The organism is Pseudomonas sp. Hp2, assembly GCF_006386585.1.
In the GTDB taxonomy this organism is placed as follows: Bacteria; Pseudomonadota; Gammaproteobacteria; order Xanthomonadales; family Xanthomonadaceae; genus Pseudomonas_S; species Pseudomonas_S boreopolis.
Map to the genome: position 1 here is coordinate 1 of NZ_VAHJ01000008.1, position 115,343 is coordinate 115,343.

Annotated in this window: 86 protein-coding genes, 3 pseudogenes, 1 CRISPR repeat array and 1 riboswitch (1 of these 91 running past the window's edge); of the genes and pseudogenes, 58 read left to right on the plus strand and 31 right to left on the minus strand. The window is 68.0% G+C overall.

What is annotated here, in order from left to right; translation table 11 throughout:
• Positions 1–402: FGGY family carbohydrate kinase (locus FD678_RS18365; RefSeq protein ID WP_256661978.1), on the minus strand; the 402-nt coding region annotated here is incomplete at its 3' end.
• Positions 403–646: 244 nt separating this feature from the next.
• Here FD678_RS18365 and ttcA point away from each other — a divergent pair.
• From ttcA to FD678_RS18400, 9 genes are all read left to right on the plus strand, one after another.
• Positions 647–1,558, plus strand: a complete 912-nt coding sequence (ttcA, locus tag FD678_RS18370; protein ID WP_140727410.1) for a tRNA 2-thiocytidine(32) synthetase TtcA — start codon at positions 647–649, stop codon at positions 1,556–1,558.
• Positions 1,559–1,714: 156 nt separating this feature from the next.
• The gene (locus FD678_RS18375; protein WP_140727412.1) at positions 1,715–2,623 is read left to right on the plus strand and encodes a recombination-associated protein RdgC; all 909 of its coding nucleotides are present in this window, start codon (positions 1,715–1,717) and stop codon (positions 2,621–2,623) included.
• A gap of 365 nt (positions 2,624–2,988) precedes the next feature.
• Positions 2,989–3,780 (plus strand): YgjP family zinc-dependent metalloprotease, encoded by a 792-nt coding sequence (locus FD678_RS18380; RefSeq protein WP_140727414.1) that lies wholly within the window; start codon positions 2,989–2,991, stop codon positions 3,778–3,780.
• Between the two features lie 440 nt (positions 3,781–4,220).
• Positions 4,221–6,953, plus strand: a complete 2,733-nt coding sequence (locus FD678_RS18385; protein ID WP_218569840.1) for an RHS repeat domain-containing protein — start codon at positions 4,221–4,223, stop codon at positions 6,951–6,953.
• A gap of 3 nt (positions 6,954–6,956) precedes the next feature.
• On the plus strand, positions 6,957–10,103 hold the full coding sequence (locus FD678_RS20305; RefSeq protein ID WP_177497893.1) for an RHS repeat domain-containing protein: 3,147 nt from the start codon (positions 6,957–6,959) through the stop codon (positions 10,101–10,103).
• Positions 10,103–10,447 (plus strand): DUF6984 family protein, encoded by a 345-nt coding sequence (locus FD678_RS20915; protein ID WP_372237539.1) that lies wholly within the window; start codon positions 10,103–10,105, stop codon positions 10,445–10,447. The genes FD678_RS20305 and FD678_RS20915 overlap by 1 nt, the downstream gene beginning before the upstream one ends.
• Before the next feature lie 21 nt (positions 10,448–10,468).
• The gene (locus FD678_RS20310) at positions 10,469–10,840 is read left to right on the plus strand and encodes a hypothetical protein (protein ID WP_177497895.1); all 372 of its coding nucleotides are present in this window, start codon (positions 10,469–10,471) and stop codon (positions 10,838–10,840) included.
• 21 nt (positions 10,841–10,861) lie between these two features.
• Positions 10,862–12,319, plus strand: coding sequence for an RHS repeat domain-containing protein (locus FD678_RS18395; RefSeq protein WP_218569841.1), 1,458 nt, complete (start codon positions 10,862–10,864; stop codon positions 12,317–12,319).
• A 36-nt stretch (positions 12,320–12,355) separates the two neighbouring features.
• Positions 12,356–12,727, plus strand: a complete 372-nt coding sequence (locus FD678_RS18400; RefSeq protein ID WP_140727416.1) for a hypothetical protein — start codon at positions 12,356–12,358, stop codon at positions 12,725–12,727.
• 88 nt (positions 12,728–12,815) lie between these two features.
• Here FD678_RS18400 and FD678_RS20480 read toward each other — a convergent pair.
• Positions 12,816–12,920, minus strand: a pseudogene (locus tag FD678_RS20480) (IS5/IS1182 family transposase); the annotation flags it as partial.
• Between the two features lie 75 nt (positions 12,921–12,995).
• Here FD678_RS20480 and FD678_RS20920 point away from each other — a divergent pair.
• Both FD678_RS20920 and FD678_RS18410 read left to right on the plus strand, forming a co-directional pair.
• Positions 12,996–13,298 (plus strand): Ig-like domain-containing protein, encoded by a 303-nt coding sequence (locus FD678_RS20920; protein ID WP_372237540.1) that lies wholly within the window; start codon positions 12,996–12,998, stop codon positions 13,296–13,298.
• Complete coding sequence (locus tag FD678_RS18410) at positions 13,283–13,561, plus strand: YgjP-like metallopeptidase domain-containing protein (protein ID WP_256661979.1); 279 nt, start codon at positions 13,283–13,285, stop codon at positions 13,559–13,561. Before FD678_RS20920 ends, FD678_RS18410 begins: the two co-directional genes overlap by 16 nt.
• Before the next feature lie 103 nt (positions 13,562–13,664).
• Here FD678_RS18410 and FD678_RS18415 read toward each other — a convergent pair whose 3' ends face one another.
• Complete coding sequence (locus FD678_RS18415; RefSeq protein ID WP_140727418.1) at positions 13,665–14,522, minus strand: alpha/beta fold hydrolase; 858 nt, start codon at positions 14,520–14,522, stop codon at positions 13,665–13,667.
• Positions 14,519–15,481: a ferrochelatase gene (gene hemH, locus FD678_RS18420; protein WP_140727420.1), complete on the minus strand. Its 963-nt coding sequence runs from the start codon at positions 15,479–15,481 to the stop codon at positions 14,519–14,521. Before hemH ends, FD678_RS18415 begins: the two co-directional genes overlap by 4 nt.
• Positions 15,482–15,632: 151 nt before the next feature.
• Between hemH and FD678_RS18425 the strand changes: the two genes are divergently transcribed.
• The 5 genes from FD678_RS18425 to FD678_RS18445 all read left to right on the plus strand — a co-directional run bounded on the left by FD678_RS18425 (position 15,633) and on the right by FD678_RS18445 (position 19,954).
• Positions 15,633–16,523 (plus strand): lipid-binding SYLF domain-containing protein, encoded by an 891-nt coding sequence (locus tag FD678_RS18425; protein WP_140727422.1) that lies wholly within the window; start codon positions 15,633–15,635, stop codon positions 16,521–16,523.
• A gap of 72 nt (positions 16,524–16,595) precedes the next feature.
• Entirely contained in the window at positions 16,596–16,823 is a 228-nt protein-coding gene (gene tatA / locus FD678_RS18430) for a Sec-independent protein translocase subunit TatA (RefSeq protein WP_140727424.1), read from the plus strand.
• A gap of 15 nt (positions 16,824–16,838) precedes the next feature.
• Entirely contained in the window at positions 16,839–17,264 is a 426-nt protein-coding gene (gene tatB, locus FD678_RS18435) for a Sec-independent protein translocase protein TatB (protein WP_140727426.1), read from the plus strand.
• Positions 17,261–17,995, plus strand: a complete 735-nt coding sequence (tatC, locus tag FD678_RS18440) for a twin-arginine translocase subunit TatC (protein ID WP_140727429.1) — start codon at positions 17,261–17,263, stop codon at positions 17,993–17,995. Before tatB ends, tatC begins: the two co-directional genes overlap by 4 nt.
• Positions 17,996–18,958: 963 nt before the next feature.
• Positions 18,959–19,954 carry a glycoside hydrolase family 53 protein gene (locus tag FD678_RS18445; protein WP_140727431.1) on the plus strand — a complete coding sequence of 332 codons (996 nt, stop codon included), beginning with the start codon at positions 18,959–18,961 and terminating at the stop codon, positions 19,952–19,954.
• A 225-nt stretch (positions 19,955–20,179) separates the two neighbouring features.
• Here the strand turns inward: FD678_RS18445 and galA are convergent, their stop codons facing one another.
• The 6 genes from galA to FD678_RS18475 form a co-directional block, all read right to left on the minus strand.
• The gene (gene galA, locus FD678_RS18450) at positions 20,180–22,672 is read right to left on the minus strand and encodes a beta-galactosidase GalA (protein ID WP_218569842.1); all 2,493 of its coding nucleotides are present in this window, start codon (positions 22,670–22,672) and stop codon (positions 20,180–20,182) included.
• Positions 22,673–22,863: 191 nt separating this feature from the next.
• Positions 22,864–24,006, minus strand: coding sequence for a glycoside hydrolase family 53 protein (locus FD678_RS18455; protein WP_218569843.1), 1,143 nt, complete (start codon positions 24,004–24,006; stop codon positions 22,864–22,866).
• Positions 24,007–24,032: 26 nt separating this feature from the next.
• Entirely contained in the window at positions 24,033–26,720 is a 2,688-nt protein-coding gene (locus FD678_RS18460; protein ID WP_140727436.1) for a TonB-dependent receptor, read from the minus strand.
• Between the two features lie 432 nt (positions 26,721–27,152).
• On the minus strand, positions 27,153–28,055 hold the full coding sequence (locus tag FD678_RS18465; RefSeq protein ID WP_218569844.1) for a BPSS1780 family membrane protein: 903 nt from the start codon (positions 28,053–28,055) through the stop codon (positions 27,153–27,155).
• A gap of 105 nt (positions 28,056–28,160) precedes the next feature.
• Positions 28,161–28,904 (minus strand): glutamine amidotransferase, encoded by a 744-nt coding sequence (locus FD678_RS18470; RefSeq protein ID WP_140727438.1) that lies wholly within the window; start codon positions 28,902–28,904, stop codon positions 28,161–28,163.
• A 156-nt stretch (positions 28,905–29,060) separates the two neighbouring features.
• The gene (locus FD678_RS18475; RefSeq protein ID WP_140727440.1) at positions 29,061–30,881 is read right to left on the minus strand and encodes a GspE/PulE family protein; all 1,821 of its coding nucleotides are present in this window, start codon (positions 30,879–30,881) and stop codon (positions 29,061–29,063) included.
• A gap of 79 nt (positions 30,882–30,960) precedes the next feature.
• On the opposite strand from FD678_RS18475, the gene glyQ reads away from it, so the two are divergent.
• The 11 genes from glyQ (at position 30,961) to FD678_RS18530 (ending at position 47,698) form a co-directional block, all read left to right on the plus strand.
• On the plus strand, positions 30,961–31,887 hold the full coding sequence (gene glyQ / locus FD678_RS18480; RefSeq protein WP_140727442.1) for a glycine--tRNA ligase subunit alpha: 927 nt from the start codon (positions 30,961–30,963) through the stop codon (positions 31,885–31,887).
• Entirely contained in the window at positions 31,884–32,549 is a 666-nt protein-coding gene (locus tag FD678_RS18485; RefSeq protein ID WP_140727444.1) for a glutathione S-transferase family protein, read from the plus strand. The genes glyQ and FD678_RS18485 overlap by 4 nt, the downstream gene beginning before the upstream one ends.
• Positions 32,546–34,621, plus strand: coding sequence for a glycine--tRNA ligase subunit beta (gene glyS, locus FD678_RS18490; protein ID WP_140727446.1), 2,076 nt, complete (start codon positions 32,546–32,548; stop codon positions 34,619–34,621). The genes FD678_RS18485 and glyS overlap by 4 nt, the downstream gene beginning before the upstream one ends.
• 427 nt (positions 34,622–35,048) lie before the next feature.
• Entirely contained in the window at positions 35,049–36,836 is a 1,788-nt protein-coding gene (locus FD678_RS18495; RefSeq protein ID WP_140727448.1) for an autotransporter assembly complex protein TamA, read from the plus strand.
• Positions 36,833–40,684 carry a translocation/assembly module TamB domain-containing protein gene (locus FD678_RS18500; protein WP_218569845.1) on the plus strand — a complete coding sequence of 1,284 codons (3,852 nt, stop codon included), beginning with the start codon at positions 36,833–36,835 and terminating at the stop codon, positions 40,682–40,684. The genes FD678_RS18495 and FD678_RS18500 overlap by 4 nt, the downstream gene beginning before the upstream one ends.
• 109 nt (positions 40,685–40,793) lie before the next feature.
• The gene (locus FD678_RS18505) at positions 40,794–42,644 is read left to right on the plus strand and encodes a sulfotransferase family protein (RefSeq protein WP_140727450.1); all 1,851 of its coding nucleotides are present in this window, start codon (positions 40,794–40,796) and stop codon (positions 42,642–42,644) included.
• A gap of 409 nt (positions 42,645–43,053) precedes the next feature.
• Positions 43,054–45,810 (plus strand): TonB-dependent receptor, encoded by a 2,757-nt coding sequence (locus FD678_RS18510; protein ID WP_140727452.1) that lies wholly within the window; start codon positions 43,054–43,056, stop codon positions 45,808–45,810.
• A 74-nt stretch (positions 45,811–45,884) separates the two neighbouring features.
• Positions 45,885–46,472, plus strand: a complete 588-nt coding sequence (locus FD678_RS18515; RefSeq protein WP_140727454.1) for a 2OG-Fe(II) oxygenase family protein — start codon at positions 45,885–45,887, stop codon at positions 46,470–46,472.
• A 148-nt stretch (positions 46,473–46,620) separates the two neighbouring features.
• A complete protein-coding gene (locus FD678_RS18520) occupies positions 46,621–47,064 on the plus strand; it encodes a hypothetical protein (RefSeq protein WP_218569846.1) in 444 nt (147 codons plus the stop codon).
• Complete coding sequence (locus FD678_RS18525) at positions 47,052–47,492, plus strand: 3-dehydroquinate dehydratase (RefSeq protein ID WP_140727456.1); 441 nt, start codon at positions 47,052–47,054, stop codon at positions 47,490–47,492. The genes FD678_RS18520 and FD678_RS18525 overlap by 13 nt, the downstream gene beginning before the upstream one ends.
• A 2-nt stretch (positions 47,493–47,494) precedes the next feature.
• Positions 47,495–47,698, plus strand: coding sequence for a hypothetical protein (locus FD678_RS18530; protein ID WP_140727458.1), 204 nt, complete (start codon positions 47,495–47,497; stop codon positions 47,696–47,698).
• 39 nt (positions 47,699–47,737) lie between these two features.
• On the opposite strand, the gene FD678_RS18535 is transcribed toward FD678_RS18530, so the two are convergent.
• Entirely contained in the window at positions 47,738–49,405 is a 1,668-nt protein-coding gene (locus tag FD678_RS18535; protein WP_140727460.1) for a glycoside hydrolase family 43 protein, read from the minus strand.
• 918 nt (positions 49,406–50,323) lie between these two features.
• On the opposite strand from FD678_RS18535, the gene FD678_RS18540 reads away from it, so the two are divergent.
• Complete coding sequence (locus FD678_RS18540; RefSeq protein ID WP_140727462.1) at positions 50,324–52,492, plus strand: S46 family peptidase; 2,169 nt, start codon at positions 50,324–50,326, stop codon at positions 52,490–52,492.
• 39 nt (positions 52,493–52,531) lie between these two features.
• Here FD678_RS18540 and FD678_RS18545 read toward each other — a convergent pair whose 3' ends face one another.
• Positions 52,532–53,026 carry a DUF2938 domain-containing protein gene (locus FD678_RS18545; protein ID WP_140727464.1) on the minus strand — a complete coding sequence of 165 codons (495 nt, stop codon included), beginning with the start codon at positions 53,024–53,026 and terminating at the stop codon, positions 52,532–52,534.
• Between the two features lie 84 nt (positions 53,027–53,110).
• Here FD678_RS18545 and FD678_RS18550 point away from each other — a divergent pair, with 84 nt between their 5' ends.
• Positions 53,111–53,533: a helix-turn-helix domain-containing protein gene (locus FD678_RS18550; RefSeq protein ID WP_140727721.1), complete on the plus strand. Its 423-nt coding sequence runs from the start codon at positions 53,111–53,113 to the stop codon at positions 53,531–53,533.
• A 19-nt stretch (positions 53,534–53,552) separates the two neighbouring features.
• On the opposite strand, the gene FD678_RS18555 is transcribed toward FD678_RS18550, so the two are convergent.
• A complete protein-coding gene (locus FD678_RS18555; protein WP_218569847.1) occupies positions 53,553–54,107 on the minus strand; it encodes a gluconokinase in 555 nt (184 codons plus the stop codon).
• Between the two features lie 113 nt (positions 54,108–54,220).
• On the opposite strand from FD678_RS18555, the gene FD678_RS18560 reads away from it, so the two are divergent.
• From FD678_RS18560 to FD678_RS18570, 3 genes are all read left to right on the plus strand, one after another.
• Positions 54,221–55,603, plus strand: a complete 1,383-nt coding sequence (locus FD678_RS18560) for an MFS transporter (protein ID WP_140727466.1) — start codon at positions 54,221–54,223, stop codon at positions 55,601–55,603.
• The gene (locus tag FD678_RS18565; RefSeq protein ID WP_140727468.1) at positions 55,600–57,990 is read left to right on the plus strand and encodes a GH36-type glycosyl hydrolase domain-containing protein; all 2,391 of its coding nucleotides are present in this window, start codon (positions 55,600–55,602) and stop codon (positions 57,988–57,990) included. The genes FD678_RS18560 and FD678_RS18565 overlap by 4 nt, the downstream gene beginning before the upstream one ends.
• Before the next feature lie 1,084 nt (positions 57,991–59,074).
• Entirely contained in the window at positions 59,075–62,524 is a 3,450-nt protein-coding gene (locus FD678_RS18570; protein WP_140727470.1) for a hybrid sensor histidine kinase/response regulator, read from the plus strand.
• A gap of 337 nt (positions 62,525–62,861) precedes the next feature.
• On the opposite strand, the gene FD678_RS18580 is transcribed toward FD678_RS18570, so the two are convergent.
• Together FD678_RS18580 and FD678_RS18585 are read right to left on the minus strand one after the other, a co-directional pair.
• The gene (locus FD678_RS18580) at positions 62,862–63,434 is read right to left on the minus strand and encodes a manganese efflux pump MntP (RefSeq protein ID WP_140727475.1); all 573 of its coding nucleotides are present in this window, start codon (positions 63,432–63,434) and stop codon (positions 62,862–62,864) included.
• Positions 63,435–63,481: 47 nt separating this feature from the next.
• A riboswitch (yybP-ykoY riboswitch) is annotated at positions 63,482–63,607 on the minus strand.
• Between the two features lie 350 nt (positions 63,608–63,957).
• The gene (locus FD678_RS18585; RefSeq protein ID WP_140727477.1) at positions 63,958–64,728 is read right to left on the minus strand and encodes an IclR family transcriptional regulator; all 771 of its coding nucleotides are present in this window, start codon (positions 64,726–64,728) and stop codon (positions 63,958–63,960) included.
• Positions 64,729–64,972: 244 nt separating this feature from the next.
• Here FD678_RS18585 and fucP point away from each other — a divergent pair, with 244 nt between their 5' ends.
• Together fucP and FD678_RS18595 are read left to right on the plus strand one after the other, a co-directional pair.
• Complete coding sequence (gene fucP / locus FD678_RS18590) at positions 64,973–66,271, plus strand: L-fucose:H+ symporter permease (protein ID WP_140727479.1); 1,299 nt, start codon at positions 64,973–64,975, stop codon at positions 66,269–66,271.
• A gap of 3 nt (positions 66,272–66,274) precedes the next feature.
• The gene (locus FD678_RS18595; RefSeq protein ID WP_140727481.1) at positions 66,275–66,649 is read left to right on the plus strand and encodes an L-rhamnose mutarotase; all 375 of its coding nucleotides are present in this window, start codon (positions 66,275–66,277) and stop codon (positions 66,647–66,649) included.
• 80 nt (positions 66,650–66,729) lie between these two features.
• Here the strand turns inward: FD678_RS18595 and FD678_RS18600 are convergent, their stop codons facing one another.
• The 5 genes from FD678_RS18600 to FD678_RS18620 all read right to left on the minus strand — a co-directional run bounded on the left by FD678_RS18600 (position 66,730) and on the right by FD678_RS18620 (position 71,862).
• Positions 66,730–68,043 carry an L-fuconate dehydratase gene (locus tag FD678_RS18600; RefSeq protein WP_140727483.1) on the minus strand — a complete coding sequence of 438 codons (1,314 nt, stop codon included), beginning with the start codon at positions 68,041–68,043 and terminating at the stop codon, positions 66,730–66,732.
• Positions 68,044–68,106: 63 nt separating this feature from the next.
• Positions 68,107–68,961 carry a fumarylacetoacetate hydrolase family protein gene (locus FD678_RS18605; RefSeq protein ID WP_140727485.1) on the minus strand — a complete coding sequence of 285 codons (855 nt, stop codon included), beginning with the start codon at positions 68,959–68,961 and terminating at the stop codon, positions 68,107–68,109.
• A gap of 24 nt (positions 68,962–68,985) precedes the next feature.
• On the minus strand, positions 68,986–69,768 hold the full coding sequence (locus tag FD678_RS18610; RefSeq protein ID WP_140727487.1) for an SDR family oxidoreductase: 783 nt from the start codon (positions 69,766–69,768) through the stop codon (positions 68,986–68,988).
• 193 nt (positions 69,769–69,961) lie between these two features.
• Positions 69,962–70,813 carry an amidohydrolase family protein gene (locus FD678_RS18615; RefSeq protein ID WP_140727489.1) on the minus strand — a complete coding sequence of 284 codons (852 nt, stop codon included), beginning with the start codon at positions 70,811–70,813 and terminating at the stop codon, positions 69,962–69,964.
• Positions 70,810–71,862 carry an aldo/keto reductase gene (locus FD678_RS18620; RefSeq protein WP_140727491.1) on the minus strand — a complete coding sequence of 351 codons (1,053 nt, stop codon included), beginning with the start codon at positions 71,860–71,862 and terminating at the stop codon, positions 70,810–70,812. Before FD678_RS18620 ends, FD678_RS18615 begins: the two co-directional genes overlap by 4 nt.
• 1,173 nt (positions 71,863–73,035) lie before the next feature.
• On the opposite strand from FD678_RS18620, the pseudogene FD678_RS20925 reads away from it, so the two are divergent.
• Positions 73,036–73,539 (plus strand): annotated as a pseudogene (locus FD678_RS20925) (HAMP domain-containing protein); the annotation flags it as partial.
• Positions 73,540–74,088: 549 nt separating this feature from the next.
• A pseudogene (locus tag FD678_RS20930) lies at positions 74,089–74,637 on the plus strand (methyl-accepting chemotaxis protein); the annotation flags it as partial.
• Positions 74,638–75,163: 526 nt separating this feature from the next.
• Positions 75,164–77,232: a CRISPR direct-repeat array (repeat unit 28 nt; unit sequence TTTCTGAGCTGCCTACTCGGCAGCAAAC).
• A gap of 130 nt (positions 77,233–77,362) precedes the next feature.
• Here FD678_RS20930 and cas6f read toward each other — a convergent pair.
• The 8 genes from cas6f to acs form a co-directional block, all read right to left on the minus strand.
• Complete coding sequence (cas6f, locus tag FD678_RS18630; RefSeq protein WP_140727495.1) at positions 77,363–77,929, minus strand: type I-F CRISPR-associated endoribonuclease Cas6/Csy4; 567 nt, start codon at positions 77,927–77,929, stop codon at positions 77,363–77,365.
• Between the two features lie 4 nt (positions 77,930–77,933).
• On the minus strand, positions 77,934–78,971 hold the full coding sequence (gene csy3, locus FD678_RS18635) for a type I-F CRISPR-associated protein Csy3 (protein WP_140727497.1): 1,038 nt from the start codon (positions 78,969–78,971) through the stop codon (positions 77,934–77,936).
• 27 nt (positions 78,972–78,998) lie between these two features.
• Positions 78,999–79,985 carry a type I-F CRISPR-associated protein Csy2 gene (csy2, locus tag FD678_RS18640; RefSeq protein WP_140727499.1) on the minus strand — a complete coding sequence of 329 codons (987 nt, stop codon included), beginning with the start codon at positions 79,983–79,985 and terminating at the stop codon, positions 78,999–79,001.
• Entirely contained in the window at positions 79,982–81,334 is a 1,353-nt protein-coding gene (gene csy1, locus FD678_RS18645) for a type I-F CRISPR-associated protein Csy1 (protein WP_140727501.1), read from the minus strand. The genes csy2 and csy1 overlap by 4 nt, the downstream gene beginning before the upstream one ends.
• Before the next feature lie 386 nt (positions 81,335–81,720).
• Positions 81,721–85,116 carry a type I-F CRISPR-associated helicase Cas3f gene (gene cas3f, locus FD678_RS18650; protein ID WP_140727504.1) on the minus strand — a complete coding sequence of 1,132 codons (3,396 nt, stop codon included), beginning with the start codon at positions 85,114–85,116 and terminating at the stop codon, positions 81,721–81,723.
• Complete coding sequence (cas1f, locus tag FD678_RS18655) at positions 85,113–86,087, minus strand: type I-F CRISPR-associated endonuclease Cas1f (RefSeq protein WP_140727506.1); 975 nt, start codon at positions 86,085–86,087, stop codon at positions 85,113–85,115. Before cas1f ends, cas3f begins: the two co-directional genes overlap by 4 nt.
• Before the next feature lie 192 nt (positions 86,088–86,279).
• Entirely contained in the window at positions 86,280–86,945 is a 666-nt protein-coding gene (locus tag FD678_RS18660; protein ID WP_140727508.1) for a response regulator transcription factor, read from the minus strand.
• A 116-nt stretch (positions 86,946–87,061) separates the two neighbouring features.
• The gene (acs, locus tag FD678_RS18665; RefSeq protein ID WP_140727510.1) at positions 87,062–89,005 is read right to left on the minus strand and encodes an acetate--CoA ligase; all 1,944 of its coding nucleotides are present in this window, start codon (positions 89,003–89,005) and stop codon (positions 87,062–87,064) included.
• A 236-nt stretch (positions 89,006–89,241) separates the two neighbouring features.
• Between acs and FD678_RS18670 the strand changes: the two genes are divergently transcribed.
• The 5 genes from FD678_RS18670 to FD678_RS18690 all read left to right on the plus strand — a co-directional run bounded on the left by FD678_RS18670 (position 89,242) and on the right by FD678_RS18690 (position 94,924).
• Positions 89,242–90,618: a DcaP family trimeric outer membrane transporter gene (locus FD678_RS18670; protein ID WP_140727512.1), complete on the plus strand. Its 1,377-nt coding sequence runs from the start codon at positions 89,242–89,244 to the stop codon at positions 90,616–90,618.
• A gap of 85 nt (positions 90,619–90,703) precedes the next feature.
• Entirely contained in the window at positions 90,704–92,365 is a 1,662-nt protein-coding gene (locus FD678_RS18675) for an MFS transporter (protein WP_140727515.1), read from the plus strand.
• Positions 92,366–92,490: 125 nt separating this feature from the next.
• A complete protein-coding gene (locus FD678_RS18680) occupies positions 92,491–93,627 on the plus strand; it encodes a DUF6306 domain-containing protein (protein WP_140727517.1) in 1,137 nt (378 codons plus the stop codon).
• Positions 93,628–93,733: 106 nt separating this feature from the next.
• The gene (gene xth / locus FD678_RS18685; protein WP_140727519.1) at positions 93,734–94,504 is read left to right on the plus strand and encodes an exodeoxyribonuclease III; all 771 of its coding nucleotides are present in this window, start codon (positions 93,734–93,736) and stop codon (positions 94,502–94,504) included.
• Positions 94,505–94,507: 3 nt separating this feature from the next.
• Positions 94,508–94,924 carry a GFA family protein gene (locus FD678_RS18690; RefSeq protein WP_140727522.1) on the plus strand — a complete coding sequence of 139 codons (417 nt, stop codon included), beginning with the start codon at positions 94,508–94,510 and terminating at the stop codon, positions 94,922–94,924.
• A gap of 61 nt (positions 94,925–94,985) precedes the next feature.
• On the opposite strand, the gene FD678_RS18695 is transcribed toward FD678_RS18690, so the two are convergent.
• Entirely contained in the window at positions 94,986–95,237 is a 252-nt protein-coding gene (locus tag FD678_RS18695; protein ID WP_140727524.1) for a GlsB/YeaQ/YmgE family stress response membrane protein, read from the minus strand.
• 138 nt (positions 95,238–95,375) lie between these two features.
• Here FD678_RS18695 and FD678_RS18700 point away from each other — a divergent pair, with 138 nt between their 5' ends.
• Positions 95,376–95,972 (plus strand): 4'-phosphopantetheinyl transferase family protein, encoded by a 597-nt coding sequence (locus FD678_RS18700; RefSeq protein WP_140727726.1) that lies wholly within the window; start codon positions 95,376–95,378, stop codon positions 95,970–95,972.
• A 615-nt stretch (positions 95,973–96,587) separates the two neighbouring features.
• Here the strand turns inward: FD678_RS18700 and FD678_RS18710 are convergent.
• Positions 96,588–98,144, minus strand: a complete 1,557-nt coding sequence (locus FD678_RS18710) for an alkaline phosphatase D family protein (protein WP_140727528.1) — start codon at positions 98,142–98,144, stop codon at positions 96,588–96,590.
• A 102-nt stretch (positions 98,145–98,246) separates the two neighbouring features.
• Between FD678_RS18710 and rsmG the strand changes: the two genes are divergently transcribed.
• From rsmG to FD678_RS18785, 15 genes are all read left to right on the plus strand, one after another.
• Positions 98,247–98,888 carry a 16S rRNA (guanine(527)-N(7))-methyltransferase RsmG gene (rsmG, locus tag FD678_RS18715; protein WP_140727530.1) on the plus strand — a complete coding sequence of 214 codons (642 nt, stop codon included), beginning with the start codon at positions 98,247–98,249 and terminating at the stop codon, positions 98,886–98,888.
• Positions 98,889–99,112: 224 nt separating this feature from the next.
• A complete protein-coding gene (locus FD678_RS18720) occupies positions 99,113–99,910 on the plus strand; it encodes a ParA family protein (protein ID WP_140727532.1) in 798 nt (265 codons plus the stop codon).
• Positions 99,910–100,830, plus strand: coding sequence for a ParB/RepB/Spo0J family partition protein (locus tag FD678_RS18725; protein WP_140727534.1), 921 nt, complete (start codon positions 99,910–99,912; stop codon positions 100,828–100,830). Before FD678_RS18720 ends, FD678_RS18725 begins: the two co-directional genes overlap by 1 nt.
• An 84-nt stretch (positions 100,831–100,914) precedes the next feature.
• The gene (locus FD678_RS18730; protein WP_140727536.1) at positions 100,915–101,880 is read left to right on the plus strand and encodes an NAD-dependent epimerase/dehydratase family protein; all 966 of its coding nucleotides are present in this window, start codon (positions 100,915–100,917) and stop codon (positions 101,878–101,880) included.
• A 76-nt stretch (positions 101,881–101,956) separates the two neighbouring features.
• Positions 101,957–102,679 carry a glycosyltransferase family 2 protein gene (locus FD678_RS18735; RefSeq protein ID WP_140727538.1) on the plus strand — a complete coding sequence of 241 codons (723 nt, stop codon included), beginning with the start codon at positions 101,957–101,959 and terminating at the stop codon, positions 102,677–102,679.
• A 1-nt stretch (position 102,680) separates the two neighbouring features.
• Positions 102,681–103,022, plus strand: coding sequence for a lipid-A-disaccharide synthase N-terminal domain-containing protein (locus FD678_RS18740; RefSeq protein ID WP_140727540.1), 342 nt, complete (start codon positions 102,681–102,683; stop codon positions 103,020–103,022).
• A gap of 231 nt (positions 103,023–103,253) precedes the next feature.
• Entirely contained in the window at positions 103,254–103,748 is a 495-nt protein-coding gene (locus tag FD678_RS18745) for an REP-associated tyrosine transposase (RefSeq protein ID WP_218569849.1), read from the plus strand.
• A gap of 277 nt (positions 103,749–104,025) precedes the next feature.
• Positions 104,026–105,756: a DUF885 domain-containing protein gene (locus FD678_RS18750; RefSeq protein ID WP_218569850.1), complete on the plus strand. Its 1,731-nt coding sequence runs from the start codon at positions 104,026–104,028 to the stop codon at positions 105,754–105,756.
• A 128-nt stretch (positions 105,757–105,884) separates the two neighbouring features.
• Positions 105,885–106,514, plus strand: a complete 630-nt coding sequence (locus FD678_RS18755; RefSeq protein WP_140727544.1) for a cation transporter — start codon at positions 105,885–105,887, stop codon at positions 106,512–106,514.
• 221 nt (positions 106,515–106,735) lie between these two features.
• Complete coding sequence (rpmB, locus tag FD678_RS18760; protein WP_140727547.1) at positions 106,736–106,972, plus strand: 50S ribosomal protein L28; 237 nt, start codon at positions 106,736–106,738, stop codon at positions 106,970–106,972.
• A gap of 13 nt (positions 106,973–106,985) precedes the next feature.
• A complete protein-coding gene (rpmG, locus tag FD678_RS18765; RefSeq protein WP_140727549.1) occupies positions 106,986–107,150 on the plus strand; it encodes a 50S ribosomal protein L33 in 165 nt (54 codons plus the stop codon).
• A gap of 232 nt (positions 107,151–107,382) precedes the next feature.
• Entirely contained in the window at positions 107,383–108,801 is a 1,419-nt protein-coding gene (gene cls, locus FD678_RS18770) for a cardiolipin synthase (protein WP_140727551.1), read from the plus strand.
• Between the two features lie 40 nt (positions 108,802–108,841).
• On the plus strand, positions 108,842–110,224 hold the full coding sequence (locus tag FD678_RS18775; protein WP_140727553.1) for an FAD/NAD(P)-binding protein: 1,383 nt from the start codon (positions 108,842–108,844) through the stop codon (positions 110,222–110,224).
• Between the two features lie 330 nt (positions 110,225–110,554).
• A complete protein-coding gene (gene uvrD / locus FD678_RS18780) occupies positions 110,555–112,726 on the plus strand; it encodes an ATP-dependent DNA helicase (protein WP_441346748.1) in 2,172 nt (723 codons plus the stop codon).
• 75 nt (positions 112,727–112,801) lie between these two features.
• On the plus strand, positions 112,802–113,248 hold the full coding sequence (locus FD678_RS18785) for a universal stress protein (RefSeq protein ID WP_140727557.1): 447 nt from the start codon (positions 112,802–112,804) through the stop codon (positions 113,246–113,248).
• A 220-nt stretch (positions 113,249–113,468) separates the two neighbouring features.
• On the opposite strand, the gene FD678_RS18790 is transcribed toward FD678_RS18785, so the two are convergent.
• Positions 113,469–113,756, minus strand: a complete 288-nt coding sequence (locus FD678_RS18790; protein WP_140727559.1) for a DUF2782 domain-containing protein — start codon at positions 113,754–113,756, stop codon at positions 113,469–113,471.
• An 82-nt stretch (positions 113,757–113,838) separates the two neighbouring features.
• Here FD678_RS18790 and polA point away from each other — a divergent pair, with 82 nt between their 5' ends.
• Positions 113,839–115,343, plus strand: partial view of a DNA polymerase I gene (polA, locus tag FD678_RS18795; RefSeq protein WP_140727562.1) — the 5' portion only. The gene runs 1,276 nt beyond the window's last position; only the first 1,505 of its 2,781 coding nucleotides appear in the window; the start codon lies at positions 113,839–113,841; its stop codon lies off the right edge, out of view.

Sequence of the window (115,343 nt, forward strand, 5' to 3'; positions counted from 1 at the left end):
GGTGTAGCCGGCCAGGATCGGGTTGCCGGCCGCGGCCACCGCTCCCGGCACCCCGCCCACCGCCCCCATCAGCGCCTCCACCTGCGCCTGCGTGCTGGTGTCGCACCACAGCTTCACCGGCGCGGTCACCGTCCCGTCCGCCGCCACCGGCACGAACCCGTGCTGCTGGCCCGACACCGCGATCCCGCGCACCCGCGCCCGCTGCTCGGCCGGCAACCCGGCAAAGCACGCCACGACCCCCTCGATCCACCACGCCGCTTCCTGCTCGCGCGTGCCGTCCTCCGCGCTCGTCAGCGCCAGCGCCGACGACTGCGTGGACACCACCTCCCCCGCCTCGGGATCGTAGGCCACCAGCTTCACGCTCTGCGTGCCCACGTCCAGGCCCACGTAGAGCGCGCTCATGCCGGGCCTCCGGCGCGGACCGCGATGTTAGCGCTACCAGGAATCGCAGCAAAAAAAACCGCAAGGGCGGGACGGGGGCTTTGCATCGGAGCGACGGCTCGTCGGGAGTCGGCCGAACTCTAGCAGCAGTTCGTGCAAAGGCCTTGCTGCGTTGCGCCATCGCGCCCGCCGGGGCCGGGCCGCTCCCGCCAGGAGCGGGCGCCGCCGGAAGGCCGTTGCCGCGACCGAGTAGAATGCGCGGGCCATGAATGCCGCCGTCATCCCGCTCCCCGATCCTTCCCCGACCCGCCGCGATCCCCGCGCGGTCGAGCGCGAACATGCCAAGCTCGCCAAGCGCCTGCGCCGCCAGGTCGGCCAGGCCATCGCCGACTTCGGCATGATCGAGGCCGGCGACAAGGTCATGGTCTGCCTGTCCGGCGGCAAGGACAGCTACACCATGCTGGACATCCTGCTGCAGCTGCAGAAGAAGGCGCCGGTGCCGTTCGAGCTGGTCGCAGTCAACCTGGACCAGAAGCAGCCGGGCTTCCCCGAGCACGTACTGCCCGACTACCTGGCCTCGATCGGCGTGCCGTACCACGTCATCGAGCAGGACACCTATTCGGTGGTCAGCCGGGTGATCCCGGAAGGCAAGACGATGTGCTCGCTGTGCTCGCGCCTGCGCCGCGGCTCGTTGTACGGCTACGCCGAGCAGAACGGCTTCACCAAGATCGCGCTGGGCCACCACCGCGACGACATGGTCGCCACGTTCTTCATGAACCTGTTCCACCACGCCAAGCTGTCGGGCATGCCGCCCAAGCTGCGCAGCGACGACGGCAAGCACGTGGTGATCCGCCCGCTGGCCTACGTGCGCGAGGCCGACATCGTCGAGTACGCGCAGGCCAAGGCGTTCCCGATCATCCCCTGCAACCTGTGCGGCAGCCAGGAGAACCTGCAGCGCAAGCAGGTCGGGGCGATGCTGAAGCAGTGGGAGAAGGACCATCCCGGCCGCGTCGAGCAGATCGCGCGCGCGCTCGGCGACATCCGGCCCTCGCAGCTGGCCGACCGCACCCTGTTCGACTTCCTCTCGCTCGGCCACCGCGAAGGCGCGGTGCGGGCCGACGCGCACGCCTGGCTCGCGGGCGAACCCACCGCGGCGGCCGAAGACGGCGTGGCCTGAGCGGGTGGCGATGTTCCCACCGTCGTTCCCGCCCCGGCGGGAACCCAGCGACTGTCGTCCGGACCGCGTCCCGCGCGGGCAGGACGCCCGATGCCCGCCCTGGCGGGAACGGCGGATCCCGACCAGTCCCGAATTCCCCTTCATCCCGGATCCCAGATGTTCTTCCGCAACCTGACCCTGTTCCGCTTTCCCACCTCGATCGACTTTTCCGAAATCGACAAGCTGCTGCCCGAGGCGCTGCTGCGCCCGGTCGGCCCGCTGGAGATGACCTCGCGCGGCTTCATCTCGCCGTTCGGGCGCGACGAACAGGAGGCGCTGAGCCATCGCATCGGCGATTTCCTGTGGCTGACCGTGGGCGGGGAGGACAAGATCCTGCCCGGCTCGGTGGTCAACGACCTGCTCGCGCGCAAGGTCGCCGAGATCGAGGAGAAGGAAGGGCGCCGCCCCGGCGGCCGCGCGCGCAAGCGCCTGAAGGACGACCTGATCCACGAGCTGCTGCCGCGCGCGTTCGTGAAGACCTCGCGCACCGATGCGATGCTCGACCTGCAGCACGGCTACGTCGCGGTGGATACCTCCAGCCGCAAGACCGGCGAGAACGTGATGAGCGAGATCCGCGGCCTGCTCGGCAGCTTCCCCGCGCTGCCGCTCAACGCGGAAGTGGCGCCGCGCTCGGTGCTGACCGGCTGGATCGCCGGCGAGCCGCTGCCGGAAGGCCTCAGCCTCGGCGAAGAATGCGAGATGAAGGACCCCATCGAGGGCGGCGCGGTGGTCAAGTGCCAGCATCAGGAACTGCGCTGTGAGGAGATCGACAAGCACCTGGAGGCCGGCAAGCAGGTGACCAAGCTGGCGCTGGTGCTGGACGACCACGTCTCCTTCGTGCTCGGCGACGACCTGGTGATCCGCAAGCTCAAGTTCCTCGACGGAGCGCTCGACCAGCTCGAGCACAGCGAGGAAGACGGCGCGCGCGCCGAGCTGGACGCCCGCTTCGCGCTGATGAGCGGCGAGGTGCGCCGGCTGTTCCTGCTGCTGGAACAGGCGTTGAAGCTGAGCAAGGCGGATACCTGAATCCGCGGACGAGAGGCACGGCTTGCGCGCCACGGGCGCGCGTGCCTTGGAGCACCCATGGCACGGCTTGGGCGCGCCATGGATCGGAGCCTCGAAGCCGCGCCGCAGCGCTCGATCGGTAGCGGCACGGACGAGCGCGTCGCCGCGCGCCCGACCGGCCGGCGATCCGGGCATCCGCTCGGCGATGGTCGGCCTTGGCCGGTGCGTGGCGGCGCGTTCTCCATCACGATGTCCACCGGCCCGGTACGCCGCGGCTTCGCCCGTGCCCACCCCGCCGGCGCACCATGCTCCGCGCCCGGGCCCGGAGGAAGAAGGGTATTCCTCGACACCCATCTGCAAACCTCCCGTCGTATGCTGTACCGGCCATGCCGAACGTCCTCCGCCGCCTGATCGCGCCCCCGCCGCAGGTGGTCGAACGCGACCACGTCCGCCTGCGACTGGAGGAACGCGAGATCGTCGTGCTGCGCGTGCGCGATCCGCGCGCGCGCCGCATCAAGCTGAGCGTCGACGAGCGCGGCGCGCGGCTGACGCTGCCGCCGCGCGCCAGCCTCGTCGCCGGCGAGCGCTTCCTGCACGAGCACCGCGACTGGCTGGCGCAGCAGCTCGCGCGCTACCGGCAGGCGCACGCGCTGGTGACGTTGCAGCGCGGCCAGCCCGGCACGCTGCCGCTGCGCGGCGAACTGCTGCCGCTGCACTGGCACGAGGCGCGCTACACCCGCATCGAGGCCGCCGACGGCGCGGTCCACCTGCACCTGCCGGCACGCGCGGGCGAGCCGGCGCTGCGGCGCGCACTGAAGGACTTCTACGAGGCGCAGGCCCGCGCCGACGTCGGCCGCTGGCTGCCGAAGTACCTGCCCACGCTGCCGCGCGCGCCGCGCACGGTGCGCTACAAGGTGATGTCCTCGCAATGGGGATCGCTCGCCCCCGACGGCAGCATGGCGCTGGACCTGGCGCTGGTGCTGGGCCGGCCGGCGGCATTCGAGTACGTGCTGGTGCACGAGCTGTGCCACCTGATCCAGGCCAACCATTCGCCGGCGTTCTGGCGCGAGGTGGGCAAGCGCTTCCCGGGCTGGCGCGACGAGCGCGATTACTTCCACCAGCACGGCCGCCAGCTCAAGGCGCAGCTGCGCCATCTCCTGCAACCCACCGAACCCTGAGGGCAGGGCGCCGGCCCGCGTCGCGGAGAGCCGTGGTGCGCGGCGCGCCGCCGCGAGATGACGCCACGTGCAGGGCCGTTCCGGGAGAGTCCCGGGCCCCTGGAGCCCCTCCCGCGGATCAGCCGGGCAACGCCTGCAGGAACTCGCGCACGATCGCGGCCACCGCGGCGGGCTCTTCCATGTGCAGGTGGTGGATGCCGGTCAACGCCGCGAACTGGCTGTCTAGCGGCATCTGAACGCGAAGGTTCCAGGCAGGAGCTCGCGTCTGCGTATGGTTTCCCAAATGTGTGAATTATCAAAAATACATATTTGAAATATGTTTGCTTCTGCATGCAACCAGTGCAAGTAAAGCAACCCGCACGCGACTCATTACCTAACCTGGTGCAGTCGACGTGATATGTTAACGGCAAGTCGAATCCGACATGGAAAGGGGGATAAGGATGAGAGCATCGGCGTGGGCCGTTACGGCCCTGATCTTCATGTCGTGCAATGCATGGGGACAGAAGTCAGATCGTTCCCCATGGGAGGAATACGATAAGTTAATCAAAAAGCAGGGAGATATATCCCTGTTGGGAACCTCGCTGTTCGGTGATCGGGTTTCGTTGCAAAGCGGAGAATTGAGCTTTGCGGTAACGGACGTGGATATTCCCGGGAACAGCGATCTGCCCGTAGCGATATCCCGCTCTTTCAGCGTAACCAACCGCTCGGGTTACCTGATTGTGGACAAGCCATTCGCCGACTGGGACTTGGAGGTCCCGAGAGTGGTGGGAGTATTTGCAAGGCAGTCGGGTTGGGGAAGCAAATGCTCGCTTAACTCGGGGAGCGGCCAACCTCCAGTGGTTCAAGCACAGGATGGAGGGTATTTCTATCCGACGGATTACTGGCATGGAAATTACGTGGTGATCCCGGGCCGCGGATCACAGGATATGCTGGTAGCCAATAATCAGAATTTTCCTCGCCCGGAATCCGGCGGGCCGTACTATTGGTTGACGCAGGACCTTACGTACTTCTCGTGCCTCCCAGCGTTGAAAAATGCGGCGGGGGAGGGATTCCTGGCCATAACTCCGGATGGAAAAAAGTACTGGTTCGACTGGCAGGCGCAGTATCTAGAACCGGTCTTGGCCAAGCCGAGGGGTAGTGGCAGCGCATCCAGGCTCGATAGGAGAAGGACGGTTCTGTATGCCACCCGGGTGGAGGACAGGTTCGGGAACTGGGTAACCTTGCAATACGCCAATGGGGCGACCGATCCGGCCAGGCTGGTCAGGATCGAAGCCAATGATGGGCGTGTGCTGAACTTGCAGTACAACGCAAGAGGGTATGTCTCCAGCATAAACGATGGTGTGCGTACCTGGATGTACGAATATGCCTATCCCTCTTCGCAACTGGCTACGCTGACCTCGGTGGCACTGCCGGATCAGAACCGCTGGAACATGGATTTTCGCAGCTTCCTGGATGCTGCGATCTGGTACGAAGAGTCCAACTATCCCGAGGACATCGTGCGGACGTGCGGCTATCCGGGCTTCGTGATGAGTCCACCGGAATATACCGGCACAGTGACACACCCTTCGGGAGCATCGGGCGAGTTCCGGGTCAAGGTGGTCAGGCTCGGCCGGTCCAATGTTCCCATGGTGTGCAACAATTATACGACGCCAAACAACAACCCGAACGACGACGTAGCGGTGTACACCCTTGCCTACGATGCCTTTGCGCTGTCGAGCAAACGTGTACGTGGTCCGGGTATCCCGGAGATGGTGTGGAACTACTCCTATGGCTCCGCTATCTCGTTCGCCCCGGGAACGGGGCCCGTCTGCACGTCCGGAGATTGCAGTGTGCCGCGATGTCAGTCGGACGATTGTGCCGGCACGACAGTGACACGGGTCGATAACCCTGGCGGAGACTGGGAGATATATACATTCGGAAACAGCTATCGCTATAACGAGGGCTTGCTGCTTCGAACCGAAAGGGGAGGGCCGGGTACGACGGCGAGCCTGAGGAAAGAGGACAGGAGCTATGTCCTCCCTGTAGCGGGCCAGCAATTCCAATCGGCGATCGGCAGTACCCAAATGCCACGAGGCGACGGCTTTACTTCCGAGTACTTGCGTCCGGAATCAAAAGTTGTAGTCACTCAGGATGGCACGACATTCAGTCGCACGACAGAAAGATTCGACAATATCGCGCGTCCATTGAGCATCACCCGATCCAGTTCGCTAGGCTATAGCAGGAATGAATCGCTGGTCTACTTCGACCAGAAGAACAAATGGGTACTCGGCCAGCTTCAATCACTGACGCATGCCGCAAGTGGAGGCGTTGAGGAAAGGACTGACTACAGCGCGGATCAGGCGCTGCCCGTGAAGAAGTACTCGTTTGGCGTATTGCAGCAGGAGTTGGGGTACAACCCGGACGGCACCTTGGCCTGGAGCAAGGATGGCGCAGGCAATGCTACCCGCCCGTCGGCATGGAAGCGCGCCATACCGCAGACTATCCAGTATGCGGATGGGAGTACCCGCTCTGCCCAGGTGAACGACCATGGATGGGTCGTATCGATTACCGACCCGAATGGATACAAGACGTCCTACGACTACGATGTGATGGGGCGACTGACCAGGATCGTGCCGCCTGCAGCGGCTGGAGAGAACATCAATGCCACTAGCCGCGTGTTCGAGCGCCTGGGCAACGCCGAGCACGGGATTGCAGCGGGGCATTGGCGATTGAGCGAGTCCACGGGCAACGCCCGCAGGCTGACCTATTACGATGCACTTTGGCGGCCCGTGCTGACGAGAGAGTACGACGCCGCCAACGAAGCGGAGACGCGGCGTTTTCAACGCTTCGCGTACGACAGGGCCGGCCGGCCGATGTTCACCTCGTATCCCGGGGATACGGATGTCCTGACGAGCGGAACATGGACGGAGTACGACGCCCTCGGCAGGGAGGTATCTGTGTCGCAGGACGGCGAACAGGGGCTACTGACGACGACGATCCAGTATCTGCCGGGGTTCCTTCGGCGTACCACCAATCCGCGCGGATACGCGACGACGGAGCGATTCCAGGCATTCGACGTACCAACCTATGAATTTCCCGTCCTGATGGAATCCCCGCAGGGCGCAGCGACGAAGGTGGTCAGGAATGTCCATGGGCAGCCGGTGGAAATACAGCGGACGGGGCCGGAGGGATAAGCCATGGACTGGATCGGAGTGGGGCTGAGGGGATGTCTGTTGCTGTGCTCGCTGTTGGGATCGCCGTTGGCTTGGGCGCAGGCCAACACCTACATCTACGTCGGCCTCGATGAGCCTGTCGGGGGAGACGTATACACGGCGCCGGCTACAGTGCGGGTCACGGCCACCGCGCTGACTATCGACGATGGCATCTACGTTTCCTCGGTTGCCGTATACAGCCTGAGCCACGGATTGCTCGCGGAGAACAAGTCCGGCGACAGCGTGTCCCATACGCTCACCGGCCTGGGTCCTGGCACCTATACCTTCTGGGCCACCGCCAGGAACAATGCTGGGAAGACCGCCAGCAGCGGCAACCGAAGCATCACCGTGGTGGCTCCCGGGGCCAAGCCGCCTACGGTATCGTTGCGTGCGCCGACTGGGCAGCCCTGGATCGCGCCGGCAACGATCGGATTGTCGGCCGACGCGGCAGACAGCGATGGTCACGTGACCAAGGTGGAGTTCTTCGCCAACGGCAACCTGGTGGCCACCGCCAACGCGGCTCCCTGGACCGGCAGCTGGTCCGGGGCCGGAGTGGGCAGCTACAGCATGACGGCGCGTGCGACGGATAACAGCGGCAACACCACGACATCGAACGCGGTCAGCGTGTCCGTGGCGCAATCGATGGTGAAGGGAAACATCGATGGGATTGGTCTGGACGCGGCGGGGATCTATCAGTTGCGTGGATGGGCCTGCTCCACGGGCCGCAACGCGCCCATCGACGTGCATCTCTATGCAGGCGGCGCGGCAGGCAGCGGCGGGGCATACGTCGGCAGCTATGCGGCCAACAGGGCCAGCGAGCCGGGTGTGGCCACCGCGTGCCAGGCGCAGGGCAGCACTTACCGTTTCCAGATTCCTTTGACGGCTGCATTGCGGCAGCAGTATGCCAACCAGCGGATCTACCTGCATGGGATATCCCCGGCGGGTGCGGAGAACCGGCTGCTGGACAATTCGGGCGTGCACGCGATCCCGGCGCCATTGGCCCTGTCACGTCGTTACGTGTATGACGCGAACCAGCGGCTATGCAAGACGATAGAGCCGGAGAGCGGTGCCACCGTGATCGATTACGATGCGGCCGGCAACGTGGCCTGGCAGGCCAGCGGCTTGGACTTGTCCGATCCGGCCAACTGCAATCGCACCGAAGCGCGCGCCTCGGGACGGGTGGTGAGCAGGGTCTACGATGAGAGGAACCGGCTCAAGTCGCTGACGTTTCCGGACGGCCGGGGCAACCAGTCCTGGCAGTACTGGGCCGACGGGCTGCCACGGACGGTGACGACCAGCAACGAGGGCATCGGGCTGGGGAGTGTGATCAACGACTATGCGTACAACCCGCGACGTCTGTTGATCCGCGAGAGCATGCAGTCGGACGGGCAGGTGACGGTCCTGGACCACCGCTACGACGGCAACGGGTACCTGACAGGGACGACCTATCCGAGCGGCCTGGCGGTGGACTATGGGCCGAACGGATTGGGCCAGCCGACGCGGGTGGGCCACTATGCAAGCGAAGTGCGCTACTACCCGAACGGAGCGCTGCGCCGGTTCCGGTACGGCAACGGCTTGGTGCACAGCATGACGCAGAACGCGCGGCAGCTGCCTGCGCGCAGTACCGATGGCACGGTGCTGGACCTGGGGTATGCGTACGACGGCAGCGGCAACGTGGCAGGCATCACGGACCATCTAGGGGGACGGCAGACGCGTTCGATGAGCTACGACGGGCTGGACCGGCTGTTGACGGCGCAATCGGCGATGTTCGGGGGCGACGGCGTGGCGCGCTACAGCTACGACGCGCTGGACAACCTGCGGACGGTGCAGATGGGGGGCAGCCAGCGCCGTTATCACTACGACGGCAGCAACCGTCTGACCAATGTGATCGATCAGGCGAGCCAGGCGACGGTGATCGGGCTGGGCTACGACGTCCAAGGAAACCTGAACCGGCGCAATGGGGCGAGCTACGAGTTCGACTATGGCAACCGGTTGCGGAAGGCGATGCCGGTGGCGGGAGCGGAAGAGAGCTATCGTTACGATGCGTACGGTCGGCGTGCGCAGGCGCGCGCGGGCAACGGGGTGATCCACTCGCATTACAGCCAAGGAGGGCAGCTGGCGTACCAGCAGGACGCGCGCCGGGGTATGCGGGTGGACTATCTGTACCTGGGCGGGAGTCTGCTGGCGCAGCGCGAGCGCCCGCTGGGAAGCGAGGCGGAGACGGTGCGTTACCATCACACCGATGCGCTGGGCAGTCCGGTGGTGGTAACGGATGCGAACCAGGCGGTGGTGGAGCGTAGCGAGTACGCGCCGTATGGTCAGCTGCTGAACCGGCCGATGGTGGACGGTCCGGGGTACACCGGTCACGTGATGGATACGATGACCGGGCTGGTGCAGATGCAGCAGCGCTATTACGATCCAACCATTGGAAGGATGTTGTCGGTCGATCCCGTGACGGCAAACAGTAGTACCGGCGACAACTTCAACCGGTATTGGTACGCCAGCAACAACCCGTATCGATTCTTTGACCCGGATGGTCGCGAAGACGAAGAGAAGCATGTAAGGCCGGATAGGAGGTCGCTGGACTCCTGTCTTAGCTGCAGAGGCGCTAATGGATCTTCGGTTTCTCTACATGGGGAAGGTGGAAAGAAGCGGAGTGATGCGCAAAGCTCCAACGCTGAGCGTGCGGGGCCTGGATCCGTATTCGCTAGTAGCGCTGCTGCAAGTGAGGCGGGTGATGACTTTGTAACCGAACTGAATGGAGGTCCGGTGTTGGATGCTCTGTTTGGTGACCCTTACCTTGTCAACGTGGTGCCAATCGGAGATGCATTCACCTACACACTGACCCCTATAAATGCCGGCATGCCGCCAGCTGTTGGCTTGAGAGGAGCGTCAATTGGCTCAACGGTGTTTAGAACGGCGCACTATGCCTCTCGTCTGGAAGCGGCAGGGTTGAACGTAGCTCGGACGCAAACGATCATCGCGCGTGAAGTAGCGCGCGTAAGACAAAATCTGGCGATTGGGGCGGACGTGGTTGGGAGGATGCGCGTGAATGGGGTTCTTATTGAGTACAGAATGCGGGCTCTGCCGAACGGCAACGTTAACGTTGGAACTATCTTTCCTGTGAAATGATGCGACCGCTAAACAACCATGAGAGAACTTTGATCTGGCGTGTTGCTAATCGGCTGCCAGAAGCTCAACGCGATCAACTGTGTGCAGACTTATCGAATGCCTCGGTAAGCTCCGAGTCGGAGGATAGGTCGCGGGTTTCGTTCGATATTGCCGGTTATTGCCGCCCCGCTTACTCAGGTCAGCATCCGTATCCGGTTGAGATAAGAGTGCTTGATGTGGATAACGTGGAGCTAACGTTACTGCTGCATGCGGATGAGCAAGATCGGCTCCTAGAACTGGAACTCATTCGCTGGGAAGATGGTGTCATTAAGGGGCCGAGATGGGACACATTGACATTGTTCTAGGCCCGTAGCCCGTAGGATGGGTTGAGCGAAGCGATACCCATCAATTCCGCTATAAAGCACAAGGCCCGCAGCGATGCGGGCCTTGTCGTTTTTGCTGTTGTGCCGTTGACGTTGTTACGACTGTCCCAGCATGGAATCAAGCACCTGCGCGATGGCGCGTTGCTTGGCCTTGGGCAAGCGGCTGACTTGTTCGAGCTGCTGTTGCAGCTTCGGCGCCGGCCCGCGCTTGCTCGCGCTGCGCTTGGCGGTTTGCCCGATCAGTTCCTCGATGCTGACGCCGAGCGTGGCAGAACGCGCGGCAGCTGCCTGCGCGCAGTACCGATGGCACGGTGCTGGACCTGGGGTATGCGTACGACGGCAGCGGCAACGTGGCAGGCATCACGGACCATCTAGGGGGGACGGCAGACGCGTTCGATGAGCTACGACGGGCTGGACCGGCTGTTGACGGCGCAATCGGCGATGTTCGGGGGCGACGGCGTGGCGCGCTACAGCTACGACGCGCTGGACAACCTGCGGACGGTGCAGATGGGGGGCAGCCAGCGCCGTTATCACTACGACGGCAGCAACCGTCTGACCAATGTGATCGATCAGGCGAGCCAGGCGACGGTGATCGGGCTGGGCTACGACGTCCAAGGAAACCTGAACCGGCGCAATGGGGCGAGCTACGAGTTCGACTATGGCAACCGGTTGCGGAAGGCGATGCCGGTGGCGGGAGCGGAAGAGAGCTATCGTTACGATGCGTACGGTCGGCGTGCGCAGGCGCGCGCGGGCAACGGGGTGATCCACTCGCATTACAGCCAAGGAGGGCAGCTGGCGTACCAGCAGGACGCGCGCCGGGGTATGCGGGTGGACTATCTGTACCTGGGCGGGAGTCTGCTGGCGCAGCGCGAGCGCCCGCTGGGAAGCGAGGCGGAGACGGTGCGTTACCATCACACCGATGCGCTGGGCAGCCCGGTGGTGGTAACGGATGCGAACCAGGCGGTGGTGGAGCGCAGCGAGTACGCGCCGTATGGTCAGCTGCTGAACCGGCCGATGGTGGACGGTCCGGGGTACGCTGGGCACGTGATGGATACGATGACCGGGCTGGTGCAGATGCAGCAGCGCTATTACGATCCAACCATTGGAAGGATGTTGTCGGTCGATCCAGTGAGTGCTGATCCGAACACCGGCGCGCTGTTTAACCGCTACATGTATGCCGCGAACAACCCATACCGCTTCTTCGATCCTGATGGACGCTGTACGGGCTCACGCATCGAGAACGATGACGGCACATGCAAAAGTACTGGTGGGTTTACCACGCAGTCGACTTCGGCAACGGCTGGGAGGTCGGGGAGTGGCCGGCCTACGCAGTGGATGCAATCAGGTGATTGGCAAAGGAATGTATCTGAGCCTCTCAGCAGAGAGTGGTCACCTTTCCGGGCCGCTTGGGATGCGTCTACAGAAGCTGGCGATGCCGCTGCACAGAGCTGGGCGGATGCTCATGTGAAAACAGGCAACTGGCTTTACGCCGTGCCAGGGGGCTTTGCCAGTTTGTGGACGCCAAAGACCGCGCCAGCTACATCAGTTGTGTTGTCTGCTGGGGCCTCACTTGGTGCTTGGTCCGCACGTCCATTCTGGCAGTACTACCCTGCCGGCAACACTGCATATAACAGCACTTGGATGACGCGAGGTTGGGGATGGCGGCCGCCATACGCTACTGGTGCGGAAGCGAGGAATGCTTTGGCCCTGCCGCCTTGGAACTCTGCTACTGGTGTTCGTCCAGTGTCGCCAACAGGTTTTGTATGGGGCCCTCGTTCTGTTGCTCCGCAGCCTCAATGGGGTCACGCAGCGCCGTGGGGAGTGGAGTATAGGACTGTGCCATTCGGGGACTGAGCCATGTTTCGTCGAATACTTAATGCGGCTACTCGTATGCTGGGCTGGAATGTTGTTGGCAAGAGAGTGTTTTTGATATCAGGTGAGGGGCCAAGTTCTGCCACGCTTACAGGGGTATCCGGACTAATTGAGGACGTTAGTACGGGTCAATTCGGTCAAGAAGTAATTCGAGTAGTTCTTGATCGAGCCATTTTGGTTAATGGCGCATCGCTGGCTGAGATTTTTCTTGTTCCGCGACATCGTGGTTATGGATCGGTCGCGCTGGCTACAACCTGCATTGCTGTCTACGTTATCGATAAACTCGGAACCGCAAGCGAGCCCATAATGGATGAGGGCAGCATTCTGGCTTTGATGGACGTGCGTGTTAGGGATGGTCTGAATAACACGCTCCGACGCTTCAGCTTCTGACCCCGGAGCAGAAATTGGTTCCTGATTCGGCATATTTTGCGCCGCCGATAGCGTATTTCGGCGGGTTTTCCCGCCTCACAGACGCAATGACCCTACCGCCGGCAACAATTAATTGCCGGCGCACCATCCACAGGTTCGACAGCGCGAACAGTGTCAGCACCTGCGCCGTGTTCTTCGCCAGCCCGCGGTAGCGGGCAAGTAAGGGGTCAGGTTCATTTTATCCGGGAGACCATGCAATGGGCGCCGACGACCAGCCTGACTGCGCCCACTGCCAACCAGGTCATCGCCACCCGGCAATACCACCCTAGCCGCCACCGCTTCCGACCAGGACGGTACGATCAGCAAGGTCGAGTACTACCAGGGCAGTACCAAGATCGACGAGGCGACGGCGTCGCCGTACACCGTCACCTGGAGCAATGTGCCCGGCCGGGCGAACGACTATGTGCTCACGGCCCGCGCCACCGACAACCGGGGCGTCACCACCGATTCGGGGAGTAACGAAGTCAGATTCACTTACTTGGCGGAGGGTATTGGTTTGCAGCCGATGAGGGGGGCATGCTTGCGAAGCTGATCCAAGTTCCTACGTTCGATGGCAGCATGGCGCTGGACCTGGCGCTGGTGCTGGGCCGGCCGGCGGCATTCGAGTACGTGCTGGTGCACGAGTTGTGCCACCTGATCCAGGCCAACCATTCGCCGGCGTTCTGGCGCGAGGTGGGCAAGCGCTTCCCGGGCTGGCGCGAAGAGCGCGATTACTTCCACCAGCACGGCCGCCAGCTCAAGGCGCAGCTGCGCCATCTCCTGCAACCCGCCTCCTCCGAAGCGGATTCGCCGTAGGAGCGACTTTTGTGGGAGCGGCTTCAGCCGCGATGGGCTCTATCGGTAAAGCCCTATCGCGGCTGAAGCCGCTCCTACAAAAACCGCTCCTGCGACCGGGAACTCAGCCCGGTAGCGTCTGCAGGAACTCGCGCACGATCGCGGCCACGGCGGCGGGCTCTTCCATGTGCAGGTGGTGGATGCCGGCCAACGTCGCCAGCCGGCCCCGCGGCAGCAGCGTCACGCGCCGGCTGCGCAGCGGCTCGGGGAAGTAGGGCTGCGCCGGCGTGGCGAAGATCACCTGGGTGGGGCATTCGATCGCGGCCACCAGGGCATCGATCTGGGCTTCGGTCATGCGTACCGCGGTGGGCAAGGTCAGGCGCTGGTCGGTGCGCCAGCTGTAGCCGCCGGGTACGGTCTGGACGCCGCGCTCGACCAGCAGCCGCGCGGCGGCCTCGCTCAGCTGGTTGGCCATCATGCGCGCGCGGACCGCCGTCTCCAGGGTCGGGAACACCCGCAGCGGCCGCTGCGGCAGCGAACGCGTGGCGGTCACGCTCTGGCGCAGGCGGTCCACGGTGTTCTCCACCGATTCGCCCAGCCCGCCCAGCGCCTCGATCGCGACCAGCGCCTCGACCCGCGCCGGCTCGGCGGCGGCGACGAAGCTGGCGATGCCGGCGCCCATCGAATGCCCGAGCAGGGTGAAGCGCTCCCAGCCGAGCGCGTCGGCGGCGTCGAGCACGCTGTGGATCGCGCCGATCATGGTGTACTCGCTGCCGGCGGGCAGCGAATCGCTGTGGCCGTGGCCGGGCAGGTCCAGCAGCACCAGGTCGAGATCGTCGAGGTAAGGCGCCATCGGCGCGAAGCTGTTGGCGTTGTCGAGCCAGCCGTGCAGCGCCAGCACCTTGCGGCCCCCGGGGCGTTCCGCGCGCAGGCCGCGCACCTGGCCGAGGCGGATGCCGCAGGCGAATTCCTGCAGGCTCATGGCGCGCGCACCGCCAGCTGGGCCAGCGCCTGTGCATGGATGGCGCGGTCGTTGAGGCAGGGGATGTAGCGCAGGCGCGCGCCGCGTTCGGCGAGCGTGCGCGAGAACCCCATCGCCACTTCCTCCAGCGTTTCCAGGCAGTCGGTGGCGAAGCCCGGGCAGACGATGTCGATCTCGCGGATGCCGCGCTCGGCCATCGCCCACAGCGCCGGCTCGGCATAGGGCTGCAGCCAGCGCTCGCGGCCGAAGCGCGACTGGTAGCCGATCTCCCAGGCCTCGTCTTCCAGCTCCAGCGCCGCGGCGATCGCGCGCACGCTGGCCTCGCAGCGTTGCGGATAGGGATCGCCGTTGTCGGCCACGCGCTGCGGCAGGCCGTGGAACGAGAACATCAGGCGCTGCCCGCGCCCGTTGCGCTGCCAGTGCTCGCGGATCGAGGCGGCCACCGCCGCGACCCAGGCCGGGTCGGTGGCGTAGTCGTTGATCAGGCCGACGCGGGTGTCCGGATGCGCCCGGCGCCAGCCGTCCACCACGTCCTCGACCGAGGCGGTGGTGGTGGTCGAGTACTGCGGATACAGCGGCAGCACGACGATGCGGCGGACGCCTTCGGCATGCAGGGCGTCCAGGGCCGGGCGCAGCGCGGGGTTGCCGTAGCGCATCGCCGCGCCCACGCGCCAGTTGCCCGGCAGCTCGCGCGCGATGCCTTCGGCCAGGCGCTGGGTATGCACCGCCAGCGGCGAGCCTTCCGGCAGCCAGACCTGCGCGTACTTCTCCGCCGAGCGCGGCCCCCGCAGCGGCAGGATCACCCCGTGCAGCAGCGGCTTCCACAGCAGCGGCGGGATCGAGACCACGCGCCGGTCGCCGAGGAATTCGGCGAGGTAGCGCCGCACCGCCGGCGCGGTGGGCGCATCGGGCGTGCCGAGGTTGACGATGAGCAGGGCGGTATCGGCGGTCGAGGTCATCCACCAATTGTGGCAGAGGCCCGCGCGCGGCTGCGGTACGCATCCGCGATCGGACCGATAGGCGGGCCGTCGCACTCACCGGTGATTCATTGCCGGGCGACTAATTTCGCCGCTTGGCTTATCTTCGGCAGATCGCCACCTGGAGCCCGTCATGCCACGCCTTCCGCGCCTCGCCCTGCTCTTGTCGCTCGCCTTCGCCGCCGGCCACGCCGCCGCCGGTCCGGAGGAGGACCAGCGCGCACGCAACGCGGTGCGGGTACTGACCGAGATCCAGGAGATCCCGGAGCAGGCGATCCCGGACAAGTTGCTCGACGAAGCGCGCGCGATCGTGGTGATTCCCGACACGCTCAAGGCCGGCCTGGTGATCGGCGGGCGCCGCGGGCACGGCCTGATGTCGGTCAAGAACCCCGACGGCAGCTGGTCGCAGCCGTCGTTCGTCAAGCTGACCGGCGGCAGCATCGGTTTCCAGGCCGGCGTGCAGTCGTCCGACGTGGTGCTGGTGTTCCGCAACGACCGCAGCCTCGACAACATCGTCAACGGCAAGTTCACCCTGGGCGCCGATGCGGGCGTGGCGGCCGGGCCGGTGGGCCGCAACGCCGCGGCCGCCACCGACGGCCAGCTCAAGGCCGAGATCTGGTCGTGGTCGCGCGCGCGCGGCCTGTTCGCCGGCGTGGCGCTGGATGGCGCGGTGCTGCAGATCGACAACGCCGCCAACCTCGACGTCTACGGCACCGGCAGCACGCCGCGGATGATCTTCGAGGGCCGCACACCGGAGCCGCCGTCGGCGGACGTGGTGGCGTTCCGCGACCGCCTGGAGGAAGCGACCTATGCGGCGCGCAGCAAGCGCGGCACCGACACCGCCGCCGCGCCGCGCCGTGCACCTGAACCGGCCCCGAGCGTGACCACCTCGGTGCCCACCGCGCCGCCCGCCGAGGCGACCACGGCGCCGATTCAGCCGGCGCCGGCGGCCCCGCAGCAGCAGGGCTTCCAGCCGGTGTCCGAGGGCGAGATCCGCACCGAGCCGCTCGACGGCCACAATTGAGCCGGCGCGCGCGCCCTGGAACGCAGGGTGCGCTATCCTGATCACCCTATTTCAAGCAATGGCGAGTGGATCATGGGCGGTTTCAGCATCTGGCACTGGCTGATCGTGCTGGTGATCGTGCTGCTGGTGTTCGGCACCAAGCGCCTGACCAGCGGCGCCAAGGACCTGGGCAACGCAGTCAAGGAATTCAAGAAGGGCATGCGCGACGAGGACAAGCCGGCCGGGCAGATCGGCGACGATTCGCGCAGCCACGAGCAGTCCCGCGAGTCGCAGGCCGAGCGCGATCGCGACGCGCGCTGATCCAGGCCGGGCGCCGTGTTCGACATCGGGTTTGGCGAGCTGCTGCTGATCGCGGTGGTGGCGTTGGTCGTGCTCGGCCCCGAGCGCTTGCCCAAGGCGGCGCGCTTCGCCGGGCTGTGGGTACGCCGCGCGCGCCAGCAATGGGAGTCGGTGAAGCAGGAGCTGGAGCGCGAACTGGAGGCCGAGGAACTCAAGCGCAACCTGCGCAACGTGCAGGATTCGCTGCGCGAGGCCGAGCAGCAGCTGCGCGAGGGCCAGCAGCACCTCCAGGAGCAGACCCGCGCCTTGCGGGAAGAGGTCGACCGCGACGTGGACATCCGCACCGCCGATGCGCGCAAGCCCGATGAGGCGGGCGCCGGGATGGCGGCGGAGCCGGACGCGGGCATCCCGGCCGGAGAGGCCGCGCCGCCACCGGCCGGCACGCAGGAGAAGCCGCATTGAGTTCGCACGACGAGGCGCAGGCCGAGAGCAGCCTGATCGAGCACCTGATCGAATTGCGCGCGCGCCTGGTGCGCGGCCTGGCCGGGCTGGCGGTGGTGCTGGTCGCGCTGTTGCCGTTCACCCAGAAGATCTACGGCTGGCTGGCGCACCCGCTGGTGTCGCAGCTGCCGGCCGGGCAGACGATGATCGCGATGAACCCGGCCGGCGCGTTCTTCGCGCCGCTCAAGCTCACCTTCTTCCTGGCGGTGTTCCTGGCGGTGCCGTGGTTGCTGTACCAGGCGTGGGCGTTCGTGGCGCCGGGCCTGTACCAGCGCGAGAAGCGGCTGGCGATGCCGTTGCTGTTCTCGGCGGTGCTGCTGTTCTACGTGGGCTGCGCGTTCGCGTACTTCCTGGTGCTGCCGGCGGTGTTCCATTTCCTGACCACGTTCAAGCCGGACGTCATCGCGATCACGCCGGACGCCGGTTCGTACCTGGACTTCGTGCTGGTGATCTTCTTTGCCTTCGGCAGCAGTTTCGAGTTGCCGGTGGCGCTGGTGATCCTGGTGCTGCTCGGCTGGGTGACGCCGGAGCAGCTGCGGCAGGGCCGCGGTTACGCGATCGTGGGCATCTTCGTGCTGGCGGCGATATTGACGCCGCCCGACGTGGTGTCGCAGTTGATGCTGGCGATCCCGATGTGCCTGCTCTACGAGTTGGGCATCGTGGCTTCGCGGTGGTTGGTGCGGCGGGAGTGACGGTGGGGTGGGTACGTCATCTCGCTACCGTCGTCCCCGCGCAGGCGGGGACCCCGTGTCTTTCGTTGCCTGTCAGCCCAAGCCATCTCTCTATCGTCATTCCCGCAGAAGCGAGAAGCGCTTTTCAGCCGCCGAACGGCTGATCATCCCGTGGTAATAAAGCCAAAAGCTTTCGCCCTTGGCGAGTGACTTTATCTTTGTTTGCACAAAGATAGACCCAAGGAAAGCACACTCCGCCTTCGTGCTTTCCATTGCATTGCGAAGGCCCGCCCCGCCGGGCGAAGGAGTTCTTCGCTTTTTCCCGGTGAGCCCTGTCGCAGCCGAAAACGGCGCTCTCGTCCGCTCTGGGGGCCAAGTAACAGCACGCATGGAGGGCTGTGGAAGCGGCGCGAGCCGCGATAGCGCCTAGCCAAAGCCTCATCGTGGCTCACGCTGCTCCTACGATGATCCCGATACTCGTAATTGCCTGGAGCAAGAACGCATTGGCGCTCTGTCTTCTCCCTTCCGGAGGAAGGTGCCCGCAGGGGCGGACGAGGGCACGAGCGAAGCCGGATGTCGCGGGATTCTTCGTATGGATTCTTCTGCGCCGCACCTCTATTCCCAGCCTGAGGACCTGCATATGGGCGGGTATTTCCGCACCGCATAGTTCTGACCCAACAATTCATTTGTACGGCATTGAGGGCATTCCTACTCTCGCCTCGTAGCGAGGGCGACATAACGGAGCATGCGCCCCATGTCCTGCCTGGCAGGATCCCTGGCCGGATGAGAAGTGCATTGGGAGGCGGCAGGTTCTCGTGCATGGAAGTACTGCGAGAGTGGAGGCTTTGCGCAGTCGCGATGGGATGCGTCAAACGAACGATCCGTGAAATCCAGGTGCAGGCCACCGGACTGCGCCGCGTAGCGGCGTAGCCAGACCGGCCCGATCGATGCTGTGTTCAAAATCAATCTCGGGAGGGATTTCTCATGTTTTTTTCGAAGATGGTAAAAGCCGCCTGGTTGTTGGCGTTGCCGCTCGCATTCCAGGCCAGCTCGGCGATGGCGCAGTTCGCCAAGGGCACGGACGTGAGCTGGATTAGCGAGGAAGAATCGAATGGCTACGTGTTCCGTAATGCGTCGGGCGTGCAGACGGATGCTTTCGTACTGTTGAAGAACACCGGCGTCAATGCGGTGCGTCTGCGCGTGTGGGTAAACCCGTCCGGCGGCTGGTGCGATGGCGCCGATACGCTCTACAAGGCCAAGCGCGCGGCTGCGCAAGGCATGCGCATCATGATCGACTTTCACTACAGCGACTCCTGGGCCGATCCGGGCCAGCAGACCAAGCCGGCGGCGTGGGCCAGTCATACGGGCTCGACGCTGGTCAACGACGTGTACGCGCACACCTACGGCATCCTGAACTACCTCAAGTCAAACGGCATCACCGTGAGCTGGGTGCAGGTGGGCAACGAGATCAACAGCGGTCTGCTGTGGCCGGATGGCAAGGTCAACAACTTCAGCACGATCGCCAATCTGATCAACAGTGGCTACAACGCGACCAAGGCGGTGTATCCGAACGCGCCGGTGATCGTGCATCTGGCCAATGGTTATGACAATGCGGTCTTCCGCTGGTTCTTCGACGCGTTCAAGGCCGCCGGCGGCAAGTGGGACGTGATCGGCATGTCGCACTATCCGGCCGCGAATTCCTGGCAGACGAGCAACAGTCAGATCAATACGAACATGCAGGACATGGTGTCTCGCTATGGCAAGCCGGTGATGGTGAGCGAAGTGGGCATGGACTGGCAGCAGGCCAGTACGTCCTACTCGATGCTGGTCGACCTGATCGCCAAGAACAAGGCGCTCGGCTCGAATGGCCTCGGCGTTTTCTACTGGGAGCCGCAGGCATATCCGGGGTGGCAGGGCTATACGATGGGCGCGGTCAATGCCAGCGGCCAGTTCACGCAGGCGATGAATGCTTTCAACTGACGTGCCTTCATGCACGGACGAAACAACGAGGTCCGCGATGGCGGGCCTCGTTGTTCTCGGCATTTACTTTGGAGTCGCTGAAAAATCACAACTGCCGCCTCGCGGGGACGGGACCCAGTGGCATTGCACGGTGAGCAACGAACTTCCTGGATCCCCGCCTTCGCGGGGATGGCGAATCTTGTGGGTGGCGCCGGGTGCCGAGAGCAGCTTGGGGTCGGTCAGTTCTCAAACCACAAAAGGCCGCGCCCGGGTGGCCTGTACCGGAATTCGCAGCGTCGCCGGCTTCAACCCTGGCGAGGTCGCCCGTAGCGTGATCGTGCCGGTGTCGCGGGTGGCCTGGACGATCGCCATGCACAGGCCGTTGAAGGCCTGGCGAATGTCAGCCTTGTCAGCTTCGTGACTGGTCGGATTGCCGTTGCCGACACCAAGCAGATGTCCCGGTCCCTGCATTGCGAAGCGCACGGCGTTGTCTGCAGTCGGCACGATATTGCCCTGTGCATCGACGATCTCCACCGCCACCACGCTCACATCCTCCGCATCGGCCGATAGCATGGGACGATCGGTACGCAGAAGAATGCCAGCGGCCGCGCCGGTGGTCCGGCGGATCTGCGTCTGTACGACACGACCATCACGATAGCCGCGCGCTTCGATCGCGCCGGGGGCGTAGCGCACGCGCCATTCGACGTGGCCGTGGCGCGGTACCTGCTGCATGCCCTGGCTGACGCCGTTGACGATCAGTTCCACTGCGTCGAGGTTGGTATGGCACCACACGTCGACCTGGCCGTTGGCGACCTCGGGCAGCAGGCCGTCCCAGTTCCAGTGCGGGAACAGGTGCAGCACCGGCTCGCGGGTCCATTGCGCGCGGTAGTACCAATAGTTGTCCTTGGGGAAACCGCAGCTGTCGAGCACGCCGAATTGCGAGGCGACGTTGGGCCAGCGGTTGTAGGGCGTGGGTTCGCCGCGGTAATCGAAGCCGGTCCAGATGAAGCCACCCGCCACCCAGGGCCGCTCGGCAACGAAGGCCCACCACGATTCGGACGAGGACGCCCACCACGGGTAGTTCACGTCGTAGGCGCTGGTGTAGCCGCACGCGTCGTCGTTGAGATATTCGCCGCGTACCGATACCGCGCTGGCGGTCTCGCTGCCGTACACCGGAATGCCGGGGAACTGCGCGTGGAACTCGTCCATCTGGTTGGTGCGGTAGTTGAAGCCGACCACGTCCACGACCTTGCCCACACCCTGGTCCCAGCCTTTGTCCATGGCGAAGGTGCTGGGCCGGGTCGGGTCGAGCCGGTGTGCCAGCCGCTTCATGCTGCCGACGATGCGCGCGCCGCGTTCGGTGACCATCTGCGGCTCTTCGTTGCCCAGCGACCATGCGATCACCGATGGATGATTGCGGCTGCGCCGGATCATCGATTCGAGTTCGTGCAGCGCTTCGCTGTCCGATGACATGCGCCGGGTTTCCTCGATCACCAACACGCCCAGCCGATCGCAGATTTCCAGCAGCTCCGGCGTGGCGGGGTTGTGCGCACTGCGATAGGCATTGCAGCCCATCGTCCTGAGTTGCTCGATGCGCCATTCCTGCAGGCGATCGGGGATCGCGGTGCCGACGCCGGCATGGTCCTGATGATTGCAGGTGCCTTGCAGCTTGACCGGCTCACCGTTGAGCAGAAAACCGCGCTGCGGGTCGAAGTTAATACTGCGAATGCCGAACAGGGTATCGACCGCATCGCAACAAATTTCGCCGGCATGCAGTTCGGTGATCAGCCGGTAGCGCTGCGGTGTCTGCAACGACCATAGCGCGGGTGCGCCGAGCACGAGCGCCTGCTCGACGTTGCGTGTCTCACCGGGGCGCACCGTGAGAGGTTGTGCGGCCTGAAGAATGATCTCGCGACCATCCGGGGCGATCGCGCGTGAGACGAGTGTGCATTCGATCGGCTCGATACCGTCGTTGCGGATCTCGCTGACAACCTGGGCGATGGCGCGACCATCGCGCACTTCGCTACGCACGAACACACCGTCGGTGGGCACGTGCAGCGGATCGGTCCGGCGCAACCAGACATGCCGGTAGATGCCGGCGCCTTCGTAGAACCAGCCTTCGCCGAGCGTGGCATCCACGCGTACGGCGATGACGTTGCGCGCACCGTAGTCGAGCACGTCGCTCAGGTCGACCTCGAAGCCGGTGTAGCCGCTGGCGTGGTGCGCGACGATGTGGCCGTTGCAGAACACGGTGCAGTCGCGGAACACGCCGTCGAATTCCAGGTGGATGCGCTTGCCCAGGTCGGATGCGGCGACCTCGAAGATGCGCCGGTACCAGCCGATGCTGGTCTCGGGAAAGGTGCGGCCCAGCGGTTTGTAGCCGTGCGCGGCGGCCGGGTCTTCGCCGTTGATGCCGGCCGAGGCCGGATCGGGCTGGAACGGCAGCTCCACTGCCCAGTCGTGCGGCAGGTCGAGCAGACGCCAGCTGCTGTCGTCGAACTCCAGCATCGCCGCGTCGGCGGTCTTCTCACCGGCCTTGGCGTAGGTGCGCTGGAACGTGCCGAAATTGAAGTCGCGTGCCGGGTCGTTTGCGTGTCCCAGATGGAAGCGCCAGCCGAAGTCGAACAGCAGGCGCTCGCGCGCGCTGGCGCTGGTGGCACCAAGGCGTGCGGGTGTGCGCGAAGGTGGCGCCGCACTGGCGGCCGATGCCGCGCCCAGTCCGATGCCCGCGATGGGCATGGATGCGCTTACGCCACTGGCAAGCATCGCCCGGAGAAGTTCACGTCGGCTGAGTTCAGTCATGGAGACTCCTTAATCTGTATCGCCTGCCCGAGCGGGAGTGGCTGCGGGATGGGCTGCAGCCCCGACGCTTTTCCGCAAAGGCCCATCGGGGCCGAAGCCCCTCCCACAGTGGCCAGGGGCAGCGCTGCTCAGCGCGGTTCGCGCCGGAGGTAGTCATGCTGGGCGAAGTCGATCCCGGGCAGCAGTTCGTTGCCATTGCGGAAGTCGAAGAAACTCGCGTTCTCCCACGACGAGCCTGTGCCCCAGCGGGTCTTGCAGCGGTTGCTGGTCCAGGCCGGTTCCCAATACACGACGCCGTTGCCACCGTTGTCCACGACCAGCTGAGTGAGATCGATCATGTAGCGGCGCTGGCCTTCCGGCGTGGCCGGATAACCGGCGATCAGCGAGTCCTCACCCAGCAGATTGTGCAACTCGTCGCCCGATTCCAGCGTCCATGGATACGCGGTCTCCACCACCATCACGTCGGCAGGGTAGCGCCCGCGCAGGCGCTTGATCGTTGCGCCCAGTTCCGGCATCGATTCGGTGGACCACTTGCGGTAATAACTGATGCCGATCACGTCGAAATCGGTCACGCCGGCCTTGGCGGCATCGGCGAACCACGGCTCGACATGTTCGGGCTGGGCGATGTGCAGCATCACCTTTGGCTGGATCTTCGCGCGCGCGCCGGCATCGCGCACCGCCTTGATGCCGGCGTTGAACAGCTTGGCGTTGCGGGTCCAGTCGATCGGGCTCTTCTTGTTCCACGGCACGCGCGACATCAGTTCCGGATTGGTTTCGTTGCCGACCTGCACCAGTTCCGGCATCAATCCTGATCGATCCAGCGCTGCCAGCGTGTCGTAGGTGAAGTTGTAGAGCGTGCGCGCCAGATCATCCACGTTGTCGATGTCGGCCCAGGCCTTGGGGATGAGCTGCTTGTCGCCGTCGGCCCAATCGTCGGAGTAGTGGAAATCCAGCAGCACCTGCATGCCCTGTTCGCGTGCGCGACGGATGGTTTTCTTGACGTCGGTCAGATCGCTGTAATTAGTCCAGCGCGCGTCGTTCCACAGGCGCACCCGTACCAGATTCGTGCCGTGCTCCTTGAAGACCACGAACGGGTCCTTCTCGACGCCGTTCTCGCGATAGCGCACGCCGCAGTCTTCCATCTCGTTGACGTAGGACAGGTCGGCGCCGAAATAGAGCGGCTTGGCGGGCTCGGCGGCCCAGGCCGGCAACGCGGCCAGCACTGCGGTCAGCAGGAAGGCGCGCCGCCATCCTGTCATCGGAGTTGCCATGGATATCGCTCCTCGCACGGCGACACTCAGAACTTGAACGTCGCTTCCAGCGCGAACCGCCGTCCGAACAGCTGGTAGCCGCCGTCGTCCATGTTCGCCAGCCGGTACGGTAGGTTGTCGGTGTAGGCACGCATGGACTCGTTGGTGAGATTGCTGACCTGCAGCTTCACGCCCCAGTGGTCGTTGATCTGCCAGCCCACGCTCGCGTCCCAGGTGCCCATGCTGTCCAGGCGGACCAGGCGCGCCGCGTTCCAGCCATACACGGTGGTGTAGGGGCTGTGGTAGCTGTAGCCCACGCGCGCCTCCACCTTGCCGTTGCTGTACCACAGGTCGGCGGTGCCGCTCTTGCGGGCCAGGCCGCTCAACGGCAGCGGGTTGTTGGCCGGCGCGAACTCCTTGAGGTCGGAATCGACATAGGAGAAGTTCGAATAGATGCCGAAGTTCTCCATGTGCGGGATGAACCAGAACGGCGTCTGGAAAGTCAGCTCCACGCCGTTGATGTGGCCGCCGCCGCCGTTGAACGGGCCGCTGATCAGGTAGTCGTGGCGGTTGATGGTTTCGTGCGCGGTCTTGTAGCCGATGCTCGAATCCACCCATTTGCGATACACGGCCAGTGCCGCCAGCGCCTCCTTGCGGAAGTACCACTCGTAGGACAGGTCGAGCTGCTTGGCGCGGAACGGATCCAGCTTCGGGTTGCCGCCGCTGCCGGTCAGCTGGCCGCTGACCGTGGCCGGATTGTCGAGCTGGCGCCCGGTGCGCAGCTCGTCCAGCGGCGGCCGGGCCACGACCTTGGCCGCCGACAGGCGCAGGATCTTGTCGTCGGCGATCAGAAAGTTCAGCGTGGCGCTCGGCAGCACGTCGGTATAGCGGTTGCTGGCGCGGCTGGGCGAATAGGTGCTGCCGTCCAGCGTGTCGTAGCCGGTGCTGGTGGTGCGGGTGTTGACCACGCGCACGCCAGCGTTGCCGGTGACGTCGATGCCGAACCAGGTGCTGCTGAAGCTGGCCTTGGCGAAGGCTTCCTGCACCTTTTCCTGCACCTTCCAGTGGTCGAGCATCTGCTCGTTCAGTGCCGACGGATCGTAACCGCCGAAGGCGAGATCGGCGACTGCGTTGAGGTTGCCCGAATAGACCGGCGGCACGTTCAGGCCGGGGATGCTGGATTCGCGGATCAGCCCGTCGTAGGCGGAGATCGGCTGGTCGAAGCCCGAGTAGTCGGCCAGATAATGGCGGTTCTGCTTGACCCGGTCCGAAGCACGCGCGCCGAACTGGATCTGGTTGACCGGGCCTTCCAGCTGGCGGGTAGCGTCGATGGCGAAGGCGCCGATGCGGTCGCGCAGCGATTGCGGCTCGTTGCTGCCGGACACGCCCCAGGTCGGCGCGGACGAGCTCGCCGAGATCCACGGTGCGTGGCCGGGGCCGAAGTCCCAGGAGATGCTGTCGGGATTCAGGCCGAACGAGACCGAACGCCAACTATTGTCGCGCTTGGCCTGCGAGGCCGACAGGTCGGCCTCGACCGTCCACACCTCGCCGGTCCATTTGCCGTTGAGGCCACCGGCCGTCAGCGTCTTGACCTCGTTGTACTTGGCGATCACCTGGTCCATTTCCAGCGGAGTACCCCACTGGGAATTGATCAGGGTGCCGCCGACCACGTTGTGGTCGATCATGCGCACGGACGAGCCGGGCTGGGCATACGGGTTCCACCACGACCAGATGCTGTAGTCCCAGTTGCGGAACCAGGTCTGCATCTGGTCCTCGTCGATGCGCACCCGTGAGTACAGTGCGTCGGCCTTGAGTTCGAAGTTGCCGCTGCGCCACTGCAGCGTGGCAGTAGCACCGGTGCGGGTCTGGTCGATCAGCTTGAGCTGGTCGGCTGCGCCCCAGGGTGTGTAGTCCTTGACGCCGTCGCCATCCACGTCCATCGCGCTGGTGTCGTCGGTGTAGCCCCAGCTACCGATCAACGCATTGGCGTTCTTCTGCTTCTGGTAGGTGGCGCCGATGGCGATGGCGAGGTTGTCGTTGAACTTGTGCACCCAACTGGCGCCGAAGCGGCTGCCCCACGGGCTGTAGCCGTCCACGTCCTTGCCCTGGTCGTAGAACACCGGCCCGGCGGTGCCCACGAACTGCGGGCCGGTGTAGTCCAGCGGTGCGATCGTGGAAATGTCCACGGTGGCGGCAATGCCGCCGGCGATCAGGTCGGCCGATGGCGTCTTGTAGACCTTGACGGTGGAGACGATCTCGGTCGGGAACACCTCCCAGCGCACTGCGCGGTCCGGCTCGGACGAGGCGATCTCGCGGCCATTGACCGTGCCCATCGTCATGCGCGGGCCGAGGCCGCGCACGGTCGCCAGACTGGCGTTGCCGCGATCGAGCGTGGCTGTCACGCCCGGCAGACGAGCCAGCGCTTCGGCCACGGTGACATTGGGCATCTGGCCCATGTTGTCGGCCGAGATCACCTCGACCACGTGGTCTTCCAGTTGCTTGACCGATACCGCCTTGTCCAGAGCGGCGCGCTGGCCGGTGACCACGACGCCGTCGAGCGTCACCGGCTGCTCGCCGGAAGCCGCCTGCGGGGTGGACGGGGGCGGCGCCTGCGCCTGCGCTCGGGCGCCGAAACAGGCAGTCAGGGCCAGGGCCAATACGGAGAGGCGCAGTTCGCGGGCAAAAGCGGGGCGTGCCCGCAGCTCGTGCGGACGGCGCTCGGGTTGCAACGGCATCGTTTGTTCCCTCCCAGGACAAAGTTACCGATGGATCGTTCAGCGGCCGCCCCTTGCCGACGCGGTATCGCCCGCAGGCATGGCTCCGCCGGGATGTCAGAGATGGTCCGGCGTGGTCGGCCGGTTGCTGCAAACGCCATGTCCCACGTGTCACGGCAGTCCCGCGGTGACATCCGGTGGGACCGCCGACATTGCGACCGCCGGCACAAAAACGAGGCTAGGCGACGAAGCTATGCAATACCAATGAAATATTCGCCGTTATGTATATGGTTTTCTAATGCAAAATCTGGCTGCGGGAGCCAAGGGCGCCAGCATGGCGAACTTGCATTTTTTTCCACCGGAACGCCCATGCGAATGCGCCCGCCGGAGGGCGGGCGCGGGCACATCGCCTGGGATCTGCGCGGGATGCGGCCCCGCGCGGCAGCGGACGGATCAGGCCGCGAAGACGTTGCCGGGCGGGGGCGTGCCCGTGCCTGCGGGGCCGCTGCCCGGGGGCGTGAACATCTGCTTCCAGGCCGCATAGACCGCGCCGGCGAACACCGGCATCAGCACGCCCATCAGCAGCAGCTGCGCGACCCACATCGCCGCGCCCTGGCCCGCGACCAGGCCGATCACCAGCGCCACGATCATCACCGCGAAGTAGATCGCGAACAGCGCGATGAAGGCGAGCACGAAGAACACCAGCATCGCCGGCAGGTTGTGGATGCTGGCGCGCAGGCTGTTGCGCAGCGCCTTCCAGCCGCCGCTCTGGTCGAACATCACCTGCGGCGGCATCACGAACAGCGCCAGCGTCAGCGCGGCGAAGGTCGCCAGCACCAGCAGCAGCCACAACAGGATGCGCCCGGCCGGCAGCGTGGCCGCCAGCGCCTCGATCTCGCCCGGGTCGGGCTGCGCGCCCGAGGCGCTGATCGCGTTGAGCTGGACCATCACGTCCGACAGCTGCTGCAGTCCCTTGGTGCCGATCAGCACCAGCAGCGCGATGCCGAGCAGCAGGCCGGCGATGATCTGCGGCAACAGCGCCACCAGCAGGTGCGGCGCACGCCCGTCCTGCAGTCCGTGCAGCAGGTGCGAGGGCTTGGCCGGGCGGCCCTGGTCGACCTCGCGGACCGCCCACAGCAGCCCGCCCATGAACAGCGGGCCGGCCAGCACCAGCAGGAACTGCACCGCGGTGCCCAGCGCCGGCACCAGCCCGGCCAGCAGCAAGGCCAGCGAGGCGATCAGGCCCCAGGTCACGCCCAGCGAGCCCAGCGCCAGCGGCGCGCGCCGCAGCAGCGAGAAGCCGGTCAACAACCATTCCGCGCCGGAGGACGCCGGCACCTTGTGGATCTCTCTCATGGATATTCCGGGTGGGGGATCGCGCCGGAGGCTCCGGCGCCTGCGGATTATCGCCGCTTTTCGTGCGTCCCTCGCAACGGCCCGCACATCCGCGGGCAGGTGCCCCTATCCGCCGGCGCCGGCGGCCGGGCGAAGGCCGCGCGCATGCTGCACGAAGCGCCGCAGCAGCTTGCGCGCCAGGGGCGCGGCGGTGACCTCGCGGGCGATGGTGCGGGCGCAGCGGCCGTGCCGGGCCAGGCAGTCGGCGCGGGCGTTGACGTAGCCGCGGATGTGATGGGTGGCGAATTCGGGGTGGAACTGCACGCCCCAGGTCCGTTCGCCCCAGCGGAAGGCATGGCACTGGTCCTGCGTCGAGCGCGCCAGCACCACGGCGCCGGCCGGCGCGCGCAGCACCGTCTGCAGGTGGGTCGCGTGCGCGGGGAAGCGCAGCGGCAGGCCGGCGAACAGCGGGTCCTCGGCCGCCGGCGGGTGCAGTTCCAGCTCGATCGTGCCCGATTCGCGCCCGGCCGGGTTGTAGTCGACCTGGCCGCCCAGGGCGTGCGCCAGCAGCTGGTGGCCATAGCAGATGCCGAACAGCGGCATGCCGGCGTGCGCGGCCTCGCGCAGCCAGTCGGCGGACCGCTCGCTCCAGTCGGCGCGGTCGGTGACGAAGGCGGCCGAGCCGCTGACGATGACCCCGGCGAAGCGACCGCGGTCCGGGAGCGCCGCGCCGGATTCGACGTCGACCACCACGGTGTCGCGTTCGGCCAGCCCCGCGGCGACGCGGATCCAGTGCGGGAAGCGTCCATAGCGCTTCAGCGACCGCACGGGCTGGCCGGTCTCGAGGATCAGGAAGGGGAGTTGGATCATCGACGCTGGGTGGGGGAACGGCTTGCTCCGGTCGATTAGAGCGTCCGCAGCGACCGGCTTCAACCGTTTCCGCTGGAATCGTTGTGCTCGCGGCTTCGTGGCGGCCTGCCGTCGGTCGGGGGATGGCGGGGCCCTCCAGGGCGAACGCCGCCGGGACTACTCCGTCGGCGGCAGCACCGACAGCACTTCCTCGATGGTGGTCAGGCCTTCGGCGACCTTCTCCAGGCCGGTGCGGCGCAGGGTGCGCAGGCCTTCGCCGCGGGCGGCGCGGCTGAAGCTGGCCAGGTCCATGTCGGCGCGGATCAGCGCGCGCAGGGCGGGCGTGACCGGCAGCAGCTCGTACAGGCCGACCCGGCCGAGGTAGCCGGTGCGCCGGCATTCCAGACAGCCGGCCGGCGCGTAGGTCGTCACCCGTGCCGGCAACGCCTCGCCCGGCTCGCGCAGCGCCGCCCAGTCGGCGTCGTCCAGTGCGTGCGGGCGCTTGCAGTGCGGGCACAGCGTGCGCACCAGGCGCTGCGCCAGCACGCCGTTGAGGGTGGAGGCGACTAGGTAGTGCGGCACGCCCAGGTCGAGCAGGCGGGTGATCGCCGAGGGGGCGTCGTTGGTATGCAGTGTCGAGAGCACCAGGTGCCCGGTCAGCGAGGCCTGCACCGCCATCTGCGCGGTCTCCAGGTCGCGGATCTCGCCGATCATGATGATGTCCGGGTCCTGCCGCAGCAGGGTGCGCACGCCGGCGGCGAAGTCCAGGTCGATGTTGTGCTGGACCTGCATCTGGTTGAACTCCGGCGAGATCATCTCGATCGGGTCCTCGACCGTGCACACGTTCACGTCCGGGGTGGCCAGCCGCTTGAGCGTGGAGTACAGCGTGGTGGTCTTGCCCGAGCCGGTCGGGCCGGTGACCAGCACGATGCCGTGCGGGCGGTTCACCAGCGCGTTCCAGCCGGCCGCCTCGTCGGGGCTGAAACCGAGCTGCTCGATGTCCTTGAACGCCGCATCCGGGTCGAAGATGCGCATCACGCACTTCTCGCCGAACGCGGTCGGCATCGTCGACAGGCGCATCTCGACCTCGCGCCCGCCGGGCGAGCGGGTCTTGATGCGGCCGTCCTGCGGGCGCCGGCGCTCGCCCAGGTCCATGCGCCCGAGCACCTTGATCCGGCTGACCACCGCGGTCATCACGTTCGGCGGCACCTCGAACACCTTGTGCAGCACGCCGTCGATGCGGAAGCGCATCCGCCCCATGTCGCGGCGCGGCTCCAGGTGGATGTCGCTGGCGCGCTGCTCGTAGGCGTACTGCAGCAGCCAGTCGACGATGTGCACCACGTGCTGGTCGTCGGCGGTGACGTCGCCGGCGCGGCCCAGCTCGACCAGCTGCTCGAAGCTGGGCAGGCCGCTGGAGGACTCGGAGCCGCGCACGTCGTTGCGCGCGCCGCGCACCGACTGGGTCACGCCGAAGAACTCCATCGTGTAGCGGTGCAGGTCGAGCGGATTGACCAGCACCAGGTCGATCCGGCGGCGGGTGAGGTGCTGCACGTCGGCGAGCCAGTCCAGCGCCAGCGGCTCGCTGGTGGCGACCAGCACGCGCTCGGGCTCGACCGCCAGCGGCAGGATGCGGTGGCGGCGCGCGTAGGCGTGCGAGACCACGCCGGCCACCGCATGCACGTCGACCCGGGTCGGGTCGATGCGCAGGTAGCGCATGCCGGTGCGGGTGGCGAGCCATTCGGTCAGCCGTTCCAGGCCCAGTTCGCCGGCCGGCGGCTGGCCGGCCCTGAGCTTGAGGTTGGCCAGCAGCACCAGCGGGTGCACCTCGCTGGCGTTGCGCGCGCCGGAGGCGGAGAACTGGATGCGCTCGCGGTCGGCCGGGTCGACCATGTCGTCGGCCAGCAGCGCGGCGACCACGCGCTCGAACGCCAGCCGGCCGCGCGGCAGGGTCGCGGCGGCGAGCACCGACCGGGCGGCGGCGGGCTGGCGCTGTTCCATCGACTGTATCCCCGGTGCGGAGAGGCCCGCAGGTCGGCCGCTATACTAGCGCACCCCTCAATCCGCCGGCCTCTGCAGCATGTCCGAAACCCGGTCCGTTCCGATCACCTTCCAGGGCCTGATCCAGACCCTCAACCAGTACTGGGCCGAACAGGGCTGCGTGCTGATCCAGCCGCTGGATCTGGAAGTGGGTGCCGGCACCTTCCATCCCGCCACCTTCCTGCGCGCGCTCGGTCCCGAGCCGTGGAACGCGGCCTACGTGCAGCCCTCGCGCCGTCCCACCGACGGCCGCTACGGCGAGAACCCCAACCGCCTGCAGCGCTACTACCAGTACCAGGTGGCGATGAAGCCCAACCCGGACGACATCCAGGAACTGTACCTGGGCTCGCTGAAGGCGCTGGGCATCGACCCGCTGGTGCACGACCTGCGCTTCGTCGAGGACAACTGGGAATCGCCGACGCTCGGCGCCTGGGGCCTGGGCTGGGAGGTCTGGCTCAACGGCATGGAGGTCACCCAGTTCACCTACTTCCAGCAGGCCGGCGGCCTGGAGTGCAAACCGGTGCTGGGCGAGATCACCTACGGCCTGGAGCGGCTCTGCATGTACCTGCAGAACTGCGACAACGTCTACGACCTGATCTGGACCTACGGCCCGGACGGCACGCCGGTGACCTACGGCGATGTCTACCACCAGAACGAGGTGGAGCAGAGCGCCTACAACTTCGAGCATGCCGACGTGGCCGAGCTGTTCCACCGCTTCGACGCCTGCGAGCGCGAGGCCGGCAAGCTGGTCGAGGCCAACCTGCCGCTGCCCGCGTACGAGCAGGTGATGAAGGCCAGCCACACCTTCAACCTGCTCGATGCGCGCCGCGCGATCTCCGTCACCGAGCGCCAGCGCTACATCCTGCGGGTGCGCGCGCTGGCGCAGGCGGTGGCGCAGGCCTATCACGCGCAGCGCGAGAAGCTGGGCTTTCCCGGGCTGAAGGCGCGCGCGCCGGAGACCGCATGATCCTGATCGGCATGTACGACTCCTCCTACGTGCGGAGGGTGGCCATCGCCATGGCGCTGTACGGGCTGCCGTTCGAGCATCGCGCCTGGTCGGTCGGCAAGGACTTCGACCGCATCCGCCAGTACAACCCGCTGGGCCGCGCGCCGACCCTGGTGCTGGACGACGGCGAGGTGCTGACCGAGTCCGCGGCGATGCTGGACTACCTCGACGACCGGGTCGGCCCGGAGCGCGCGCTGATGGCCGCGACCGGGATCGCCCGCCGCGACGCGCAGCGCCTGATCGCGCTGGGCATCGGCGCCATCGACAAGGCGGTGCTGATCGTGCTCGAGCGCGTCTTCCGCCCGGCCGAAACGCACAGCGAACTGTGGCTGTCGCGCTGCCGCACCCAGGTCGAGGGCGCCTTGCGCGAACTCGACAAGGCCTGCGCCGCGCGCGCCGGCCACGCCTGGCTGGTCGGCGACGCGATGGGCCACGCCGACATCGCCGTGGCCTGCTTCACCACCCACCTGCGCGAAGCGCTGCCGCTGGACCTCGCGCCCTGGCCGGCGCTGCGCGCGCACGTCGACCGCTGCGAGGCGCTGCCGGTGTTCCGCCAGCACTACATTCCGTTCGACGCCCCCACTCCCACTTCCGGTTCCGCAACACAGGTCACGTCCCCATGATGCAGTCCCTCCTCATCGAACTCGGCACCGAGGAACTGCCGGTCAAGGCGCTGCCTGGTCTGGCGCAGGCGTTCTTCGATGGCGTGATCGCCGGGCTGGACAAGCGCGGCATCGCCTACGAGCGCGGCGACGCCAAGCCGCTGTCCACGCCGCGCCGGCTGGCGGTGCTGCTGCCGGGCGTGGCCACCGAGCAGCCCGAGCAGCGCTCGGAAGTGCTCGGCCCGTACCTCAACATCGCGCTCGGCGCCGACGGCGCGCCGACCAAGGCGCTGGAAGGCTTCGCCGCCAAGGCCGGCGTCGCCTGGGACCAGCTCGAACGCACCCGCGACGCCAAGGGCGAGCGCTTTGTGCACCGTTCGGTGAAGCCGGGCGCGCGCACCGCCGAGCTGCTGCCGGAGATCCTGCGCGAGGCGATCGCGGCGATGCCGATCCCCAAGCCGATGCGCTGGGGCGGCCACGACTACGCGTTCGCGCGCCCGGTGCACTGGCTGGTGCTGCTGCTCGGCCAGGACGTGGTGCCCGCCGACGTGCTGGGCGTGAGCGCCGGCCGTGCCAGCCGGGGCCACCGCTTCATGCACGACGCGGCGGTGCCGCTGGCCGCGCCGCAGGACTACGTCGCCGCGCTGGAAGCCGCGCGCGTGCTGGTCGACCCGGACGCGCGCCGCGCGCGCATCGTCGCCGAGGTGCAGGCCGCGGCCAGGCAGGCCGGCGGCAACGCGCGCATCACCGACGACAACCTGGAGCAGGTGGTGAACCTGGTCGAATGGCCGTCGGCGGTGCTGTGCAGCTTCGAGCGCGAGTTCCTGGCGGTGCCGCAGGAAGCGCTGATCGAGACGATGGAGATCAACCAGAAGTTCTTCCCCGTGCTGGACGAGGGCGGCAAGCTGACCGAGAAGTTCATCGGCATCGCCAACATCGAGTCCAAGGACGTGGCCGAGGTCGCCAAGGGCTACGAGCGCGTGATCCGCCCGCGCTTCTCCGACGCCAAGTTCTTCTTCGACGAGGACCTCAAGCAGGGCCTGGCGGCGATGGGCGAGGGCCTGGGAAGCGTGACCTACCAGGCCAAGCTCGGCAGCGTGGCCGACAAGGTCGCGCGCGTGGCCGCGCTGGCCGAGGCGATCGCGGCGCAGGTCGGGGTCGATCCGCAGCTGGCGCGCCGTGCCGCGGAACTGGCCAAGAACGACCTGCAGTCGCGCATGGTCGGCGAGTTCCCGGAACTGCAGGGCATCGCCGGGCGCCATTACGCGCTGGCGGCGGGCGAGCCGCCCGAGGTCGCGCTGGCGATCGACGAGGCCTACCAGCCGCGCTTCGCCGGCGACGACATCGCGCTCTCGCCGGTGGGCAAGGTGCTGGCGATCGCCGAGCGCCTGGACACCCTGGCCGGCGGTTTCGCCGCAGGCCTGAAGCCGACCGGCAACAAGGACCCGTTCGCGCTGCGGCGCAATGCATTGGGCCTGGCGCGGACGATCATCGAGAGCGGGTTCGACCTGGACCTGAAGGCGCTGCTGTCTTCGGCCAACACCGCGCTCGCCGGCCGCAAGGTGCAGGCCGACGCCGCCGAGATCTACGACTTCGTCCTGGATCGCCTCAAGGGCTACTACGCCGACAAGGGCGTACCGGCCACGCACTTCAACGCGGTGGCCGAACTGAAGCCGCATTCGCTGTACGACTTCGACCGCCGCATCGACGCGATCGGCACCTTCGCGCAGCTGCCGGAAGCCGAGGCGCTGGCCGCGGCCAACAAGCGCATCCGCAACATCCTGCGCAAGGCCGAGGGCGAGGTGGAGATACCGGGCGACATCGATCGCGCGCTGCTGGCCGAGTCGGCCGAGGAGGCCCTGGCCGAGGCGGTGGAGGCGGCGATCGGCGACACCGGCGCCAGCCTGCACCACAAGGACTACGTCGCCGCGCTGGCGCGGTTGGCGCGGCTGCGCCCGCAGGTCGATGCGTTCTTCGACGGGGTGATGGTCAACGCCGAGGACCCGAAGCTGCGCGCCAATCGCCTCGCCTTGCTGAAGAAGCTCGGCGACCGCCTCGGCAGCGTCGCCGCGATCGAGCACCTGTCGAACTGAGCGCCCTGAAGCCCGCGCTTTGAAGCCCCTTCCCATCGGGGCGAAAGGCACGGCTTGCGCGCCGCTGGCGCGTGTCCTTGAGCGCCCACGCCGCTGGCGTGGGCCCGGGCGCGGAGCGGGGATCGGGGGTGAGGGTGCGAGGACGAAGCCGCAGGCTCCCCCGCGGTGGCGCGTTCCTCGATGCGATGGCTGCCGAGTCCTTGCGGCGCGGCTTCGCCCGTACCCTCATCCGGCGCTCCGCGCCACCTTCTCCCGAAGGGAGAAGGGATAAGCTCCTCCTTGCCACAGGCACCTCGCTTCGCGCGCCGGCGGCTCGCAAGCAACACGCCTTCGCCCCGCAGGAAGAGGGGGAGCCGTCCTTGCAAGTCCCGACATCCTCGACACCGCATTAACAGCCAGTGGCGGCACATCCGGATATCCTCGTTGCATGCGATTGAATCCCCAGGTCCTCGTCCTCCTGTCCGCCCTGTGCTGCGCCGGCATGGCCCATGCCCGCGGCACCATCGACAAGGTACAGATCAAGGGCCTGGACAAGGACGACGACGCGGCGATGATCGAGAACATCGAAGTCTCGCTGTCGCTGTACGAGGCGATCGGCAAGGTGCAGGGCGAATCCCGGCTGGAATACCTGCTCAGCCAGGCCGAGGCGCAGACCCGTACCGCGCTGGAGCCATTCGGCTACTACACGCCGAACATCGACATCCAGGCGCCGCGCCAGGACGACCACCTCACGGTGGTGATCACCGTCGACAAGGGCGAGCCGACGCGGGTGCGCGACTCGCGCATCGAGATGGCGGGCTGGGCCGAGGACGACCAGTACATCAGGCGCGACCTGGAAGGGTTCCAGCCCAAACCCGGCGAGGTGTTCAACCACCCGGACTACGAGGCCAGCAAGGTCCGCATCACCCGCCGCCTGGCCGAGCGCGGCTACTTCGATGCCGATTTCACCCGGCGCCGGGTCGAGGTCACCCGCGCCGAACACGCCGCCGATATCGACCTGGCCTGGGACAGCGGCCGCCGCTACGACATGGGGCCGGTGCGCTTCGACTACGACTACTTCGAGAAAGGCCTGTTCGACCCGCTGGTGTACTGGGACGAAGGCAGCTACTACCACGAGGGCAAGCTCGACCGCCTGCGCGAGTCGCTGACCAAGCTCGACTACTTCAGCAGCATCGACATCCAGCCCAAGCCTGAGGAGGCCGACGACCAGGGCCGCGTGCCGGTGGACGTCAAGCTCACCCGCGCCAAGCGCACCATCTACACGGCCGGCCTCAGCTACGGCAGCGAGAGCGGCCCCGGCGTGCGGGGCGGCGTCGAGCGGCGCTACATCAACTCGCGCGGCCACAAGATGGACACGCAGCTGGACTACGCGCAGAAGCGCAAGTCGCTGGGCACCACCTACCGCATCCCCGCGTTCGGCTGGCTGGACGGCTGGTACGCGTTCGGCGCGCGCGTGTACGACGAGCAGACCGACTACATCGACCTGCGCAACATCAAGCTCAGCGCCGCGCGCAGCGGCCAGATCAACGAGCACTGGACCGCGATCGCCTCGATCAACGCGCTGCGCGAGCGCTGGGGCTACTACACCGACGACGGAGACCGGGACCGGCCGCTGGCCTACCAGTACTCCACGCTGGTGTACCCGCAACTGGAAGCGAACTACACCAACGTCGACGACCGCACGTTCCCGCGCAACGGCATCGCCGCGACGATGCAGCTGCGCGGGGGCGTGGAAGGCGCCGGGTCGGACACCAGCTTCGTGCAGGCCTACGGCAAGCTGCGCTGGTTCCTGCCGGCCGGCGCGGACGGGCGCATGATCCTGCGCGGCGAGGCCGGCAGCACCTGGACCAACGACCTGGTCTCCATGCCGCCGAGCCTGCGCTTCTTCGCCGGCGGCGACGACAGCATTCGCGGCTACGCCTATCGCGAGGTCGGCCCGCGCACGCCCAGGCCGGACCGGTTCGCGCTCGGCGCCAAGCAGCTGTTGACGATGAGCGCGGAGTACGAGCACTACTTCAAGGGCGGCCCGCTCGGCATGGCGGTGTTCGTCGACAGCGGCAGCGCGTTCGACGATACGCCCGACTGGCACACCGGCGTCGGCGTCGGCGTGCGCTACAAGTCGCCGGTCGGCCCGGTGCGGGTGGACATCGGGCACGGCCTGGACGATCCCGATTCGCAGATCCAGCTCTACATCAACATCGGAGCGAACCTGTGAACCAGAACGCTCCCGCGCCGCGTCCCCGCTTCTATCGCCGCCGCCGGTTCTGGATCGGTTCCGGCCTGGGCGTGCTCGGGCTCGTGCTGTTGCTGCTGGTCGCGTTGTACTGGCTGCTGCAGACCGTGGCCGGCCGCGACGTGTTGCTGGCGCAGGTGGTGGCGCGGCTGCCGGCCGGGGCCACCTTCACCTGGGGCGAGGCGGAAGGCCCGCTGGCCGGCCCGCTGACGCTGCGCAACGTCGATTTCCGCTACCAGGACATCCACTTCGCCGCCGAGCGCGTGTACCTGGACCCGGACATCCGCCCGCTGCTCGGGCGCAAGCTGCGCCTGGACGCGCTGGAAGTGCGCAACGCCACGCTCAACCTCGGCAAGAGCGACGAGCCGTTCGAGCTACCGAGCTGGCCGGGATCGCTGCCGCAGATCGAAATGCCGCTGGCGATCCAGGCCGACCGCATCGCCGTGGACGATCTGCGCATCACCCAGCTGCAGCAGCCGGTGATCGCGCTGCGCCGCATCCGCGGCGAGCTGGAAATCGCCAACGGCGAACTGCGTGCGCGCCAGCTCGCGGTGAACAGCGACCGCGGCGATTTCCGCATCGACGGCGATTACCTGCCGCGCAACGACTACCGCGCCGACCTCACCGCGACCGCGGTGCTGCCGGCGCCGCGCGGGCGCACGCCGGCCAGCATCGGGCTGGTCGCGCGCGGCGACCTGTCGAGGATGGAGGTCGCGCTGGCCGGGCGTGCGCCCGAACCGCTGCGCGCGACGCTGGTGCTGACCGGCCGCACCGATCCCGCCTGGCAATTCAAGGCCGCGACCCAGGCGCTGGACCTGTCGCTGCTGGTCCCGCCGGCGGAAGGCGAGGTGGCTGCGGCTGGCGAACCGCTCGCCTTCGATCTCAGCGCCACCGGCAAGGGCGGCGACGCGCGCCTGCAGGGCACGCTCAAGCGCGGCGAACTGCAGGCGACGCTGCAACCCTCGCATCTCGTGCTCGAGGACCAGGTGCTGCAGGTGCAGCCGCTGGTGGTGGATGCGTTCGAAGGACGCACCCGGCTGCAAGGCAGCGCCGACTTCCGCGATCCGGACAACGCCAACTTCCGTTTCTCGGTCAACGCGAGCGGGCTGCGCTTCGTGCCGGCGCCGGACCCGGCCACGCCGCAGGCGCCGAGCGTCCCGGTCGAACTGAAGGAAGCGCGGCTCGGCGTCGCGGGCAACCTCAAGGCCTGGGCCGCGATCGGGCGCGCCGACGTCGAGCGCGACGCGCAGCGGGCCGCGCTGACGTTCGACGTGCGCGGCAACGACCAGCGCGCGCACATCCAGCAACTGCAGGCCACCACGCCGGGCGGCGCGCTCGACGTCGCCGGCGACGTGGCGTGGACACCTGAACTGAGCTGGGACGCGACCGCGACGCTGGCCAAGTTCGATCCCGGCTACTTCGCGCCGGGCTGGGACGGCAGCCTGTCCGGGAAGATCGCCTCCAAGGGCCGGCAACTGCCGGCGCCGGCCGGCGGGGTGTCGCCGGGCTACGAGCTCACCGCGCAGATCGACGCGCTCAAGGGACAGCTGCGCCAGCGTGCGCTCGACGCCAGCGGCAAGTTCGCCCTGCAGGGAACGCAAGGCGAAGGCCGGGTGTCGCTGTCGCTCGGCAACAGCCGCGTCGTCGCGCAGGGCAAGGTCGGCGATGCGCTCGACATCGACGCGCAGCTGCAACCGCTGCAGCTCGACGACCTGCTGCCCGGCGGTGCCGGCACCTTGAGCGGCACGTTGCAGGTGAAAGGCCGCCGCGACGCGCCCGACATCACCGCCGACCTCGCCGGCAGCGGCCTGCGCTGGGACGGCTACACCGCCGATGCGCTGAGCCTGCGCGGGCGGCTGCCGTGGCGTGGCGACGGCGGCTCGCTGGCGTTGCAGGGCACCGCCGTCGGCGTCGGCACGGTGCTGGACAGCGTGCGCGTGCAGGCGCGCGGCGCGGTGGAGAACCTCGACCTCGATGCCGAGGTGAACAATGCGATGGCCTCGCTGTCGTTGCGCGGCGACATGCGCCGCAATGGCCAACGCTGGCAGGGCCAGCTGGCGGCGTTGCGGATCGTGCCGTCCAAGGGCGATGCCTGGGCCTTGCGCGCGCCGGCGCAGTTCGCGGTGGATGGCCCGGCGTTCACGCTGTCCGATGCCTGCCTCGCGACGGCCGGCGCCGGCGCGCTGTGCGCCAAGGTGGACTGGCCGCGCGAGGGCGTGGAAGTGAAGAGCGATGCGCTGCCGCTGTCGCTGGTCCACCCATGGCTGCCCAAGCAGGACGGGCGCCCGATCATCCTGCGCGGCCAGATCGCCATCGACGGCCGCTTCCGGCCGCGCGGCAACGCCTGGGAAGGCGGCTTCGAGATCGTGTCGATGGAGGGCGGCGTGCGCCTGGGCGAACCGCGCTTCCGCGTCGACCTGGGCGGCAACCCCAATCGCGGCGAGCTGATCCGCTACGACCATTTCAGCCTGCGCGCGACCTTCGACCCGAAGCACATCAACGGCTATCTGGGCGTCGGCTTCCAGGGCAACGGCTTCGTCGACGCCAAGTTCGACACCGGCTGGGACGACTACGCGCCGCTCAACGGCGAGCTGTACATGAACATCTCGCGGATGAACTGGCTGCAGCTGTTCGTCGCCGAGATCGACCGCCCCAGGGGCCTGGTCGAAGGCCATGTGAGCCTGCGCGGCACCCGCAGCAAGCCGCTGCTCGGCGGCGACGCCACGCTCAGCGACTTCACCGCCGAGTACCCGTCGATGGGCCTGTCGCTGAGCGAGGGCAAGGGGCGCTTCGATGCGCTGCCGGACGGCTCGGCCAAGATCACCGCCTCGGTGAAGTCCGGCGACGGCACGCTCAACGTGGACGGCGGCCTGTCCTGGTACGGCGAGGGCACGCCGTTGCAGCTGGATATCCGCGGCCAGAACGTACTGGCCTACAACACCACCGAGCTGCGCGTCGTCGCCAATCCCGACCTGCAGTTCGGCATGCAAGGCAAGGTGATGCAGTTGCGCGGCCAGGTCACGGTGCCCGAGGCGGACATCGACCTGGAGCGCCTCGACCGCGGCACCTCCGTGTCCGAGGACGTGGTCGTGCTCGACCCGGTCGACCCCGAGGAAACCCCCGAATCGCCGCTGGACATGCAGCTGACCGTCGCGCTCGGCGACAAGGTCAAGATGAGCGGCTTCGGCCTCAAGGGCTCGCTGACCGGGCAGATGCAGATCCGCGCGCGGCCCGGCTACGAGATGACCGCCAACGGCGGGCTCGACGTACGCGGGCGCTACAAGGCCTACGGCCAGGACCTGACCATCACCCGTGGCCAGCTGACCTGGAACAACAACATCGTCTCCGACCCGCGCATCAACATCCGCGCCGAGCGCAAGATCGGCGACGTCACCGCCGGCATCGACGTCAGCGGCCGCGCCGAGTCCCCGCGCGCCGACGTCTGGTCGGACCCGGCGATGTCGCAGTCCGAAGCGATGTCCTACCTGGTGCTCGGTCGCGGCCTGGCGACCGCCAGCAGCAGCGAGACCGAACAGGTCACCGCCGCCTCCGCGGCGCTGTCGGCCGGCAGCGGCCTGCTCGCCTCGCAGCTGGGCGCGAAGCTCGGCCTGGACGACGCGGGCGTGCAGCAGTCCAGCACCCTGGGCGGCTCGGTGCTGGGCTTCGGCAAGTACCTCTCGCCCAGGCTCTACGTCGGCTACGGCGTCTCGATGGTCGGCAGCGGCTCGGTACTGACCCTCAAGTACCTGCTCACCCGCGGCTTCGACGTGGAAGTCGAATCGAGCACGGTGGAGACGAAGGGGTCGTTGAACTGGCGGAAGGAGAAATAAGCTCCTGGTTCGGCGGACCGGGCGGGGCGGCACGGAGACGGCCCGGTCCATTGCGGAATGCCCGGCCGGACCGCTATGGTCCGCTTCCCCAGCGCCGCGGCCGCATGCAATGACTTCTCCTTCTTCGCACGACGCTGCATCGCCCACGATCCCGGCGCTGCTCGCGGCCTTGGAATCCGGCCGTGCCGGGGAACTGGAGCGGGGTGCGCTGCGCCATCTGGAGCGCTTTCCCGACGACGTGCTGGCGCGCAGCCTGCTGGCCGCGAGCCTGCAGATGCAGGGGCGGGTGGCCGAGGCCGCCGACGTGCATGCCGAGCTGGCCCGGCGCCAGCCGGGCGAGGCGGCGCACTGGAACAACCTCGGCAACGCGCTGCGCGAGCTGCGCCGCATCGACGAGGCGAGGGCGGCGTACCGGCGCGCCTGCGCGCTGGAACCGCGCGATCCGCTCACGCACCACAACCTCGGCCTGTTGGCGATGGACGAAGGCGACTACGCCGCCGCGCGCGAGCATCTGCTGGATGCGCACGAACTGGATCCATCGGCGCCGCTGACGCGATTGCACGCGGCGATGGCCTGCCACGAATGCGGCGATTTCCAGCGCGAGCAGCGGTTGCTCGCGTCGTGGCGCCAGTGGCCGCCGCTGGATGCGGACGGCACGCAGGACCTGGCGTGGCTGCTGGCGCAGGACGGCCGCACCGACGAGGCCGATGCCCTGTTGCGCGACTGCATCGCACGGTCGCCCGATCCGACCCGGGCGTGGGCGCGCCGGGTGATGGTGATGGAGCGCGCCAATCGCCTGGACGATGCGCGCGCCGCCGCGGCGCGCCTGCCTGCCGCGCAGGCCGTCGCCGATGCCGACGTGCGGCAGGACGTGCTCAACGCCCGGGCCGTGCTGGCGATGCGCGAAGGCGAGTGGGCCCAGGCCAGCCAGGCCCTGGAAACCCTGCTGGCCGAGCCCGGCGACAAGCGCAAGCGCAGCAACCTCTACTTCGCGCTGGCGCGCTGCTACGACCGGCTCGGGCAGCCGGACGAGGCGATGCGCGCCTGCGCCGAGGCCCACGCCGCGCAGCTGGCCGGCATCGCGCCGCTGGTGCCGGAAGCGATGAAGCGCAGCGATGCGCCGCTGCCGGTCGCGCGCCAGCGCTGGTCGCCGCAGCGCCATGCCGCCGCGCGCCCGGTGGCGGGGCCGGCGATGGCCGATTCGCCGGTCTTCGTGGTCGGCTTCCCGCGCTCGGGCACCACGTTGCTGGAGCAGATGCTGGATGCGCATCCGGCGCTGTGCTCGATGGACGAGCGGCCGTTCCTGCAGGAGCTGGCGGAGCGGCTGGAACGCGAGGGCCTGGCCTGGCCCGACGGCCTGGGCGAGCTGGACGATGCCGCCTGCGAGGCGCTGCGCGGCGAGTACTGGCGACGGGTGCGCGAGGTGGCCTCGCCGATGCCGGGCCAGCGCCTGGTCGACAAGAACCCGCTGAACCTGCTGCGCCTGCCGCTGATCCATCGCCTGTTCCCGCAGGCGCGGGTGATCCTCGCGCTGCGCCATCCCTGCGACGTGCTGCTCAGCTGCTACATGCAGGCGTTCCGTTCCCCCGCGTTCGCGATGCTGTGTTCGGACCTGGACCGGTTGGCGCGCGGCTACGCCGACGCGATGGACCATTGGCTGCACCATGCGCGCCTGCTCGCGCCGATCGCGATGGAAAGCCGCTACGAGGACCTGGTGGACGACGTCGCCGGGCAGGTCGGCAAGCTGGGAGCCTTCCTGGAGCTGGAACAGCCCGAGCGCCTGCTCGACTTCCAGCGCCATGCGCGCGGCAAGGGGTTCATCAGCACGCCCAGCTACGCGCAGGTGGTCGAAGGCATCAACCGGCGCGGGTTGGACCGCTGGCATCCCTACCGGCGCCATTTCGAACCGGTGTTGCCGGTGTTGCGGCCCTACCTGGAGCGGTGGGGCTACGGCGGTTGATGCTGCCGGCGAGGAATTGGCGAGTGGCAGGAGGTTCCAAGCCGATCGCCGTCCCCGCCATGACTACATGAATCGCGGATAACGGCTTCGTAACCCGTGCCCGCACCAAAGCGATGCACGAGACCTGCTTCTTGCACCGGACCGACACGTGAACGGGTCTCCCGGCCCGTTCCGGTGCCGTTTATCGCTCGAATATTCCTTGGCAAGACATTGCGTGTCATGCCTGACACACGTGGACAACCAAGCGGCACGCGGATGCCCGCCTCGTCTTATAAAAATTTAACCAAGTGTGCACATCCCCGGTCATATGGCGGTGGTCGCACGCGACCCGACACCTGCCCGTCCCTGGGCGCCACGAGCCGGAACCTGCTTTCCGCAACTCGTGCTTTCTTCCATCGAGGCCGTTGCAATGCCCGCAAGAACCAGCAAGCTCGCCCACGCCGTCCGCCTCGCGCTGCCGCTCGGCCTGGCGCTCGCGCCCGTCGCGCTATATGCGCAGACCCCCGACACCTCCAATGACAAGACGCCGACCAGCCTCGATACCGTCACCGTGACCGGTTCGCTGGTCCGCCGCGTCGATGTCGAGACCGCCAGCCCGGTGGCCGTGGTCGATCGCCAGCAGATCCAGCAGAGCGGCAAGCAAACGCTGGGCGACCTGCTGCAGTCGCTGCCGGGCATTGCCGGCGCGGCGACCAATCCCGCCGTCAACAACGGTGGCGGCGATGGCGCCTCGACCATCTCGCTGCGCGGCCTGGGCGACCAGCGCACGCTGTTGCTGATCGACGGCCACCGCGTCTTCAACAACGACGTCAACTCGATCCCCGCCAACATGATCGAGCGCGTCGAGGTGCTGAAAGTGGGCGCGTCGGCCGTGTACGGCTCCGACGCCATCGGCGGCGTGGTCAATTTCATCCTGCGCAAGAACTTCGAGGGCGGCGAAGTCACCGCCAACTACGGCCAGGCCAGCGCCGGCGACGGTGCCCGCCACGGTGGTACCTTCACCTTCGGCAAGACCTGGGACCGCGGCAACGTCGTGGTCGGCCTCGACTACAACAAGCAGAACGAAGTGTCGTCGGCCAACCGCGACTACTCCAAGTACGCGATGTATCTTTCCAGCGGCAGCATCATCAAGAGCGGATCGAGCCGCACGCCGACCGGCTACTACAAGCTGCCTTCGAGCGTGCTGACCGCCAACGGTTGCGATGCCAACGGCGCGATGACCAGCAACGGCAGCGGTGGCTACAAGTGCTACTCCTCGTCGGATGCCTACAACTACCAGGCGCAGAACCTGCTGATGACGCCGCAGGAGCGCATCGGCGGCTTCGTACTCGGCAGCTTCAACATCACCGACAACATGCAGGCGTACATCAACGCCTATCACAACCACACGATGTCGAACTTCGCGATCGCGCCGTTGCCGTTCGACGCGCAGAGCGACGGCATCACCATCGCGGCCGACAATCCGTACAACCCGTTCGGCGTCGAGTTCGGGCCGAATGGCTACGAGTATCGCAATCGCTTCATCTCGCTGGGCCAACGCGAAGGCTTCTACGACACCAGCAACGACCAGGTAGTCGCCGGCCTGAAGGGCACCTTCGGCGACAGCAGCTGGGCCTGGGACGTCAACTACAACTATGGCCATTACAAGCAGAGAAACTGGAGCCACGGCTACGTGGACTATTCCACGCTGCAACAGGCAATCGACAATGGCGAGATCAACATCTTCGACCAGGAAGCGGCCTCGACCTGGCTGAACAGCCACGAGTCGATCCCGCGGTACTCCACCACCACGATCAAACGCCAGTGGGAGGCCAGCGCCAACGGCAGCCTGTGGGAGCTGCCTGCCGGTACGATGCAGTTGGCGGTGGGCGCGCTGTATCGCAAGGAGACCCTGAACTACACCGTCTCCAGCAATGCGTTGATGGACGAGGACCTCACCTGCGCGATCTCTTCGGAAGCGTGTTCCACGCCGATGAGCGGCGGCTTCAACGTCAAGGAGGCCTATGCGCAGCTGTACGTCCCGCTGCTGGAGCAGTCCTCGCCGGTTGGCGCGCTCAGTGCGACCCTGAGCGACCGCGTCTCCGACTACAGCAGCGTGGATAGCACCAACAACAGTGCCTCGTTCCAGCTCGAGTGGCGGCCGGTCCAGGACCTGATGGTGCGTGGCACGGTGTCGCAGGTATTCCGCGCTCCGACCCTCAACGACATCTATGCCGGGCCGGGCGCGAACCAGCCGACCTTCAGGGACCCGTGCATCGGCTACAGCGGTACGGGCCATGAAAAGGCCTGCGCCGGCGTACCGGTCGGCTGGGAAGGCTCGGGCCTGTCGCAGACCGATGCCGTCACCTCCGGCTCGCGCTATGTCGGCTACGACCTCAAGCCTGAAAAGGGCACCTCGTACGACTACGGTATCGTCTACAGCCCTGAGTTCGTGCCCGGCCTGTCGGTCAGCCTGGACTGGTGGAAGGTCAAGCTCGACGACGTGATCCAGGACATCTCCGCGCAGACCGTCGCCAATCTCTGCTACAACGACGAGAACAGCCCGTACTGCAGCTACCTCCACCGCTATCCGTCGACCTCGGTTAGCGCCGGCAACATCGACTACATCGAGACTCCGGTGATCAACATCGGCAAGCTCGATACCCAGGGCATCGACTTCGGCGTGAACTATGCGCTGCCCGAGACGCAGTGGGGCCGCTTCAACTTCGCCCTGGACAGCACCTACCTGCAGCGCTACGACATCGACACGGGCGCTACGGTGATCCACATGGCAGGCCGTTACAATTCGTCCTACGGCAACTATGCCCGTTGGCGCGCGCGCGCCCAGATCGGTTGGAAGCTGGGTTCGTGGGATGCGACCTGGACCACGCGCTATATCGGCAAGATCCAGATCGGCAGCACCGATCCGTCCCAGTACATGACCGCCGACGGTGGCGTGGGCTACGACGGTGTGGTGCTGAACTACGGTAGCTACATGTACCACTCGTTCCAGGTGGGTTACGACATGACCGCCGCCAACCTGCGCTTCGACCTGGGCGTGGACAACCTGACCAACAAGCAGCCGCCGGTCATGTACCAGAACAACGTCCTGAACGCGAATACCGACGTGAGCACCTACGACACGATCGGCCGCTATTACTGGATGCGCGCGACCTACCGGTTCTGAGGACGGCCGTTTTCTGGAACGAAGCACCTAGACGGCGCGCCCTTGGGCGCGCCGTCTTCTTTCACGGAGACCGCATGAGCGCGACCGACCTCAAGCACTACGTACGCTGCTACGACGGCGACCTGGAGCCGGCGTTCTGCGAGCAGCTGATCGCTTCGTTCCATGCGTCCTCGGGCTGGCACAGCCGCAATGGCATGGGCGCGCGCGCCGGGCTGGAGCAAAGCGCGTGGACCGAGTTGAACGTCTCCAGGTTGGCCGATCCGGCGTTCAAGGGCTTCTTCATCCAGCGCGTCCAGCAGGCGCTGGCGCGCTACAACCGCGATATCGGCCTGTCCGCCGAGGTGCCGTGGCGGCCGCGGCTGGCGGACCTGCGGATCAAGCAATACCGCGCGCAGGCGGGCGATGCGTTCCAGCCGCACTTCGATGCCTGCGACGAGGAGACCGGCCGTTACCTGGTGTTCCTCTGGTACCTCAACGACGTCGCCGAGGGCGGGCAGACCCGCTTCGTCGACCTGGACCTGGACATCGTTCCGCGCGCCGGGCGGCTGCTGGTGTTCCCGCCGTACTGGATGTACATGCACGCGGCGCTGCCGCCGCGCAGCGGCGACAAGTACATTCTTTCGACCTACCTGGAGTTCACCGCGCGGCCGGCACCGCCGTGAGCCGGCATGCGCGGCCGGTAGCCGAAGGCCGGCGAACGGCCGGAGGCGGCGATACGCACAATTTACGCTGCCGCCGCGCCGCGGGAATGGCGGCTTTACGCGGTGGTTTCCTATCGTGGCCGCTCCGCACCTTGGGGTGCATGCGAGTGTGACGACGATGTCGCTGTTGATCTTGCAGGGACCAGGCATTCCACCGGAGGGCCTGCCGCCCGTGCTGCCTTCCCGATGCGCCGGACATGGCATCGGGCGCGTGTCGTGCGAGGACGTGGAGGCCATGGCCGCGGCGCTGCGTGCCGTGCCAGCGTCGGATGCGGCGCTGGTCCTCATCGAACCGGGCGAGTTGCAGGTGCCGCGATCGGCGATACCGTCGCTGCGGCGCACGTTCGATGCGCTGCCGGTGCCCTATATCGAGCTGCACGCCGATGGCGGCGCGGAGCTGGAGGCGTGGCTGCATCCGCAGCACGGCCCGATGGCGGTGGTGGTCACGCCGCACGACCGTGCGCGCGGCTATGCGATGTCGCTGGGCATCGCAGCGCGCCGGTTGGCGTCGATCGAAGATGCAGAAGGAGCGGACCGGTCATGTCCATCCTGATCGTGCGCGGCCCGGCGGGACAGGGCGCCCGTGGACCCGTGCCGCTGCCACGCGGATTGCTGGGCCAGCTGGCGGCGAGCGTGGGCGAGGCGGGGCATGCGCTGTCGGTACGCGCCTGCGGCGACGAGCGGGAATTGCTCGATGCCTTGCGCCTGGCGCACCCGAGCGGCGGGCATGCGCTGATCCTGGATGCCGGCGCCGCCGCGGGCAGCGCCCGCCTGGCGCGCGTGCTCGCCTCGCTGCAGCTGCCGCGCGTGGACGTGGACGTGCGGGCGGCCCGCACGGCCGGCTTCGCTGACGACGCGAAGCATGGCTGCCTGGCGCGGGTACGGGGCTATGGCATGCAGGGCTACATGCTTGCCGCGTACATCCTGCTCGAGCACCTGGGCTGCAGCGGATGGAGCGAGAGCGTCCACGTCGGGACCTGACCATGGAACGCCATTACTTCGCCGATTTCGAGGCCTATTCCGGCGGCCGTCCGGTGCTGTGGGGCCAGGTGACCTACAGCATGCACGCGGAGCGCGACGAGGACATCGACCCGCAGGCGTTGATCGAGGCGCTGCGGGCGCGCGCCGCGCAGGCCCATGGCATCGAGCCCGGGCAGGTGCGGCTGTGCCATGTCGCGCGCCTGTGAGGCGATGGAGCCTCGCCTCGCAGGCGCGCGCCGGTGGCGCTACTGCTTGCGTGCGTCGTACGCGTACGGCCCGAAGGTGACGCCGATGAAGCCGCCGGCGGTGTCGGTGCTGAGCAGGCTCGCATCCAGGTCGCGGGCCAGCGGTTGCCAGTCGCCGCGGCCGCTCGCGTAGAACGCATCCAGGCGCGGGCCGTCCAGCTGGAAGCGCAGCCGCAGGGCCTGCTTCGCGTCGGCCAGGGCGATCCGGGCGACGGGCACGCCGGCCTGCGGTTGTTCCTTGCCCGCGCGCCGGTACAGCACCACGGCAGGTCCCTCGGCGTCGTCCACGCGCATCGCCGCGTAGAAGTGGGTCTCGTTCTGCAGCAGCGCCAGCCCGGCCTGCTCGCCGGCGGAGAGCTGCCGCGGATCGAGGGTGGCGTCGATCGTCGCCTTGTGGTGCTGCAGGCGGTGGCCGATGTAGGCCGGCTGGCCGCTGGCGTACTCGCCCAGCGGCGTGGCCGAGGGCGTGATGCGCAAGCCCTGCTTGCCGGTGCCGTACCAGCGCTGCCGCGGCACGTTGATCGTCATCCACGGCAACGGCAATGCGCTGCCGGTGAAGCGCTCGGTCCAGCCGAACGGCCCGGTGGTCGGCTGCGCCGCCTTGCCGGCCGGCAGGTTCGGCCGCGTGGCGACCGCCGGTATGCGCTCGCCGCGCGGCAGCACCACCGGCCAGTCGTCGTGCCATTGCATCGGCAGCAGGAAGGTCTCGCGGCCGAGGTTGTACTGGTTGCCGCGGTAGGGACGCGTGGCCAGGAACACGGCCCACCAGCTGCCGTCCTTCAGTTCGACGAACTGGGCGTGGCCGGCCGAGGTGATCGGGTCGGGCCGCGACGGATCGAGGTCGCGCTGGGTCAGCACGGGGTTGCCCGGGAACGGTTCGTACGGCCCGGTGACGGCGCGGCTGCGCCACACCATCTGCGCGTGCTGCTCGCCGGTGCCGCCCTCGGCGGCGGTCAGGTAGTACCAGCCGTTGCGGCGGAACAGGTGCGGGCCTTCGACGTGCTCCGGGTTGGTCGAAGGATCGGCGCCGGAGTCCACCAGCACGGTGCGCGGGCCGACCAGCGACATCGTCGCCACGTCGAACTGCTGCAGCCAGATCGCGCGGTGGCCGTCGTAGCGCATCTTGCCCTGGGGAATGCCGTTGTTGACCAGCCAGGCGCGGCCGTCGTCGTCGAAGAACAGCGAGGGGTCGATACCCTCGAACTTGAGCCAGTGCGGGTCCGACCAGGGGCCGGCGGGGTTCTTCGCGGTGATGACGAAGTTGCCGCGGTCGCAGTAGAAGCAGGTGTTGACGATGTAGAAGGTGCCGTCGTGGTGGCTGATCGAGGCGGCGAACAGGCCGCGCGAGAGTTCGTTGTGGCCGTAGTCGATCTGGCCGGGGCGGTCGATCGCGTTGCCTATCTGGGTCCAGTGCACCAGGTCGCGGCTATGGAACACCGGCAGGCCGGGGAAGTAGCCGAAGGTGGAGTTCACCAGGTAGAAGTCGTCGCCGACGCGGATGGCGGAGGGGTCGGGATAGAACCCGGCAACCACGGGGTTGCGGTACTGCGTGGCGGTCGGGACCGGTCCGCCGTCGTCGCCTCGGTAGGCGATCTCGGTGAACAGGGCTTCGGCGGATGCAGCGGGGATGGCGATGCTGCATAGCAGCGCCAGGATGAGGCGTTTCATGTCGGTTCCTTCCCGTTGGCCCCTCGGCGAGGGATGCGCCAAGCTTGTCAGGTGGCGCGGCGGAAGTCTGCGCATACCTCGATTGCGGTATGGCATAGGAGGCTTTTTCTCATCCTTTTACAGGGTGAGGATGTGCGGCTTGCAAGCCGCTGGTTCGCGCATGTCTGAACGCTCGGCGCGCTGCGCTGGTTCGGGGCGCGAAGCGAGGTGTCCGAGGAGCGGGCGAGGGTACGGGCGAAGTCTCATATCTTTACTATCGTCAATCCTGCGAAGGTGGGAAGCGCTTTTCAGCAGCCGAACGGCTGATCATCCAGCGATCCTCTGCCATTCTTCCGATCTCCGATCTCCCATTACCGTCATTCCCGCGAAGGCGGGAATCCAGGGACGTTGCTTTGTTTTGGCTTGGGGCCTTTGGCAATAAAGGTAGAAGCTTTCGCCTTTGGCGAGTTACTTTTCTTTGCTTGTGCACGCGCGCCGCAGGAGCGGCGCCGCACGGCGGAGCCGGCCCGAAGGGCGCGGCACAAGGATGTGCCGCGTAAAGAAAAGTAACCAAAAGAAAGCACACCCCGCCTGCGCGCCCGCAGCTGCGCTACGGGTTCGCGGAGCCGGCGGGATTTTTCGACGGGGCATCCTGCCCCGGCGAAAAACGACGCACATCCATGTGCGTCGCCCCTGCGGGGTTTTTCCCATCGTCTCCACCGCTACGGAGGGGCCGCGCCGCAGCGACGCTGGCAGGCCATACGAGGTTGGCGCGCCGCCGCGCGAGGAGGTGCTGTCCCATCCAGAGCAAAATCACGAACAGCAACAGCAACAGCAACAGCAACAGCAGCTGGGGGCCGACTTGTCCTTTGCGCACGCCACCGTTGCCGCGCGTGTGCGCCTGCGGCTATGGTCTGCGCTGGTTTTCAGGGGGATTCCATGCCCATGCGCAATACGCTTTCCGCCTCGCTGGCCGTCGGGCTGGCGTTGTCCGCCCATGCACGTGCCGACGAGGGCATGTGGATGCCGTCGCAATTGCCGCAACTGGCCGATACGCTGCGCCAGGCCGGGTTCCAGGGCGATCCGGCCTCGCTCGCCGACGTGGTCCGCCCGCCGCTCAGCGCCGTGGTCAAGGTCGGCGGCGGTACCGGATCGTTCGTCTCGCCCGATGGCCTGCTGCTGACCAACCACCACGTGGCGATGGGCGTGATCCAGTACAACAGCACGCCGGAGCACGATTACATCGACAACGGCTTCATCGCCAAGGACCGTGGCGACGAACGTCCCGCGAATCCCGATTTCCGGGTGCTGGTCACGGTGGGGTTCGACAAGGTCACCGACGAGGTGCTCAAGGGCGCGCGCGGCAAGACCGGGCGGGCCTACTACGACGCGGTGGACGCGGCCAGCAAGCGCATCGTGGCCGACTGCGAGGCGTCCGGCGAGGTGCGCTGCAGCGTCGCCAACATGTACTACGGCACCGACTTCTACCGCATCCGCCAGCTGGAGCTGCGCGACGTGCGGCTGGTCTACGCGCCGCCGCGCGCGATCGGCAACTACGGCGACGAGATCGACAACTTCATGTGGCCGCGCCATAGCGGCGATTTCACCTTGCTGCGCGCCTACGTCGGCAAGGACGGCAAACCGGCCGACTACAGCCCGGACAACGTGCCGTACCAGCCGCCGGCGCACCTGCAGATCTCGCGCGAAGGGCCCAGGGTCGGCGATTACGCGATGCTGGCCGGCTATCCCGGCATCACCTATCGCCATCGCACCGCCGCCGAGTTCGACGAGCAGGTCAACTGGACGCTGCCGCAGCGCGTGGCGGTGCTCGACCAGCTGATCGGGGTGATCGAGGCCGCGGGCAAGGGCGATGCCGAGGCCAGGACCCGTTACGCCTCGCAGCTGCAGTCGCTGAAGAACAACCGCAAGCGCGCCGCCGGCGAACTGGAAGGATTGCTGCGCAGCGATGCGGTGCGCCTGCGCGCGGAGGACGAACGCGGGATGCTGGCGGCGACCACCGGCCAGGATGCGCGCGACATCGCCGCGCTGCAGGCCTCGCTGGCCGAGGGTTCGGCGCTGCATGGCCGCGAGCTGTTGTTCGGCCTGTTCGGCAGCCAGACCCAGCTGATGCGTTCGGCCCTGCTGCTGGAGCGGCTGCGCGTGGAGTCGCTCAAGCCCGACGCGCAGCGCGAGGCCGGCTACCAGCAGCGCGACCAGGCCCTGATCGAGGGCGTGCTCAAGCAGGTCCAGCGCCGCTACGACCCGGCGGTGGAAAAGACCTTGCTGACCGCGCTGCTCACCCGCTACCAGCAACTGCCCGACGCCCAGCGCGTGCCGGAGTTCGACGCCGCCTTCGGCCGCACGCCCGCGCAGCTGGCGCAGGCCTTGGACACGCTGTACGGGACCACCCGGCTCGGCACCGAGGGCGAGCGCCTGTCGCGGTTCGCGGCCGCGCGCGAGGGCAAGGCGCTGGCGCCTGATCCGCTGATCGCGCTGGCCCAGCGGTTGATACCGGCGCAGCTGCGGCTGGAAGAAGGCCGCAAGGCGCGCGAGGGCGAGCAACTGCGCCTGCGGCCAGCCTACATGCGCGCGCTCGTCGCCTGGCGCGGCAAGCAGGGGCGGGCGGTCTATCCGGACGCCAACAGCACGCTGCGGGTGAGCTACGGCCGGGTCGAGCCGCTGGCGCCGCGCGACGCGGTCGCCTACGCGCCCGTGACCACCGTGGCCGGCATCGTCGAGAAGAACACCGGCAAGGTGCCGTTCGATGCGCCCGGGCCGCTGCTGGACGCGATCGCCAGGGGCGACTTCGGCGACACCGCCGATCCGGCGCTGAAGACGCAGCCGGTGAACTTCCTCACCAACCTGGACACCACCGGCGGCAACTCCGGATCGCCGGTGCTCAACGCCAAGGGCGAGCTGATCGGCCTGAACTTCGACAGCAACTGGGAATCGGTGAGCGCGAGCTGGTGGTACGACCCGCGCTACAAGCGGGCGATCCACGTCGACATGCGCTACCTGCGCTGGCTGATGGCCAGGGTCTACCCGGCGCCGCGCTTGCTGGAGGAGATGGGCGTGGCCGGGGCGACGAACGCCGCACCGGCGCGCTGAGGCGCGTCTTCGCCGGGCCTGGCGCCTGCCGGGTCCGGCTCACTCCGGCAGCGCAAGGCACCACGCGGCCAGGTAAAGGCCGAGGCCGAAGACGAAATGGGTGGCCAGGCTCTTGGCGCGGTTCCGGAACGGGGCCGGCGTCCTGGCGGACGCGATCCCGGCGCCCATCGCGGGTTGCATGACCAGCCAGGGCGCGGCCACGGTGGCGATGCCCAGGGCGATGGCCGGCCCAAGGGTCGGCCGGTGCATCCAGCCGGCGCCTTCCAGGAGCACGAGCAGCGCGGCGAACGCGATGCCGACGATGTAGTGGACCGCCCAGCCGAGGGCGCGCTCGTGGCGGACCGGCGGCGCGTCCGCGATGGCGGCGTGGAAGAAGATGCCGCGCCGCCAGTGGCCGACCCAGCGTCCGATCAGGGCCATGGCCTGGGTCCTGGCGCCGAGCCGCTTCAGGCAGGCCAGCCAGAGATCCATGAAGGCGGTTGCGCCCAGGCCGACGAGTACGACGTGGACCGCTTGCTGCGCGAGGGTTGCCATGGTTGCGCCTGTGGGACGTTGACCGGCAGATCCGGCGGACGCATCGTAGAAGTTGAAGTCAACTTCAAGTCAACGGGTTTCGCCATGGACATTTCCGAAGTCGCGAAGCGTTCGGGAATCGCCGCCTCCGCGCTGCGCTTCTACGAGAAGAAAGGCCTCATCCGGCCGACCAGCCGGCAGGGAGCGCGGCGCCAGTTCGCGCCGGACGTGCTCGACCAACTCGCGCTGATCGCGTTGGGCCAGCTCGCCGGCTTCAGCCTGGACGAGATCGGCGCGATGCTTCCGCACCTGCCGGTGGCCGGGATCGACCGGCAAAAGCTCGCCGCGAAGGCCGACGAAATCGATGCGAGGGTCGAACGACTGCGCGCAATGAGCCGAGGCCTGCGCCATGCCGCGGCCTGCCGCGCGCCGAACCACGCGCAATGCCCCACGTTCCGCAAGCTGCTGAAGGCCGCCGCATCGGGCGCCCTCGGCGAACGCCGCACCCGCCGGGTACCGGCGGCCTGATCCGCGCGGGCTCCCGCGTTCACGCCGGCAGGGCCTTGCGCGCTCCCGGCGGTGCCTGGTCCAGCTTGGCGATCGCCTCGGCCACCACCTCCTGCGGCGGCTGGGCGACGTCCACCGCGATCACGTCCGGCTCGTCCGCCGGCGGCTGCAATGCGTCGAACTGGCTGTCGAGCAGGGAGGACGGCATGAAGTGCCCGCCGCGCGCGGACAGGCGCGAGGCGATCACCCCGGCCGATCCGTGCAGGAACACGAAGCGCATCGGCACGCCGCAGCCGCGCAGCAGGTCGCGATGCTCGCGGCGCAGTCCGGAGAACGCCAGCACCGAGGACCGCCCGGCGTCGGCGAGCTGGCGCAGCCGTTCGCCCAGGCGGCGCACCCACGGCACGCGCTGCTCGTCGCTGAGCGGGGTGCCGCCGGCCATCTGCGCCTTGGCCTCGTCGCTGTGGAAGTCGTCGGCGTCGAGGAAATCGAAACCGTAGTGGCGGGCCAGGGCCGAGGCGACGGTGGACTTGCCGCTGCCGGAGACGCCCATCACCACGATGGCGCGGGCGGGGGAGAGCTGGGTCGGGTTCATCACGGGACGTTATACGTGCAAATCGATTCGACATGGTGCGGGCGCATGCGCCGTCGCTGGTGTAGCGTGTGCGTCCCCGAGGGAAATCGCCGTCCTGCGCCAGGGAGGATCGTATGCCGACAACGCCGCGTCCGGAACCCGCCGCCAAGCCGTTGCGGATGCGCGAGAAGGCCGGCTACGCACTCGGCGACCTAGGGCTCAACTTTTATTGGGCCAACATCTCCGCCTTCCTGCTGATCTTCTACACCGACACGATGGGCCTGCCGGCCGCGGCGGTGGGCACGATGATGCTGGTCGCCAAGATCGGCGATGCCGTCAGCGACCCGCTGATGGGCATGCTCGCCGACCGCACGCGCACGCGCTGGGGGCGGTTCCGGCCCTGGCTGCTGTGGGGCGCGCTGCCGCTGGCGGCGACCGGCCTGCTGACCTATACGGTGCCCGACCTCGACCAGGGCGGCCGCCTGGTCTGGGCCTACGCCACCTTCTCGGCGATGATGCTGGCCTACACCGTGGTGAGCATCCCGTACTCGGCGCTGTCGGGCGTGATCACCGCCGACGGCCAGCAACGCACCACCCTGGTCAGCATGCGCTTCATCGCCGCCTTCGCCGGCACCACGCTGGTCAACTACGCGACGCTGGACCTGGTGCGCTGGCTGGGCGGCGGCGACGATGCGCAGGGCTGGCAACGCACGATGCTGCTGTACGGCGTGCTGGCCGCGGCGCTGTTCGCCACGGCCTTCGCGACCACGCGCGAGCGCATCGAACCGGTGTCGACGCAGCGCACGCCGCTGCGCCAGGACGTCTCGGACCTGATCGGCAACCGGCCCTGGCTGGTGCTGTTCGTGCTGGCGCTGGTCATCATGGTCACGATCGTGATGCGCGGCGGCGCCGGCGTGTACTACTTCAAGTACTACCTCGGGCGGCCGGAGCTGACCGGCTGGTTCCTCGGCAGCTACTCGGTGGCGCTGGCGCTGGGCGCCGCCTCGACGCCGTTGCTGACCCGCTGGCTGGACAAGCGCCGCCTGCTGATGCTGTTGATGGCGCTGGTCGGCGTGCTCAGCTGCGCGATGTACCTGCTGCCGCCCGACGCGATCGCGGCCGCGTTCGCGCTCAACATGCTGATCGGGTTCGCGCCCGGGCCGAAGTCGCCGCTGGCGTTCTCGATGTACGCCGACACCGCCGACTACAACGAGTGGCGCACCGGCCGGCGCGCCACCGGCCTGAACTTCGCCGCGGCCACGTTCTCGCAGAAGCTGGGCGGCGCGCTGGCCTCGGCCGCGATCGCCTGGGTGCTGGCGGCGATGGGCTACGTCGCCAACCAGTCGCAGAGCGATGCCTCGCAGCACGGCATCGTGCTGCTGATGACGGTGATCCCCGGCCTGGTCGCGCTGCTGGCGGCGGCGACGATGCGCTTCTATCCCCTCGACGACGCGCGCCTGGCCGAGATCCAGCAGGCGCTGGCCGCGCGCCGGCACTCCCAGGAAACCCCTCCATGACCGAACTCGACGACCTGCTCGCCCCCAGTCCGGACGGCGAGCGCTACGTGCTGCACAGCCCCACCGCGATGCCGCAGGCCGGCGCCTTCCTGTGGAACCGCCGGATGATGATCCAGGCGACCTGCCGCGGCTACGCGACCGCGCAGTTCATGCAGCCCGAGCCGGCCAAGTACGCGCACGCGCCGAACCTGGAGGCGCGCACCTTCATGCAGCCGGAGCAGCCGTACTACGCGCACCATCCCGGGCGCTTTTTCTACCTCAAGGACGAGGAAAGCGGCGCGCTGTACTCGGCGCCCTACGAGCCGGTGCGCGCGCGCCCGCAGCGCTTCGCGTTCTCGGCCGGCAAGCACGACATCGCCTGGGAGGTCGAGTACGACGGGATCGTGCTCGAGCTGCACCTGGCGCTGCCGGCCGAGGATCCGCTCGAACTGTGGGAGTGCACGGTGCGCAACCGCTCCGGGCGGGCGCGCAGGCTGTCGCTGTACCCGTACTTCCCGGTCGGCTACATGTCGTGGATGAACCAGTCCGGCGAGTACCGGCCCGACCTGGGCGGCATCGTCTGCCGCAGCGTGGCGCCGTACCAGAAGGTGGCCGACTACTTCCGCCAGCGCGACTTCAAGGACTGCACCTTCCTGCTGCACGAGCAGCCGGCACTGGCCTGGGAGGCGCGCCAGGACGCCTTCGAGGGCGAGGGCGGGCTGCATGCGCCCTCGGCCCTGCTCGGCGAGCGGCTCGGCGGCAGCGACGCCCGCTACGAAACGCCCACCGCCGTGTTGCAGTACCGGTTGGCGCTGGCCGACGGCGAGTCCGCCACGCAGCGCTTCCTGTTCGGCCCGGCGCGCGACGAGGCGGAGATCGCCGCGCTGCGCGCGCGCTACCTGTCGGAGGAAGGCTTCGCCCGCGCGCGGCGCGAACATGCCGCGCACCTGGAGGCCGGGCGCGGCTGCCTGCGCATCGAGACGCCGGACCCCGCGCTCGACAACCTGGTCAACCATTGGCTGCCGCGGCAGGTGTTCTACCATGGCGACGTCAACCGCCTGACCACCGACCCGCAGACCCGCAATTACCTGCAGGACCACATGGGCATGAGCTACCTGCGGCCGCAGGTGGCCCGGGCCGCGCTGCTGCACGCGCTGTCGCAGCAGGAGCCCGGCGGCGCGATGCCCGACGGCATCCTGCTCGAGGAAGGCGCCGAGCTGAAATACATCAACCAGGTGCCGCACACCGACCACTGCGTGTGGCTGCCGATCTTCCTCGAGGCCTACCTCGGCGAGACCGGCGATGCCGGCGTGCTGGACGAGACCGTGGCCGATGCCGCGGGCGAACGCCGCAGCGTCGCCGAGCGCGTGGACGCGGCGATGCGCCACCTGCTGCAGGCGCGCGACGGGCGCGGCCTGAGCTACATCGCGCAGGGCGACTGGTGCGATCCGATGAACATGGTCGGCTGGCGCGGCACCGGCGTGTCCGGCTGGCTGACGCTGGCCACCGCGTACGCGCTGCGGCTGTGGTCGGGCCTGTGCGCACGGCACGGGCGCGCCGCCCAGGCGGAGGAGTTCGCCCGCGCGGCGGATGCGGTCAACGCCGACGCCAACCGCGAGCTGTGGGATGGCGATTGGTACGCGCGCGGCATCACCGACGACGGCGTGCGTTTCGGCGTGTCCGCCGATGCCGAGGGACGCATCTACCTGAACCCGCAGAGTTGGGCGATGCTGTCCAGCGCCGCCGATGCGGAGCGGCGCGCGCGCCTGCTCGCCGCGGTGGAGGCGCAGCTGCACACGCCGTACGGCCCGGTGATGCTGGCGCCGGCCTACACCGGCATGCGCGAGGACGTGGGCCGGTTGACCCAGAAGCATCCGGGCTCGGCCGAGAACGGCGCGGTCTACAACCATGCCGCGGCGTTCTACCTGCACGGCCTGTACCACGTCGGCGAGGCCGACCGCGCCTGGTCGGTGCTGCGCGCGATGATCCCCGGGCCATCGCGCGAGGACGTGCTGCAGCGCGGCCAGTTGCCGGTCTACCTGCCCAACTACTATCGCGGCGCCTGGCGCGAGTTCCCGCGCACCGCCGGTCGTTCCAGCCAGTTGTTCAATACCGGCACGGTGGCCTGGGTCTATCGCTGCGTGCTGGAGAGCCTGTTCGGCCTGCGTGGGGAAGGCGATGCGCTGGTGGTGGCGCCGCAGTTGCCTTCGCATTGGCAGTGGGCGCGGGCGGTGCGGGAGTTTCGGGGGGCGCGTTTCGAGGTTGAGTATCGGCGTGATGTGGCCTGTACGGAGGTGCGGGTGCGTGTGGATGGGGAGGATTGCCCGCGTGGGCGTATCGGGCCGGTTGTGCGGGGGGCGAGTTATCGGGTGGAGGTGGTGTTGCCGGTTGTGGTGGGAGTTGGGTGAGTGGGATAGGGTTTGTTCTGGGTGGCTTTGGACTATTTCCCTTCTCCCTTTGGGGTGAAGGCGTGTTGCTTGCGAGCCACAGGCTCGCACACGCCTGAACGCCTGGCGCGCTGCGTCAGGCTGGGACGCGAAGCGAGGTGCCCCGAAGGGGCGGATGAGGGTACGGGCGAAGCCTCACGATCTATCTATCGTCATTCCCGCGAAGGCGGGAAGCGCTTTTCCGCAGCCGAATGGCTGATCATCCAGGGACGTTGCTTTGCTTTGGCTTCGGCCTTTCGTGCATGAAGAAAAGCTTTCGCCTTGCGGCGAGTTACCTTTCTTTGCTTGTGCACGCGCGCTGCAGGAGCAGCGCCGCACGGCGAAGCCGCCCGAAGGGCGCGGCACAGGGATGTGCCGCGTAAAGAAACGTAACCCAAAGAAGCGCTTCACAGCAGCCGAACGGCTGATCAAGCACACCCGCCTTCGCGCCCGCAGCTTTGCTGCGGGTCCGCGGAGCCAATGGGATTTTCGGACGCGGCATCCTGCCGCGGCCGAAAACGGCGCACTCGTCCGCTATGCGGACGAGCCCGGGGCATTCGCCGCGCGGCGAATGCCCGCCCGCCGGTGCGAAGCGGTGCTTCGCCTTTTTCCGGCGAGCCCTGCCCCGGCGAAAAACGACGTGCATCCATGCACGTCGTCCTCCGGGTTTTTCCCGCCAGCTCCACCGCTTCGGAGGGGCCGCGCCGCAGTGATATTCGTAGGCCATGGAGGTTGGCGCGCCGCCGCGCGAGGAAGCGTTACCCAGCCCAAAGCAAGACCGCGAGCAACAGCAACAACTGCAATTGCACTCTCAATCGAAGCGGCAATCGCCACAGTTCCCCAGATCCTTCCGCCGTCGTCCCCGCGAAGGCGGGGACCCAGTGCCTTGGCTTTTCGCCGGCAAAGCCCTCTGGCTCCGGCTATGCGGGGACGCCAGACGAAGTAACCCCGGCAGAGCCGCCACGCGGGCGCAAGGTTCCCGAACCCGGGCAAATCGTCGCCATCCGCGTCCCGGCCCAGGCCGCCCGAGGCTAAACTCGCCTCCTCGCGCAACGCCGGAGGGGCCTTGGTCTCGAGCTGGATCCTGCTGCTGGTATCGGTCGGCTACGCCGCGCTGCTGTTCGGCGTGGCGTGGTGGGGCGATCGCCGTCCGCTGTATCCGGACCGGCCGTGGCTGCGGCCGGCGGTCTACAGCCTGGCGCTGGCGGTGTACTGCTCGTCGTGGACCTTCTACGGCGCGGTCGGTACCGCGGTGCGCAACGGCATCGGCTACCTGCCGATCTACCTCGGCCCGCTGCTGCTGCTGATCTTCGGCTGGCGCATCATCGAACGGCTGGCGCTGATCGCGCGCAGCGAGAACACCGTTTCCATCGCCGACTTCATTTCCTCGCGCTACGGCCGGTCGCGCCGGCTCGCCGCGCTGGTGGCGGTGATCGCGCTGGTCGGCATCGTTCCGTACCTGGCGCTGCAGTACAAGGCGGTGGCGATGAGCCTGGAGGTGCTGACCGGGCAGGTCGGCACCGAGCGCGGCTTCTTCACCGACCCGGCGCTGTACGTGGCGCTGCTGATGGCGCTGTTCGCCACGCTGTTCGGCACCCGCCAGGTCGATGCCACCGAGCACCACCACGGCATGATGCTGGCGATCGCGCTGGAATCGGTGGTCAAGCTGGCGGCGATGCTGGCGGTCGGCCTGTTCGCCTGGATGTGGCTGGGCGACCACCAGCTGCACATCGTGGACTCGGCGCGCACGCTGTTCGACCACACCCCCTCGGTCGGGTTCATCTCGCAGACCGTGCTCAGCTTCTTCGCGATCATCTGCCTGCCGCGCCAGTTCCACGTCGCGGTGGTCGAATGCAGCGACGTCGGCGACATCCGCCGCGCGCGCTGGCTGTTCGGCATCTACCTGGTGCTGATCTCGGCGATGGTGGTGCCGATCGCCTCGGCCGGCATCGCCCTGTTCGGCGGCGACAGCCAGGTGGTGGACGACGCCATGGTGCTGGCGCTGCCGCTGGCCGAAGGCAGCACGCTGCTGGCCCTGGTCGCCTATGTCGGCGGATTCTCGGCCGCCACCGGCATGGTGATCGTCGCCTCGATCGCGCTGGCGACGATGGTCTCCAACGACCTGGTGATGCCGGTGCTGTTGCGCCGCGAAGGCGGCCGCGCCGCCGCTGCGGACCGCGTGCTGTGGATCCGCCGCCTGGCGATCCTGCTGCTGTCCCTGGTCGCCTACGCCTACTACCGCAGCTCCAGCGACGACAGCACGCTGGCGTCGTACGGGCTGATGGCGTTCGCCGCGGTGGCGCAGTTCGCACCGGGCGTGATCGGCGGGCTTTACTGGCGCGGCGCCAGCCGCAAGGGCGTGGAAGCCGGCATGGTGCTGGGCTTCGCGACCTGGGTGTACACGCTGCTGTTGCCGGCGATGACCCACGCCGGCGTGCTCGACCCCGCATGGTTGCAGCGGGGGCCGTTCGGCATCGCCTGGCTGCGCCCGCAGCAGCTGTTCGGCATGAGCGGCTGGGACCCGCTCGCGCACGGCACGTTCTGGTCGCTGTTGATCAACACCGGCGCGATGATGGTGGTCTCGGCGCGCTGGCGCCCCGGCGTGGACGAGCGCCTGCGCGCCGCGCCGTTCCTCGATCCTTACGCGCAGCGCCCGGTGGTGGCCGGCGACTGGCCCGGCCAAGTGCGCGTGGACGACCTGCTCGCCCTGGCCGAGCGCGTGGTCGGCGAGCGCCATGCGCACCGCGCGTTCGTCGAGCAGGCGCAGTTGCTGGGGCGCGAGCTGCAGTCCAGCGCCGCGGCCGATCGCGCCTGGGTGCAGTTCACCGAACGCCTGTTGGCCGCCTCGATCGGCGCGGCCTCGGCGCGGCTGGTGCTGACCAGCCTGTTGCGCGGCTCCGGCATGGAACTGGGCGAAGTGATGGCGGTGCTGGACGAGGCCGGGCAGGAACTGCGCTTCAACCGGGAGATCCTCTCGACCACGCTGGAGAACATCAGCGCGGGCGTCAGCGTGGTCGATCCGGAGATGCGCCTGACCGCCTGGAACCGCCGCTACCAGCAGCTGTTCGGCTATCCCGACGGCATGCTCTACGTCGGCCGCCCGGTGGCCGACCTGATCCGCTACAACGCCGAGCGCGGCGAACTGGGCGAGGGCGACGTCGAGGCGCAGATCAGCCGCCGCATCAACCACATGCGCGCCGGCACGCCGCACGTGTTCGAACGCACCCGCAGCGACGGCAAGGTGATCGAGATGCGCGGCCAAGCGCTGCCCGGCGGCGGCTACGTCACCAGCTACAACGACATCACCGACTACAAGCGCGCCGAGCAGGCCCTGCTGGAGGCCAACGAGACCCTGGAGCAGCGCGTGGCCGAGCGCTCGCGCGAGGCCGAGGTCGCGCAGCAATCCAAGACCCGGTTCCTGGCCGCGATCAGCCACGACGTGCTGCAGCCGCTCAATGCGGCGCGGCTGTTCGCCTCGGCGTTGCGCGACAGCCACCAGAACAACGAGGAACAGCGCCACCTGGCCGAGCGCGTGGACGCTTCGCTGCGCGCGGCCGAGGAACTGCTCGACGGCCTGCTCGACGTCTCGCGCCTGGATGCCGGCGGTCTGCGGCCGACGCTGGAGGTCTTCGATGCCGGCACGCTGTTGCAGGAGCTGGCCGCGCAGTACGCGCCGATCGCGGCCAGCCGCGGGCTGAAGCTGCACGTGCATCCGCGCGCGCTGTGGGTGCGCAGCGACCGCCGCCTGCTGCGCCGCGTGCTGCAGAACTTCATCGCCAACGCGTTGCGCTACACGCGCCAGGGCCGGATCGTGCTCGGCGCGCGCGGGCGCGGCGCGCAGGTGGAGCTGCAGGTCTGGGATACCGGTCCCGGCATCCCCGAACACCACATGCAGCAGATCTTCGACGAGTTCCACCGCTACCAGCAGCCGTTCGACTGGGGCGAGCAGGGCCTCGGGCTGGGATTGTCGATCTGCCAGCGCATCTCGCGGCTGCTCGAGCATGGGCTCAACGCGCGCAGCCAGGTCGGCCGCGGCAGCATGTTCTCGATCCTGCTGCCGCGGGTGGCGCCGGCCGTACGCGCCGCGGCGCCGCCGGCCGACCCGGTGCGCTCGGCCAGCAACGGCGACTCGCTGGCCGGCATGCGCGTGCTGTGCGTGGACAACGACCAGGAGATCCTCGACGGCATGCGCGCGCTGCTGGGCCGCTGGCAGGTGCAGGTCATCGCGGCCAGCACCGTCGACGACGCGCTGGAAAAGGTGCGCGCGCAGCCGGACGTGATGCTGGTCGACTACCACCTGCACGACCGCCTGGATGGCCTGGACACGCTGGACGCGCTCAACGCCGCCTCGCCGCGCCACATCCCGGGCGCGCTGCTGACCGCCGATGGCCGCGACGAGTTGAAGCAGCTGGCGCGCGAGCGGGGCTATCGGTTGTTGACCAAGCCGGTGAAGCCGGCCTCGCTGCGGGCGTTCCTGACGGCTTTCCACGATGTGTTGAAGGAGCGCGGCCCCTGATCGGGGGAGAGCCGGGCCATTGGCCCGATCCCGGGACCTGGAAAAGCGACAGGCCTGCTCGGGATCGAGTGTCGTTGCGGGAGGGACTTCAGTCCCGACAGGGCTTTACCGGCCTTCCGCCGGGACTGAAGTCCCTCCCACAGAAAAGCAAGAATTACTCGCAAAGAAGCATCAGGCCGCTTGACAGCCGAACCCGGGCAAAGACGCTTTTCCCGAATCCCGAATCCCGAATCCCGAATCCCGAATCCCGAATCCCGAATCCCGAATCCCGAATCCCGAATCCCGAATCCCGAATCCCGAATCCCGAATCCCGAATCCCGAATCCCGAATCCCGGCACTACGCCACCCCGCTCAGGTGTTCGTACAGGATCGTGCTGCCCACGATCACCAGGATCGCGCCGCCGACGATCTCGGCGCGCTTGCCGACCAGGGCGCCGAGCGCGCGGCCGAGCATGATGCCGATCGTGACCATGGCCAGCGTGCACAGGCCGATGACGGTGGCGACCACGCCGATGTGCACGTCGAGGAACGCCAGGCTGACGCCGACCGCCATCGCGTCGATGCTGGTGGCGATGCCGGTGGTCGCCAGCGCCAGCAAGCCGTGGCGGCCATTGCCGGTTTCATCGTCGTCGTGGTCGGTGCGCAGGCCGGCGACGATCATGTGGATGCCGAGCGCGCCGAGCAGGCCGAACGCGATCCAGTGGTCGAACGATGCGACGTACTGGGAGGCGGCGCGGCCCAGCAGCCAGCCGAGCAGCGGCGTGATCGCCTCGATCAGGCCGAAGACGATGCCGGCGCGCAACGCGTCGCGCAGCTGCGGGCGCCGCATCGCCGCGCCCTTGCCGATCGCCGCGGCGAACGCGTCGGTCGACATGGCCAGGCCGATGAGCAGGATGGAGAAGAAAGACATGGGGGCAACGCGGTCGGGCGAAGCGGCAACGGCGCGCGTCCGCGCCCAACCGTCGTTGCGCACGCGTGCCGCTGGTCTCGCCAACCCGGATGGTTGCCCGCGCCACGGCGCATCGGCCGAGTGTGTTGACGCGGGCGCTTCCTGGTGCAGGAAGCAGGCTACTCCCCAGAAGGGACGCGCAGTCTAACCGCGCAATCGCCGGAAAAAACCGATTCGCCGAAACGCGAAGGTCGGTCTGATCTTCATAGCCTTGGCTATCGATACCGTTCGCGTGAGACGCGGACGGCTTCCAGAAGGCGCCTACGTTCAAGCGTCGTTCGAACGGATGCTCCTGCGGGAGGGACTCCGGTCCCGACAGATGGCCAGTAAAGTCCTGTCGGGACCGGAGTCCCTCCCACGATCGCCAGCGATGCAAGCGGTCGGTTGGTCGCTCGAGGACCGGATGACACGACGCCCGTGATTCCCGTGTTGCCAGGAAAGGTGTTCCCGATGCTCCCGGGGATGGGCAATACGGACGCCTGCTTCAGGCGCGCGGCGGCGCGTAGCTGAGCGCGCGCGAGATCTCGGCGGCGGCGGCGCGCAGGGCGTCCAGCGCCGTGCGCGCGCCGACGCGCTCGGGACGGCGTTCGATGAAGGGCACGGTCAGCGTGTAGGTGGCGCTGCCGTGCTGCAGGATCGGCGCGGTGAGGTCGACCACGCCGACCACGGCCTCGCTGGCCTGCATGGCGTAACCGGCCTCGTGTACTGCCCGTGCCGCCTGCACGAACGCCTCGCGGTCGTAGGGCACCGGGCCGGCATCCAGCATCGCCAGCCAGTGCGCCTGCACGTCCGGATGCTGGAACGCGAACAGCACCAACCCCGACGTGGAATGCGCCAGCGGCCGGCGATGGCCCGGCCGCACCACCAGGCCGAGGTCGCTGGGCACGTCCATCTGCGCGATCACCACGATCTGGTCCTCGGACGGGGCGACCAGGTGGCAGGGCTGGGCGATCTCGTCGGCCAGCCGCCGCATCACCGGCAGCGCCGCCTCGGTGACGTTCTGCACCTGCGGCTGCTGCATGCCGAGCATGAACAACCGGTTGGTCAGCACGTAGCTGCCCTCGCCGTCGCGGGTCAGGTAGCCGCGCTCTTCCAGTACCTGCAGCATCCGGAAGATCTCCCCGCGCGAGCGCCCGATGCCCTGCGCGATCTCGCCCATGGTCTGCGGCCGGCCGTGGCGCGCCAGCAGCTCCAGGATGTCCAGGCCCTTGTCGAGGGCGGGGGCACGGTACTTGGGAAGGGAAGGGTTGTTCATCCGCCAGGCAGGTCGTGGTTCGGGATAGCGTACAAGGATCGATGCGGCGGACCATGGAGTCCTCCGGCCGGATCCGATCTTCGTCTTCCGGGCCGCCTGCCGGAAGCATCCCCGGAAAGCGGAGGCGGAGCGTGGTCCGTTCGTCCACATATGAACGAACATTTTATATTTGCATGATGCGGCCGGCCGCATTACCCTCCGACCACATTCCAGCAGTGCCGCAGGCCTTGGGAGGGGCGGGCGCATGCATTACAGCGACAACGCCACGGTTGCGTCCGGCAACCTGGCCCGCACGGCCCTGGTGCCGTTGGTGCTGATCGTCAGCCTGTTCTTCTTCTGGGGCGTGGCGAACAACCTCAACGACATCCTGATCAAGCAGTTCAAGAAGGCCTTCGAACTGTCGGACCTGCAGGCCGGGCTGGTGCAGAGCGCGTTCTACCTGGGCTATTTCGTGTTCGCGATGCCCGCGGCGATGTTCATGCGCCGCTACAGCTACAAGGCGGCGGTGGTGCTCGGGCTGCTGCTGTACGCGGCCGGCGCGTTCCTGTTCTACCCGGCGGCGCAGGAGCATGCCTACGGCCTGTTCCTGCTGGCGCTGTTCGTGATCGCCAGCGGCCTGGCGTTCCTGGAGACCACCGCCAACCCGCTGGTGACCGTGCTCGGCCCGGCCGAAGGCGCGGCGCGGCGGTTGAACCTGGCGCAGGCGTTCAATCCGCTCGGCTCGATCACCGGCGTGCTGATCGGCCAGCACTTCATCTTCTCCGGGGTGGAGCACAGCGCGCAGGAGCTGGCGGCGATGGCGCCCGCCGCGCGCGAGGCCTACTTCGCCGCCGAGTCCGCGGCGGTGCAGGGGCCGTACCTGACGATCGGCATCGTGGTGGTGCTGTGGGCGGTGCTGGTCGCCTGCGTGAAATTCCCGGCCACGCACGGCGAGGCCGGGGCGGCGGCCACCGGCCGCTCGCAACTGGGCGCGCTGCTGCGCAACCGCCTGTTCGTGTTCGCGGTGGTGGCGCAGTTCTTCTACGTCGGCGCGCAGGTCGGCATCTGGAGCTACCTGATCCGCTACCTGCAGGACGCAGTGCCGGGCACGCCCGAGAAGACCGCGGCCGGCTTCCTGACCCTGTCGCTGGTGCTGTTCATGGCCGGGCGCTTCATCGGCACGGCGCTGCTGCGGCTGGTGCCGCCGGCGCGCCTGCTGGCCGCGTTCGCGGCGATCGACCTGGCGCTGTGCGCGGTGGCCATCGCGTTGCCGGGCTGGATCGGCCTGTACGCGCTGGTCGCCGCCAGCCTCTTCATGTCGGTGATGTTCCCGACCATCTTCGCGCTCGGCCTGGACGGGCTGGACGACGACCGCCGCAAGCTCGGTTCCTCGCTGCTGGTGATGGCGATCATCGGCGGCGCGCTGCTGACCGCGCTGATGGGCGGCGTCTCCGACCTGGCCGGCATCCACTGGGCCATCGCGGTGCCGGCGCTGTGCTTCGCGGTGATCCTCGCCTTCGCGCTGCGCGCGCGCCGCGCCGTGCCCGCCGCTTCCGGAGCCTGACGAATGCCGCGCCATTGCTACGTGCTGGACCTGTACGACGATCCGGCGTTGATCGCCGAGTACGAACGCTGGCATCGCACCGACACGGTATGGCCGGAGATCGTCGCCTCGCTGTCCGGGGCCGGCATCCGCGAGCTGGAGATCTTCCGCAGCGGCGACCGGCTGGTGATGCTGATGGACGTGGACGAGGACTACTCGCCGGAGGCCAAGGCGAAGGCCGATGCGGCCAACCCGCGCGTGCAGGCCTGGGAAGAACTGATGTGGCGCTTCCAGAAGCCGCTGCCGGGTTCCGCGCCTGGGGAGAAGTGGCGCGAGGCTCTGCGGATCTTCGCGTTGAGCGAGGCGGTGGCGGTGCAGGGCGGCCGCGCGACGGCGTAAGCGCTGCGAGCAGGGCCTGCCATCAGGCCGAACTCGTCATTCCCGCTTTCGCGGGAATGACGAGGGATGCTCCGAGGGGATCAACCCTTCGCCAGATCCTCTACCCAGAAGCGCCCGTCCGGATACCGGAACTCGGCGATCGATGCCGCATGCATCTCGGCCGAGAACCCCGGCGCCTGCGGCGCCAGGTAGCGGCCGCGCTCGATCCGCACCGGGTCTACGAAGTGCTGGTGCAGGTGGTCGACGAACTCGATCGCGCGGTCCTCCTTGCGCCCGGTGATCGCCACGAAATCGGCCATCGCCAGGTGCTGCACCAGCTCGCACAGGCCCACGCCGCCGGCATGCGGGAACACGCGCACGCCGAACTTGGCCGCCAGCAGCAGGATCGCCAGGTTCTCGTTGACGCCGCCCACGCGCGCGGCGTCGATCTGGATCAGGTCCACCGCGCCGGCCTGCAGCAATTGCTTGAACACCACGCGGTTCTGGGTGTGCTCGCCGGTGGATACCGGCACCGGCGCGATGCCGCGGCGGATCGCGGCGTGGCCGAGCACGTCGTCCGGGCTGGTCGGCTCCTCGATCCAGGCGATGTCGAACCGGGCGAGCTGGCGCATCCACTCGATCGCCGGGCCGACGTCCCAGCGTTGGTTGGCGTCCACCGCCATCGCGACGTCCGGGCCGATCGCCTCGCGCGCCAACCGGCAGCGGCGGATGTCGTCCTCGACGCTGGCGCCCACCTTCAGCTTGATGGTGCGGAAGCCGTCGGCCACCGCTTCCTTCGCCAGCCGCACCAGCTTCTCGTCGGAGTAACCCAGCCAGCCGGGCGAGGTGGTGTAGGCCGGGTAGCCCTGCTCGACCAGTGCGGCGATGCGCTCGGCCTTGTGCGGCTCGGAGGCGCGCAGCAGCGCCAGCGCTTCGTCGCGGGTGAGCGCGTCGGTGAGGTAGCGGAAGTCGATCGTGTCGACCAACTGCTCCGGCGCGAGCTCGGCGATGTAGCGCCACAGCGGCTTGCCGGCCCGGCGCGCGGCCAGGTCCCAGGCGGCGTTGATCACCGCGCCGATCGCCATGTGCATCACGCCCTTTTCCGGGCCGAGCCAGCGCAGCTGCGAATCGTTGGTGAGCCGGCGCGCGAAGCCGCCGAGGTCGGCGACCACATCTTCCACGCGCAGGCCGACGACGTGGTCGGCCAGGGCCGCCACCGCGGCCGTCTGCACGTCGTTGCCGCGGCCGATGGTGAACACCAGGCCATGTCCGGCCAGTCCGTCGGCGGCGTCGGTGCGCAGCACCAGGTAGGCGGCGGAGTAGTCGGGATCGGGGTTCATCGCGTCCGAACCGTCCAGTTCGCGCGAGGTGGGGAAGCGGACGTCGTGGGTTTCGAGGGCGACGATGGTGTTCATGGGGATCCAGGTGGAGGGAGATGCTATTTCCTTCTCCCTACGGGAGAGGGGCTTCGAGCGGCATTACGCCTCGCGCGGATGCGCGACCACGGCCTGGCGCTGCCGGCCCAGGCCCTGGATCTCCAGTTCCATCACGTCGCCCGGCTTGAGGTAGACCGGCGGCTTCTGGCCCAGGCCGACGCCCGGCGGCGTGCCGGTGCTGATGACGTCGCCCGGCATCAGCGTCATGTAGCGGCTGATGTGGCTGACCAGCTCGGCCACGCCGAACACCATCGTGCGGGTGCTGCCGTCCTGGTAGCGGTAGCCGTTGACCTCCAGCCACATCGACAGGTCCTGCGGGTCGGGTATCTCGTCGGCGGTGACCAGCCACGGGCCGATCGGGCCGAAGGTGTCGGCGCTCTTGCCCTTGACCCATTGCCCGCCGTGCTCGAGCTGGAACTCGCGCTCGGACAAATCGTTGACCACCACGTAGCCGGCGACGTGCTTCATCGCCTCCTCCAGCGGCACGTCGCGCGCGACGTCGCCGATCACCACGCCCAGCTCGACCTCCCAGTCGGTCTTCTTCGAGCCGCGCGGGATCACCACGGTGTCGTTGGGCCCGCTGATCGCGGTGGTGGCCTTCATGAACAGCACCGGCATCTTCGGCACTTCCATGCCGGATTCGGCGGCGTGGTCGGCGTAGTTCAGGCCGACGCAGATGAACTTGCCGACGCGGCCGACCGCGGCGCCGTAGCGCACCTCGCCGTCCACCTTCGGCAGCGAGGCCGGGTCGAGCGCGCGCAGCCGCTGCAGGCCGCGCGCGGTCAGGTGCTCGCCGGCGATGTCGTCGATGATGCCCGACAGGTCGCGGATGCGGCCCTCGCCGTCGAGCAGGCCGGGGCGTTCCTGGCCGGGTGCGCCGTAGCGTACGAGTTTCATGGGGTTCCTCTTCCTGGGGCGGGATCAGTTGGACCAGCCGCCGTCGATGACGTGGGTCTGGCCGGTGGTGAAGGACGATTCGTCGGAGGCCAGGTAGACGACCAGCTGCGCGATCTCGCGCGGGTCGCCGAGCCGGCCCATCGGCTGGCGATCGGTAAAGCTCTTCCACACCGCCTGCTCGTCGCCGCCGAGCGCGGCCACGCGCTGCGCCAGCGACGGCGTCTTCACCGTGCCCGGGCAGATCGCGTTGCAGCGGATGCCGCGCGCGACGTAGTCGGCGGCGATCGCCTTGCTCAGGCCGATCACCGCGGCCTTGGTGGCGCCATAGGCGAAGCGGTTGGGCACGCCCTTGATGCTCGAGGCGACCGAGGACATGTTGACGATGCTGCCGCGGCCTCGCGCCAGCATGCCCGGCAGCACCGCGTGGCAGGTGTGGTACATCGCGTCGACGTTGATCGCGAACGAGCGCCGCCAGGCCTCGGCATCGCAGTCCAGGATGCTGCCCTGGTGCACGTAGCCGGCGCAGTTGAACAGCACGTCGAACGGGCCCTGCGCCTCGACCAGCGCCGCGATCGCGGCCGGATCGGTGACGTCCAGCGCCTGCACGGCGATCGCCGGATGCTCGGCGGCCAGCGCATCGAGCGCGGCGGCGTCGACGTCGGTGGCCAGCACCAGCGCGCCCTCTCGCGCGCAGGCCAGCGCGCTCTCGCGGCCGATCCCGGCGCCGGCGGCGGTGATCAGGCAACGCTTGCCTTGCAGACGGTTCATCGGAGACCTCGTGGGAAGTGGAGAAAAGACCCCGCGCATGGACGCGCGGGGCGATTGCGAAGGGCTCGCAGAAACAGGGACCCCGCACAGGGACGTGCGGCGCCTTTGCGAAGGACTCGCAGAAACAGAGACCCCGCACAGGGATGTGCGGAGCTTGTGCGAGGGACTCGCCAAAACAGGGACCCCGCACAAGGATGTGCGGAGCTTGTGCGAGGGACTCGCCAAAAAGACCTCATGCCGGCGCCCCGGGCGGCAGCCGGTAGAACGCCGCGGCGTTGCCGGCGAACACCGCCGCTTCGTGGCCCGGCGCATGGCGCTCCAGCAGCGCCCGCGCGATCGCCAGCCAGCGCGCATAGTCCGCGCGCAGCGTCAGAACCGGCCAGTCGCTGCCCCACAGCACGCGCCGCGGGCCGAACTGCGCGAACAGGTGCGCGACATGGCGGTCCAGGGTATCGGCGTCGGCACCGGGCGCGGCTTCGGTGAGCAGGCCGGAGAGCTTGCAGTGCACGTTCGGATGCCGCGCCAGCGCGGCCAGCGCCGCCGCCCAGGCATCGAACTCGCCGGCGGCGATGTCCGGCTTGGCGGCATGGTCGATCACCACGCGCAGCTGCGGATGGCGTCGCAGCCGCGCTTCCAGCGCCGGGACATGGACGCTGCGGACCAGCGCGTCGAAGGCGAGGTCGTGCGCGACCAGCGCATCGAAGGCCTGATCCAGCGCCGGCCGCGCCAGCCACGCGGGATCGGCGAGGTCCTGCACCATCGGCCGCAGGCCCTTGAGCAGCCCGCCGCCGTCGGCACGCAGCGCGGCGATGCGGGCCGGCGCGTCGGTCGCCTCGAAATCCGTCCAGCCCACCACGCCGGCGATGCGCGGCTCGGACTTCGCCAGCGCGAACAGATGGCGCGTCTCGGCCTCGGTGGCCGCCGCCTGCACCACCACGACCCGGTCCACCCCGGCCGCCTCCAGCGCGGCGCCCGCGTGTTCCGGCAGGAAGTCGCGATACAGCGGCGCCAACGCCGGCGTCAGCCAGTCGTAGTCGCCGCGCGACAGCTGCCAGAAATGCAGGTGGGCATCGACGCGCTTCATGGCGTGGGCAGGTCGTTCTCGAGCAGGCCCTGCGCGCGCAGGTCGCGCCACAGGTCGGCGGGCAGCGACGCGCGCAGGCGCGCCACGGCGATCTCCACTTCCCGTTGCGTGCGCAGGCCGGCCACGACCGTGGCCACGGCCGGGTGCGCCAGCGGGAACTGCAGCGCCGCCGCGCCGGTATCCACGCCGTGCGCGGCGCAGGCCGCGTACAGCCGCCGCGCATGCGCCAGCGTGCCCGCATCGGCGGGCGCGTAGTCGTAGGTGCTGCCGGGGCCGCGCGGATCGCCCAGCAAGCCCGAGTTGTAGGGGCCGGCGACCAGCAGCGAGAGGCCGCGGCGTTGCGCCTCCTCCAGCAACGCGCGCGCACCCTGCTGTTCGAGCAGGGTGTAGCGGCCGGCGAGCATGACGCAGTCCAGGGCGAACTCGGCCAGCACTTCCAGCGCCACGTCCTGCTCGTTGACGCCCAGCCCGATCGCGCCGCAGGCGCCCTGCGCCTTCAGCTCGGCCATCGCCGGCAACGCCTCGTCCAGGGCTTGGCGCAGCACGCCGGCATGGCGCTCGCCGTGGGTGAGCCGGCCGATGTCGTGCAGCAGCAGGATGTCGATGCGATCGGTGCCCAGGCGTTGCAGGCTGCCCTCGAACGCGCGCAGCACGCCGTCGCGGCTGTAGTCGAACTCGGCGCGCCAACCGGCCACCGCGAAGCCGTCGCGCCCGGCAGGCGCGCCTGGGTCCTCGATCACGCGGCGGCCGACCTTGGTCGAGAGCGTGTAGCCCGCGCGCGGCAGCCCGGCCAGGGCGCGGCCCAGCCGAGCTTCGCTCAGGCCGTAGCCGTAGTAGGGCGCGCTGTCGAAATGGCGGATGCCGCCGGCATGCGCGTCGCGCACCGCGGCGAGCGCGTCGTCCTCGTCCACCTCGCTGTAGAGGTTGCCGATCGGCGCGGCGCCGAAGCCCAGCGGAGACACCCGCACCGAAGTCGCGCCGATCCGGCGCGCGGCGTCCGCGGCCGGGGCGGATACCTGCGATGGAAGCGCGGGCGCGCTGTCGTGCATTGGAGAACCCCGCAGGACCGGTTGGTCGGTGATGTTCGTATATGAATATACGAGTCACTGGTAAAAATCATGTTGCGATGCAGCGCGGCCAATCCGGCGCACCGACCGTCGCATTCGCGTCATCCAATCGACATGGCCCGGTGGTGTGATGGCGCCATCGCGCCTGGCCTATCGTGCCCTTGCGCAGGCCGTGCCGCCGGTTCGGGCGGCATCCGCCGCGGTCGCTCCTGAAAGCCCCGGCATCCGGGCTAAAGAATCCACTTCCAGCGTCGATACCGGGTGCGTATTTCTGCTCCGGTCTCCCCCATGACGCTCTCGATGGATATCGCCCGCAAGCTCCGCTTCAGCCTGGTCGCCTTGGTGCTGGGCCTGAGCCTGATCGGTTTCGCCTACTGGCGCGTCGGCGCCGGCATCGCCGCCGGCGACGCGCGCGTGGAGCGCTTCCAGCAGGAAGACGCGCGTACCCAGCGCGTGGCCGAGGCCTTTGCCGAGGCGCGCCGGCTGCAGTCGGAGTATGCGCTTTCGTTCTCGGAAGACAGCGGTGCCCGCTTCCGCGCGGCGCTGGAGGCGCTCGAACGCGCCGCCGCCGCGCTGCCGGTCGCGGCGAAGAAGCCCGATCCGCTGCGCGCTGCGCTGAAGGACTACACCGACTCGGGCCGCTCGCTGGACGCGCGCGTCGCCGAACTGGGCCACACCGCCGACGACGGCCTGCAAGGCCAGTTGCGCGATGCCGTGCATGGCGTGGAGGACCTGCTCGCGCGATACGACAACCCGCGGCTGCAGGCCTCGATGCTGACGATGCGCCGGTACGAGAAGGACTTCGTCCTGCGCCGCGAGCAGGCGTTCGCCGACCGGTTCGGCGAACAGGGCATGGCGTTCGAGCTGCTGCTGCAGAAGGCCCGCATCCCGGACGCGCGCAAGAACGAGATCCGCGCGCTGATGCAGCAGTACCAGGAGCGCTTCACCGCCTATGCCGCCTCCCGCTTCGGCATGGACAGCGAGTCGCAGGCGCTGGACGACATCGCCGCGCGCGTGCAGCCGGCGCTGGCCGCCCTGCGCGCGCAGCAGCAGGCGGCGCTGCGCGACGGCCGTGTCCGGCAGGCGCGAGAACGCGCGCACATGGACCTGGTGTTCGTCGCGACCCTGCTGGCGGTCGCGCTGGTGCTGGTCAGCATGCTGGTGCTGTTGCTGCGGGCGATCGTGCGGCCGCTGGCGGCGGCGGTGGACTTCGCCCGCGACATCGCCGATGGACGCCTCGACGGCGCGCTCGCCGTGCGCGACCCGCGCGACGAGATCGGCCTGCTTTCGCGCACGCTGCTGCAGATGCAGGCGAGCCTGCGCGAGCGCATCGAGGCCGGGCGCGCGGTCGCCCGCGAGAACAGCCGCGTGCGCCATGCGCTCGATGCCGCGCAGGCGCCGGTGATGGTGGCCGACGGCGAGGGCACCATCGTCTATGCGAACGCCGCGCTGCAGGCCGCGTTCGCCGCGGCGGGCGTCGAATCGGAAGGGCGGATCGGCACGCACCTGGACCTGCTCGGCGAACAGGCCGCGGCCATCGCCCGGTGCGTGGCCGAAGAAGGCACCTCGTGCCAGGAGGAGATCGCGCTCGGCGATACCTGGTTCCTGTTGCGGATCAGCCCGGTGTTCGAGGACGCGGCGCTGATCGGCCTGGTGCTGGAATGGCAGGACCTTCGCCTGGAACGCATCATCGAAGGCGAGGTCTCCGCACTGGTCGCGCGCGCGGCGCAGGGCCATCTCGACCAGCGCATCGCCACCGCGGGCAAGAGCGGCTTCGTCGCGGTGCTGGCCGAGAGCATCAACCGCTTGCTGGGCAGCATGCAGGCGCGCCTGTTCGAGGTCACCCGGGTCATGGACGCGTTCGCGCGCGGCGACCTGCGCGAGCGCATGCGCGGCGAGCACCATGGCGTCTACGCGCAACTGCGCGACGGCCTCAATGCCGCGATCGGGCAGGTCAACGGCATCGTCACCGACATCCAGCATTCCGCGCAGGCCGTGCGCGCCTCGGCCGACGAGATGGCGAGCGGCACTTCCGACCTGTCCACCCGCACCGAACGCCAAGCCAGCGACCTGCAGGCGGCGATGGGCCTGATGGCGCACGTCTCGGCCGAGGTGGACGAGAACATCGGTCGCGCCCAGGCCAGCGCGACGATGGCGGCCGCCGCCAGCGACGCCGCGCGCCACGGCCGCGAAGTCGCCCGTTCGGCGGTGGACGGCATGGGCCGCCTGCGCGGCTCGTCGCGGCGCATCGGCGAGATCGTCGCCACCGTCGACGGCTTGGCGTTCCAGACCAACCTGCTCGCGCTCAACGCCGCGGTGGAGGCCGCGCGCGCCGGCACGCACGGCCGCGGCTTCGCGGTGGTCGCCGGCGAAGTCCGCAACCTGGCCCAGCGCTCGGCGCAGGCGGCGCAGGAGATCCGCAGGCTGATCGACGAATCCCTGCAGCAGGTCGAGGCCGGCGCCAGGCTGGTGGAATCCACCGGCGCCACCATGGAGGAGATCCTCGAAAAGGCCCAGCGCGTCGCCGAAGTGGTGGAGCAGATCCACCAGGCCTCCGGGCGGCAGGGCACCGCGGTACGCGGCATCGACGAACGCCTGCGCCGCATGGGCCATGGCACCGAGCAGAACGCCGCGCTCGCCGAGGAGTCCTCGGCCGCCGCCCGCCACCTGCTCGAACAGGCCGACGCCCTGGCCGAGGCGGCCGCCAGCTTCGCGGTGGTGCAACCGCAGGAGGCCTCGGCGTTCCAGGCTGCGTGAGGGGGCCGGCCAACATCCGGTTTGGGATGCGCACCATCAGCCAGGGCTATGCAGGATGCAGGGTAGGGCGATCAACCCGGGGCGTATCGCTACGCGACCCTGGCGCTGCTGCCTGCGCGGCAGGAGATCGTGCCGGCCGACCAGGCACTGGCCGGCACTCTCTGAGCTACCTGCACGGCAGTAACGCTCGGGTCCTTCAACGCCTAGATCTGCTTGGCTTTTGACTGCCTATGCGGCAAATGCAGGCGTCTGGTCCACCATCGCCGGCTCCTTGGCACCCAAGGGCCCGGGCTCGAGCCGCCTCTCGGTTTCCATCGGCAAGTGGAGGGATTTCTGATCGTCCGTGTGATTGTGGGCTAAGAATCTGTTCACTCTTTAGAGTCATGGAGTGCCTTCATTCCCGTATAGGTGGGAGTAGTAGGTAAGAAAAGATCCTGAGGGCCGGTAGGGAATCTCCGATGGATTCGCTTCTGAGCTGCCCACCAGCGGCAAACAAGCTCTGCATGATCGCCGAGGGCGTCTTATGTTCCTGAGCTGCCTACTCGGCAGTAAACGACGCAGAAACGGGCTACGTTGCCGCGGCCGATTTCTGAGCTGCCTACTCGGCAGCAAACCGCGCATCGCCTCGACCTCGATGTCCTGCACCTTTCTGAGCTGCCTACTCGGCAGCAAACACCATGACGGTCCGGGTCTTGGTGTCGCTCATTTTCTGAGCTGCCTACTCGGCAGCAAACGGCCGGATTCCAGAACACACCCGATCCTGGAATTTCTGAGCTGCCTACTCGGCAGCAAACCCGGATCTGCGCTGGGCCTGGGACTGGCTGACTTTCTGAGCTGCCTACTCGGCAGCAAACGAAAAGGCGTCCTCCCAGCTCTGGCAGCGTATTTTCTGAGCTGCCTACTCGGCAGCAAACTCGCCTTCGGTCTTGGTCATCTTGCCCACTGCTTTCTGAGCTGCCTACTCGGCAGCAAACCGTGAGTAGTTGATGTGGAGCGCCATGGCTCATTTCTGAGCTGCCTACTCGGCAGCAAACGGGGGCAAAGCGGTACTGCGCGCCGACGACCATTTCTGAGCTGCCTACTCGGCAGCAAACGCTGTGCGGGGCGCTTGCGACCCGCAGCGGCTTTTCTGAGCTGCCTACTCGGCAGCAAACCCGGCAATGAGATAGCGCATCCACATCGGCATTTTCTGAGCTGCCTACTCGGCAGCAAACTCGGCGTTCGTTGACGCTACGTCGCACTTGCTTTTCTGAGCTGCCTACTCGGCAGCAAACCTCCATATCCCCGCATTGCAGGAAGAACGGGATTTCTGAGCTGCCTACTCGGCAGCAAACACGCCTTCCGGCCGAAGCACGCGGAAGCACTCTTTCTGAGCTGCCTACTCGGCAGCAAACGCCTTGCGCGCCGCGTTTCGCTTCATCGTCCATTTCTGAGCTGCCTACTCGGCAGCAAACGGCCGATCAGCGCGACATCTCGTTCAACCAATTTTCTGAGCTGCCTACTCGGCAGCAAACCTGTCGATCAGCTGCCGGACGAGCCCCGCTACTTTCTGAGCTGCCTACTCGGCAGCAAACAATGCCGAGGGCACGTTGCAACGCACCGGGGATTTCTGAGCTGCCTACTCGGCAGCAAACAATTGAGAATGCTGATGGTACTATGAGTCATTTTTCTGAGCTGCCTACTCGGCAGCAAACTGGCACAACTGGGACATGTACATTGTCGTGAATTTCTGAGCTGCCTACTCGGCAGCAAACAGGCTGACAAGGCTGAACTTGACGCGCGCGTTTTTCTGAGCTGCCTACTCGGCAGCAAACCGTTCATCTGCGGTCAGCTGGCGCTGCCAGATTTTCTGAGCTGCCTACTCGGCAGCAAACGGCACACGCCCGCACGGCCTGAGCATCCGGCATTTCTGATGCTGCCTACTCGGCAGCAAACCCTTATCTAAGCCCTTGTTTTCGATACCGCGTTTTCTGAGCTGCCTACTCGGCAGCAAACTCGGCGACTTCCTGATGATGCAGCAGATTAACTTTCTGAGCTGCCTACTCGGCAGCAAACTGCTGTACGGCCGAGAATGAGATGGGACCGCATTTCTGAGCTGCCTACTCGGCAGCAAACTGAGCGTGGCCGATATGGTCGCTTACGTGTTCTTTCTGAGCTGCCTACTCGGCAGCAAACACCGAGGAGCAGCAGAAGCAACTTGCGGAGTTTTTCTGAGCTGCCTACTCGGCAGCAAACGCAACTGACATTCCGACGCCGCCGGCTGGCAATTTCTGAGCTGCCTACTCGGCAGCAAACTCCGCGCCCAGGCCCACGCCATGAATGCCCGTTTTCTGAGCTGCCTACTCGGCAGCAAACATGAGCGCGAAGGTGATGGAGGCGCTTACCGTTTTCTGAGCTGCCTACTCGGCAGCAAACCAATTGCTGATTCGGGTGCTGCCGTGCCGGATTTTCTGAGCTGCCTACTCGGCAGCAAACTACCTTCTGCTGGAGGGAATGGCGGAGAAGGTTTTCTGAGCTGCCTACTCGGCAGCAAACTGCAATCTGATCATCTGTAACTCCGTCTGGCATTTCTGAGCTGCCTACTCGGCAGCAAACTAGATGAATTTCCCTCTAAAGCACTGTTTGTAAAGCAAAATTCAAAAAATGGGCACGCGGCACCCTTTTCAAGGCGCCGCGCGCAAATGGTTGATTTTAAAAGAGCAGAAGCCTGGGCTCTGGAAAAGGGTCAGAACCAGGGAACGGTAGCCAAGCCGCTCAAGCCATAGCTGTTGAAGGAGCCCGGTACGGCTTCATGGCGCAATGGCCCCAAGGCCAGGAACATGCAAAAAGGCTGTCCGGTGCTGCGACTGCGCAGTTGCACATAAGGCAGGCCCGGCCGGTCCTTTGCCGAGTCGGGAATCGCCCGCGCGGCCTGTTCGGCAGTTTCCCCCTTGCGGCGCATGCGGCGCCGACGCAGCCGCTCTACGTTGGTCTGGAACTGGCGTCGCTGCACGGTGCGAAAGGGGACGCCTTCGGGAACGGGCTGGACGCCGCTTGCACGGACATGATCGCGGACGCCCTTGAGCCAATCCTCGGCCATCAACCGCTCCAGAACGCCGCCTTCGCCATGCAATCGCAATACATTGCCGATGGCGCGTGGCGTGAGGCAATAGCGCGGAAAACTCACTCCCACGCGATCCTGTCGCTGTTGTACCAGCGCAAGGTGCAGCCGCTCGTACAGCGCGCCCAGCAGGTGCGCCGCGCTGGTTTCCGGATCGGGCAGCACGGTCAAATCGAGATAATGCGTGGTCATGGCGTCAGCCCGCATCGCCGAACACGCCGCCGCGGATCAGGGTCGCGACGACGAAATGCTGCTGCTCCAGGTCCGGCGCCTTGTCCTTGATGATCCAGTTGTCGAGCAGGTTGTAGAAATCCTGCTTGTCCTTCGGTTGTCGATAGGCCTTGCCCTGGGTGGTGACCGAGCCATAGGGCTCCACGGCGATCGGGCCGTTCTCCTCGGCGCCGGGGTACCAGGTGTCGATGGTGCGCAAGGCATTGCCGATCTTCTGCGAGTGGATCGCGGCCACCGCCTTGTCGCCTTCGCCCACGGCATACAGCGTCTTGCTCTTGTCGCCGCGACCGCGATCGAGGATCAGTTCCTGCGAAGGGAACACTTCTTGCCCGGCACCGACGCGTGCGAATGCGGTGACCTGCAGCAGTACATGCGAAGTCCCTGCCAAACCGGTTTCGATCAGCGAAGCCAGTGTCGCCACATCGTTCGCTTCGCTGGCCGGCGCGGACAGCTCGCGCAAGGAATGGTCGTGCGCCCGGAAGGTCCACTGCGCGGCCGGCTTTCCGTCCCTCAAATGGGCAACCTGAACTTCGACCTGCTCGGCGCCGATGCGGTTGCGCCACAGGAAGCGGCCGTTGGCCAGGTTGGCGGCATAGCGCCGCGCCAGTTCGCCGAAGCCCTTCTGCTGTACGTAGTCGCCGACGGTGGCTACGAGCTTCTTGCGGTAGTCGGAATCGTTGCAGGCCGACGGTTCGCCGGTTCCGCCGAGCACGCGCAGGGTGAAGCGTACCTTGAGCGTGTCGGCCTCCAACGGGAGGGCGGCCACGTCTACTGTCTGGAGGTTGGGGTTCTCGATGGCGGCATCGAGCTTGGCCGGATCTTGTTCCTTGGTCTTGAGCCGGTTGGAAATGGTGCCACGCACCGATTTCTCGCGGATCTTCACCGGCTGCCAAGTGGCCGAGTCGCCACGTGCATCCCACTCGCCAGCGAAGAACAGTGCGTCGGATGGATCGAGCTTGCGCTCGAAGGCAAGCACGGAAGCGGTCTTGAGGTCTTTGGACATGATGAGGCTCCTTGTCGTGGTGGACGGTCAGTCGAAGTCGTAGAGCTGCTCGAGCGTATCGCCCGCGGAACGGTAGTCGTTGCGGCAGCGGTAAAGGCCTTCCTCGGGTCGGCTATCGGCATACCAGAGCAGTTGCTGGGGCGATTGCAGGCGGTGCGGGCTGATCCATTCGCCGATCGAGTAAAGGCTTTCGACGAAACGGAATGGCGTGGCCGCATCGCGTGCGTTGGCGATGCGGCCGGCCGGATGCAGCTCGCCGAGTGCGCCGTAGCCGACCGGAATAGGCACGACCCAGCCCTGGCCCTTGCGGTCGTTGAGCCATTCGCCTTCGTCTTCCTGGTAGCGCCAGTTGATCCGGGACAGCGACAGCCATGCATCGAGACGGGTGGATGCAGGGTTCTCGGCCTGCAGTTCGGCCAGCCGTGCATCCAGCCGATCCTCACGCGATACCAATGCGAAGCCGGGCAGTAGCCGCATGCGTGCCTTGCGGAACTCGGCCTGCCGATCGCCGTCGGTGCCGGTCAAGTCCAAGGTCCATGGGTGGTAGCGGAACCGGCCCGGCTGGGCAGGCGGCAGCAGAATACCCCCTGCGATGCGCATGCCGGCCAGCAGTCCGGCCACGGTAGCGATGTCGGCTTCCTGCGTTTCCGGTTCACGGTTCCAGCGTTCGCTATGAATGCCGAACGTAAGGCTCAGCTCCAGGTGGATACGGCCCTCCTCGACAATGGCGGCGGTGCTGCCGTCCTTGCCGACCGGGTTGCGGGTCAGCCGGAACGCCTTGACGAAACCGCTTTCGGTCACCTGTTCCTGGTGATCGTGGCTGACCACGCCGACCGCCCTGAACGCCAGGTCGAGACCGGCGGCGCGGGCCTTGCGTTCCAATGCCCACGTCAGGCCGAGGAAAGCCGTCATCGATGGGAATCCATGCGTTAACGGGCTGGAAACGGCATTGGCGTTCTGCACGTGCAGGTGTGGCAGTACCAGCAGGTGGCTGAAATGGGGGCAGGCGCTCATGCTCCGACTCCCGCAGGAATGCGCCGCTGCATCGGTACCGGCCAGGCTGCGTCGATGATGGCTTGCCTGGCCCAGTGCTTGTACTCGGCATCACCGACCGTAGGCAGGCCGGCATCACGCAGTTGTGCATTGATCCAGTTGGCGAAGCGGCTCGCGACTTCGTCCGGCCAATCGCTGTGGTGGTAAGCGGCGATGAACTCCTCGTCTTCTTGCTCATGTCCCGTGCGCGGCGGCAAGTCGACACGCTCGGGATCGAGCCAAAGCTGTTCACAGAGCGGAAGCGCGCAGTCCGGGTCACGGGTCCAGCCAGGTCCGGAGTTGGCCTGGATGCTGGCGGCGAACACGGGCAACTGGAAACCCAAGGCTTGTTCGATGGCTTCTCGTCGGTCCCGGGTTTCCATGTTCTGGTCGGGATTGGAGTGCAGGAAATCGGCCAGCGTCCTTACCAGGAAACGCACGCCCTTGAAGTGAGCGAACCTATCGAACGCCGTGTCCACGTTCAGTAATTGCCGAAACCTATCCTGGTCCCACTTGGGCGGCGGCAAAGAGGCCAGCAGGTAGTTGATGCCGCCCCGTTCGCTATTGAGCTGGGAGATGTTCTGTGGCTTCGTTCCTCCCAGCTTGCGCGCGACGAGATTGCGGTAGTCACGATAGGGAGCCCCATGCGCTTCCTTGGCCCGGAAGGCTTGTCGCGCCAGCTTGTTGGTCTCGCCGAAGCGGGCATCCTGGATGTCCGCATGTACCGCATGAGCCAGGCTGCTGGAGAACAGCGGTTGCAGCAGGTGGTAGTCGGCATCGTTCGATGGCTGTTCGCCGACCAGCCAATAGATCTGCTTGGCGGCTTCGTGCGAACTAGGAGCGGAATCGCTGCGGACCAGCCCTCCAAAGGCTTCCATCCAACCATCGGCAACCGTGGGGTCCGGATGAAGGGCGCTACGCAGGTCATCGTCGCCGGCCTGCATCCAGTCCAGCAAGCGACGGCCATCAACCTCGATCTTGAGAAACTTGAACACGTCCAGTGCGGCGGCGTTGCCGACCACGTCCTCCGCGAAGTCCTCGCCGAGCAGATGGCTTCCGACCTCTGCGTGCCGCGGCAGCTCCGCGGGAACAACGTGCAGGCTGCTGCCACGCGCATCGGGATGGGTGGCCTTGAGCACGTGGGTGACGGCCTGGATCTGGCCGACCCGGCGCGCCGCATCGGCCAGCCACGTCGCGTACTCGTACTTCGATGCCCCGTCGGCATCGTCCTCCTTGCCTTTTAGCTTGGCCTCGCGCCGCTCATCGATGAAGTCGGTGATGGCCGAGCGAAAACGCTCGGACCGTGACCCGCGTCCCGGCTCTTCACTCATAGGGAGAGTCCTTTCATTCGACCCTGATGGGTCAGACAAGTAGAATCCCTGCGGCAGCTAGCCGCCGCAGGGTGCTATGGGAGAGGGCTCAACGCCCTTAATTCCATATGGTTGTCGTGCGATGGCCAATCACCTCTATTCCTCCTATGTGCGCTATTTGTGACTAGGAGCCGGTCCAACGGCTGGCTGTGCTCGCCCCTGGCGTCGCGTGAACGGCGCCAGGGGCATCTCACGTTGCCACATTGGTCCTGGGTATGCAACCATTGCATGATTAGTTGTATACCATTGCATGACTAGATGTTTCCTGCCGCAGAGGCAGCTCAGAAAATTGCGTGACAGGTTGTCTCTTGCTGCCGGATAGGCAGGTGATCGGGCATGGATGCCCTTCAGTTCTTCTCTCCAAACCCCAGCCAAGGGTGATACCGCCACCCTTGATCACTCTCGGGCACCTCCACCGTGGCCAACCGCTCGGCGCAAGAGCGTGGCGGTTGGTCGAGGTATTCGGCTTGCTCGGCCAGCAATGCCATCAGGTCGAACTCGCCCCATGTGTGGATGCGTTCGCCGACGGCCAGCTCCACGTCATGACGCAGGCTGCGGTCGATGGGGACGTACAGGTTCCGGCCACGCCGGGTCGGATCGTCTTCGATCCGATGCAGGACCAGGCGTTCGCCGTCTTCGTCAGGTAGGAAGACCAAGGTGGCCTTGCGCAATCTGTCCTCGCGGAAGGGTTGCTGCTGCGGCAGCACGCCGGTCAGGGACGCCTGTGGGTGTTGCCACGACCATGCGGATTCGTCGCGCTCCATGGGCGCATCCGCAGGTGGTGCCGCCGAACCAGGCATGCGTTGCCTCGGCAGCATGCCGGCGGCGATGCGTGCGTGCTCCAGATCCACGAGCCGTTCGCGGCTGGCCCATTCGGATTCGGGTCGGGGGTGGATGCGCGGCAGCGCAGTCAGCGTGCGGTACTCGTCCGGCGAAAGCAGCCGCTCCAGGCGTTGGGTACGCAGGCGGAAGCGATGGGTGTCGTCATGCCGCTCGAAACCAGGACGAACGAAGACGGGCGCCGGATGACCGCCGGCCAGCGTCCGACCTTCCAGCGATTTCAGGTTCCGCTCGAACACCAGGAGATTGGGTTGGTCGGCCCGCTTGCCGCGGTGCCGCTGCACGCGTCCTGCGAGCTGGATCAGCGAGCGCATCGAGGAAGGTTCGGCCACCGCCCAGTCGGCATCCCAGTCGCGTCCGACTTCGCAGACGGGCGAAGCCAGGACGACGAACAGGTGGTCGCTTTCCGAATGAGCATCGAGGGCTGCGCGTATGGCCGGCAGCCGATAGACACCGTGTCCGTTGCCGCGCCGATTGAGGGCGGTATCGAGCTGCTGCTCGATGGCAGATCGCTGTAGCAGCGGGAAGCGCGCGTGGTAGACGCATAGATGGATGTGGGTGCCTGTCGGAGCGCCTATGGCGAACAGCGCCTGCGCTACGTCGAACAGCGGATCGATGTTGGCCATGCGCACGATGCCGAAGCTGACGCGCTTGCCGCTGACCGGATCGGTTTCGGCGTGGTCGCCGTGCAGGCGTAGGCAGGCTTCGTGCACGTGCCGGGCGAATTCCGCGCGAAGCTTCTCCTTGGCAAGCCCTTTGGAGATGTCCAGTGGCCATAGCTCGGCCCGCCGCAGCGGTTCGGCCTTCTCCAGCTTCGCCGAGCGCTTGCCGACGAACTGTGCATGCTGACTGGCGAAGGCGTCGCCGTCCGCGCAGGTGGCAACCTGGGCGCCGAATTCATCGGTCCACAGGCACGGTACTTCGATCTGTTCTGGCCGTTGTCCCACTTCATTGCCGCGATTGCGGCGGTAGTGGATGCGTCCGGCGCGATAGGCGAGGAACATGCCCTCCACCAGTGCCGGCGGCAGCGTGGCCGAGGACAGCACCACGCGCGTGCCCAGCATTCCCGCCCAGTGCACCAGCCGGGTCAGCGCAGGCAGGTCGTCGAGGTCGTAGTCGTCCAGTTCGTCGAGGATCAGGTCCGAACTCATCAGTCGCAGCATTGGTGCGATCTGGCGCCCGGCGCGCAGCGCTTCGGTGGCGGGCACCATGTGGTCCACGGTGCAGACCAGCATCGGCGCCGACAGCAGGTTGCGGATGTCGGGATCGTGCAACGCGCGCGACAGCAGCGGGTGGTCGGCGACGACGCCTTCGTAGAGGACGTGGCTGTCCTCCTCGATCAGGTCCTGCACCGAGGCCGAGCCGTGCGCTTCGGCCCTCTGCTCGTGGTACTCGAACAGGGCGCGACTGGCCGAGCCGCCGACGCGGATGGCCAGTTCGTCCTCGCCCAGGTGCAGGTCGGTGCGGTAGCTGCGGCCGGTCTGCAAGGTAAGCGTGCGCAGGCCGAGCGCATAGGTGGCACGCAGGCCCTGCTGCGGATCGGCCAGGGCGTAGAGGATGCGGGCGTTGGCGAGGGTCTTGCCGCAGCCGGTGGAAGCCATGTTGATGACGAATGCTCCCTGTTCGCGGGCGCTTTCGCGCAGCGCGGCGGCGGCATCGGCGGCCTTGTCCTGCCAGGAAAAGCGCGGATCGGCGCTGCGTTTGCGCAGGCCGCGGTGATTGGCCAGTCGCGGCAGATGGCGTTCGAAGCCGGGCAGGGCATGGGCGATCAGGCCCGCGTCGCGGGTGACGCCGAGCAGGTGTTCGTCCAGTGGTTGCTTGAGGGTGCCGTCGCGGTCGGTATTGGCGTACAGGCGAGTGTTGCCGTCGCCCTTCACGCGCAATGGCGATTCCTTGGGCAGGCCGGAATAATGATGATCGGCCAGCATCAGGCTCAATCGGGCCAGATGCATGACGTAGGGATTGTCGGGCCAGTCGGTTTCGCGTAGCGGATATCGTTCCAGCAGGCGTTTCGCCAGGCGCGCGGCTTGCGCGCGCCATTTCGGTTCGATGACCGGCAGCGGGCCGGCGGGGATCCAATAGAATTCGATCCGTGCGCGTTCGGCCTGCTGGCGGATCTCGTTCCAGTCGTGGGCGACCTGTGCCAGTGGCGTGTTCAACCATGCAAGGTTGAAACGACGCGAGCGCTTGCCGAGCCAGTCTTGCTCGCCGTTCTCCTTCTCGACCGGCACCACCGGCAGGCGGTGGTGCGACACGATCAGCCAGGCCACGGCGGCCGCCAAGGGCGGCAGATCGCGGAACGGATACCTGTCGCGCGCATCCAGCCCGTCGCGCTGGTAGCGCGCGGCGGCGATCCAGAGCTGCTCGTCGAAGGCTTCCGCATCGGCCAGTCGGCGCAGCCAGGTTTCATCGTCATCGCCGCCGACGAAGGCCAGGAACAGCCGCAGCGATACCCATTCGTGCCGATAAAGGTTGCGTTCGGTGCGCTTGCCTCGCAGGCGTTCCTGGAAGGCAACGCTGGCTTTGCCCAGATCATGCAGCAGTGCGGCCAGCTGCGCGAGCAGGCGGATATCCTCGGCCGTGTGCCAATCGTTCTCGTCCCCCTGACGCAGCACGTTGCGCACGGTGGTGTCGGTGGGCACCGCGCCCTCGGCGTTGAAGCGGCGGGCGTCGCCGACGATCCACAACAGCTCGCTGTGATCGAGGCCGCGAATCCAGTGGCAGGCCACCGCGGTGTTCTTGCGCGCGGTCCTGCGCAATAGCTTGCGCAAGGTATCCAGGCCGGCCTGGGTGATTGGGGTCTGCCAGGTGCGGTCGCCACGGCGCTCGGCGAACTGGTCGAGGATGCGCCGGGTTTCGGTCAGGGCGCGCTTGTCGCATTGGGAGATCAGCAGGATGTTCATGCGACCTTGCTCGCGGTCTCCATCGCCACGGCTTTGACCGTATCGATCATGAAATCCAGCGATTCGCTGCGCGTAAGCGCTTCGATGCAGCCGCGGCGGAATGCCTGCTCGTCGTCGCCACGCATCGCCGACAGGAACGCCTGCGGCAGGATGTTGGCATCCTTGACCAGATCGGCCACGTCGAATACCAAGCCGCCGCGACGGGTTTTGCCGTGCAGCACCGCCAGCCCGTGCGGCAGGCCAAGCACCCAGGTGGCGGTCGCGCCCAGGCCGTAGGCTAGATAATTACCATGGTCGAGGAAGCGGTTGGCCGGATCGCTGCCGCTGCCGCGCTTGGCGCGGGTGAAGTCGCCGTAGCCGACGGTGTCCACCGCCAGCTTGAACAGCGCCTTGGTCAGGCGCGCTTCCTCGGTGAGCAAGGCGGTGTTGTCCTGGGCCAGCTCGATCTGCCGCGAGGTGCGCTGCAAGAGGTCATCCAGGCGAGCCAGGTCCACGGCGAAACCGGCCTCGCGCAGATGCCTGTGCGCCCACTGTTCGCGCAGGCGTGCCGCGCGTGCGTGCTGGAAGGCCTTGGCTGCGTATAGACGCAGGTCGTCGTCGAACCAGAACTTCACCCAAGCTTGGAGGTATTCGGTGGGCCGGTATTCGCTTTGCGGCGAGAACCAGGCGACCTCCACGTCCATTTCATTGGCCGAGAACAGCGGCGTGCCGCCACCGCCGCAGAAGCCGACCAGCACGCCCGCCTTGGCCAGTTCGCGCATCGCCGCCTGGGTGATTGAAGTGCCCGTGCCGAGCAGGATCGTCGTGGTGTTGGCGATCGGAATGTTCCAATACAGCGATCGCTTGCCGGCGTCGGTGACGTACTCGACGCGTCCACCGTTCACCAGCACCCTGCAGTGCTGCAGGTAATAGAGGTTGGCCCGCTTGGAATGCAGGATCGTTTTCAGATCCGAAGGCGACAGGTCGTCCATGATTCCCCCCTGTCCGCCGATCATAGACCGGCATCGGCAGTTCGGCACAGTCCCCGCCCGGCCGCCGAGGCGAGGCAACGCCCCACTGTCCTCGTGGAAGGGACTTCAGTCCCGACGTCTTGCCGGTGACGCCTGTCGGGACTGAAGTCCCTCCCACAGTGCACACACAGGTGTTCCTTCCTGCGGCCGGCCTCAGTCCTCTTCCGGCGGCAGCACGATGCCGTCGGCGTCGATGGCGAGCTTGCCGGCCATCAGCACCGCCTGGGTGCGGTTGGTGACGCCGAGCTTGCGCAGGATCGCGGTCACGTGGGCCTTGATGGTCGCCTCGGACACGCCCAGGTCGTAGGCGATCTGCTTGTTCAGGCGGCCGGCGCCGAGCATCTGCAGTACGCGGAACTGCTGCGGGGTGAGTTCGCGCAGGCGTTGGCCGACCTCGCGTTCCTCGTGGTCGGTCGGCGGCAGGTTGCGCGCCTCGGCGGGGATCCAGCGCTCGCCGTCGAGCACGGTGGAGAGCGCCTGGCCGATGGTGTCCGAATCGGCCGACTTGGGGATGAAGCCGAACGCGCCGTGGTCGATCGCGCGGCGCATCACGGTCGGTTCCTCGCGCGCGGACACGACCACCACCGGCAACTGCGGATGCAGCGCCCGCAGGTGCACCAGCGCGGAGAAGCCCTGCGCGCCGGGCATGTTGAGGTCCATCAGCAGCAGGTCGGCATCGGCGTGCGCATCGGCCAGGCTGTACAACGCATCGACGTTGTCGGCCTCGAACAATTGCACGCCGGGCATTACCCGCTGCACCGCGCCGCGCAGGGCTTCGCGGAACAGCGGATGGTCGTCGGCGATCAGCAGGGTGGGCATGGGGCGGGGATTCGGGATGGGGGGATTGGGGATTCGCAACAGCAATAGCGGGAAGCCGGGCCGGGCAGGGAGCCGCTCTTGCGAATCCCCAATCTCGAATCCCCAATCCCGGCCGTTCAGCGCGCCAGCCGCTCGTTCACCAGCGAATCGACCACCGACGGGTCGGCCAGCGTGGAGATGTCGCCGAGCTGGTCCGGGGCGTTCTCGGCGATCTTGCGCAGGATGCGGCGCATGATCTTGCCCGAGCGGGTCTTGGGCAGGCCCGGCGCCCATTGCAGGTGGTCGGGCGAGGCGATCGGGCCGATCTCCTTGCGTACCCAGGCGATCAGTTCCTTGTGCAGCTCCTCGCTGGGTTGTTCGTCGGCGATGAGCGTGACATAGGCGTAGATGCCCTGGCCCTTGATGTCGTGCGGGAAGCCGACCACCGCGGCCTCGGCCACCTTGGGGTGCGACACCAGCGCGCTCTCGACCTCGGCGGTGCCGATGCGGTGGCCGGAGACGTTGATGACGTCGTCCACGCGGCCGGTGATCCAGTAGTAGCCGTCCTCGTCGCGGCGGCAGCCGTCGCCGGTGAAATAGGTGCCGGGATAGGTGCGGAAATAGGTGTCGATGAAGCGCTGGTGGTCGCCGTACACGGTGCGCATCTGGCCCGGCCAGGAATCCAGCAGCACCAGGTTGCCTTCGGTGGCGCCTTCCAGGACCTGGCCGTTGGCGTCGACCAGCGCCGGGCGCACGCCGAAGAACGGCAGCGTGGCCGAGCCGGGCTTGAGGTCGGTGGCGCCGGGCAGCGGCGAGATCAGGATGCCGCCGGTCTCGGTCTGCCACCAGGTGTCCACCACCGGGCAGCGCGCGTCGCCGACCACCTCGTAGTACCAGCGCCAGGCCTCGGGATTGATCGGCTCGCCGACGCTGCCGAGCAGGCGCAGCGAGGCGCGGGAGGTCTTCTTCACCGGTTCCTCGCCCTCGCGCATCAGCGCGCGGATCGCGGTCGGGGCGGTGTAGAAGATCGTGACCTTGTGCTTGTCGATCACGTTCCAGAAGCGCGAGACGTCCGGATAGTTCGGCACGCCCTCGAACATCAGCGCGGTGGCGCCGTTGGCGAGCGGGCCGTAGACGATGTAGCTGTGGCCGGTGACCCAACCGACGTCGGCGGTGCACCAGTAGATGTCGTCCTCGCGCAGGTCGAAGACGGTCTCGTGGGTATAGCTGGCGAACAGCAGGTAGCCGGCGGTGGTGTGCAGCACGCCCTTCGGCTTGCCGGTCGAGCCGGAGGTGTACAGGATGAACAGCGGGTCTTCCGCATTCATGCGCTCGGGCTCGCACTGCGCCGGCTGGCCGTCCACCACGTCGTGGAACCAGCGGTCGCGCGGGGCCTGCATGTTCACCGCGCCGCCGGTATGGCGCACCACCAGCACGGTCTCGACCGAGTTGGTGCCGGGGATCTTCAGGGCCGCGTCGACGTTGGCCTTCAGCGGGATCTTCTTGCCGCCGCGCAGGCCCTCGTCGGCGGTGATGATCAGCTTGCTGCCGCAGTCGATCACGCGGTCGGCGATCGAGTTCGGGGCGAAGCCGCCGAACACCACCGAGTGGATCGCGCCGATGCGCGCGCAGGCCAGCATCGCCACCGCCGCGTCGGGGATCATCGGCAGGTAGATGGTGACGCGGTCGCCCTTGCCGACGCCCAGGCTGCGCAGCGCGTTGCCGAGCCGGCACACGCGCTCGTACAGCTCGCGGTAGGTGACGCGGTAGCTCGGCGCGTCCGGGCTGTCCGGCTCGAACAGCAGGGCGGTCTTGTCGCCGCGCTTGGCCAGCTGGCGGTCCAGGCAGTTCACCGAGGCGTTGAGCTCGCCGTCCTCGAACCACTTGATGCGGAAATCGTCCAGCTTGTAGCTGACGTTCTTGATCCTGGTCGGCTTGACGTACCAGTCCAGCCGCTCGGCGGCCTTGCCCCAGAAGGCATCCGGGTCCTCCACCGACTCGCGGTAGAGCTTGTCGTAATGCGCCTTGTCCACGCGCGCCTTGGCGGCGAAATCGGGCGGGACGGGATACAGATCAGCCATGACACCCTCACTAGCACTCAGCTTTATGGGAACCGGCGGCCGGTTGCGGCCGACTCAGGCGTTCAGTTTGCCGCATCGCCCCGGGGCCTGAGCGAAGAAGGCGTTAGACGATGGTCGTAAAGGCCGGTCCAGGGGCGATTGGTTCGACCAAAGGCGAATAGGCGCGGACCAGGACGGGCCGCACGCTCCGTCAAGCCGCGCCCCCGGCGCGGCGAGCCATTATTCGGGAGGGAGTAATGAACATCCGCATCGCGTCGCAGGCGCGCCGGCCGCTGGCCGTCGCGTTGTTGTTCGCTCTGGCTGCACCGGGGGCCGCATTCGCCGAGACGGCGAGGGAAAAGGCGCTGGAGGCGCGCGTGGCCGAACTGGAGCGCCAGGTGCAGCTGCTGCTGTCCGCGCAGCAGCAACAGCAAGGGCAGATCACGCAGGCCCAGAGCCAGATCACCGAGGTCAAGGCCGCGCAGGCCGCCCAGCCCGCCACGCCGGCGGTGCCGGCCGGCAAGCAGCCGATCCAGGTGACCACGATCACGCCCGGGGCCGCGCCCGGCACCACGTTCAAGGTCGGCGGCTTCATCAAGGCCGACTTCCTGGCCACCCGCACCGGCGACGGCCAGCTGGCCGACGACGCCACCGGCCGCGCGCTGTACCTGCCGGGCCAGACCCCGGTCGGCGGCAGGTCCTCGGGCACCGACTACAATGCGCACGCCAAGTTCTCGCGCATCAACTTCGGCGTGGACAGCGTGACCGAGGGCGGCAACAAGGCCGGAGCGCTGGTCGAGCTGGACTTCTTCGGCAATTCGCTGGGCAACCAGACCGCCACCAACACCTACGGCGCGACCTTGCGCCACGCCTACATGTACTGGAACAACTGGCTGGCCGGCCAGACCTGGTCCAACTTCATGGACCCGGCCTCGCTGCCGGAAGCGGCCGACTTCATCGGCCCCACCGACGGCGTGATCTTCGTGCGGCAGGCGCAGGTCCGCTACACCAAGGGCGGTTTCAGCATCGCGCTGGAGAACCCGGAGACCACGCTGATCGGCGGCTCCAGCTCCGACCGCGGTGCGCTGCCAGACCTGACCCTGCGCTACGGCTGGAAGGGCGACTGGGGCACGTTCGGCATCGGCGGCCTGGTGCGCCAGCTCAAGGTCGACAACAACACGACCGGCGCCGACGACAGCAAGATCGCCGGCGGCCTGACCCTGGGCGGCAAGTGGGTGGCCGGGGACAGCGACAGCCTGGTCTACCAGCTGACCGGCGGCGAGGGCATCGCCCGCTACATCGGCCTGGGCATCACCCAGGACGCGGTCTACGACGCGGCCGACCGCAGCCTGGATTCGACCGGGGTCCTGGCCGGCTTCGTCGGCTGGCGGCACCAGTTCACGCCCAAGCTGCGCACCAACCTGATCTATGCGCGCAGCGACTACGACAACGACGTCGCCCTGACCGGCACCGGCGTGACCAAGAGCGTGCAGAGCATCCGCGGCAACATCTTCTACTCGCCCCTGCCCAAGGTCGACGTCGGCGCCGAGCTGATGTACGGCAAGCGCGAGATCGAGAGCGGGGCCAAGGGCGACATCACCCGGTTGCAGTTCACTACCAAGTACAGCTTCTGAGGTTCCCGGCGGCGGCGCAGCGCCGCCGCCACGACCTTCGCGACTTCCACAATTCGCTAGATAACGCTTCGGAGGGGAAGCTCCCATGTCCAGCACTACCGCCAATACCGGCCAACCGGCCGTGCTTACCCAGGGCCACAAGAAGGTGATCTTCGCCTCGTCCCTGGGCACCGTCTTCGAGTGGTACGACTTCTACCTGTACGGATCGCTCGCGGCGATCATCGCCAAGCAGTTCTTCAGCGGCGTCAACGAGACCACCGGCTTCATCTTCGCGCTGCTGGCCTTCGCCGCCGGCTTCGCGGTGCGCCCGTTCGGCGCGGCGTTCTTCGGCAGCCTCGGCGACCGCATCGGCCGCAAGTACACCTTCCTGGTCACCATCCTGCTGATGGGCATGTCGACCTTCATCGTCGGCATCCTGCCCAACTACGCCAGCATCGGCATCGCCGCGCCGATCATCCTGATCGTGCTGCGCCTGGCGCAGGGCCTGGCGCTGGGCGGCGAGTACGGCGGCGCGGCCACGTACGTGGCCGAGCACGCCCCGCACGGCAAGCGCGGCCTGTACACCAGCTTCATCCAGACCACCGCCACGCTCGGCCTGTTCCTGTCGCTGCTGGTGATCCTGGGCACGCGCATGTGGCTGGGCACCGAGGCCTTCGAGGCCTGGGGCTGGCGCATCCCGTTCCTGGTTTCGATCGTGCTGCTGGGCGTGTCGGTGTGGATCCGCCTGCAGCTGAGCGAGTCGCCGCTGTTCCAGCAGATGAAGTCCGAGGGCAAGGGCTCCAAGACGCCGTTCCGCGACAGCATCAAGGGCGGCAACCTGGGCATGATGCTGCTGGTCCTGCTCGGCGCCACCGCCGGCCAGGCCGTGGTGTGGTACGGCGGCCAGTTCTACTCGCTGTTCTTCCTCACCCAGACGCTCAAGGTCGACGGCACCACCGCCAACCTGCTCATCGCCGCGGCGTTGGCGCTGGCCACCCCGTTCTTCGTGGTGTTCGGCTGGCTCTCGGACAAGATCGGCCGCAAGAAGATCATCATGGCCGGCTGCCTGCTGGCCGCGGTCACCTACATGCCGATCTTCAAGGGCCTGACCCACTTCGCCAACCCGGCGATCGAGGAAGCCCGCGCGCAGTCGCCGGCCCTGGTCATCGCCGACCCGGCGACCTGCTCGTTCCAGTTCGACCCGATCGGCAAGAAGGTGTTCACCAACTCCTGCGACATCGCCGCCGCGGCGCTGGCCAAGGCCGGCATCCCGTACGAGATCCAGCCGGCGGCGCCGGGCTCGCTGGCGCAGGTCAGCATCGGCGGCACCGCCGTCGCGGCCTACGAGGGCGCCGGCCTGGGCAAGGACGAGGCCAAGGCCAAGGCCGATGCGTTCGGCAAGGAGCTCAAGGGCGCGCTGACCTCCGCCGGTTACCCGGAGAAGGCCGACCCGGCGCGGATCAACAAGCCGATGACGCTGCTGCTGCTGTGGATCCTGGTGATCTACGTGACCATGGTCTACGGCCCGATCGCCGCCTACCTGGTCGAGCTGTTCCCGACCCGCATCCGCTACACCTCGATGTCGCTGCCGTACCACATCGGCAACGGCTGGTTCGGCGGTTTCCTGCCGACCATCTCGTTCGCGTTGGTCGCGGCCACCGGCAACATGTACTACGGCCTGTGGTACCCGATCGGCATCGCGCTGCTGTCGGTGGTGATCGGCGGGCTGTTCCTGCGCGAGACCAAGGACGAGGACATCAGCAAGTAAGCGGCCGCGGCCGGACCGTTCCGGTCGTCCCCGGCGCCGGCCCGCGAGGGCCGGCGCTCGTTCTTGGCGATTCCTGGTCAATCGGAGTCCGATCCCGCAGTCCGATCCGGAACGACCGCGAGGGCATGCCCATGCCGCCAGGCGACGAAAGCGAACCCGCGTTGCTGCGCACGCCGCTGTGCGGCGCGCTCGACTGCCGCCTTCCGCTGCTGCTGGCGGGTGCGCCGGCCGGAGCGGTCGCGGCGATGGCGCAAGCAGGCGGATTTGGCCTGCTCGACGCGGGCAGCGTGCCGGCCGGGCGGCTCGGCGCGGAGATCGCGCGCCTGCGCGGCCGGATCGGCCGCCGGTTCGGCGTGCAGCTCCCCGCGGTGGATGCGGGGCCGTGGATCGACACCTGCATCGAACAGGACGTCGCCTGCGTCCTCGGCGGGATGCCCGGCGCCGCGGTCGCCCGGCTGCACGATGCCGGCATCCTCGCGGCCCGGTGCGTCGCTTCGGCGACCGAGGCCTGCCTGGCGCAGGATGCCGGGATCGACCTCTTGATCGTCCGCGACGATCCGGACGAAGACCCGTCGCGGCCATGGACCCGGCTGGAGCAGGTACTGGCCATCGCCGGCACGCCCGTGGCGGCCTGCGTGCGCACGGACGACGCGGCCGGCATCGCGGATGCGCTCCGGCACGGCGCGCAGGCGGCGCTGCTCGGTCCGCCGTCGCTCGCGGGCGAACCGGTGGCGGGACGCATCGAGCGCCTGGCCACCGAGGCGGCCAGGCGCTTGCGGCGCATGGAGGAAACCCAGGTGGAGGTGGCCTCGCCGGCCTGCTATCTCACCGAATTCGGCCTGGACCAGGACGCCCGCGCCCGCCGCGGCCGGATCGTCGCCTCGCTGCGGGCCCTGCTCGATGCCGAGCGCATCGTCGCGCGACTCGCGCTGCGCTGCGCCGCCGAGTCCGAGCAAGCACGGGAGCTTGCCCTGATGGCGATTCACCGCGACGCCGTGGCAGGATGCGCCAGGCTGGTCCGCGCCATCCGCGGATTGCAGGCGTCGCCGGGCACGGCGACGGGCGCTTCCGGCAGCGCAGCCCTGGACGCCATCGACCCGCGCGAGCGCCTGCGCCTGCTCGCCCGCGAGCGAGCCCGGGCGGTCGCGGTATTGCGCGAACTGGTCCCGCAGCTGGACGACCCGGGCCTGCGCGACGACCTCGCCGCGATGCTGGACGCGCACGCATCGGGCCTCGGCGAAGCGGACGAACCGCGCAGCTGAGTCCCGCCGGACGGCACGCGATCGGTCCGGCGACGCGCCGGGTCTGGCAGAATCGCCCGGCGCCGCCCTCGGCGCGTCCCTCCACACGCACAACGGATACCCGCCCATGCGCATCGCCAGCTGGAACGTCAACTCGCTCAACGTGCGCCTGCCGCACCTGGAGCGCTGGCTGGCGGACTTCGCCCCGGACGTGGTCGGGATCCAGGAAACCAAGCTGGAGGACCACAAGTTCCCGGACAGCGAGCTGGCCGCGCTGGGCTACCGCAGCGTGTTCGCCGGGCAGAAGACCTACAACGGCGTGGCGATCCTCGCGCGCGAGCCGGTGCAGGACGTGCAGGTCGGCATTCCCGGCTTCGAGGACGAGCAGAAGCGGGCGATCGCCGCGACGGTCGGCGACCTGCGCATCGTCAACCTGTACGTGGTCAACGGCCAGGACGTGGATACCGAGAAGTACGCCTACAAGCTGCGCTGGCTCGACGCGGTGCGCGGCTGGCTGGGCGAGGAACTGCAGCGCCATCCCAAGCTGGTGGTGCTGGGCGATTTCAACATCGCGCCCGATGCGCGCGACGTGCACGACCCGGCGATCTGGAACGACAACCACATCCTGACCTCGACCGCCGAGCGCGGCGCGCTGAACAAGCTGCTCGCGCTCGGCCTGCACGACGGCTTCCGGCTGCACAACGACCAGGCCGGGGTGTTCAGCTGGTGGGACTACCGCGCGGCGGGTTTCCGCCGCGACCTCGGCCTGCGCATCGACCTGACCCTGGTGTCCGATGCGCTCAGGGCCCGGGCCATCGCCTCGGGCATCGATCGCGAGCCGCGCACCTGGGACCGTCCCAGCGACCATGCGCCGGCCTGGGTGCAATTGGAGGGCTGAGCGATGCCGCGCGAACGCGTGCAGGTACGCGAAGTCGGCGGCGTGCCGGTCGGGCCGGTGCACCTCGCGCGCTGCCATTGCGGCGCGGTGGTGCTGGAGCTGCAGTTGCCCGACGGGATCGTCGACCCGCGCCGCTGCAATTGCTCGATGTGCCGGCGCCGCGGCGCGATCGTCGCCTCGGTGCCGCTGTCGGGGCTGGCCGTACTGCAGGGCGGTGAGGCGTTGCGCAAGTACCAGTTCAACACCTTCACCGCCGAGCACTACTTCTGCGGCACCTGCGGCATCTACACGCATCACCGGCGGCGCTCGAACCCGAACGAGTACGGTTACAACGTAGGCTGCCTGGAAGGCGTGGATCCCTACGCGCTGGCGGTGGCGGTGCCGGTCGAGGACGGCGTGCACCACCCTGCGGACCGGTGAGGCGGTGCAGCGGAAAAGCCCCGGCGCGCCGGGGCTTTTCCATGCATCCGCGCGGTGGCCGTCAGCGCACCCGGCCGCGCGTGAACAGGTTGACGATGGCCAGCAGGATCACCGCGCCGACGATCGACCAGATGAAGGTCCATAGCGTGATCGCTTCGTTGATGCCGCCACCGAACAGCCAGCCTGCGATCAACGCGCCGATGATGCCGACCACGATGTTCAGGATGATGCCCTGCTGTGCATCGCGGCGCATGATGATGCTGGCGAGCCAGCCCACGATGCCGCCTACGATCAGCCAGATGATGATGCCCATGCCCGAATCTCCTCCTCGTTGTTCCGCCCCGGGACGGGTGCGGCACCGCCATTCAACGCGCGCCTTCGTGAAGTGCCCGTCGAATGGCGCCGTGCACCATGGCCGGCGGCTCGCCGCCGTGGAGCCGGCGTGAAGGCGATGCAGGCGCAGTCCGGCGAGTGGACGTTCGGCCCGGTGCGGGTCTGGCTGCGGCCGCACGTGCCCGGCGAGCGCGGGGAGCCGCAGGCGCGGGTGCTGCTCGGCCAGGCGTTGGCGATGGCGCCGGAAGCGTTGCCGCTGACGCGCGACGAACGCGGCCGGCCCTGGTTCCTGCCGCCGCTGGCGCATGTCGGCACCGGTTGGAGCCACAGCGGCACGCAGTTGCTGGTGGGGCTGGGCGAGCGGATGAGGCTGGGCGTGGACCTGGAACGGTTGCGTCCGCGTCCGCGCATGCGCGAGGTGGCGCAGCGCTTCTTCCACCCGGAGGAGACCGCATGGCTGGCCGGGCTCGACGACGAATCCCACGCGGGTTGGTTCTTCCGGCTCTGGTGTGCCAAGGAGGCGCTGTTGAAGGCGCACGGCCATGGGCTGTCGTTCGGGCTGCATCGGCTGCGCTTCGTCGAGCGCGACGGTGCGCTGGAACTGGATTGGTGCGATCCGGCGTTGGGGGAGGCGGGGCGTTGGCATCTGCAGGAGTGGCAGGCGACGCCGGAGTATCGGGCGGCCTTGGCTTGGTATCCGGATGTGGAGGGGTAGTGGGTTTTTTCGCTTTCCGGGCGAGTCGTTTTTTCTTTTGTTGTTGCCGTGAAGGTGTGGATGGCGGAGGCAGCGACTTTACTTTCTGGCCATCCTTCCGGTCTCCGTTATCCCACTACCGTCATTCCCGCGAAGGCGGGAAGCGCTTTTCAGCAGCCGGATGGCTGATCATCCAGAGACTTTTCCGTTCTTTTTCCGACCTGCGCCATCTCTCTATCGTCATTCCCGCGAAGGCGGGAATCCAGGGACGTTGCCTTTGGAGCCTTGGGCAATAAGGGCAAAAAAGCTTTCGCCTTTGGCGAGTCACTTTTCTTTGCTTGTGCAAAGAAAAGTAACCAAAAGAAAGCACACCCCGCCTGCGCGCCCGCAGCTTTGCTGCGGGTCCGCGGAGCCGGCGGGATTTTTCGACGCGACATCCTGTCGCGGCGAAAAACGGCGCACATCCTTGTGCGCCGCCCTTCGGGTGTTTCCCGCCGTCTCCGCCGCTTCGGAGGGGCCCGGTAAATCAAAGTCAAAAGCTCAAAGCAAAATCACGAGCAACAGCAACAGCAACAGCAACAGCAACAGCAACAGCTGCAATTGCAGCTGTTGCCGCGGTCATCACGTCATGCCGGCTCAGACCCGCGCCGTCAGTGCTTTGCTGAACTGAACCGCTCCGTCCAGGTCGCGTAGCGTCACCGTCATCGCGGCGCTGGCTGCGTCGATCTCGATTTCGCCGAAGAACTGGAAGCCGGCCAGTGGCGAGGCGTTCGGCGCCGGCGGAGCCTTCTGGAACACCACCTGCGGGCCGAAGGTCGCGTCCAATGCATTGGGGCCGAAGCTGCCGGCGTTGAGCGGGCCGGCGACGAACTCCCAGAACGGCTCGAAGTCGGCGAACGCGGCCTTGCCCGGGTCGTAGTAGTGCGCCGCGCAGTAGTGCACGTCGGCGGTGATCCAGACCGTGTTGCGGATCCGCCGCCGGGAGACGAAGCGCAACAGATCGGCGATCTCCAGCTCGCGCCCGCGCGGTGCGCCCGGCTCGCCGTTGGCGATGGCCTCCCAGCGCGGCTGGCCGTCGTCGCCGCGGCCGTCCGGTACCTGCAGGCCGATCGGCATGTCGGCGGCGATCAGCTTCCAGGTCGCGCGGGAGGCCGCCAGTCCGCGCTTGAGCCATGCCAGCTGCTCCGGGCCCAGGAACCAGGCGGCGGGAGCGGGGCCGGCCTGCAGGTTGGCGCCGTTGGCGCCGCGGTAGCTGCGCATGTCCAGCACGAACACGTCCAGCAGCGGGCCGTAGGGGATGCGGCGATAGATGCGGCCCTGGCCGTCGGCGTCGATGCGGCGCAGCGGTGCGTACTCCAGGAACGCCTGCCGTGCCCGGCGCGACAGCGTGGCGATGTCGCGCACCGCGGCGTACTCCGGGCCCAGCACCTTGCCCGGCGACCAGTTGTTGACCGTCTCGTGGTCGTCCCATTGCCAGACCTGGGCGACCTCGGCGTTGAAGCCGCGCAGGTTGGAATCCAGCAGGTTGTAGCGGTAGTTGCCGCGGAACTCGTCCAGGGTCTCGGCGACCTTGTCCTTGGCGGGGTGGGTCAGGTTGCGCCAGCGCTTGCCGTCCTCGACGGTCAGTTCGGCCGGCACCGGGCCGTCGGCGTAGATCGTGTCGCCGCTATGGACGAACAGGTCGGGCTGGCGCTGGCGCATCGCCTCGTAGATGCGCATGCCGCCGATGTCGGGGTTGATCCCGTAGCCCTGGCCGACGGTGTCGCCGCTCCACAGCACGCGCAGGTCGCGCGGCCGGTCCGGCGCGGTGCGCAATTTCCCGGCCACCGGCTCGCTGAGCGCACCGCTGTGCAGGTCCTCGAAGCGCACGCGGTAGCAGATCGTCTGGCCCGGCGGCAGGCCGGACAGGTCCAGCCGTGCGGTGAAGTCGCCGTCCGGCGTGGCGACCGGCCCGGCGATGCGGCGCGCCCCGGCCAGGCTCTCGCGGGTATCCCACTCCACCCACAGCCGCGCGGGGCGGTCGCAGCGGCTCCAGACGATGGCGCGGTCGCCCAGCGCGTCGCCGGCCTGCACGCCGTCGGTGATCGCCGGGCGGCCTAGCGGCGCCGCCCAGCCGCGGCGCGCCAGGGTCGGCAGCAGCAGGCCGGCGCCCAGGCCCTGCAACAGGCGGCGGCGGGTGGCGATCGGTGGCATGGCGGACTCCGCGGTGTGGGGCTCCCGGTATAGCGCGGGGTTCTTACCCGGAAAAGTCCGGCGGGCAGGCGGGATCGGGAGCGCGCCTGCGATAATCCGCCGATGAACGACGCTTCCCTTCCCCCCGAGGTCCAGGCCGACCTTGCGCTCGGCCTGCAGCGGCTCGGCCTCGATGCCGCCTTCGCCGGCCCGCTGCTGGCCTACCTGGCGCTGCTGGCGCGCTGGAACCGCACCTACAACCTGACCGCGATCCGCGACCCGCGCGAGATGGTGGTGCGGCACCTGCTCGATTCGCTGGCGATGCGCCCGTACATCGAGTCCGGCACCCTGGCCGATCTCGGCACCGGCCCCGGCCTGCCGGGCATCCCGCTGGCGATCACCCGGCCGCAACTGCGGGTGACGCTGGTGGAGAGCAACGGCAAGAAGGCCCGCTTCATGCGCGAAGCGGTGCGCCAGCTCGGCCTGGGCAACGCCCGCGTGGCCGAGTCGCGCGCCGAGGCGCTGGACGAGCCGGCCGCCTACGACCACCTGACCGCGCGCGCGCTGGACACGCTGGACGGGATCGTCGCCGTCGGCGGCCACCTGCTGAAGCCCGGCGGCACCCTGCTGGCGATGAAGGGCGTGTACCCGCACGAGGAGATCGCCGCCTTGCCGGCCGGCTGGCGCGTGCAGGACGTGCACCCGCTGCAGGTGCCGGGCCTGGACGGCGAGCGGCACCTGGTGGTGGTGGGCAAGCAGGCGTGAAGCGGAAGGCAGTGCCGTTGCGGGAAGAACTTCAGTCCCGACGGGGCTTTACCGGCAAAGCCCGCCGGGACTGAAGCCCCTCCCAAAGGGACCCTGAAGGAGCCGGCCCCATGGACCGCGGCAGGGAATGCGATCCGCCGCGCCTGCCGCGCCGGGATTTCCCCGATCCCGCCCCCAGCCCGCATAATGCCCGGTCCTAACTCCTGCCCGCGAGGCTCCCCTGCATGGCCCGGATCATCGCCATTGCCAACCAGAAAGGCGGCGTCGGCAAGACCACCACGGCGGTCAACCTGGCGGCCGGCCTGGCGCGCGCGCCCAAGCGCGTGCTGCTGGTGGACCTGGACGCGCAGGGCAATGCGACGATGGGCAGCGGCGTGGACAAGCGCGAGCTGGCCGCCTCCACCTGCGACCTGCTGCTGGGCGAGAACAGCGCCGCCGAGATCCGGGTCGAGGCCGCCGAGGGCTACGACCTGCTGCCGGGCAACATCGACCTCACCGCCGCCGAGATCCAGCTGATGGAGCAGGGCGAGCGCGAGCAGCGCCTGAAGCGCGCGCTGGCGCCGATCCGCGACGAGTACGACTTCATCCTGATCGACTGCCCGCCGGCGCTGTCGCTGCTGACCCTCAACGCGCTGACCGCGGCCGACTCGGTGATCGTGCCGATGCAGTGCGAGTACTACGCACTGGAAGGCCTGTCGGCGCTGCTGGAGACCATCGAGGCGCTGCGGGCCAGCCTCAATCCCTCGCTGGAGATCGAGGGCGTGCTGCGCACCATGTTCGACATCCGCAACAACCTGGCCAACGCGGTCTCGGCCGAACTGACCGAGCACTTCGGCGACAAGGTGTTCCGCACCATCGTGCCGCGCAACGTGCGCCTGGCCGAAGCGCCGAGCCATGGCCAGAGCATCATCGGCTACGACCGCACCTCGCGTGGCGGCGTGGCCTACCTGGGCCTGGCCGGCGAGATCATCCGCCGCCAGGCCGAACGCAACAGAACCGTACGGCCCGTGGAGATCGCCTGATGAGCAACAAGCCGAACCCTGCCAAGAAGCGCGGACTGGGCCGTGGCCTGGATGCGCTGCTGGGGCCCAAGGGCGCGGCCGCCGCGGCGCCGGTCACCACCGTCGAGGAACTGCAGCCGGGCGATTCGCTGCGCAACCTGCCGGTCGGGCAGCTGCAGCCGGGCAAGTACCAGCCGCGCCGCGAGATGGACGAGGCCAAGCTCGCCGAGCTGGCCGAATCGATCAAGGTGCAGGGCGTGATCCAGCCGATCGTCGCGCGCGAGCTGGCGCCGGGCAGCTTCGAGATCGTCGCCGGCGAGCGCCGCTGGCGCGCCTCGCAGCTGGCCGGCCTGGGCGAAGTGCCGGTGGTGGTGCGCGAACTGGACGACCGCACCGTCATCGCGATGGCGCTGATCGAGAACATCCAGCGCGAGGACCTCAATCCGCTGGAAGAGGCGCAGGCGCTGCAGCGGCTGATCGAGGAGTTCTCGCTGACCCATGCCGAGGCCGCCGAGGCGGTGGGCCGCTCGCGCGCGTCGGTGTCCAACCTGCTGCGCCTGCTCGAGCTGCCGATCGGCGTGCGCGTGCTGCTGGAGTCGCGCCGCCTGGAGATGGGCCACGCGCGCGCGCTGCTGACGCTGGCGCCGGAACTGGCCAGCAAGCTGGCGCAGGAGGCGGCCGACGAGGGCTGGTCGGTGCGCGAGGTCGAGCGCCGCGCCCAGGCCTTCGCCGCGGGCAAGGTGCCGAGCGCGCGGCCGGCGCCGGCGCCGAAGACCCGCCAGGCCGACATCGCCTCGCTGGAAACCGAGCTGTCCGAAACGCTGGGCACCAAGGTGGCGATCAACCACGGCCGCGGCGGCAAGGGCAAGCTGGTCATCCACTACACCGACCTGGACATCCTCGACGGCGTGCTCGAGAAGCTGCGCGGCCGCGTCGAGTAAGCGTTCTTTCCCGCAGGCATTGCTTCGGATTTCACGTATGACCCTGCCCGCCACAGGCGCCGCCGCGCTTCCGGGACCGGCCCGATGAGCATCCTCGTCACCGGCGCGGCCGGCTTCATCGGCGCCTACACCTGCCGCGCGCTGGCCGCACGCGGCGAGCGCGTGGTTGGCCTGGACAACTACAACGACTACTACGACCCGCAGCTCAAGCGCGACCGGGTCGCCGCGCTGTGCCCGGGCGTGGACATCCGCACGCTCGACCTGGCCGACCGCGACGGCCTGGCCGCGCTGTTCGACGAAGTGCGGCCCGTGCGCGTGGTGCACCTGGCCGCGCAGGCCGGCGTGCGCTACTCGCTGCAGAACCCGCACGCCTACGTCGAGTCCAACCTGGCCGGCTTCGTCAACGTGCTCGAGCTGTGCCGCCACCGCGGCGTCGCGCACCTGGTCTACGCCTCGAGCAGCTCGGTGTACGGGGACTCGGCGGTGCCGCCGTTCTCCGAGGACCAGCGCATCGACAAGCCGCGCTCGCTGTACGCGACGACCAAGGCCGCCAACGAGCTGATGGCCTACACCTACGCGCAGCTGTACGGCCTGCGCGCGACCGGGCTGCGCTTCTTCACCGTCTACGGCCCCTGGGGCCGGCCGGACATGGCGCCGCTGATCTTCAGCCGCGCGGTGCTGGCAGGGCGCCCGATCGAGGTGTTCAACCACGGCCGGATGCAGCGCGATTTCACCTTCATCGACGACATCGTCGCGGGGGTGCTCGGCGCGCTGGCGCATCCTTCCGGGGAAGAGGTGCCGCACCGGGTGTTCAACCTGGGCAACCACACCCCGGTGGAGCTGGAGCGCTTCATCGCGGTGGTCGAGCAGGCCGCCGGGCGCCCGGCCGAGAAGGTCTACAAACCGATGCAGCCGGGTGACATGATCGCCACGATGGCCGACACCACGCGCGCGCAGGCCGCGTTCGGCTTCGATCCGGCCACGCCGATCGAGGCCGGCCTGCCGCAGGTGGTGGCCTGGTGCCGCGATTATTTCGGCGCCCGGGCATGACGCTTCATCCCCGGGTCACGCGAACCGGGGAAAATGCGCGGTCTTTTTCCATTGATCCAGCGACTGGCCGGAAACCATGAGCGAACCGCAACTGTCCGTCGTCGTCCCGGTGTTCAACGAACGCGACAACGTCGCGCCGCTGGTCGGCGAGATCGTCGCCGCGCTGCGCGGGCGGGTGGACTTCGAGATCGTCTACGTCGACGACGATTCGAAGGACGACACGCTGGCCGTGCTGCAATCGCTCAAGCCGGGCGCGCCCGAGCTGCGGGTGCTGCACCATGTCCACCAGAGCGGGCAGAGCACCGCGGTGCGCAACGGCGTGAAGGCCGCGCGCGCGCCCTGGGTGGCCACGCTCGACGGCGACGGCCAGAACGATCCGGCCGACATCCCCAAGCTGCTGGCCGCGCGCGATGCCGCCGGTCCCCAGGTCAAGCTGTTCGCCGGCTGGCGCGTCAACCGGCAGGATTCCGGGTCCAAGCGCTGGGCCAGCAAGTGGGCCAACGCGATCCGTTCGCGCATGCTGCGCGACGACACGCCCGACACCGGCTGCGGCATCAAGCTGTTCGAGCGCGCCGCGTTCCTCGACCTGCCGTACTTCGACCACATGCACCGCTTCCTGCCCGCGCTGATGCAGCGCGCGGGCTGGAAGACGGTGAGCGTGCCGGTCAACCATCGCCATCGCACCGCCGGGGTGTCCAAGTACAACAACCTCAACCGCGCCCTGGTCGGCATCCGCGACCTGCGCGGCGTGGCCTGGCTGATCGCGCGCAGCAAGCGCACCGCGGTGGAAGAGCGCTGAGATGGAACTGCACATCCTCGATCAGCCATTGACCTGGCTGTTCTGGACCGGCCTGCACGTCACCGGCTGGAAGCTGATCGGCTATGTCGGCGCGCTGATGTTCGGCGGGCGCTGGCTGGTGCAGTTCATCGCCTCCAAGCGCGCCGGCAAGCCGGTGATCCCGCGCCTGTTCTGGTACATGAGCGTGGTCGGCAGCCTGATGACGCTCAGCTATTTCATGTTCTCGGCCAAGCAGGACTCGGTCGGCGTGCTGCAGAACCTGTTTCCCGCCTTCACCGCGCTCTACAGCCTGTACCTGGACATCAAGCACCGCGGCTGGAAGCGGGACAAGGCCGGGCACTAGCCAAGGTCTCGTGCGGTCCTTGTGGGAGGGACTTCAGTCCCGACGGGCTTTTGTGCGGCCCTCTCCGCAGAATCCCGCACCTCCATGCGCAGGATTAAACGGAACGCTTGCCGAGGCTGAAATCCGTTCCGAAGAGATCGCGCCGGTGCGCCGTCCGAAGCGGGGAATCCCGACGGCGCGACACGACATGCCCCGACTGTGGTCTTTCGCACCCGGCGGCACGATCTGGGGATGGATATTCCCGGTCAATCGATTTCGCCTGGCTATTCCTCATTGCGACGCGGACGGTGCAGCGGGCCCGGCCGCATCTATCTGCTGACCACCGTCGCCGAGGGGCGCGTGCCCCTGTTCGCGGATTGGCGCTGCGCCCAGGCCGTCGCGGCCTGCCTGATTTCCAAGGACACCTGGATCGAGGCGCGCTTGCTGTGTTGGGTGCTGATGCCCGACCACTGGCATGGTCTGCTGGAACTGGAGGGACATGCCTCCCTGGCCCGCGTGATGAAGCGCATGAAGGGACGCGCCGCCCGGGAAGTGAATCGCGCACGTGGCCGTGGCGGTGCGGTCTGGATGGAGGGTTTCCATGACCGTGCAGTGCGTGCGGAGGAAGACCTTCGTGCAATTGCCCGCTATGTGATCGCCAATCCGTTGCGTGCGGGCCTGGTGGGGAGCATCGGTCAATATCCGTATTGGGATGCCATATGGCTCGAAGGCCGGGAAAGGCCATGATCCCATAGTCCCAAGTAAGGAGAGCTTCGATCCCGCACATGGATGTACGGGCTTCTGCAGAGGGGGCCGCGTCAAGGCCCGTCGGGACTGAAGTCCCTCCCACAGGATTCGCCGGCCTTATAGGACTTCTGGCCGGTTCCCACGGGCATCGCGGATGCGATCATCCCCGGTTCCATCCATCGCCCGTCGTGCTCCGATGAAATCGTCGCTTGCCGCTGCCCTCTCCCTGGCCCTGTTCTCGGCCCCGCTGGGCGCCGTCCTGGCTGCCGAAGCGCCCATGTCCGTCGCCACTGCCGCCAAGCCGGCGGAAAGCGCCGCCGACGCGCGGTTCCGGGCGATCTACGAGAAGGAGTGGAGCTGGCGACAGGCCCAGACCGGCGGGGCGGACGAGGACAGCGACGCCTCCGGCAACAAGACCCGCCTGCCCGACGTGGGCCCCGCCGCGCAGCAGGCGCGGCTGAAAGTATGGGACGACGTGCTGGCGCAACTCGATGCGCTGGACGTGAAGCGGCTCTCGCCCGACAACCAGGTCAACTACGCCATCTATCGCCCGCAGGTCGAGAACCTCGCCGCCGAGGTGCGCTTCAAGGCCTACGAGATGCCGTTCAACTCCGACAGCTCGTTCTGGTCGAACCTGGGCTTCATGGCGCAGCGGCCGCTCAACACGCCCGCCGAGCTGCGCGCCTACATCGCGCGGCTCAACGACGTGCCGCGCTACTTCGCGCAGAACATCGACAACATGCGCGCCGGGCTCAAGCGCGGCTTCAGCGTGCCGCGCGCGGTGCTGGACGGGCGCGACGTGTCGATCGCCACCGTCGCCGAGCTGAAGGATCCGGCCGAATCGGCGTTCTACGCGCCGTTCAAGCAACTGCCGGCGACCATCCCGGCGGCCGAGCAGGCCAGGCTGCGCGAGGAGGCCAGGGCCGCGATCTCGAAATCGGTCATCCCCGCCTTCGCCGGCCTGCTGGCGTTCTTCCGCGACGAGTACGTGCCGCAGGCGCGCACCACGCTGGCCGCCGAGGCGCTGCCGGACGGCAAGGCGTTCTACCGCCAGCAGATCCGCGAGTACACCACGCTCGACCTGGGCCCGGAGCAGATCCACCAGATCGGGCTGGAAGAGGTGGCGCGCATCCAGAAGCAGATGGACGCGATCATCGACCGGGTCGGCTTCAAGGGCCGCAGCCCGCAGACCCGCTTCGCCGATTTCCTGCAGTTCCTGCGCACCGACCCGCAGTTCTACGCCAAGACCCCGCAGGAGCTGCTCGACCGCGCCGCCTGGATCTCCAAGCGCGTGGACGGCGTGGTCGGCAAGTTCATCGGCACGCTGCCGCGCGGGCGCTTCACGATCAAGCCGGTGCCGGCCGACATCGCGCCGTTCTGGACCGCCGGCCGCGGCGGCGTGGGCACCTACTGGGTCAACACCTACAACCTGCCGTCGCGCCCGCTGTACAACCTGCCGGCATTGACCCTGCACGAATCCTCGCCCGGCCACTCGCTGCAGGGCGCCCTGGCGCTGGAGCAGGGCGAGCAGCCGGCGTTCCGCCGCGAGAACTACATCTCCGCCTACGGCGAGGGCTGGGCGCTGTACACCGAGAAGCTCGGCGAGGAGATGGGCATCTACGAGACGCCCTACGAGGAATTCGGCAAGCTCACCTACGAGATGTGGCGCGCCTGTCGCCTGGTCATCGACACCGGCGTGCACCACTACGGCTGGAGCCGCGAACAGGCTCTGGCCTACCTGCGCGACCATACCGCGCTGTCCGAGCACGAGGTCACCACCGAGGTCGACCGCTACATCTCCTGGCCGGCGCAGGCGCTGAGCTACAAGCTCGGCGAGATCACCATCGTCAGGCTGCGCGCCGAGGCGGAGAAGGAGCTGGGCGACAAGTTCGACATCCGCGCCTTCCACGACGCCGTGCTCAAGCAGGGCTCGGTGCCGTTGCCGGTGCTGGAGCGGCAGGTCCGGCAGTTCGTGGCCGACAGCAAGGCCAAGGCGCGGACCTCCTGACGCGCCGCGCCGCGCGGAGCGGCGCCGGCCGCGGCGGCTTGCCCGTGCGAACGGCAGGCATGCCGCGGGTGCGCGCCGGCCGCGTTGGCGCGACAATGCGCCAGGACCCGATCCGAGCGGACAAGCCGATGAGCGAGTGCTGCGGTTGCGGCAAGACCCTGGCCGTGGAGGCGATGCAGGCGCGCCAGCGCCGCGTGCTGCGCTGGGTGCTGGCCATCAATGCGGCGACCTTCGCGATGATGATGGCCGCGGCCTGGCACAGCGGCTCGGCCTCGCTGCTGTCCGGCAGCCTGGACAACCTCGGCGATGCGTTGACCTATGCGCTGAGCCTGGCCGTGGTGGGCGCCAGCGTGGCCGCCAAGGCGCGGGTGGCGCTGTTCAAGGCCGCGCTGATCCTGGCCGCGGCGCTGGCGGTGGCGGCCGGCATCGGCTGGAAGCTGCTGCACCCGCACTTGCCGGTGTTCGAGAGCATGGGCGTGGCCGCGCTGCTCAACCTCGCCGCCAACCTGGCCTGCCTGCGGCTGCTCTGGCCGTACCGGCAGGGCGACATCAACCTGGCCTCGGCCTGGGCCTGCTCGCTGAACGACGTCTACGAAGGCTGCGCGGTGATCGCCGCCAGCGTGGCGGTATGGCTCTTCGGCGCCGGCTGGCCGGACCTGCTGATCGCCGCGGCGCTGCTCCTGCTGTTCCTGCGCTCGGCATGGCGGGTCGCGCGGGCGGCATGGGCGGAGCTGCCCCGGGCCGTCATGGCCGGCTAACTCCTTGCGCGGGAAGGAAAAGTCCCGCATAATGCGCGGCTCGCTGTGTCCGGTCCATGCCGGCGGCAGCCCGGGAGCGCGATCCCCGGGCCGGCTTTCGTCAGCGTAAGTGCTTGATTCCCTTGATTGCGTGGTGGCCTCCCGGCCGCCGGGGCCGCCGCCTTCCGGGCTATGGAAGGCACCAGCCTGCGGATCGATCCGCAAACTTATCGAGGTGCGCAATGTCCCGCGTATGCCAAGTTACCGGCAAGCGTGTGCAGACGGGCAACAACGTCTCCCACGCCAACAACAAGACCCGCCGTCGCTTCCTGCCGAACCTGCACGAGCGCCGCTTCTGGGTCGCCAGCGAGAACCGCTGGGTCAAGCTTCGTGTTTCCACCCATGCCCTGCGCACCATCGACAAGAACGGCATCGACGCCGTGCTGGCCGAACTGCGCGCCCGTGGCGAGAAGGTCTGAGGAGTAAGCAATCATGGCAGGCAAGCGCGACAAGATCCGTCTGATTTCCTCGGCCAACACCGGCCACTTCTACACGACGGACAAGAACAAGAAGAACACCCCCGGCAAGATGGAGATGAAGAAGTACGATCCCGTCGTCCGGAAGCACGTGATCTACAAGGAAGGCAAGATCAAGTGACGCAATGGCGCGGGCGCCAGCGCCCGCCCTTGCGCTTTTCGTCAGGGCCGGGGATCGCAGATCCAGTGCCTTGACAAGCAAAGCCCGCCGCAAGGCGGGCTTTGTGCTTCTCGTGGGGCGACTCCGGTCGCGACCGGGCTTTCCCGGCGACCGTGCACCGGCTGTTCCCCGGCCGGTGCGCCAGGCCACGTTCTCCCGCAGAATCCCTCCGACGCTCTCGACAGGACGACGGATGCTGCCGCACTGGTGGGAAGGGACCTGGCTGTTGGCGCTGGACTGGGTGATCCGCCTGGTCGCGCTGTTGTGGATCCCCACGCGCACCACGCCGGGCGCGGCGCGCAGCTGGTTGCTGCTGGTCGGCTTCGTGCCGCTGCTGGGATTGCCGCTGTACCTGCTGTTCGGCCATCCGTGGCTGTCGCGGCAGCGCCTGCAGCGGCAGGCGCAGGCCTCGCAGGTGATCCGCGAGCAGCAGGTGGCGCTGACTTCGCTGCGGTGGCCGCCGGGCGAGGCGACGGTGGCGGCGGAGATGGTGCCGCTGGTGGAGCGGCAGGGCGACTTCATGCCCACCCGCGGCAATGCGGTGGAACTGCTCGACGACTACGACGGCGCGCTGCGGGCGCTGATCGCCGACATCGACGACGCGCGCGAGCGCGTGCACCTGCTGTACTACCTGATGTTCGACGACGCGGTCGGCCAGGCGGTGGCCGACGCATTGCTGCGGGCCGCCGCGCGCGGCGTGCAGGTGCGACTGCTGCTGGACGCGGTGGGCGCCAAGCGCGGCCTGCGTCGCTATCGCCGCGCGCTGGTCCGCGGCGGGGTGCAGGTGCACGCGGTGCTGCCGGGCGGCCTGCGCTGGCGCCGCAGCGGCCGCATGGACCTGCGCAACCACCGCAAGATCGCCGTGGTCGACAACCGCATCGGCTTCGTCGGCTCGCAGAACCTGGCCGAACCGGGGTTCGTGCGCGGGCATCCCAATCGCGAACTGGTCGCGCGGGTGCAGGGGCCGGCGGTGAACCACCTGGAGGCGGTATTCGCCAGCGACTGGTTCGTCGAGACCGGCGAGCGCCTGCAGGTACTGCCCGACGCGCCGTCGTACCCGCAGGACGTGGCCGCGCAGCTGCTGCCGAGCGGGCCGGCGTATCCGTTCGAGAACGCGCGCGATGCGGTCAATGCGCTGATCCACCTGGCGCGCCACCGGATCGTGCTGGTCACGCCCTACTTCGTGCCGGACGAGGCCACGCTGAGCGCCTTGCGCATCGCCGGCGTGTCAGGCCTGGACGTGCAGCTGATCCTGTCGGAGAGCAACAACCAGCGCCTCACTGCCTGGGCACAGGAGGCGTACTACGACGACCTGCTCCGCTGCGGGGTCAAGATCGCGCTGTACCGGCCGCATTTCCTGCACGCCAAGCACATGAGCGTGGACGACGACGTGGCGCTGGTCGGCTCGATCAACCTCGACATCCGCTCGTTCGCGCTCAACGCCGAGATCGGCATGCTCTGCTACGACCGCGGCGTGGTGGCGCGCCTGCGCGAGGTCGAACGCGACTACCTGGCCGATGCGGTCCAGCTCGACCTGGCGCAGTGGCGCGCGCGCCCGGCATGGCGGCGCAGCCGCGAGGGCATCGCGCGGCTGGCCGATGCGCTGATGTAGCCGGCGCGGCCGGCGAACGCCATCCTCTACAATCGCGGGGATGAACGAACAGATGTCCGGCCGCGATTGCGATATCGCCCTCATCGGCGGCGGCGCCTCCGGCGTGCTCGCGGCGATCCAGCTGTTGCGGCAGGCCCGCAGTGCGGTCCACGTCGTCATGGTGGGGACGGCGGCGGCGCTGGCCGAAGGCGTGGCCTATTCGACGCGCCGCGACGAGCACCTGCTCAACGTGCCGGCCGGCAAGATGAGCGCGTTCCCGGAGCTGCCGGGCGATTTCGTGGCGTTCCTGCAAGGCCGGGCCGATCCGGGGCAGGCGCCGGACTCCCGGCTGGAGCAGCGCTACGTCGCGCGCCGGACCTACGCGGACTACCTGCGGGAACGCCTGCGGCAAGCGCGGGAAGGCAGCGTGGCGACGTTCGAGGCGATCCACGACCGCGTGGTCGAGCTGGAGAAAGCCGGCGGCGCGATGAGACTGCGGCTCGCGGGCCAGGGCGAACTGCGGGCCCGGCGCGTGGTGCTGGCGGTCGGCAACGCGCTGCGGCCGCTGCCGGCGCGCGGCGCCACCGGCCTGGAGCGGCGGCACCTCGTGGAGGCATGGGACAGCGCGGCCTTGGCCGGGATACCGCCCGAGTCGGCGGTATGCATCGTCGGCTCCGGACTGAGCATGGCCGACAGCGTGGTGACGCTGCATGCGCGCGGCCATCGCGGGCCGGTGCACGTGGTCTCGCGCCACGGCTTGATGCCGTTGCCGCACGCGCAAGGCGCTGCTGCCGACCTGGACGTGCAGGCGTTGCTGGCCATGCCGTTGCGCAGGCGCATGCGCGCGCTGCGCGCGCGCGCGCGCGCCGCGGCCGCCCTCGGCACGCCGTGGCAGAGCGTGATGGATGCGCTGCGCCCGCACGGCCAGGCGCTGTGGCGGTCGCTGTCCTGCGCCGACCAGCGCCGCTTCCTGCGCCATGTCGTGCGCTATTGGGACGTGCACCGGCACCGGATCGCGCCGGAAGTCCATGCGCGCCTGCGCGGCATGCAAGCCAGCGGCCAGTTGCGCGTGCACCGCGCGCGCCTGGACACGGTGTTCCCGGTCGCGAATTGCGTGCAGCTGGGCGCGCGTTCCGCGCAGGGCGGCATGCTGCAGCTGGATGCGCACCAGGTCGTCAACGCCACCGGCGTGGAGATGCGGGTGCAGGCGATGCGCAATCCGCTGCTGCAGCAACTGCTGGGCAGCGGCCTCGCGGTGGCGGGGCCGCATGGCATCGGCGTAGATACCGACGACGAGGGATGCCTGGTCGATGCCGATGGCGAGGCCGACCCGCGCATCCGGGTGATCGGCAGCCTGCGCATCGGCCGGTTGTGGGAGAGCCTGGCGATCCCGGAGCTGCGCGAGCAGGCGCGGGACGTGGCGAGGGGATTGCTGGCGTTGTGAGGCCGGGCCGGGAAAGCATCTTTGCCTGGGTTCGGTTGCCGGGCGATCCGATGCTCTTTTGCAGTTCTTCGCTTCCCGTCGGAGGGACTTCAGTCCCGACAGGTGGCCGGCAAGCCTTGTCGGGACTGAAGTCCCTCCCACAACGACACCCGAACCGGAGCTGGCTTGTCGCTCTTCCGGAATCCGGTTGCCCGGACCCCACTCCGCTTTCTAGGTAAAGCCCCGTCGGTGCTGAAGTCCCTCCCACAACACCCGCTCCTGAGTTGGCTTGCCGCTCCGCCGGGTCCCGGGTCCCGCTTCGCGTAAAATGCGCGGGTGGATGTCTCTCATTTGCTCGATCACCTGAACCCCGCCCAGCGCGAGGCCGTTTCCGCTCCTCCCGGGCACTATCTGGTGCTGGCGGGCGCCGGATCCGGCAAGACGCGCGTGCTCACGCATCGCATCGCCTGGCTGAACGAAGTCCACGGCGTGCCCACGCACGGCATCCTGGCGGTGACCTTCACCAACAAGGCCGCCGGCGAGATGCGCCAGCGCACCGACCTGCAGTTGCGGCAGGGCAGCCGCGGCATGTGGATCGGCACGTTCCACGGCCTGGCCCATCGGCTGCTGCGGCTGCACTGGCAGGACGCGAAGCTGCCGGAAGGCTTCCAGGTCATGGACAGCGACGACCAGCTGCGGTTGGTCAAGCGTACGGTGCAGGCGCTGGAGCTGGACGAGTCGCGCTACCCGCCCAAGCAGGCTATGTGGTGGATCAACGCGCAGAAGGACGAGGGCCGCCGGCCGGAGCACATCCAGCCGGAGGCGCGCGACGACTGGACCGAGGCCCAGCGCCGCATCTACGCCGCCTACCAGGAACGCTGCGACCGCGCCGGCCTGGTCGATTTCGCCGAACTGCTGCTGCGCGCGCACGAGCTGCTGCGCGACAACCCGGCGCTGCTGGCGCATTACCGCGCGCGCTTCCGCGAGATCCTGGTGGACGAGTTCCAGGACACCAACGCGATCCAGTACGCGTTCGTGCGCGTGCTCGCCGGCGATTCCGGCCACGTGTTCGTGGTCGGCGACGACGACCAGGCGATCTACGGCTGGCGCGGCGCCAAGGTCGAGAACGTGCAGCGCTTCCTCAAGGATTTCGCCGGCGCGCAGGTGATCCGGCTTGAGCAGAACTACCGTTCCAGCGCCAACATCCTCGGCGCCGCCAACGCGGTGATCGCGCACAACCCGGACCGCATCGGCAAGCAGCTGTGGACCGAGTCGGGCGAGGGCGAGCCGATCGACCTGTATGCGGCCTACAACGAGGTCGACGAGGCCCGCTACGTGGTCGAGCGCGCGCGCCAGTGGGTGCGCGACGGCGGCAGCTACGGCGAGCTCGCGGTGCTCTACCGCAGCAACGCGCAGTCGCGCGCGTTCGAAGAGGCGCTGCTGTCCGAACAGATCCCGTACCGCGTCTACGGCGGCATGCGCTTCTTCGAGCGCGCCGAGATCAAGGATGCGCTGGCCTACCTGCGCCTGCTGGCCAACCGCAGCGACGATGCGGCGTTCGAGCGCGCCGTGAACACCCCGGCGCGCGGCATCGGCGAGCGCACCCTGGACGAAGTGCGGCGGCTGGCGCGTGCGCAGCAGCTGTCGCTGTGGGAGGCGGCGATGGCCTGCACCCAGTCGTCCGGACTGGCCGCGCGCGCGCGCAACGCGCTGGCCGGTTTCCTCAACCTGGTCCAGCAGCTCGGCGCGGAAAGCGCGCAGATGCACCTGTCCGAGCGCATCGACCACGTGCTGGCGCGCTCCGGCCTGCGCGAGCACTGGTCGAAGGAGAGCCGCGGCGGGCTGGATTCGGAATCGCGCACCGAGAACCTGGACGAACTGGTCTCGGTGGCCTCGCGCTTCGTGCTGCCCGAGGGCGACGAGGAGGTCCAGGGCATGACCGAGCTGGTCGCGTTCCTGTCCTACGCCTCGCTGGAGGCGGGCGAGGGCCAGGCCCAGGCCGGCGAGGAAGGCGTGCAGCTGATGACGCTGCACTCGGCCAAGGGCCTGGAGTTCCCGCTGGTGTTCCTGGTCGGGCTGGAGGACGGGCTGTTCCCGAGCGCGCGTTCGCTGGAGGAGAGCGGCCGGCTCGAGGAGGAGCGCCGGCTGGCCTATGTCGGCATCACCCGCGCCCGCCAGAAGCTGGTGCTCAGCTATGCCGAGTCGCGCCGCATCCACGGCCAGGACAACTACAACGTGCCCTCGCGCTTCCTGCGCGAGATCCCGCGCGAGCTGCTGCACGAGGTGCGCCCGAAGGTGCAGGTCTCGCGCCAGGCCTCGCTGGGCGCGGTGCGCGGGCCGGTGCACGGCGTGGTCGAAGCCGCGCCGATCAAGCTCGGCGCCAACGTGGTGCATGCCAAGTTCGGCAACGGCGTGGTCACCGACTACGAGGGCAGCGGCGCGCACGCCCGCGTGCAGGTGCAGTTCGACGAGCACGGCGCCAAGTGGCTGGTGATGGCCTACGCCAACCTGACGGTGGTTTGATCGGGATCAACGCTGCCTTTAGGCAGGGTGTGCGATGGTAGGTCGCCGTCATCGACGGCGTAACCGGAGATCGACATGTACAAGCGCATCCTGATCGCCATCGACGGCTCCGAACTGGCCAACCGCGGTCTGCAGCAGGGCCTGACCCTGGCCAAGGATACCGGCGCGGCGGTCGACCTCGTCACCGTGTCCGAGCCCTGGGCCATGGGCATGTACGACGCGATGGGCTGGAGCGTCGGCTACGAGGCCAGCCCCGAGTACAGGAAGGAGCGCGAGGAAGGCGCGCAGGCCATCCTCAAGCCGGCGCTGGAGGCCGCCGGCGCGGCCGGGGTGTCAGCGACCCCGCACCATGTGCTGGACCGCTATGCCGCCGAAGGCATCCTGCAGACCGCCAAGGACTGCGGCAGCGACCTGATCGTGATGACCTCGCACGGCCGCCGCGGCATGAGCCGGGTGCTGCTGGGCAGCCAGACCATCGAGGTGCTGACCGGCAGCACGGTGCCGGTGCTGGTGGTGAGGTGACCGGAGCCGGGCCCGGGACGGCCTGGGCCCGGGTCTGGGGCGGGACCAGCGGCAACCCGGCTTCGGATCGGACGCTGTTGTGGTCGGACGCTGTTGTGGGAGGGACTTCAGTCCCGACGGGGCTTTTGCCGGCCGACGGTCGGTGCCGGAGTCCCCTCCCGCGAAAATCTGAAAAGCATCGGGGCGCCTGGCAGCCGGACCGGATGCTTTCCCGGATCCCTCACCAGCTGTACAGCTTCCAATACACCGGCGAAACGCCCTCGCGGTCGTTGTCGAAGCGGCCGTCGCCGTCCTTGTCGTACAGGTAATAGGGCGCCCCGCGCACCGGGGTGATCTTGACCATGCGCAGCTGGCCGGCCACGCGGTACTCGTCGATCTTGTCGCCGTTGTCCATGGTCTTGCTGGAAATGTCGGCGTCGCGCAGGTCCAGCGGCGCGCCGTCGGACCCGAGGGTCGCGCAGCCGGCCAGCAACAGGAGGGGCGCCAGTAGCAGGCTCGCTCGTTTCATCGTCGGGACTCCATGCGGGGTACCCGCGATTATGCGCGCTGTCGCCGCGGCCGTGCGCGGGGCGGCCGCGTAGAATGGCGCGATGAGCAGATTAGTCCTGATCGACGGGTCCAGTTACCTGTACCGCGCGTTCCACGCGCTGCCGCCGCTGAGCAACGCCCAGGGCGAGCCCACCGGCGCGCTGTTCGGCGTGGTCAACATGCTGCGCGCGACGTTGAAGGAAAGGCCCGACTACGTCGCCTTCGTGGTCGACGCCCCGGGCAAGACCTTCCGCGACGAGCTCTACCCCGAATACAAGGCGCAGCGGCCGCCGATGCCGGACGACCTGCGCGCGCAGGTGCAGCCGATGTGCGAGATCGTGCACGCGCTCGGCATCGACATCCTGCGCGTGGACGGGGTGGAGGCCGACGACGTGATCGGCACGCTGGCGCTGGCCGGCGCGGCCGACGGCATCGCGGTGACCATCTCCACCGGCGACAAGGACTTCGCCCAGCTGGTGCGGCCCGGCATCGAACTGGTGAACACGATGAGCGGCAGCCGGATGGACTCGGACGCGGCGGTGTTCGGCAAGTTCGGGGTGAACCCCGGCCAGATCGTCGACCTGCTGGCGCTGATGGGCGACGCGGTGGACAACGTGCCGGGCGTGGAGAAGTGCGGGCCCAAGACCGCGGCCAAGTGGCTGGGCGAATACGGCTCGCTCGACGCGATCGTCGCCAACGCGGACAAGATCAAGGGCAAGATCGGCGACAACCTGCGCGCGGCGCTGCCGCGGCTGCCGCTCAACCGCGAGCTGGTGACGATCAAGACCGACGTGGCGCTGGACAAGCGCCCGCAGGACCTGGTGCTGCGCGAGCGCGACACCGAGGCGCTGCGCGGGCTGTACCAGCGCTACGGGTTCACCCAGGCGCTGAAGGAGCTGGACGGCGGCGCCGCGGCGCCGGCGGTCGGCGAGACCGAGCCCGGGCGCGCGCGCGGCACCGGCTTCGTCGCCGCGCCGGTGCCGGCCACCGCGGCCGACCTCGACCCGGCGCTGTCCGCGCCCGGCGAGTACGAGACGATCCTGTCCGCCGCGCAGCTGCAGGCCTGGATCGCGCGCCTGCGCGAGGCCGGCCAGTTCGCCTTCGACACCGAGACCGACAGCCTCGACGCGATGCAGGCCAACCTGGTCGGCCTGAGCTTCGCCGCCGAACCGGGCAAGGCGGCCTACCTGCCGCTGGGCCACGACTATCCCGGCGCGCCGGCCCAGCTGGACCGCGCGCAGGCGCTGGACCTGCTGCGCCCGCTGCTGGAGGACGCCTCGGTGCGCAAGCTCGGCCAGCACGGCAAGTACGACCTGCACGTGATGCGCCGCCACGGCATCGCCCTGGCCGGCTATGCCGACGACACCTTGCTGGAGAGCTTCGTGCTCAATTCCGGCAGCGCCCGCCACGACATGGACAGCCTGGCCAAGCGCTACCTCGGCTACGAGACGGTCAAGTACGAGGACGTGGCCGGCAAGGGCGCCAAGCAGATCCCGTTCTCGCACGTCGGCCTGGACGAGGCGACCCGCTACGCCGCCGAGGATGCCGACATCACCCTGCGCCTGCA

What these genes read in the sequence shown, in the direction of transcription:
- ttcA (WP_140727410.1), top strand. Translation starts at nt 647, where the DNA reads ATGAATGCCGCCGTCATCCCGCTCCCCGATCCTTCCCCGACCCGCCGC.
- FD678_RS18375 (WP_140727412.1), top strand. Translation starts at nt 1,715, where the DNA reads ATGTTCTTCCGCAACCTGACCCTGTTCCGCTTTCCCACCTCGATCGAC.
- FD678_RS18380 (WP_140727414.1), top strand. Translation starts at nt 2,989, where the DNA reads ATGCCGAACGTCCTCCGCCGCCTGATCGCGCCCCCGCCGCAGGTGGTC.
- FD678_RS18385 (WP_218569840.1), top strand. Translation starts at nt 4,221, where the DNA reads ATGAGAGCATCGGCGTGGGCCGTTACGGCCCTGATCTTCATGTCGTGC.
- FD678_RS20305 (WP_177497893.1), top strand. Translation starts at nt 6,957, where the DNA reads ATGGACTGGATCGGAGTGGGGCTGAGGGGATGTCTGTTGCTGTGCTCG.
- FD678_RS20915 (WP_372237539.1), top strand. Translation starts at nt 10,103, where the DNA reads ATGCGACCGCTAAACAACCATGAGAGAACTTTGATCTGGCGTGTTGCT.
- FD678_RS18395 (WP_218569841.1), top strand. Translation starts at nt 10,862, where the DNA reads ATGAGCTACGACGGGCTGGACCGGCTGTTGACGGCGCAATCGGCGATG.
- FD678_RS18400 (WP_140727416.1), top strand. Translation starts at nt 12,356, where the DNA reads ATGCTGGGCTGGAATGTTGTTGGCAAGAGAGTGTTTTTGATATCAGGT.
- FD678_RS18410 (WP_256661979.1), top strand. Translation starts at nt 13,283, where the DNA reads ATGCTTGCGAAGCTGATCCAAGTTCCTACGTTCGATGGCAGCATGGCG.
- FD678_RS18415 (WP_140727418.1), bottom strand. Translation starts at nt 14,522, where the DNA reads ATGAGCCTGCAGGAATTCGCCTGCGGCATCCGCCTCGGCCAGGTGCGC.
- hemH (WP_140727420.1), bottom strand. Translation starts at nt 15,481, where the DNA reads ATGACCTCGACCGCCGATACCGCCCTGCTCATCGTCAACCTCGGCACG.
- FD678_RS18425 (WP_140727422.1), top strand. Translation starts at nt 15,633, where the DNA reads ATGCCACGCCTTCCGCGCCTCGCCCTGCTCTTGTCGCTCGCCTTCGCC.
- tatA (WP_140727424.1), top strand. Translation starts at nt 16,596, where the DNA reads ATGGGCGGTTTCAGCATCTGGCACTGGCTGATCGTGCTGGTGATCGTG.
- FD678_RS18445 (WP_140727431.1), top strand. Translation starts at nt 18,959, where the DNA reads ATGTTTTTTTCGAAGATGGTAAAAGCCGCCTGGTTGTTGGCGTTGCCG.
- galA (WP_218569842.1), bottom strand. Translation starts at nt 22,672, where the DNA reads ATGCCCATCGCGGGCATCGGACTGGGCGCGGCATCGGCCGCCAGTGCG.
- FD678_RS18455 (WP_218569843.1), bottom strand. Translation starts at nt 24,006, where the DNA reads ATGGCAACTCCGATGACAGGATGGCGGCGCGCCTTCCTGCTGACCGCA.
- FD678_RS18460 (WP_140727436.1), bottom strand. Translation starts at nt 26,720, where the DNA reads ATGCCGTTGCAACCCGAGCGCCGTCCGCACGAGCTGCGGGCACGCCCC.
- FD678_RS18465 (WP_218569844.1), bottom strand. Translation starts at nt 28,055, where the DNA reads ATGAGAGAGATCCACAAGGTGCCGGCGTCCTCCGGCGCGGAATGGTTG.
- FD678_RS18470 (WP_140727438.1), bottom strand. Translation starts at nt 28,904, where the DNA reads ATGATCCAACTCCCCTTCCTGATCCTCGAGACCGGCCAGCCCGTGCGG.
- FD678_RS18475 (WP_140727440.1), bottom strand. Translation starts at nt 30,881, where the DNA reads ATGGAACAGCGCCAGCCCGCCGCCGCCCGGTCGGTGCTCGCCGCCGCG.
- glyQ (WP_140727442.1), top strand. Translation starts at nt 30,961, where the DNA reads ATGTCCGAAACCCGGTCCGTTCCGATCACCTTCCAGGGCCTGATCCAG.
- FD678_RS18485 (WP_140727444.1), top strand. Translation starts at nt 31,884, where the DNA reads ATGATCCTGATCGGCATGTACGACTCCTCCTACGTGCGGAGGGTGGCC.
- glyS (WP_140727446.1), top strand. Translation starts at nt 32,546, where the DNA reads ATGATGCAGTCCCTCCTCATCGAACTCGGCACCGAGGAACTGCCGGTC.
- FD678_RS18495 (WP_140727448.1), top strand. Translation starts at nt 35,049, where the DNA reads ATGCGATTGAATCCCCAGGTCCTCGTCCTCCTGTCCGCCCTGTGCTGC.
- FD678_RS18505 (WP_140727450.1), top strand. Translation starts at nt 40,794, where the DNA reads ATGACTTCTCCTTCTTCGCACGACGCTGCATCGCCCACGATCCCGGCG.
- FD678_RS18510 (WP_140727452.1), top strand. Translation starts at nt 43,054, where the DNA reads ATGCCCGCAAGAACCAGCAAGCTCGCCCACGCCGTCCGCCTCGCGCTG.
- FD678_RS18515 (WP_140727454.1), top strand. Translation starts at nt 45,885, where the DNA reads ATGAGCGCGACCGACCTCAAGCACTACGTACGCTGCTACGACGGCGAC.
- FD678_RS18525 (WP_140727456.1), top strand. Translation starts at nt 47,052, where the DNA reads ATGTCCATCCTGATCGTGCGCGGCCCGGCGGGACAGGGCGCCCGTGGA.
- FD678_RS18530 (WP_140727458.1), top strand. Translation starts at nt 47,495, where the DNA reads ATGGAACGCCATTACTTCGCCGATTTCGAGGCCTATTCCGGCGGCCGT.
- FD678_RS18535 (WP_140727460.1), bottom strand. Translation starts at nt 49,405, where the DNA reads ATGAAACGCCTCATCCTGGCGCTGCTATGCAGCATCGCCATCCCCGCT.
- FD678_RS18540 (WP_140727462.1), top strand. Translation starts at nt 50,324, where the DNA reads ATGCCCATGCGCAATACGCTTTCCGCCTCGCTGGCCGTCGGGCTGGCG.
- FD678_RS18545 (WP_140727464.1), bottom strand. Translation starts at nt 53,026, where the DNA reads ATGGCAACCCTCGCGCAGCAAGCGGTCCACGTCGTACTCGTCGGCCTG.
- FD678_RS18550 (WP_140727721.1), top strand. Translation starts at nt 53,111, where the DNA reads ATGGACATTTCCGAAGTCGCGAAGCGTTCGGGAATCGCCGCCTCCGCG.
- FD678_RS18555 (WP_218569847.1), bottom strand. Translation starts at nt 54,107, where the DNA reads ATGAACCCGACCCAGCTCTCCCCCGCCCGCGCCATCGTGGTGATGGGC.
- FD678_RS18560 (WP_140727466.1), top strand. Translation starts at nt 54,221, where the DNA reads ATGCCGACAACGCCGCGTCCGGAACCCGCCGCCAAGCCGTTGCGGATG.
- FD678_RS18565 (WP_140727468.1), top strand. Translation starts at nt 55,600, where the DNA reads ATGACCGAACTCGACGACCTGCTCGCCCCCAGTCCGGACGGCGAGCGC.
- FD678_RS18580 (WP_140727475.1), bottom strand. Translation starts at nt 63,434, where the DNA reads ATGTCTTTCTTCTCCATCCTGCTCATCGGCCTGGCCATGTCGACCGAC.
- FD678_RS18585 (WP_140727477.1), bottom strand. Translation starts at nt 64,728, where the DNA reads ATGAACAACCCTTCCCTTCCCAAGTACCGTGCCCCCGCCCTCGACAAG.
- fucP (WP_140727479.1), top strand. Translation starts at nt 64,973, where the DNA reads ATGCATTACAGCGACAACGCCACGGTTGCGTCCGGCAACCTGGCCCGC.
- FD678_RS18595 (WP_140727481.1), top strand. Translation starts at nt 66,275, where the DNA reads ATGCCGCGCCATTGCTACGTGCTGGACCTGTACGACGATCCGGCGTTG.
- FD678_RS18600 (WP_140727483.1), bottom strand. Translation starts at nt 68,043, where the DNA reads ATGAACACCATCGTCGCCCTCGAAACCCACGACGTCCGCTTCCCCACC.
- FD678_RS18605 (WP_140727485.1), bottom strand. Translation starts at nt 68,961, where the DNA reads ATGAAACTCGTACGCTACGGCGCACCCGGCCAGGAACGCCCCGGCCTG.
- FD678_RS18610 (WP_140727487.1), bottom strand. Translation starts at nt 69,768, where the DNA reads ATGCGCGGGGTCTTTTCTCCACTTCCCACGAGGTCTCCGATGAACCGT.
- FD678_RS18615 (WP_140727489.1), bottom strand. Translation starts at nt 70,813, where the DNA reads ATGAAGCGCGTCGATGCCCACCTGCATTTCTGGCAGCTGTCGCGCGGC.
- FD678_RS18620 (WP_140727491.1), bottom strand. Translation starts at nt 71,862, where the DNA reads ATGCACGACAGCGCGCCCGCGCTTCCATCGCAGGTATCCGCCCCGGCC.
- cas6f (WP_140727495.1), bottom strand. Translation starts at nt 77,929, where the DNA reads ATGACCACGCATTATCTCGATTTGACCGTGCTGCCCGATCCGGAAACC.
- csy3 (WP_140727497.1), bottom strand. Translation starts at nt 78,971, where the DNA reads ATGTCCAAAGACCTCAAGACCGCTTCCGTGCTTGCCTTCGAGCGCAAG.
- csy2 (WP_140727499.1), bottom strand. Translation starts at nt 79,985, where the DNA reads ATGAGCGCCTGCCCCCATTTCAGCCACCTGCTGGTACTGCCACACCTG.
- csy1 (WP_140727501.1), bottom strand. Translation starts at nt 81,334, where the DNA reads ATGAGTGAAGAGCCGGGACGCGGGTCACGGTCCGAGCGTTTTCGCTCG.
- cas3f (WP_140727504.1), bottom strand. Translation starts at nt 85,116, where the DNA reads ATGAACATCCTGCTGATCTCCCAATGCGACAAGCGCGCCCTGACCGAA.
- cas1f (WP_140727506.1), bottom strand. Translation starts at nt 86,087, where the DNA reads ATGGACGACCTGTCGCCTTCGGATCTGAAAACGATCCTGCATTCCAAG.
- FD678_RS18660 (WP_140727508.1), bottom strand. Translation starts at nt 86,945, where the DNA reads ATGCCCACCCTGCTGATCGCCGACGACCATCCGCTGTTCCGCGAAGCC.
- acs (WP_140727510.1), bottom strand. Translation starts at nt 89,005, where the DNA reads ATGGCTGATCTGTATCCCGTCCCGCCCGATTTCGCCGCCAAGGCGCGC.
- FD678_RS18670 (WP_140727512.1), top strand. Translation starts at nt 89,242, where the DNA reads ATGAACATCCGCATCGCGTCGCAGGCGCGCCGGCCGCTGGCCGTCGCG.
- FD678_RS18675 (WP_140727515.1), top strand. Translation starts at nt 90,704, where the DNA reads ATGTCCAGCACTACCGCCAATACCGGCCAACCGGCCGTGCTTACCCAG.
- FD678_RS18680 (WP_140727517.1), top strand. Translation starts at nt 92,491, where the DNA reads ATGCCCATGCCGCCAGGCGACGAAAGCGAACCCGCGTTGCTGCGCACG.
- xth (WP_140727519.1), top strand. Translation starts at nt 93,734, where the DNA reads ATGCGCATCGCCAGCTGGAACGTCAACTCGCTCAACGTGCGCCTGCCG.
- FD678_RS18690 (WP_140727522.1), top strand. Translation starts at nt 94,508, where the DNA reads ATGCCGCGCGAACGCGTGCAGGTACGCGAAGTCGGCGGCGTGCCGGTC.
- FD678_RS18695 (WP_140727524.1), bottom strand. Translation starts at nt 95,237, where the DNA reads ATGGGCATCATCATCTGGCTGATCGTAGGCGGCATCGTGGGCTGGCTC.
- FD678_RS18700 (WP_140727726.1), top strand. Translation starts at nt 95,376, where the DNA reads ATGCAGGCGCAGTCCGGCGAGTGGACGTTCGGCCCGGTGCGGGTCTGG.
- FD678_RS18710 (WP_140727528.1), bottom strand. Translation starts at nt 98,144, where the DNA reads ATGCCACCGATCGCCACCCGCCGCCGCCTGTTGCAGGGCCTGGGCGCC.
- rsmG (WP_140727530.1), top strand. Translation starts at nt 98,247, where the DNA reads ATGAACGACGCTTCCCTTCCCCCCGAGGTCCAGGCCGACCTTGCGCTC.
- FD678_RS18720 (WP_140727532.1), top strand. Translation starts at nt 99,113, where the DNA reads ATGGCCCGGATCATCGCCATTGCCAACCAGAAAGGCGGCGTCGGCAAG.
- FD678_RS18725 (WP_140727534.1), top strand. Translation starts at nt 99,910, where the DNA reads ATGAGCAACAAGCCGAACCCTGCCAAGAAGCGCGGACTGGGCCGTGGC.
- FD678_RS18730 (WP_140727536.1), top strand. Translation starts at nt 100,915, where the DNA reads ATGAGCATCCTCGTCACCGGCGCGGCCGGCTTCATCGGCGCCTACACC.
- FD678_RS18735 (WP_140727538.1), top strand. Translation starts at nt 101,957, where the DNA reads ATGAGCGAACCGCAACTGTCCGTCGTCGTCCCGGTGTTCAACGAACGC.
- FD678_RS18740 (WP_140727540.1), top strand. Translation starts at nt 102,681, where the DNA reads ATGGAACTGCACATCCTCGATCAGCCATTGACCTGGCTGTTCTGGACC.
- FD678_RS18745 (WP_218569849.1), top strand. Translation starts at nt 103,254, where the DNA reads ATGGATATTCCCGGTCAATCGATTTCGCCTGGCTATTCCTCATTGCGA.
- FD678_RS18750 (WP_218569850.1), top strand. Translation starts at nt 104,026, where the DNA reads ATGTCCGTCGCCACTGCCGCCAAGCCGGCGGAAAGCGCCGCCGACGCG.
- FD678_RS18755 (WP_140727544.1), top strand. Translation starts at nt 105,885, where the DNA reads ATGAGCGAGTGCTGCGGTTGCGGCAAGACCCTGGCCGTGGAGGCGATG.
- rpmB (WP_140727547.1), top strand. Translation starts at nt 106,736, where the DNA reads ATGTCCCGCGTATGCCAAGTTACCGGCAAGCGTGTGCAGACGGGCAAC.
- rpmG (WP_140727549.1), top strand. Translation starts at nt 106,986, where the DNA reads ATGGCAGGCAAGCGCGACAAGATCCGTCTGATTTCCTCGGCCAACACC.
- cls (WP_140727551.1), top strand. Translation starts at nt 107,383, where the DNA reads ATGCTGCCGCACTGGTGGGAAGGGACCTGGCTGTTGGCGCTGGACTGG.
- FD678_RS18775 (WP_140727553.1), top strand. Translation starts at nt 108,842, where the DNA reads ATGAACGAACAGATGTCCGGCCGCGATTGCGATATCGCCCTCATCGGC.
- FD678_RS18785 (WP_140727557.1), top strand. Translation starts at nt 112,802, where the DNA reads ATGTACAAGCGCATCCTGATCGCCATCGACGGCTCCGAACTGGCCAAC.
- FD678_RS18790 (WP_140727559.1), bottom strand. Translation starts at nt 113,756, where the DNA reads ATGAAACGAGCGAGCCTGCTACTGGCGCCCCTCCTGTTGCTGGCCGGC.